Annotated in this window: 104 protein-coding genes and 1 pseudogene (2 of these 105 running past the window's edge); 37 read left to right on the forward strand and 68 right to left on the reverse strand. The window is 59.3% G+C overall.

Annotated elements, in window-relative coordinates; all coding sequences use genetic code 11:
* Positions 1-327: the 3' portion of a 1,4-alpha-glucan branching protein GlgB gene (glgB, locus tag ACA079_RS14750; RefSeq protein ID WP_497704090.1), read on the forward strand. The gene continues 1,905 nt to the left of window position 1, outside the view; the window shows 327 of its 2,232 coding nt (coding positions 1,906-2,232); the start codon falls outside the window, past its left edge; it ends in the stop codon at positions 325-327.
* A gap of 87 nt (positions 328-414) precedes the next feature.
* Here the strand turns inward: glgB and ACA079_RS14755 are convergent, their stop codons facing one another.
* The 9 genes from ACA079_RS14755 to glgA all read right to left on the reverse strand — a co-directional run bounded on the left by ACA079_RS14755 (position 415) and on the right by glgA (position 14,665).
* Positions 415-1,488, reverse strand: coding sequence for an autotransporter domain-containing protein (locus ACA079_RS14755; protein ID WP_497704091.1), 1,074 nt, complete (start codon positions 1,486-1,488; stop codon positions 415-417).
* 430 nt (positions 1,489-1,918) lie between these two features.
* Positions 1,919-2,719 carry an endonuclease/exonuclease/phosphatase family protein gene (locus tag ACA079_RS14760; RefSeq protein ID WP_497704092.1) on the reverse strand — a complete coding sequence of 267 codons (801 nt, stop codon included), beginning with the start codon at positions 2,717-2,719 and terminating at the stop codon, positions 1,919-1,921.
* 168 nt (positions 2,720-2,887) lie between these two features.
* Positions 2,888-3,646 carry a PIG-L deacetylase family protein gene (locus tag ACA079_RS14765; RefSeq protein WP_497704093.1) on the reverse strand — a complete coding sequence of 253 codons (759 nt, stop codon included), beginning with the start codon at positions 3,644-3,646 and terminating at the stop codon, positions 2,888-2,890.
* A 148-nt stretch (positions 3,647-3,794) separates the two neighbouring features.
* On the reverse strand, positions 3,795-5,954 hold the full coding sequence (glgX, locus tag ACA079_RS14770; protein ID WP_497704094.1) for a glycogen debranching protein GlgX: 2,160 nt from the start codon (positions 5,952-5,954) through the stop codon (positions 3,795-3,797).
* 114 nt (positions 5,955-6,068) lie between these two features.
* Complete coding sequence (locus tag ACA079_RS14775) at positions 6,069-6,386, reverse strand: DUF2934 domain-containing protein (protein ID WP_497704095.1); 318 nt, start codon at positions 6,384-6,386, stop codon at positions 6,069-6,071.
* Positions 6,387-6,407: 21 nt separating this feature from the next.
* A complete protein-coding gene (locus ACA079_RS14780) occupies positions 6,408-9,194 on the reverse strand; it encodes a malto-oligosyltrehalose synthase (RefSeq protein WP_497704096.1) in 2,787 nt (928 codons plus the stop codon).
* Positions 9,191-11,269 carry a 4-alpha-glucanotransferase gene (gene malQ, locus ACA079_RS14785; RefSeq protein WP_497704097.1) on the reverse strand — a complete coding sequence of 693 codons (2,079 nt, stop codon included), beginning with the start codon at positions 11,267-11,269 and terminating at the stop codon, positions 9,191-9,193. Before malQ ends, ACA079_RS14780 begins: the two co-directional genes overlap by 4 nt.
* The gene (treZ, locus tag ACA079_RS14790) at positions 11,266-13,065 is read right to left on the reverse strand and encodes a malto-oligosyltrehalose trehalohydrolase (RefSeq protein ID WP_497704098.1); all 1,800 of its coding nucleotides are present in this window, start codon (positions 13,063-13,065) and stop codon (positions 11,266-11,268) included. Before treZ ends, malQ begins: the two co-directional genes overlap by 4 nt.
* A 13-nt stretch (positions 13,066-13,078) precedes the next feature.
* Positions 13,079-14,665: a glycogen synthase GlgA gene (gene glgA / locus ACA079_RS14795; RefSeq protein ID WP_497704099.1), complete on the reverse strand. Its 1,587-nt coding sequence runs from the start codon at positions 14,663-14,665 to the stop codon at positions 13,079-13,081.
* A 562-nt stretch (positions 14,666-15,227) separates the two neighbouring features.
* On the opposite strand from glgA, the gene ACA079_RS14800 reads away from it, so the two are divergent.
* Positions 15,228-16,040: a crotonase/enoyl-CoA hydratase family protein gene (locus ACA079_RS14800; protein ID WP_497704100.1), complete on the forward strand. Its 813-nt coding sequence runs from the start codon at positions 15,228-15,230 to the stop codon at positions 16,038-16,040.
* A 6-nt stretch (positions 16,041-16,046) separates the two neighbouring features.
* Positions 16,047-16,877, forward strand: coding sequence for an NAD(+) diphosphatase (gene nudC, locus ACA079_RS14805; RefSeq protein WP_497704101.1), 831 nt, complete (start codon positions 16,047-16,049; stop codon positions 16,875-16,877).
* Here nudC and ACA079_RS14810 read toward each other — a convergent pair.
* Both ACA079_RS14810 and ACA079_RS14815 read right to left on the reverse strand, forming a co-directional pair.
* Complete coding sequence (locus tag ACA079_RS14810; RefSeq protein ID WP_140678939.1) at positions 16,845-17,624, reverse strand: TSUP family transporter; 780 nt, start codon at positions 17,622-17,624, stop codon at positions 16,845-16,847. The two genes, nudC and ACA079_RS14810, sit on opposite strands and share 33 nt — an antisense overlap.
* Positions 17,625-17,827: 203 nt before the next feature.
* Entirely contained in the window at positions 17,828-19,069 is a 1,242-nt protein-coding gene (locus ACA079_RS14815) for an acyl-CoA dehydrogenase family protein (protein ID WP_497704102.1), read from the reverse strand.
* A gap of 348 nt (positions 19,070-19,417) precedes the next feature.
* Between ACA079_RS14815 and sfnG the strand changes: the two genes are divergently transcribed.
* Positions 19,418-20,512, forward strand: a complete 1,095-nt coding sequence (gene sfnG, locus ACA079_RS14820) for a dimethylsulfone monooxygenase SfnG (RefSeq protein ID WP_497704103.1) — start codon at positions 19,418-19,420, stop codon at positions 20,510-20,512.
* Positions 20,513-20,634: 122 nt separating this feature from the next.
* Here sfnG and ACA079_RS14825 read toward each other — a convergent pair whose 3' ends face one another.
* Complete coding sequence (locus ACA079_RS14825; RefSeq protein WP_010460010.1) at positions 20,635-21,111, reverse strand: nuclear transport factor 2 family protein; 477 nt, start codon at positions 21,109-21,111, stop codon at positions 20,635-20,637.
* 56 nt (positions 21,112-21,167) lie between these two features.
* Positions 21,168-21,731, reverse strand: coding sequence for a TetR/AcrR family transcriptional regulator (locus ACA079_RS14830; RefSeq protein ID WP_008152706.1), 564 nt, complete (start codon positions 21,729-21,731; stop codon positions 21,168-21,170).
* Between the two features lie 217 nt (positions 21,732-21,948).
* Between ACA079_RS14830 and pssA the strand changes: the two genes are divergently transcribed.
* Positions 21,949-23,292 (forward strand): CDP-diacylglycerol--serine O-phosphatidyltransferase, encoded by a 1,344-nt coding sequence (gene pssA, locus ACA079_RS14835; protein WP_497704104.1) that lies wholly within the window; start codon positions 21,949-21,951, stop codon positions 23,290-23,292.
* A 106-nt stretch (positions 23,293-23,398) separates the two neighbouring features.
* On the opposite strand, the gene efeO (ACA079_RS14840) is transcribed toward pssA, so the two are convergent.
* From efeO (ACA079_RS14840) to efeU, 4 genes are read right to left on the reverse strand one after another with little or no spacing between them, the layout of a single operon-like run.
* Complete coding sequence (gene efeO, locus ACA079_RS14840; protein ID WP_497704105.1) at positions 23,399-24,223, reverse strand: iron uptake system protein EfeO; 825 nt, start codon at positions 24,221-24,223, stop codon at positions 23,399-23,401.
* A 25-nt stretch (positions 24,224-24,248) separates the two neighbouring features.
* Positions 24,249-25,559 carry an iron uptake transporter deferrochelatase/peroxidase subunit gene (gene efeB / locus ACA079_RS14845; protein WP_497704106.1) on the reverse strand — a complete coding sequence of 437 codons (1,311 nt, stop codon included), beginning with the start codon at positions 25,557-25,559 and terminating at the stop codon, positions 24,249-24,251.
* Positions 25,560-25,575: 16 nt separating this feature from the next.
* Positions 25,576-26,775, reverse strand: a complete 1,200-nt coding sequence (efeO, locus tag ACA079_RS14850; protein ID WP_497704107.1) for an iron uptake system protein EfeO — start codon at positions 26,773-26,775, stop codon at positions 25,576-25,578.
* 8 nt (positions 26,776-26,783) lie between these two features.
* Positions 26,784-27,629 (reverse strand): iron uptake transporter permease EfeU, encoded by an 846-nt coding sequence (efeU, locus tag ACA079_RS14855; protein WP_497704108.1) that lies wholly within the window; start codon positions 27,627-27,629, stop codon positions 26,784-26,786.
* A 286-nt stretch (positions 27,630-27,915) separates the two neighbouring features.
* Between efeU and ACA079_RS14860 the strand changes: the two genes are divergently transcribed.
* The 6 genes from ACA079_RS14860 (at position 27,916) to ACA079_RS14885 (ending at position 34,903) form a co-directional block, all read left to right on the forward strand.
* Positions 27,916-28,932, forward strand: coding sequence for an AraC family transcriptional regulator (locus tag ACA079_RS14860; RefSeq protein WP_497704109.1), 1,017 nt, complete (start codon positions 27,916-27,918; stop codon positions 28,930-28,932).
* 274 nt (positions 28,933-29,206) lie between these two features.
* Entirely contained in the window at positions 29,207-30,871 is a 1,665-nt protein-coding gene (locus ACA079_RS14865) for an AMP-binding protein (RefSeq protein WP_497704110.1), read from the forward strand.
* A gap of 16 nt (positions 30,872-30,887) precedes the next feature.
* Positions 30,888-31,649 carry an SDR family NAD(P)-dependent oxidoreductase gene (locus ACA079_RS14870; protein ID WP_497704111.1) on the forward strand — a complete coding sequence of 254 codons (762 nt, stop codon included), beginning with the start codon at positions 30,888-30,890 and terminating at the stop codon, positions 31,647-31,649.
* Positions 31,650-31,661: 12 nt separating this feature from the next.
* Entirely contained in the window at positions 31,662-32,855 is a 1,194-nt protein-coding gene (locus ACA079_RS14875; RefSeq protein WP_497704112.1) for an acetyl-CoA C-acyltransferase, read from the forward strand.
* Positions 32,856-32,988: 133 nt separating this feature from the next.
* On the forward strand, positions 32,989-34,116 hold the full coding sequence (locus tag ACA079_RS14880) for an acyl-CoA dehydrogenase (RefSeq protein ID WP_497704113.1): 1,128 nt from the start codon (positions 32,989-32,991) through the stop codon (positions 34,114-34,116).
* A gap of 13 nt (positions 34,117-34,129) precedes the next feature.
* On the forward strand, positions 34,130-34,903 hold the full coding sequence (locus tag ACA079_RS14885; protein WP_059402380.1) for an enoyl-CoA hydratase: 774 nt from the start codon (positions 34,130-34,132) through the stop codon (positions 34,901-34,903).
* 98 nt (positions 34,904-35,001) lie between these two features.
* Here ACA079_RS14885 and ACA079_RS14890 read toward each other — a convergent pair whose 3' ends face one another.
* Together ACA079_RS14890 and ACA079_RS14895 are read right to left on the reverse strand one after the other, a co-directional pair.
* On the reverse strand, positions 35,002-36,153 hold the full coding sequence (locus ACA079_RS14890) for an acyl-CoA dehydrogenase family protein (RefSeq protein ID WP_059402381.1): 1,152 nt from the start codon (positions 36,151-36,153) through the stop codon (positions 35,002-35,004).
* 3 nt (positions 36,154-36,156) lie between these two features.
* The gene (locus tag ACA079_RS14895; RefSeq protein ID WP_497704114.1) at positions 36,157-37,263 is read right to left on the reverse strand and encodes an enoyl-CoA hydratase/isomerase family protein; all 1,107 of its coding nucleotides are present in this window, start codon (positions 37,261-37,263) and stop codon (positions 36,157-36,159) included.
* A 516-nt stretch (positions 37,264-37,779) separates the two neighbouring features.
* On the opposite strand from ACA079_RS14895, the gene ACA079_RS14900 reads away from it, so the two are divergent.
* The 7 genes from ACA079_RS14900 (at position 37,780) to astA (ending at position 43,590) form a co-directional block, all read left to right on the forward strand.
* Complete coding sequence (locus tag ACA079_RS14900) at positions 37,780-38,562, forward strand: transporter substrate-binding domain-containing protein (protein ID WP_497704115.1); 783 nt, start codon at positions 37,780-37,782, stop codon at positions 38,560-38,562.
* Positions 38,563-38,638: 76 nt separating this feature from the next.
* The gene (locus tag ACA079_RS14905; protein ID WP_033054762.1) at positions 38,639-39,364 is read left to right on the forward strand and encodes an ABC transporter permease; all 726 of its coding nucleotides are present in this window, start codon (positions 38,639-38,641) and stop codon (positions 39,362-39,364) included.
* The gene (locus ACA079_RS14910) at positions 39,361-40,071 is read left to right on the forward strand and encodes an ABC transporter permease (RefSeq protein ID WP_008155279.1); all 711 of its coding nucleotides are present in this window, start codon (positions 39,361-39,363) and stop codon (positions 40,069-40,071) included. Before ACA079_RS14905 ends, ACA079_RS14910 begins: the two co-directional genes overlap by 4 nt.
* Positions 40,072-40,127: 56 nt before the next feature.
* Positions 40,128-40,889, forward strand: coding sequence for an ABC transporter ATP-binding protein (locus ACA079_RS14915; RefSeq protein WP_008155281.1), 762 nt, complete (start codon positions 40,128-40,130; stop codon positions 40,887-40,889).
* Between the two features lie 12 nt (positions 40,890-40,901).
* Positions 40,902-41,381, forward strand: a complete 480-nt coding sequence (locus ACA079_RS14920; protein ID WP_095128351.1) for an Lrp/AsnC family transcriptional regulator — start codon at positions 40,902-40,904, stop codon at positions 41,379-41,381.
* A 239-nt stretch (positions 41,382-41,620) separates the two neighbouring features.
* Entirely contained in the window at positions 41,621-42,559 is a 939-nt protein-coding gene (gene ctlX, locus ACA079_RS14925) for a citrulline utilization hydrolase CtlX (protein ID WP_497704116.1), read from the forward strand.
* Positions 42,556-43,590: an arginine N-succinyltransferase gene (gene astA, locus ACA079_RS14930; protein ID WP_497704117.1), complete on the forward strand. Its 1,035-nt coding sequence runs from the start codon at positions 42,556-42,558 to the stop codon at positions 43,588-43,590. Before ctlX ends, astA begins: the two co-directional genes overlap by 4 nt.
* Before the next feature lie 52 nt (positions 43,591-43,642).
* Here the strand turns inward: astA and ACA079_RS14935 are convergent, their stop codons facing one another.
* The 13 genes from ACA079_RS14935 to argH form a co-directional block, all read right to left on the reverse strand.
* Positions 43,643-44,527: an alpha/beta hydrolase gene (locus ACA079_RS14935; RefSeq protein ID WP_497704118.1), complete on the reverse strand. Its 885-nt coding sequence runs from the start codon at positions 44,525-44,527 to the stop codon at positions 43,643-43,645.
* Complete coding sequence (locus ACA079_RS14940; protein WP_497704119.1) at positions 44,524-44,922, reverse strand: Rid family hydrolase; 399 nt, start codon at positions 44,920-44,922, stop codon at positions 44,524-44,526. The genes ACA079_RS14935 and ACA079_RS14940 overlap by 4 nt, the downstream gene beginning before the upstream one ends.
* Entirely contained in the window at positions 44,919-46,151 is a 1,233-nt protein-coding gene (locus ACA079_RS14945) for a cytochrome P450 (protein ID WP_497704120.1), read from the reverse strand. The genes ACA079_RS14940 and ACA079_RS14945 overlap by 4 nt, the downstream gene beginning before the upstream one ends.
* A 2-nt stretch (positions 46,152-46,153) precedes the next feature.
* Positions 46,154-47,776, reverse strand: coding sequence for an acyl-CoA dehydrogenase family protein (locus ACA079_RS14950; protein ID WP_497704121.1), 1,623 nt, complete (start codon positions 47,774-47,776; stop codon positions 46,154-46,156).
* Between the two features lie 367 nt (positions 47,777-48,143).
* Positions 48,144-48,851: an HPP family protein gene (locus ACA079_RS14955; protein WP_497704122.1), complete on the reverse strand. Its 708-nt coding sequence runs from the start codon at positions 48,849-48,851 to the stop codon at positions 48,144-48,146.
* A 160-nt stretch (positions 48,852-49,011) separates the two neighbouring features.
* A complete protein-coding gene (locus ACA079_RS14960) occupies positions 49,012-50,190 on the reverse strand; it encodes an MFS transporter (protein ID WP_497704123.1) in 1,179 nt (392 codons plus the stop codon).
* Positions 50,191-50,400: 210 nt separating this feature from the next.
* Entirely contained in the window at positions 50,401-51,765 is a 1,365-nt protein-coding gene (locus ACA079_RS14965; protein ID WP_497704124.1) for an MmgE/PrpD family protein, read from the reverse strand.
* Positions 51,762-52,649: a polysaccharide deacetylase family protein gene (locus ACA079_RS14970; protein ID WP_497704125.1), complete on the reverse strand. Its 888-nt coding sequence runs from the start codon at positions 52,647-52,649 to the stop codon at positions 51,762-51,764. The genes ACA079_RS14965 and ACA079_RS14970 overlap by 4 nt, the downstream gene beginning before the upstream one ends.
* Positions 52,642-53,490: a polysaccharide deacetylase family protein gene (locus ACA079_RS14975; protein ID WP_497704126.1), complete on the reverse strand. Its 849-nt coding sequence runs from the start codon at positions 53,488-53,490 to the stop codon at positions 52,642-52,644. Before ACA079_RS14975 ends, ACA079_RS14970 begins: the two co-directional genes overlap by 8 nt.
* Positions 53,491-53,608: 118 nt before the next feature.
* Positions 53,609-54,433: an ABC transporter substrate-binding protein gene (locus ACA079_RS14980; protein WP_497704127.1), complete on the reverse strand. Its 825-nt coding sequence runs from the start codon at positions 54,431-54,433 to the stop codon at positions 53,609-53,611.
* Between the two features lie 38 nt (positions 54,434-54,471).
* Complete coding sequence (locus tag ACA079_RS14985) at positions 54,472-55,236, reverse strand: amino acid ABC transporter ATP-binding protein (RefSeq protein ID WP_497634579.1); 765 nt, start codon at positions 55,234-55,236, stop codon at positions 54,472-54,474.
* A 10-nt stretch (positions 55,237-55,246) separates the two neighbouring features.
* Positions 55,247-56,125, reverse strand: a complete 879-nt coding sequence (locus ACA079_RS14990; RefSeq protein ID WP_056745976.1) for an amino acid ABC transporter permease — start codon at positions 56,123-56,125, stop codon at positions 55,247-55,249.
* A gap of 152 nt (positions 56,126-56,277) precedes the next feature.
* Positions 56,278-57,705, reverse strand: coding sequence for an argininosuccinate lyase (gene argH, locus ACA079_RS14995; RefSeq protein WP_497704128.1), 1,428 nt, complete (start codon positions 57,703-57,705; stop codon positions 56,278-56,280).
* Between the two features lie 307 nt (positions 57,706-58,012).
* Here argH and ACA079_RS15000 point away from each other — a divergent pair, with 307 nt between their 5' ends.
* On the forward strand, positions 58,013-58,978 hold the full coding sequence (locus tag ACA079_RS15000; RefSeq protein ID WP_497704129.1) for a LysR family transcriptional regulator: 966 nt from the start codon (positions 58,013-58,015) through the stop codon (positions 58,976-58,978).
* Here ACA079_RS15000 and ACA079_RS15005 read toward each other — a convergent pair.
* From ACA079_RS15005 to arnB, 14 genes and pseudogenes are all read right to left on the reverse strand, one after another.
* On the reverse strand, positions 58,929-59,489 hold the full coding sequence (locus tag ACA079_RS15005; protein ID WP_497704130.1) for a GNAT family N-acetyltransferase: 561 nt from the start codon (positions 59,487-59,489) through the stop codon (positions 58,929-58,931). The two genes, ACA079_RS15000 and ACA079_RS15005, sit on opposite strands and share 50 nt — an antisense overlap.
* Positions 59,490-59,604: 115 nt before the next feature.
* Positions 59,605-59,952: pseudogene (locus tag ACA079_RS15010) on the reverse strand (glycosyltransferase); the annotation flags it as partial.
* Positions 59,953-60,345: 393 nt separating this feature from the next.
* Positions 60,346-60,651, reverse strand: coding sequence for a hypothetical protein (locus ACA079_RS15015; protein ID WP_497704131.1), 306 nt, complete (start codon positions 60,649-60,651; stop codon positions 60,346-60,348).
* Complete coding sequence (locus ACA079_RS15020) at positions 60,648-61,361, reverse strand: DUF4225 domain-containing protein (protein ID WP_497704132.1); 714 nt, start codon at positions 61,359-61,361, stop codon at positions 60,648-60,650. Before ACA079_RS15020 ends, ACA079_RS15015 begins: the two co-directional genes overlap by 4 nt.
* Positions 61,349-61,843 carry an Hcp family type VI secretion system effector gene (locus ACA079_RS15025; RefSeq protein ID WP_497704133.1) on the reverse strand — a complete coding sequence of 165 codons (495 nt, stop codon included), beginning with the start codon at positions 61,841-61,843 and terminating at the stop codon, positions 61,349-61,351. The genes ACA079_RS15020 and ACA079_RS15025 overlap by 13 nt, the downstream gene beginning before the upstream one ends.
* Before the next feature lie 112 nt (positions 61,844-61,955).
* Positions 61,956-63,542 (reverse strand): ArnT family glycosyltransferase, encoded by a 1,587-nt coding sequence (locus ACA079_RS15030; protein ID WP_497704134.1) that lies wholly within the window; start codon positions 63,540-63,542, stop codon positions 61,956-61,958.
* 5 nt (positions 63,543-63,547) lie between these two features.
* The gene (locus tag ACA079_RS15035) at positions 63,548-64,927 is read right to left on the reverse strand and encodes a UDP-glucose dehydrogenase family protein (RefSeq protein WP_497704135.1); all 1,380 of its coding nucleotides are present in this window, start codon (positions 64,925-64,927) and stop codon (positions 63,548-63,550) included.
* The gene (gene arnF, locus ACA079_RS15040) at positions 64,924-65,325 is read right to left on the reverse strand and encodes a 4-amino-4-deoxy-L-arabinose-phosphoundecaprenol flippase subunit ArnF (RefSeq protein WP_497704136.1); all 402 of its coding nucleotides are present in this window, start codon (positions 65,323-65,325) and stop codon (positions 64,924-64,926) included. Before arnF ends, ACA079_RS15035 begins: the two co-directional genes overlap by 4 nt.
* A complete protein-coding gene (gene arnE / locus ACA079_RS15045) occupies positions 65,322-65,666 on the reverse strand; it encodes a 4-amino-4-deoxy-L-arabinose-phosphoundecaprenol flippase subunit ArnE (protein ID WP_497704137.1) in 345 nt (114 codons plus the stop codon). Before arnE ends, arnF begins: the two co-directional genes overlap by 4 nt.
* A complete protein-coding gene (arnT, locus tag ACA079_RS15050) occupies positions 65,663-67,312 on the reverse strand; it encodes a lipid IV(A) 4-amino-4-deoxy-L-arabinosyltransferase (RefSeq protein WP_497704138.1) in 1,650 nt (549 codons plus the stop codon). Before arnT ends, arnE begins: the two co-directional genes overlap by 4 nt.
* Positions 67,309-68,193 carry a 4-deoxy-4-formamido-L-arabinose-phosphoundecaprenol deformylase gene (arnD, locus tag ACA079_RS15055; protein ID WP_497704327.1) on the reverse strand — a complete coding sequence of 295 codons (885 nt, stop codon included), beginning with the start codon at positions 68,191-68,193 and terminating at the stop codon, positions 67,309-67,311. Before arnD ends, arnT begins: the two co-directional genes overlap by 4 nt.
* Positions 68,193-70,199, reverse strand: a complete 2,007-nt coding sequence (gene arnA / locus ACA079_RS15060; RefSeq protein ID WP_497704139.1) for a bifunctional UDP-4-amino-4-deoxy-L-arabinose formyltransferase/UDP-glucuronic acid oxidase ArnA — start codon at positions 70,197-70,199, stop codon at positions 68,193-68,195. The genes arnD and arnA overlap by 1 nt, the downstream gene beginning before the upstream one ends.
* Positions 70,196-71,215 carry an undecaprenyl-phosphate 4-deoxy-4-formamido-L-arabinose transferase gene (gene arnC / locus ACA079_RS15065; protein ID WP_497704140.1) on the reverse strand — a complete coding sequence of 340 codons (1,020 nt, stop codon included), beginning with the start codon at positions 71,213-71,215 and terminating at the stop codon, positions 70,196-70,198. Before arnC ends, arnA begins: the two co-directional genes overlap by 4 nt.
* The gene (gene arnB, locus ACA079_RS15070) at positions 71,212-72,360 is read right to left on the reverse strand and encodes a UDP-4-amino-4-deoxy-L-arabinose aminotransferase (protein ID WP_497704141.1); all 1,149 of its coding nucleotides are present in this window, start codon (positions 72,358-72,360) and stop codon (positions 71,212-71,214) included. The genes arnC and arnB overlap by 4 nt, the downstream gene beginning before the upstream one ends.
* 386 nt (positions 72,361-72,746) lie before the next feature.
* Between arnB and ACA079_RS15075 the strand changes: the two genes are divergently transcribed.
* On the forward strand, positions 72,747-73,685 hold the full coding sequence (locus ACA079_RS15075; RefSeq protein ID WP_497704142.1) for a site-specific integrase: 939 nt from the start codon (positions 72,747-72,749) through the stop codon (positions 73,683-73,685).
* Positions 73,686-73,695: 10 nt separating this feature from the next.
* Here ACA079_RS15075 and ACA079_RS15080 read toward each other — a convergent pair whose 3' ends face one another.
* From ACA079_RS15080 to ACA079_RS15125, 10 genes are all read right to left on the reverse strand, one after another.
* Positions 73,696-74,766, reverse strand: coding sequence for an ABC transporter ATP-binding protein (locus ACA079_RS15080; protein WP_497704143.1), 1,071 nt, complete (start codon positions 74,764-74,766; stop codon positions 73,696-73,698).
* Positions 74,763-76,361, reverse strand: coding sequence for an ABC transporter permease (locus tag ACA079_RS15085; RefSeq protein WP_497704144.1), 1,599 nt, complete (start codon positions 76,359-76,361; stop codon positions 74,763-74,765). The genes ACA079_RS15080 and ACA079_RS15085 overlap by 4 nt, the downstream gene beginning before the upstream one ends.
* Before the next feature lie 3 nt (positions 76,362-76,364).
* Positions 76,365-77,378 carry an iron ABC transporter substrate-binding protein gene (locus ACA079_RS15090; RefSeq protein WP_497704145.1) on the reverse strand — a complete coding sequence of 338 codons (1,014 nt, stop codon included), beginning with the start codon at positions 77,376-77,378 and terminating at the stop codon, positions 76,365-76,367.
* A 316-nt stretch (positions 77,379-77,694) separates the two neighbouring features.
* Positions 77,695-78,252, reverse strand: coding sequence for a PqiC family protein (locus tag ACA079_RS15095; RefSeq protein ID WP_497704146.1), 558 nt, complete (start codon positions 78,250-78,252; stop codon positions 77,695-77,697).
* Positions 78,253-78,269: 17 nt separating this feature from the next.
* Positions 78,270-79,925: a PqiB family protein gene (locus ACA079_RS15100; protein ID WP_497704147.1), complete on the reverse strand. Its 1,656-nt coding sequence runs from the start codon at positions 79,923-79,925 to the stop codon at positions 78,270-78,272.
* Positions 79,906-80,562, reverse strand: a complete 657-nt coding sequence (locus tag ACA079_RS15105) for a paraquat-inducible protein A (RefSeq protein ID WP_497704148.1) — start codon at positions 80,560-80,562, stop codon at positions 79,906-79,908. Before ACA079_RS15105 ends, ACA079_RS15100 begins: the two co-directional genes overlap by 20 nt.
* On the reverse strand, positions 80,559-81,155 hold the full coding sequence (locus ACA079_RS15110; protein ID WP_497704149.1) for a paraquat-inducible protein A: 597 nt from the start codon (positions 81,153-81,155) through the stop codon (positions 80,559-80,561). The genes ACA079_RS15105 and ACA079_RS15110 overlap by 4 nt, the downstream gene beginning before the upstream one ends.
* Before the next feature lie 221 nt (positions 81,156-81,376).
* Positions 81,377-82,678, reverse strand: a complete 1,302-nt coding sequence (locus ACA079_RS15115; RefSeq protein ID WP_497704150.1) for an NAD(P)/FAD-dependent oxidoreductase — start codon at positions 82,676-82,678, stop codon at positions 81,377-81,379.
* Positions 82,675-83,763 (reverse strand): polyamine ABC transporter substrate-binding protein, encoded by a 1,089-nt coding sequence (locus ACA079_RS15120; protein ID WP_497704151.1) that lies wholly within the window; start codon positions 83,761-83,763, stop codon positions 82,675-82,677. Before ACA079_RS15120 ends, ACA079_RS15115 begins: the two co-directional genes overlap by 4 nt.
* A gap of 165 nt (positions 83,764-83,928) precedes the next feature.
* Positions 83,929-85,287 (reverse strand): glutamine synthetase family protein, encoded by a 1,359-nt coding sequence (locus ACA079_RS15125; protein ID WP_282378368.1) that lies wholly within the window; start codon positions 85,285-85,287, stop codon positions 83,929-83,931.
* A gap of 161 nt (positions 85,288-85,448) precedes the next feature.
* On the opposite strand from ACA079_RS15125, the gene ACA079_RS15130 reads away from it, so the two are divergent.
* Complete coding sequence (locus tag ACA079_RS15130; RefSeq protein WP_497704152.1) at positions 85,449-86,369, forward strand: helix-turn-helix domain-containing protein; 921 nt, start codon at positions 85,449-85,451, stop codon at positions 86,367-86,369.
* On the opposite strand, the gene ACA079_RS15135 is transcribed toward ACA079_RS15130, so the two are convergent.
* The 9 genes from ACA079_RS15135 to ACA079_RS15175 all read right to left on the reverse strand — a co-directional run bounded on the left by ACA079_RS15135 (position 86,370) and on the right by ACA079_RS15175 (position 97,638).
* Positions 86,370-87,161 carry an HNH endonuclease gene (locus tag ACA079_RS15135; protein ID WP_497704153.1) on the reverse strand — a complete coding sequence of 264 codons (792 nt, stop codon included), beginning with the start codon at positions 87,159-87,161 and terminating at the stop codon, positions 86,370-86,372.
* A complete protein-coding gene (locus ACA079_RS15140) occupies positions 87,158-89,512 on the reverse strand; it encodes an AAA family ATPase (RefSeq protein ID WP_497704154.1) in 2,355 nt (784 codons plus the stop codon). The genes ACA079_RS15135 and ACA079_RS15140 overlap by 4 nt, the downstream gene beginning before the upstream one ends.
* A gap of 114 nt (positions 89,513-89,626) precedes the next feature.
* The gene (locus ACA079_RS15145; protein ID WP_497704155.1) at positions 89,627-90,535 is read right to left on the reverse strand and encodes a MurR/RpiR family transcriptional regulator; all 909 of its coding nucleotides are present in this window, start codon (positions 90,533-90,535) and stop codon (positions 89,627-89,629) included.
* Positions 90,536-90,861: 326 nt separating this feature from the next.
* Positions 90,862-91,626 (reverse strand): ABC transporter ATP-binding protein, encoded by a 765-nt coding sequence (locus ACA079_RS15150; protein WP_497704156.1) that lies wholly within the window; start codon positions 91,624-91,626, stop codon positions 90,862-90,864.
* Positions 91,627-91,644: 18 nt separating this feature from the next.
* Entirely contained in the window at positions 91,645-92,757 is a 1,113-nt protein-coding gene (locus ACA079_RS15155) for a succinylglutamate desuccinylase/aspartoacylase family protein (protein WP_497704157.1), read from the reverse strand.
* A gap of 9 nt (positions 92,758-92,766) precedes the next feature.
* On the reverse strand, positions 92,767-93,465 hold the full coding sequence (locus tag ACA079_RS15160; protein WP_046047036.1) for an ABC transporter permease: 699 nt from the start codon (positions 93,463-93,465) through the stop codon (positions 92,767-92,769).
* Between the two features lie 14 nt (positions 93,466-93,479).
* Positions 93,480-94,169 carry an ABC transporter permease gene (locus tag ACA079_RS15165; protein ID WP_497704158.1) on the reverse strand — a complete coding sequence of 230 codons (690 nt, stop codon included), beginning with the start codon at positions 94,167-94,169 and terminating at the stop codon, positions 93,480-93,482.
* 90 nt (positions 94,170-94,259) lie between these two features.
* A complete protein-coding gene (locus tag ACA079_RS15170; protein WP_497704159.1) occupies positions 94,260-95,036 on the reverse strand; it encodes an ABC transporter substrate-binding protein in 777 nt (258 codons plus the stop codon).
* Positions 95,037-95,250: 214 nt separating this feature from the next.
* Positions 95,251-97,638, reverse strand: a complete 2,388-nt coding sequence (locus ACA079_RS15175; RefSeq protein WP_497704160.1) for a DUF3772 domain-containing protein — start codon at positions 97,636-97,638, stop codon at positions 95,251-95,253.
* Between the two features lie 298 nt (positions 97,639-97,936).
* Between ACA079_RS15175 and ACA079_RS15180 the strand changes: the two genes are divergently transcribed.
* From ACA079_RS15180 to ACA079_RS15250, 15 genes are all read left to right on the forward strand, one after another.
* Positions 97,937-99,283, forward strand: a complete 1,347-nt coding sequence (locus tag ACA079_RS15180; RefSeq protein WP_497704161.1) for an outer membrane beta-barrel protein — start codon at positions 97,937-97,939, stop codon at positions 99,281-99,283.
* A gap of 105 nt (positions 99,284-99,388) precedes the next feature.
* The gene (locus tag ACA079_RS15185) at positions 99,389-100,699 is read left to right on the forward strand and encodes an ABC transporter substrate-binding protein (protein WP_497704162.1); all 1,311 of its coding nucleotides are present in this window, start codon (positions 99,389-99,391) and stop codon (positions 100,697-100,699) included.
* Between the two features lie 25 nt (positions 100,700-100,724).
* Positions 100,725-101,450, forward strand: a complete 726-nt coding sequence (locus tag ACA079_RS15190; protein ID WP_401352308.1) for an ABC transporter ATP-binding protein — start codon at positions 100,725-100,727, stop codon at positions 101,448-101,450.
* A gap of 20 nt (positions 101,451-101,470) precedes the next feature.
* A complete protein-coding gene (locus ACA079_RS15195) occupies positions 101,471-102,163 on the forward strand; it encodes an ABC transporter ATP-binding protein (protein WP_497704328.1) in 693 nt (230 codons plus the stop codon).
* Positions 102,164-102,165: 2 nt separating this feature from the next.
* A complete protein-coding gene (locus ACA079_RS15200) occupies positions 102,166-103,029 on the forward strand; it encodes a branched-chain amino acid ABC transporter permease (protein ID WP_497704163.1) in 864 nt (287 codons plus the stop codon).
* A complete protein-coding gene (locus tag ACA079_RS15205; RefSeq protein WP_497704164.1) occupies positions 103,029-104,063 on the forward strand; it encodes a branched-chain amino acid ABC transporter permease in 1,035 nt (344 codons plus the stop codon). The genes ACA079_RS15200 and ACA079_RS15205 overlap by 1 nt, the downstream gene beginning before the upstream one ends.
* Positions 104,064-104,150: 87 nt before the next feature.
* Positions 104,151-105,080 (forward strand): LysR family transcriptional regulator, encoded by a 930-nt coding sequence (locus tag ACA079_RS15210; protein WP_140678827.1) that lies wholly within the window; start codon positions 104,151-104,153, stop codon positions 105,078-105,080.
* 128 nt (positions 105,081-105,208) lie between these two features.
* Positions 105,209-105,703, forward strand: a complete 495-nt coding sequence (locus ACA079_RS15215; protein WP_497704329.1) for a cupin domain-containing protein — start codon at positions 105,209-105,211, stop codon at positions 105,701-105,703.
* Between the two features lie 44 nt (positions 105,704-105,747).
* The gene (locus tag ACA079_RS15220; protein ID WP_497704165.1) at positions 105,748-106,767 is read left to right on the forward strand and encodes a hydroxyquinol 1,2-dioxygenase; all 1,020 of its coding nucleotides are present in this window, start codon (positions 105,748-105,750) and stop codon (positions 106,765-106,767) included.
* Between the two features lie 104 nt (positions 106,768-106,871).
* Positions 106,872-108,335 carry an aldehyde dehydrogenase family protein gene (locus ACA079_RS15225; protein ID WP_497704166.1) on the forward strand — a complete coding sequence of 488 codons (1,464 nt, stop codon included), beginning with the start codon at positions 106,872-106,874 and terminating at the stop codon, positions 108,333-108,335.
* Between the two features lie 8 nt (positions 108,336-108,343).
* Entirely contained in the window at positions 108,344-109,411 is a 1,068-nt protein-coding gene (locus tag ACA079_RS15230) for a maleylacetate reductase (RefSeq protein WP_497704167.1), read from the forward strand.
* Positions 109,412-109,436: 25 nt separating this feature from the next.
* Positions 109,437-110,309 carry a dioxygenase family protein gene (locus ACA079_RS15235; protein WP_497704168.1) on the forward strand — a complete coding sequence of 291 codons (873 nt, stop codon included), beginning with the start codon at positions 109,437-109,439 and terminating at the stop codon, positions 110,307-110,309.
* A gap of 3 nt (positions 110,310-110,312) precedes the next feature.
* Positions 110,313-110,624 (forward strand): YciI family protein, encoded by a 312-nt coding sequence (locus tag ACA079_RS15240; RefSeq protein ID WP_282483027.1) that lies wholly within the window; start codon positions 110,313-110,315, stop codon positions 110,622-110,624.
* A 2-nt stretch (positions 110,625-110,626) separates the two neighbouring features.
* Positions 110,627-110,962, forward strand: coding sequence for a Rieske (2Fe-2S) protein (locus tag ACA079_RS15245; protein WP_497704169.1), 336 nt, complete (start codon positions 110,627-110,629; stop codon positions 110,960-110,962).
* A 92-nt stretch (positions 110,963-111,054) separates the two neighbouring features.
* Positions 111,055-111,510, forward strand: coding sequence for a hypothetical protein (locus tag ACA079_RS15250; protein ID WP_497704170.1), 456 nt, complete (start codon positions 111,055-111,057; stop codon positions 111,508-111,510).
* Here the strand turns inward: ACA079_RS15250 and ACA079_RS15255 are convergent.
* Genes ACA079_RS15255 through ACA079_RS15265 form a run of 3 tightly spaced genes read right to left on the reverse strand, consistent with a single transcriptional unit; the run spans position 111,495 to position 115,214 of the window.
* Complete coding sequence (locus tag ACA079_RS15255) at positions 111,495-112,520, reverse strand: DUF2955 domain-containing protein (protein WP_497704330.1); 1,026 nt, start codon at positions 112,518-112,520, stop codon at positions 111,495-111,497. The genes ACA079_RS15250 and ACA079_RS15255 overlap by 16 nt on opposite strands.
* Positions 112,521-112,524: 4 nt before the next feature.
* Positions 112,525-113,664 carry an HlyD family secretion protein gene (locus tag ACA079_RS15260; protein WP_497703489.1) on the reverse strand — a complete coding sequence of 380 codons (1,140 nt, stop codon included), beginning with the start codon at positions 113,662-113,664 and terminating at the stop codon, positions 112,525-112,527.
* Positions 113,661-115,214, reverse strand: a complete 1,554-nt coding sequence (locus ACA079_RS15265; protein ID WP_497704171.1) for an efflux transporter outer membrane subunit — start codon at positions 115,212-115,214, stop codon at positions 113,661-113,663. Before ACA079_RS15265 ends, ACA079_RS15260 begins: the two co-directional genes overlap by 4 nt.
* A gap of 119 nt (positions 115,215-115,333) precedes the next feature.
* Here ACA079_RS15265 and ACA079_RS15270 point away from each other — a divergent pair, with 119 nt between their 5' ends.
* A protein-coding gene (locus ACA079_RS15270; RefSeq protein WP_497704172.1) for a transporter suffix domain-containing protein crosses the window boundary here: on the forward strand, positions 115,334-115,343 show its 5' portion. It continues 515 nt past the right edge of the window; the window shows 10 of its 525 coding nt (coding positions 1-10); it begins with the start codon at positions 115,334-115,336; its stop codon lies beyond the right edge, outside the window.

Genomic DNA, 115,343 nt, shown 5'->3' on the forward strand with positions numbered 1-115,343 from the left:
GACGACGCGCCGCAAGGCTTCCAGTGGTTGATTGGTGATGATGCAATCAACAGCGTCTACGCCTTCATGCGCTGGAGCAGGGATGGGCGGCCGGTGTTGGTGGTGGCTAACTTCACGCCGGTGCCGCGCGAGGGTTATCGCATCGGCGTACCGTTTGCCGGGCGCTGGACCGAGGTGATCAACAGCGATGCGGCCACTTACGCCGGTTCGAACTATGGCAACAGCGGCGGGGCGTTTACCGAGGATGAGCCGAGCCATGGCCAGGAACTTTCGTTGGTATTGAACCTGCCGCCGCTGGCGGTGTTGATGCTGCGTCCGGAGGGTTGACCGAAAAGATCGCAGGCTTCGCCAGCTCCTACAAGGTGTACGCCACCCAATGTAGGAGCTGCCGCAGGCTGCGATCTCTTGAACTTTTTACCAACGCATCCGCACACCCAAACTTCCAATCAACCCGTTCAAATCATTGTCATCCACAACACTGCTGTAGTCGGCGCTGACGTAAAAACTCACGGCGGGCGTCACTCTGGCCACCAACCCCAAACCCACTTCGACGGTCGATGAATAGCGGCTGCTGCTGATCTTCTCGACCTGATCGAGGTTCACAGTATTGCCGGTGTAAACCGTGTGCCACACGTTGGTTCGCACATAGGGTTCGACCCCCAGTCCGTTGATGTCGTAACTACCTTTCAACCGCGCACCGACCCGGCCGCTCCAGGACGTCAGATCACTGGACGAGGCATTGCCTGACCCGGCATACGGGGTGTCCAGGGTAATGCGTTGATTGATCAACTGCGCCTGGGGTTCGACTACCCAGTTATCGCTCAGACCAATGGGGAAACCACCTTCCACCGACAGCGTCACCGCGCTGCCCTCGGTCGCCAGTCGGGCGCCCTGGTCATTGCGGGTATAGCCGTTGACCCGGCCGCCGCTGGCCGTCAAATCCACGTGCCAGCCTTGGGGCCCGGTCAGGCTCCAGTAGGCGCCGAGGCTCTGGCCTTCGAGGTTGAGGGTATCGTGGCTGGGGTCAGCAAGGGCGCGACCGGTCAGCAGCCCATCGCTGTTACCTTGTAGCTGTGTCATGCCGCCGACCAGTCCGACCCGCTGGGTATGACCGCTACCGCTTTGCAGAGTCAGGATCGCCGGACCTTTGAATTCGCTACTGCCAGGGATAGCAAACCCCTGAGCCAGAACATCGGTTTGCGCCTGTCGCGAGGCCTGTCCATACACCTGATCCCAGGCCGAAGGCGCAGCGTCCTCGATGGTCAGGCGTGAACTTCGTGTATCGGAGGCGGCGCTGAAGCGGCCGGGGTAGGGGGTTGTGAAAGTGACGGCTGGCAAGGTCATGACTGGAACATCCTGACGGTACCAAGGCGTGGTTTCATCTTCTGCAGGCCCTGCCTGTACATCCATGGACGAGCACAGAAGGAGTGAACTCGAGACAGCGCAAAAAGTAACTTTGATCTCTTGTTGGGTGAATGAAGTTTTCATGGAGGTCTACCTTGCAATCGCATGCCGTAGCTCGCTCTGGCGTCTCTCTCCTACCCCGAATGAGGGGCGACCGAATGTAGTGGGGCAAGCCTCTGGCCGCCCGATTTTGCGGGAGTCTGGGGGGTTGCCCCGGGTGATATTTCCGGGGGTAGTAACGTGTAGCTAAGAAGACCGATGCCACTGCGTCAAGAAAATGAACGATGAGCGGTATGGCGAATTTGGCCGATGCAACTAATTGTTTTTTGGTGTTTATCTAAGTTCTTGTTTGTACGAAAAATCATCGCGAAACCCGCGAATCAGAGGCGTTCGTCAGCCGACAGTCGGTCTTCCAGCCGCTTCTGTTCAACCAGTTGCTGACTGATTCTCGCTGTTTATTACTGTCAATAATGAGGCTGAAACCGAACATTCGTTTCAGCTCGTGGTTGAACCGCTACAGATGCACTTCCACCGCCAACGGCAAATGATCCGACAAATGCGTCCAGGGCTTGTGCCCCAGTATTCGCGGCTCATGACTGCTGGCATTGCGCAGATAAATCCGATCCAGGCGCAGCAGTGGAAAGCGTGCCGGATAGGTTTTTGCAGGGCGACCGTGGTGACGCTCGAAGGCTTCATGCAGGTAGTCGCGTCGGGCGAGGGCGGTGTTGCCTTGCAGCTGCCAGTCGTTGAAGTCGCCGGCGATAATCACCGGCGCATCGTCGGGCAAGGATTCGAGCAATTGGCAGAGTAGCTGGAGCTGCAGCTGGCGATGGCTTTCCAGCAGACTCAAGTGAACGCAGATCGCATGGACTTCAGTGTGCCCCGGCACATCCAGAACGCAATGCAGCAGGCCGCGGCGTTCGGGGCCGGTGATCGAGACGTCGAGGTTGCGGTGTTCACGGATCGGGTACTTCGATAACAGGGCATTGCCGTGGTGACCGTTGGGGTAGACCGCGTTGCGACCGTAGGCGAAGTCGCTCCACATGCTGTCGGCCAGGAACTCGTATTGTGAGGTCTGCGGCCAATCGTTGTAGCGAGTGGAATGGCGGTCGTGTTCACCGACGACTTCTTGCAGGAACACCAGGTCCGCCGATGTACTGCGTACCGCTTCACGCAGTTCCGGGAGAATGAAACGTCGGTTGAGTGCGGTAAAACCCTTGTGGGTGTTGACCGTCAGCACTCTCAGACGATGAATCGCCAGAGGTGTGTTCAATGGAGATGATCCGACGGTCTGCCACTTGGAATCACTGGTCACGTTCACTCCTCTGAATCAGGACTGGTTATGTATGCGACCGATGCAGCGGCGGGCAGTTCAGTGGGATTTGCGGTAGGTCTTTGTAAAGCAAAAGATCGCAGCCTTCGGCAGCTCCTACAGGTATACGCGCAAATGTAGGAGCTGCCGAAGGCTGCGATCTTTTGATCTTCAGACGAAGACAATTTCGTAGGGCAACCGTATCCGTTCCAGAAGCACCGGGGGCAGCAGCGGGGCGAGGCCGATGGCCGGCTCGCCGTCGAGCTGGCTGGCATAGGCGTGGGTGGCGTGGCTTTTGCGCGCGACGGTCCAGGTGTCCAGGCGAACCTTGCGCGCGCGATGCCACGGGATGAGCCCTCGATCACGCGTTGGCCAGTGCCAGGCCCAGACCGGTACTTCGTTGAATGCCGCACCGACCATGGCCGCAGCCTTGACGCTGGCCCGGCCGACGGCGTCATGGTCGACAATGCCATCCTCGCGCCAGGTGCTGAACACCACATCCCCGGGGCGTAAATAACGGGCAATGAATTGAGTCAACTGAAATTCCTGTTCGGCCAGGGCGTTGTCGGTGAAGCCGCCACGAATCCATTTGAGGCTGTGCATCGGCAGCCCAAGCCGGCGCAAGGCTTCGAGACTTTCCTGCGGGCGGAACACGCTCAAGCGTTTCTCCGACCACTGTTGCGAGCCCGGATGGCTGGCGCTGCCGTCGGTAATCGAGATTAACTGGAGCGGATGTCCCAGGGCGCTGAGCAACTGCAGCAGGCCGCCGCAGGTCACGACTTCATCACCAGGGTGTGGGGCAATCACTACAGCGCGTGCCCCGGCGGGGACCAGGGTTTGAGTGCTTATTACAGGAATGTTGTCCAGTTGCGGGGCGTTGTTCCAGATTTGTACTGGCGGGATGCTTTCGCTGATGGATACCGTTTTCATGGCTACGTCCTTGTTCTCGTTGATAGCAGTGTGCGGCGCTCCAAACCCTGGATTGCCGCGAGGAGAGTATTGCTCAAGACGCGCTATTCGTCGCCTCGATGCTCCATCCGGTACGTTTTTTTATCCGAGCTATCCCTGAAGGTCCATTTCACTCTTCTTCCTCATGCTGCAATTCGAACAGCAGCAGCGAACGACCGGTGATGGAATATTCGTGTCCGAACTCGAAGCGTTCCTGCCCGCGAATCGACGGTTGATTGGTGTCGATCATGCACGTCCAGTGATAGCCGTCAGGCACTTCCGGCAAGGTGAAGTTGACGATGTCGTGGTGCGCGTTGACCACCAGCAACAGGGTCGCGTCACCGCCCTTGCGGCGGATACCGGTTTCCTGGGCGCGGCCATCGAGCAGCATGCCGAGGCAGCGGCCATGGCCTTCCTCCCATTGTTCGATGGACATTTCGCTGCCATCCGGCGCGAGCCAGGTGACGTCCTTGACGCCGATGTCCTCGTTGTAATTGCCCACCAGGAACCGGCCGCGACGCAGGATCGGGTAGGTCAGGCGCAACTTGATCAGCCGTTTAACAAACTTGAGCAGGGCCTTGCCGTCTTCGCTCAGGTCCCAATTGACCCAACCGATCTCGCTGTCCTGGCAATAGGCGTTGTTGTTGCCTTCCTGGGTGCGGGCGAATTCGTCGCCGGCCACCAGCATCGGCGTGCCTTGGGACAGCAGCAGCGTGGCAAAGAAATTGCGCATCTGACGCTGACGCAGCTCATTGATCTCGGGATCGTCGGTCGGGCCTTCGACGCCGTGGTTCCAGGACAGGTTGTTGTTGCTGCCGTCCTGATTGTTCTCGTCGTTGGCTTCGTTGTGTTTGTCGTTGTACGACACCAGGTCGTTGAGGGTGAAACCGTCGTGGGCGGTGACGAAATTCACCGAGGCATATGGCCGCCGGCCACGCTGATTGAACATCTCGCCGGAGGCGGTCATGCGACTGGCGAAGTCCGCCAGTTGGCCGTCGTCGCCTTTCCAGAACGCACGCACGGTGTCGCGGAATTTGTCATTCCACTCGACCCAACCCGGCGGAAAGTTACCGACCTGATAGCCGCCGGGGCCGCAATCCCAGGCTTCTGCAATCATCTTCACCTGGCGCAGCACCGGGTCCTGACGGCAAGCGACGAGGAAGCTGTGACGTTCGTCGAAGCCATCGTGGTAGCGCCCGAGAATGGTCGCCAGGTCGAAGCGGAAACCGTCGACGTGCATTTCTGAAGCCCAGTAGCGTAGGGAATCGGTGACCATTTGCAGCACGCACGGGTGACTCAGGTCCAGGGTGTTGCCGGTGCCGGAATCGTTGATGTAATAGCGTTTGTCTTCGGGCATCAAGCGGTAGTAGGAGGCGTTGTCGATGCCGCGCATGGACAGGGTCGGGCCTTGTTCGTTGCCCTCGGCGGTGTGGTTGTAGACCACGTCGAGGATCACTTCGAGATTGGCTTCGTGCAGGTGCGCGACCATCTCCTTGAACTCGGCGATCTTGCCGCTGGCCAAGTAACGCGGGTCGGGGGCGAAGAACGCGATGCTGTTGTAGCCCCAGTAGTTGGTCATGCCTTTGTGCAATAGATGCTGGTCGTTGACGAAGGCATGAATCGGCAGCAATTCCACCGTCGACACGCCAAGCTTGCGGATGTGTTCCAGCACGTCATCGACCATCAACCCGGCGAAGGTACCGCGCAGATTCTCGGGGACGGAGGGATGACGCATGCTGATGCCGCGCACATGAGTCTCATAAATGATGGTTTTGTCCCATGGCACGCTGACCCGATGGTCGTGACCCCAGGTGTGAGCCGGATCGATCACCTTGCACTTGGGCACGAAGGGGGCGCTGTCGCGTTCATCGAAACTGAGGTCGGCGTCGGGATGGCCGATGGTGTAGCCGAACAGCGCTTCGGACCATTTCAACTGGCCGACCAATTGTTTGGCGTAGGGATCGATCAGCAGTTTGTTGTGGTTGAAACGATGTCCATTGGCAGGGTCGTACGCGCCGTAGACACGGTAGCCGTAGATCATCCCCGGATGGGCGTCGGGCAAATAACCGTGGTAGATCTCGTCGGTGTATTCCGGCAGTTCGATGCGTTCCAGTTCCACCTCGCCAGCATCATCGAAAATGCACAGCTCGACCTTGGTGGCGTTGGCGGAAAACAAGGCAAAGTTGACGCCTAGGCCATCCCAGGTCGCGCCCAGCGGGAAGGGCAAGCCTTCACGGATTCGCGAGGCCTCGGCTTGAGGTTCTGGCGCGGCTTTCTTCGGACTGGTCATAGGTGCTCCTGCAAAGGGGGGACATTTCTTGGCTCTGGTTTTTTTTGAGGGCGAGCGAGCCCTCGGTGGCGAGAAGACTCGCCACGAGGTCAATCAGGACAAAGGTGAAAGTCGTCAGACAGCGGGCGGTTTACGCGCTGCTCGAGGCTTTTTCTCGTTGGCTTTTTCGCCGGGCGGGATCACCTTCGAAGCCGCGGCAGGCTTGGCTTTGGCTTTTGGCTCGGCAGCCTTGCCATTGGCTTTGCTGGCAGGGGCCTTGGTGCTGGCGGTTTTACTGCCTGCGGCTTTTGCCGATTTGCTCGGTGCCAGGGCTTCGGCTTCAGCCAGTTTGCGAGCCATCTCCCAGTGGCGAGCGTCCTGGCCCTCGGGTTTTCCTTCCGATTCCCAGATCTGATAGGCGAATTCGCGGATGCGTTTATCGTTGATACTCATCGCAATGCTCCTGAACTGAACTCAAGTGTGGGTAGTTTGGATAAAAAGATTAACCGGGAAATTCCCTAGCGCGACGCTGATGTTCAGCTCCCTGTGGTGTGTGACTGTTGTGCTTGAAAAAAGTCCCTTCAAATTTTCATCAGGGGCGGTGAACGGTAATTTGACCCGTGTATCGCCCCACAGCGGCGCGTCAATCCGGGGTTCGGCACTGTTTTTCAGCAGTTCGGCGCAGCGTATCGGCACGATCACGATGGCGCGATTTCCTTCCAGCGAGCGAGCAAATGCGAGCACCCGGTGAGCCTGGCTGCCGACGACTTCAAGGGCTTGATACGTCCCTCGCCGAAACAGCTCGGTGTGCTCGAGCCGCAGGTTCAACACTTGAGCGATCAGCGTTTGTTTAATACGCCCGTCACACCAGTTAGCCAACAATTCTGGCAGTTCCGATGACGTCTGCATGGACTGCTGACGGCTGGCGTAATCCACCGGCCGGCGGTTGTCCGGATCGACCAGCGAAAAGTCCCAGTACTCGTTGCCCTGATAGAGGTCCGGTACCCCCGGCACGGTCATGCGCAGCAAGGTTTGCGCCAATCCATTGAGTGCGCCGGGGACGGCGATGCTCTTGGCTGCTTTGCCGAGGGCAGCGCGTAGCAGCTCACCTTCGGGGCTCAGAAGCAGACGTTGCAGGAATTGGTGAGCCGCTTGTTCGTAAGCCTCGTTCGGCGCGCTCCAGCTGCTTTGCAACTTGGCTTCGCGCAAGGCTTTCTGTTGCCACTGCCACACTCGTTGAGTGTAGTTCTCCAAGGCTGTTTGATCGTCACTGCGCAAATCGAGCGGCCAGCTGCCGAGGATCGCTTGATAGAGGATCAACTCATCGCCCGCAGTCGGCATCTGGTCGTCGTCGCGCAGGGGGCGGGCGAGGGTCCGCCAGAGCGGGACTTGCTCGGCGTACCAGGCACTGCGCTCGCTCAGCACCGCGAGGCGCGCGCGGGTGTCTTCGCCGCGTTTGTGATCGTGGGTCGCGGTGGCCAGCAAATTGTCGGGGAACGCTTCGAGACGGTTGATGCAAGCCGCATGGAAATCGGCCACCGGCGCGCTGAACTGCTCGGTGCTGAAGCCCACGTCATTGCGCGACAACAATGTCGCCGAGCGATAGAACGCGGTGTCCTCCACAGCCTTCGCCGCCGCCGGCGACGTCAGTTGCTGAAAACGCACACAGGCATGCTTGAGCATCTTGCGCGGCCGGCCCAACGGGCGTTTGCGCCATGACTCACCACCCAGCCAACTGGCCAGGCAATCGAGCACCGGCCAGTCGGCCTCGCCGAGAGTTTGCCTGGCACCGTCCATGGCTTGCTGGAAAAACACATCGTCTTCAGCGGAACGCCCACGTGGGCTGATATAGGTGCGGTACACCGGGAAATGCACGATCAGTTCCTGCAACGCTCGACGAATCGCACCGAGGGTCAGGTCGCGGGTCATCAGGTCATCCCGGGCCACTTGCAACAGGGCCTGGGCGACGCTTTCGAAGTCCCCGGCGAGGGAACCGTTGAGGATCTGCTGGCGGGCCAGTTGCGCTTCCTGACGGAAATCGGCGGGCCGTTCGCTGTGACGATTCCACAGTTCGCCCAAGGTGTCGGCGCCTTCAGGAGCATGTTGCAGCAGCGACAGCTGATTCATGAACTCGTAACCGGTGGTGCCATCCACCGACCAGTCACGGTGCAGGGTTTCACCTTCGCCGAGGATCTTCTCGACGTAGATCGGCAGGTGCCGATCCGGTGACAGGCTGTCGACGCGCCGCCGCAATTTGCGGCAGTAGCCCCGAGGGTCGGCGAGGCCGTCGATGTGGTCGATGCGCAGACCGTCAACCAGGCCTTCGGCCACCAGCTCGAAGATTTTCGCGTGGGTGGCTTCGAACACGGCCGGGCGTTCGACCCGCAGGCCGCCCAGTTCGTTGACATCGAAAAAACGCCGCCAGTTGATGTCATCTGCCGCCGTGCGCCAACTGGCCAGGCGATAGCTTTGGTGTTCAAGCAATGGGTGCAGGCGCTGGAAACCTTCGGCGGTGAGCGAGTCGTAAGCGCTGAGGTTTTGCTGGATGGCCTGGAGAATCGCCGGATCATTGGCCAGTTCACGCAGCTCTGTTTTCAGCGGCATCGCCAGACTGTGGGCGTCGGTCTGGTAGCTCAAGGTGCTGAAACGGTCTGCCAGCGACTTGAGCGATTCGGCGGTCAGCGGGTCATCGGTTCTGAGCAGTTCGCCGTAATGGGTCGGGCAGATCGGGAAGTGATGCTCATAGTGCTCGACATAAAACGCGCCCTTGTGCGCATCGAAGCGCAGGGGCAGGGTGCCGTCCTGCAACGCGATGCCGTAGTCGCTGCCGAGGAAGGGCAGCAGTAACTGGCCTTCCATCAACGGGTCGGGTGAATGCCACTGGATATCGAAGAACTCGCCGTAAGGACTCAGGCGTCCCCATTCCAGCAAATCCTGCCACCAGGGATTATCGCCGCCGCCGACGGCCATGTGGTTGGAGACGATGTCGAGGATCAGCCCCATGTTCAGCTCGCGCAATGCGCTGACCAAACGCCGCAGCGCCGCTTCGCCGCCGAGCTCCGGGTTGACCGTGGTCGGGTCCACGACGTCGTAGCCATGCATGGAACCGGCGCGGGCACTCAGTAGCGGTGAGGCATAGACATGGCTGATACCGAGGCTGGCGAAGTACGGCACCAGCGGCACCGCATCGTCCAGCGTGAAGTCTTTATGGAACTGCAGCCGCAGGGTCGCCCGCAGCGGTTGGATAAGCGTTTGCTTCATTGGTCACGCTCGGCCGCCTGAAGCCGCGCACAGGCGAGCAGTTCCAGGCGCCGGGCGGCGTCCGGGTCATCGAGCAAGGCTTCACTGTCGCCGGGCAAGCGTCGGGACCAGTTGGGGTGCGTGTCGGTGGTGCCGGGCAAGTTGGCCTGCTGCTCGATGCCCAGGGCATCTTCCAGCGGCAGCAACACCAGCGGCGCACGGGTATGACCGAGGAAACGTATCGCGGCGTCGAGCACCTGATCGGTTTCATGGGACTCTTCGCGAAAATTCTGCGGGTCCTCGCTCAACACCCGGCGCAGACCTTCACGTTCGCGTTCGCGGTGGTGGCGCCATTCGATTTCACCGGGGGCGTCGACCATGCCCAGTCGGGCGTTCCAGTCGATATCGTGGCCATGCCACCAGCCATTGAGCGTTGGCAGGTCATGGGTGCTGGTGGTCGCGAGGGCATTGTCCGGCCAGTCGAGAATCGTTTTGAAGTGCGCGTTGTCCTGTTCGAACAGCAGCACGCGCATGCCGAGGATCGAGCGGGCGATGAGCTTTTCTCGCAAACCATCGGCCACGGTGCCAAGGTCTTCACCGAGGACGATGGCTTGATGGCGATGGGACTCGAGGGTCAGCAAACGCAGCAGGTCGTCCACCGGGTAATAGAGGTAGGCGCCGTCGGCGGGTGACGCGCCATTGGGGATCACCCACAGCCGTTGCAGGCCCATGACGTGATCGATGCGCAGGCCACCGGCGTGGGCAAAATTGGCGCGGAGCATTTCGATGAATGCACGAAAGCCATTGCGTACCAGACCTTCGGGCGAGAACGCGGAAATCCCCCAGCCCTGACCGGTGCGGTTGAGAATGTCCGGTGGTGCACCCACGGTCAACGAGGCGAGTAATTCGTCCTGACGGCTCCAGGCCTGACTGCCACCGCCATCGGCACCCACCGCCAGATCGGCGATCAAACCAATGCTCATGCCGGCGCTGCGGGCGGCGGTTTGTGCGCGTTCCAGGCAGCGGGTGATCAGCCATTGGCAGAAGGCAAAGAAGCCGATACGTCCGGCGTTCTCTTCGGCGAATTCAGCCAGTGCAGCGCTGCGCGGGTTTTGCCATTGCTCGGGCCACTGCCGCCAGTCGAGGTTTTCACCCTTGGCGGCGCGGGCTTCTTGAATGGCTTCAAAGCGGCAGTGGTTTTCCAGGGCTTCGCCAGCGGCGTGGCGGAAGCTGCTGAAGTCGGCATGCAACGGGTGTTCACCCTGGACAAAGCCTTCGTACAACGCCTGCAACAGACGGTGTTTGGCTTCGGCCGCTACCGGCCAATCAACCAAGGGCAAGGCTTCAAGGTGCTTGAGCTCTGCCGCCAGGCCGGTGGCATCAATTGCGGTACGCATTGCTCGATCACCCAGGATCGCGCCCGGTGCGGCGTACAGGCTGTTGAGAAACAAGCGGCTGGACGGCGAATACGGGCTGTAACGCTGGGTGTCGCTGCTGAACATCGCATGCAGCGGACTGATCGCCAGCGCTTCGGCACCGCGTTCGCCGGCCACACGGGCCAGGTCTTCGAGTGCCTGGGTATCGCCGAAACCGCAATCGCCCGGACGACGCAGCGAGTACAGCTGCACGCTCAGGCCCCAGGCGCGCGGGATCGGGCTGTCGACGGCATCGCCGACGCTGTAGCAGCGAGACGGCGCCACGGCCAAGGTAAATTCCTGTCCGTCGATGCTGACGTGTTGATAGCCGACCGGGATCAGGCCGGGCAGTATCGCCTCGGCATCCAGTTTTAAATGAAGTCGCGAGCCATCTTCAAGGTGGATTTCGCACGGCGTTTCCGGCTCAAAGTAATGCGCCAGGCTCAGGCCGACACCGAAGTCTGCGGTCAGCAGCGGCGGCAGGTGTCGGGTCTGTTGCACCTGTTGCAATTCCAGCAGGCTGGCGTCGATTTCCTGAGCGCTGCCGGCCGGGTGGCCGAGTCCGATGAGGACGTTGCGTAACACTGATGGCGCGACTTTCTGTGGGCGGCCGTTGGCGTCGATCCAGTCGACAGCCAGGCCAGCTCGGCTGGCCAGTATTTCCAGTTGCGTATCGCTCATTGGCGCTCTCCGTCCGGGGGTAGCAAAGGGGCTGCGGCCGTGAGGCTGACTAGCGCGCAATGCGGGGCAAGGGTGCCCTGATCCAACAGACCGGCTGACTGTGGCGGGTATTCGAACAACAACAATGAAGCGTCGGCCTGTGGGGAGTGGACCACAGGTGTGTCGCTGAGGTTCAGGTCAATGCACAGCAGGCTGCCATCGCCCAGTCGCCAGCGCGCCGTTACTGCGCCTGTGGCCAGCACCTCGGCGCCTAGTGCTTGCGCACCGGGGAGGCGGGGAATGATCTGCTGATGGCGGATCTGCAACAGTTGGCGATACAGGTCGTGCATGGCGGACTGTCGGGTTGATGTCAGCTCGGGGCGTGAAGCCTCAAAGGTCTGGCGCGCGTTCGGGTCGGGAATCTGCTCGCGTTTGTGCGGATCAGCAAACGCGCTGAAGGCGGAAAACTCGCTACGTCGTCCCTCGCGGACCAATTCCGCGAGTTCACCGTGATGGCTGGTGAAGAACAGGAACGGTTGCTCGGCCGCGAACTCGTCGCCCATGAACATCAGCGGGATCATCGGTGACAACAGCAGTAATGCGGTGGCTGCCTTGAGCGCATCGGGGTTGGCCAGTTGATGCAGCCGTTCGCCCAAGGCGCGGTTGCCGATCTGGTCGTGGTTTTGCAGAAACAGCACGAAAGCACTGGGCGGCAAATGACCGCTGGGCTCACCGCGGGTTGTACCGTGACGGGTTACGTGGCCCTGAAACACAAAGCCCTGACTCAGGCAGCGCGCCAGTTGCTCGGTGGGGTTTTGCGCATAGTCGGCGTAATAGGCGTCGGTTTCGCCGGTCAGCAGCACGTGCAAGGCGTTGTGGCCGTCGTCGTTCCACTGCGCGTCGAAGCCTTCTTCCAGCAGGCTGGCCTGGTTGTGTTCGTTTTCAACGGTCAGCCACACATGCCTGGCAGGATCGGTTTGCTGGCGAACCTTTTGCGCCAGTTCCCGAAGAAAGTCCGGGTCTTCGATGGCGTGCACCGCGTCCAGGCGCAAGCCATCGAAGCGGTACTCCAGCAACCACATCAGCGCATTGTCGATGAAGAAGTCCCGCACCTCGCGCCGCCGGAAGTCGATGGCCGCACCCCAGGGGGTGTGCTTGTCTTCGCGGAAGAAGCCCTTGGCGTAGCGATGCAGGTAATTGCCGTCCGGGCCGAAATGGTTGTAGACCACGTCGAGAATCACCGCCAGGCCATGGCCGTGGGCGGTGTCGATCAGGTGTTTGAGTTGTTCGGGAGTGCCGTAGGAGGCTTGGGGCGCGTAGGGCAGAACCCCGTCGTAACCCCAATTGCGATCACCGGGGAACTGCGCCAGCGGCATCAGTTCGATCGCGCTGATGCCCAGCTCCACAAGGCGCGCCAGGTGCTGCTCGACTTCGCTGAAGCCACCGAGCGCACCGACGTGCAATTCGTAGATCACCGCCTCATTCCACGGCCGCCCGAGCCAGGCGCTGTGTTGCCATTGATAGGCAAGTGGATCGACCACCACGCTGTGGCGGTCGATATCACCGGCCTGCGCGCGGGAGGCCGGGTCGGGCACCTCCAGCTCGCCGTCGATGTTGTAGCGGTAACGCGTGCCGGCGGGGCAGCGGGTGTTGATCACGAACCAGCCATCTGCCTGGGGCAGGAGTGGCAAGGACTGTCCATCTTCCAGTTCTACACTGACGTAAAACGCATCTGGCGCCCACAAGGCAAAACGCGTGTGTTCTGCGTCCAGCATGATTGCGCCGTGGGGCCAGGTCTCAAGGGTCCGTAACGGCATCTTTGAAAACCTCTTAATGTTTACCCGATTTACCCAGCGCCTTGGTCACCAGTTTTTCGTAGAGTTCGGCGTACGGTTCAACCGCCTTGCACCAGTTGAAAGGCGCGGCCATGGCCCGGCAGCGCATGGCATTGAGCAGGTCCGGGAAGGCAAAAACCTTGAAGGCCCGGCTCAGGGCTTCCTCGTAACTTTCGGCCGTGGATTCGTCGAACAGGAAACCGGTCACGCCGTTTTCAATGGTGTCGGCCAGACCACCGGTGTTGCGTGCCACCGGCAACGAACCGAAGCGCTGGGCGTACATCTGGCTCAGCCCGCAAGGCTCGTAACGCGAAGGCATGAGCAGGAAATCACTGCCGGCGAACATGCGACGAGCGTCGGTTTCGTTGAAACCGATGCGCACGCCGATCTGGCCTGGAAAACGCAGGGCCAGCTCACGCATGGCTTGTTCTTCTTCCGGCTCGCCGCGACCAATGATCGCGATCTGCCCGCCAGATTTGACGATGTACTCGGAGACGGCTTCGGTCAGGTCCAGGCCTTTCTGATAGACCAGTCGCGAAACTACGGCGAACAGCGGACCTTCGGAGTCTTCCAGGCCGAACAACTCACGGACGTGGGCGGCGTTGACCGCTTTGCCTTCCCAGTCGCCAATTTTGAAAGGGCAGAACAGGTGCGGGTCGGTGGCCGCGTCCCAGCTTTCATCGATGCCATTGGGAATGCCACTGAGCAGACCTTGCTGGGTCTTGGCGGCAAGAAAACCGTCGAGACCGCAGCCGAAAGCCGGGGTGGTGATTTCCTGGGCATAGGTGGCGCTGACGGTAGTGATGTGGCTCGAATAAGCCATGCCGGCCTTGAGGAACGACATCTTGCCGTAGAACTCCATGCCTTCCTGTTGCAAGGCATGCAGGGGGATACCCAGTTCCGGGCACGAGCCAAGACTGGTCACGCCCTGGTAGGCGAGGTTATGAATGGTGAACAGCGTCGGGGTGCGCTGTCCACGCCAGTGCATGTAAGCCGGGGCCAGACCGGCAGGCCAGTCATGGGCGTGCACCAGGTCCGGGCACCAGTGAATTTGTGCAAGGTTGGCGGCGATGTCGGCGGCTGCCAGGCCCAAGCGGGCGAAACGAATGTGGTTGTCCGGCCAGTCGCGGCCGTTGTTGGCGCCGTAAGGCGAACCCTCGCGCTCGTAGAGCTCGGGGCAGATCAACACGTAAATGACCAGACCGTCGGGCATGTCCATGCGCCCGATCTTGCAGGGAGGTAACGCGGCGTGACCGCCGAGCTCGCCAATAATATGAATCGGGTTTTCGCTGTGCAGCACCTGCGGGTAACCGGGGATCAACACTCGCACATCGTGCAAATGAGCCATGGCTCGCGGCAGCGCTGCGGAAACGTCGCCCAGACCACCGGTTTTCACCAGATCGGCGATCTCCGAGGTGACGAACAGCACTTTCTTCTTGTTGGGGTTCTGGCTGGCCACCGGTGTCAGCGTCTTGGTGCCTGGGACGCTGATCGATTGGTGGCTGGGGGCGCTCACAGCGCTCGTTTCGCCGACCTGCTGATGAGCACGTTCTCCCTGAATATCTAAAGCCGCACTGATCATATGAATCTCCCGTGTTGTTGATCTAATTCTTAGGTCTGGCACAAACGGTGTTTCGTGGCCAATTCCTGTGGCCGGGCGCAAACGCGCTACGCATCGGTGAGCAAGCGCTGCCAATACGATGAAGCAGAATGGCTATAGAGATCGTTGCAAGGATTGCACCAGTCGCAACGCACCTCCCTTTAACCTGACCCGTCACGACCGGCAAAAGTTTCGACTTTCTTTCCGCTTTGTGACCGACCGGTTTTACCCCGCGGAACTGAGTCTAGGCCAGAACTTAGAGCGGGGGAGGCCGAATGGCAAAATTGTTCGACAATCGGTTTAAAGAGGTACGGACGTACCGCTTGGAGGGGGAAACGCACCGACGAAGGGCATGTTTTTTTACCTTTTTGCCTCAAAACATCTTCGAGGTGTCACATGAATGTGCGAAACGCGGCAATGCTCGCGCACTGTAATGGTGCGCGGCGGCCAGTCCCGTCTTTGGCCGAACCGCTGCCTTACGGTGCGCCTTGATGCCTTGTTATAGTCCGGGCCTCATTTTCTGCCCGGTAAAAGGATCACTGCCATGTCTCAGTACACTGCGTTCACCGTCGAACTGGCCGATAAAATCGCCCATGTGCAGATCAACCGGCCGGAAAAGATCAATTCGATGAATGCCGCGTTCTGGAGCGAGATCATCGAGATTTTCCAGTGGGTCGACGATACCGACGAAGTCCGGGTGGTGGTGCTCAGTGGTGCGGGCAAGCATTTTTCTTCCGGCATCGACCTGATGATGCTGGCCGGCGTGGTCAATGAACTGGGCAAGGACGTGGGGCGCAACGCGCGCCTGCTGCGCCGCAAGATCCTCGCCCTGCAAGCGTCTTTCAATGCCGTCGACAATTGCCGCAAGCCGGTATTGGCGGCGGTTCAGGGGTATTGCCTGGGTGGCGCCATTGATTTGATTTCGGCTTGCGACATGCGTTACGCCGCCGAAGACGCGCAATTCTCGATCAAGGAAATCGACATCGGCATGGCGGCCGACGTTGGCACTTTGCAACGCTTGCCGCGGATCATCGGTGACGGCATGCTGCGTGAACTGGCTTACACTGGTCGCACGTTCGGTGCCGAAGAAGCGCGTGGAATGGGCCTGGTCAATCGGGTTTACAGCGACACGGCCAGCCTGCTCGACGGTGTCATGGGCATAGCCCGCGAGATCGCCGGCAAGTCGCCGATTGCGATCACCGGCACCAAAGAGATGATCAGCTACATGCGCGACCATCGCATCGATGACGGCCTCGAATACGTCGCCACCTGGAACGCCGCCATGCTGCAATCCACCGATCTGCGCGTGGCCATGGCCGCCCATATGAGCAAACAGAAACCCGAATTTCTGGATTGATTAAAAATGACTTCACGCTGGACCACCGCAGTACTGGACACCGATCAACCCGGCGGCTGGGCCGTGGCGCGCAGCCCCGAAGGTTTTCTGTTCGATGACAATGGCGCGCTGTTTCCGCGCGAATGGCTCAAGCGCCAGGACCTGTCGATCCTCGCCGAACATGGCATCGGTCACCTGGACGGCGAACCGGTCTATTTACTGGAGCTGCGCAGTCACAGCGAGGTGCCGGGCTGCAACTGGAAAGGCCTGCGGGCGTTCATGCTCGAAGGCGACCATACGCTCTACAAAGTGCTCGGTTATGCCGCGCAAATCGGCACCTGGGCCCGCGAACACCGTTTTTGCGGTAACTGTGGGCAGGCGATGACCCAGGTAACCCGGGAACGGGCGATGTATTGCGAGCCGTGTGATTTACGCAGCTACCCGCGCATTTCGCCGAGCATGATCGTACTGGTGACCCGGGGCGATGAAGTCCTGCTGGCCCGTTCGCCACGCTTTGTCGCCGGGGTCTACAGCACGTTGGCGGGGTTTGCCGAGCCGGGTGAATCGGCCGAAGACTGCCTGATCCGTGAAGTCCGCGAAGAAGTGCAGATCGAGGTCAAGAACATCCAGTACATGGGCAGCCAGTGCTGGCCGTTCCCGCATTCGATGATGCTGGGTTTCCATGCCGAATACGCCGGTGGCGAGATCGTGTGTCAGGAAGACGAGATCGAAGACGCCCAGTGGTTCAACGTTCATGAGCTGCCGCCGTTGCCGGCGTCACGCTCGATTGCCCGTTACCTGATCGACGTCTATGTGGCGCGGCGCTTAGGCCACGCTGAACCAGTGTTGCCAGGCTAACCGCACGGTCAAGCCCAGCACCACGGTGATGAACACCGGGCGAATGAACTTCGCACCGCCGCTGATGGCGGTGCGAGCTCCGAAGAATGCCCCGACCATCACCGACAGGCCCATGCTCAGGCCGATGATCCAGTCCACTTGCCCGGAAAACACGAACACCGACAGTGCCGCAATGTTGCTGACGAAGTTCATGCTGCGCGCCACGCCGCTGGCCTTCACCAGATCGATGGGGTACATCAGCATCGTGCTGACGGTCCAGAACGCGCCCGTACCGGGACCGGCCACGCCGTCGTAGAACCCGAGGCCGAAGCCTTGGGTCGATTGCCACTTTTTCTTGATCGGTGCGTCGCTGTCCAGTGGCGCTTTCGGCGTGCCGCCAAACAACAGATAGACGCCGCAGCCGAAAACGATCACCGGGAGCATCTTGTTCAGCCATTCCGCCGGCAGGTAGTGAGCGACCACGGCACCGGTCAGCGCGCCCACCAGCGTGCCGACAATCGCGTGCATCCACTGCTTGGGATGGAACAGCTTGCGTCGGTAGAAGGTGAAACTGGCCGTGGCCGAGCCGAACGTCGAACTGAGTTTGTTGGTGCCCAGCACCAAGTGCGGCGGCAGGCCTGCGGTCAGCAGCGCCGGAGTGGTCAACAGACCGCCGCCGCCGGCAATGGCGTCGATGAAACCGGCAATGAAAGCGACGAGGGCCAGAATGGCCAGGGTGGTGAGGTCAACACTGAGTTCGAAAGGCATGGAATCGGCTTATTCGGCGGGGTGCAGGACAGGGCTGCGGGGGAAGGGCCGATATCTTACCTATATCCAACTTGTGCGGCGACCGCTCTGGCGCCGATCCCCTGTAGGAGCTGCCGAAGGCTGCGATCTTTTGATCTTGCCCTTAAAAACAAAATCAAAAGATCGCAGCCTTCGGCAGCTCCTACAGGGGGAGCGGACAACCGTTAGATTTTGCAGTCAGGTCCATTCCCGATCTGCCACACAAACGGCGGCTCGGTCCCGTTGATCACCCAATCCCCGACAATCCGCGCCTTGTAGATCACCGGATTGTGCGACGACACCGTCCGCGCATTGCGCCAGTGCCGGTCCAGCGATTTACCCACGCGCGTATCCGAAGCCCCTAGCGCGTTGAACAGTTGCGTGGTCGCACGCTGGATCAACTCGGTAACCACCACCTGAGCCTTGGCCGATTCGATTTCCGCCGCGACATTCGCCTCTTGTTCCAAGGCATCATCACCTGAGAATCGCGCCAGATAAGCCCGCTGCGCCGGTTGCGCAGCCCTCAAGGCGCTGGCCTCGGCCGCATACACCAGGGCCGCAATCTCACCGACCACTTGCTGCACCTGCGAATCCTGGCTGACATGCTGCGCATTGCCATGGCTGTAGATGCGTTTGCGTTCACGCACCTGGCGAGCCACATCGCGTAACGCCGCACGACCGATCCCGGCCAGTGTCGCCAGCAGCACCAACTGATAAAACGCGGTCTGGTATTTGAAGCGGGTGGCGAAGTCGATGATGTTCTCGGCCTCCACGTCGGCATCGATAAACCGTGAAGTACCACTGCCGGTGGTGCGCTGGCCGAAACCGTCCCAGTCGTCGCTCTGCACGATGCCCGGCTGGCGGGTTCGGACGGCGGCAATCACGTCGCCGCCGGTGTCGCTGCGTTGCGCGTACACGTCGATCCAGTCGGAAAACAGGCTACCGGTGCTGTAGAACTTCTCGCCGTTGAGCCTCCATTGGTCACCGTGAGGCGAGACTTTGGTGATGACATCGCCAATGGCGACGCTGCCGATTTCGGTCCAGGCATTGCCGGCGATGTCACCGTCGACGAAGCGCTTGAACCACAGATCCCGGCCTGGCCCAGGTGTCGAGTTCAAGCGATCCTCGGCAAAGGCGAAGTGCCCGCGCAAGGCCTGAGGCACGTTGGAATCGGCTTCGGCCAATTCGATCAGCAGCTCAAACAGTTGTGGCAGGGAGGCGCCGCCACCGCCGTATTCAATTGGAATCCGCACCGCGCCGAAACCGGCGTCCTTGAGCCACTGAATCGGTTCGTACGGCAGGCTGCGGGACTGTTCGCGCTCAACGGCACCGGCGGCGATGCGTTGGAAAATCGGCCGGAACCTTGCGGCCAGCGCTTCATAGTCAGTGCCAATGGACAGCGGATTGATTACCTGGTGTTCGGTCATGGGACGGCTCCTCGGATCGGCAGTAGAAAGTGTTGCGTCTGCCAGGGGCAATTGCAGGGTCCATGCCGAAGCTAGCGGGCCAGGATTTATTGGAGGAACTGGATGTCGGCACGCAGTGAATTGTTGCTGTACCAACAGTGCATCAGCAAATTGCCTCAGACGCACCCACATCTGTGGCGAGGGAGCTTGCTCCCGCTTGAGTGCGCAGCGCTCACAAAAACTTGGGGCCGCTACGCAGCCCAGCGGGAGCAAGCTCCCTCGCCACAGTACTCGGCTCACTTCAAGATTGGCGGTGGCACGGTTGCTGCTCTCACCCCAGGACATCCCTAAAGTCCCGAGGACATGCCTATGAGTCAGCAAGCCGTCAAATTTGCCTACTGGGTGCCGAACGTCAGCGGCGGGCTGGTGGTCAGCAAGATCGAGCAACGCACCCACTGGGGCATCGACTACAACCGCAAACTGGCGCAACTGGCCGAAGAGGCGGGGTTTGAATACGCCCTGACGCAGATCCGCTTCACCGCCGGTTACGGCGCCGAGTACCAGCACGAATCGGTCGCCTTCAGCCACGCGCTGCTGGCCGCCACCACCAAACTGAAAGTGATCGCCGCCATCCTGCCCGGCCCTTGGCAACCGGCGCTGGCAGCCAAGCAATTGGCAACCATCGACCAGCTGACTAACGGCCGGGTGGCGGTGAACATCGTCAGTGGCTGGTTCAAGGGTGAATTCCAGGCGATTGGTGAACACTGGCTGGAACACGACGAGCGTTATCGCCGCTCCGAAGAATTCATCCGCTCGCTGAAGGGCATCTGGAGCCAGGACAACTTTACCTTTCGCGGTGACTTCTACCGCTTCGACAACTACAGCCTCAAACCGAAACCGCTGGGTCAGCCGGAAATCTTCCAGGGTGGCAGTTCCCGCGCGGCTCGGGACATGGCGGCACGGGTATCGGACTGGTACTTCACCAACGGCAACACCCCGGAAGGCATCAAGGCCCAGGTCGATGACATTCGCACCAAGGCGGCGGCCAACAATCATTCGGTGAAAGTCGGCGTGAACGCGTTTGTCATTGCCCGCGACACCGAAGAAGAAGCGCGCGCCGTGCTGGCGCAAATCATCGATCAGGCTGACCCGGAGGCGGTGAATGCGTTTGGCGATGCGGCGAAGCAGGCGGGCAGGGCGTCACCTGAGGGTGAGGGCAACTGGGCCAAGTCGACGTTCGAGGATCTGGTGCAGTACAACGACGGCTTCAAGACCAACCTGATCGGTACGCCGCAGCAGATTGCCGAGCGGATAGTTGCGTTGAAAGCGGTGGGCGTGGACCTGGTATTGGCGGGGTTTCTGCACTTTCAGGAAGAAGTGGAGTATTTCGGCAAGCGGGTATTGCCGTTGGTGCGCGAGCTAGAAGCCAAGGCAGCGGCCAAGCAGCAGGCCGCGGTAGCCTGAACACCACAAAAAACCTGTAGGAGCTGTCGAGTGAAACGAGGCTGCGATCTTTTGATCTCAAAAATCAAAGTCAAAAGATCGCAGCCTCGTTTCACTCGACAGCTCCTACAGGGGATCAGTGTTTACAGGCCGAGGTCGGACAAGCTTGGATGATCATCCGGCCGACGACCCAGCGGCCAGTGGAACTTGCGGTCGCTTTCCTTGATCGGCATGTCGTTGATGCAGGCAAACCGATTGGCCATCAAACCGTTCTCGTCGAACTCCCAGTTTTCGTTGCCGTACGAGCGGAACCAGTTGCCCGAGTCGTCGTGCCATTCGTAGGCATAACGCACGGCGATGCGGTTGCCGGTAAAGGCCCAAAGTTCTTTGATCAGGCGGTAATCCAGTTCCTTGGCCCATTTGCGCGTCAGGAAACCTTTGGCTTCTTCGCGGTTGTAGGCAAACTCGGCACGGTTACGCCATTTGGTGTCCAGGGTGTAGGCCAGCGACACCCGTTCCGGGTCGCGGGAGTTCCAGCCGTCTTCGGCCAGGCGTACTTTTTCGATGGCCGATTCACGGGTGAATGGCGGCAATGGCGGACGAACTTCGGCATTAGACATTAATAGTCTCCCTATCAAAGTAAAGTTCTAGCAAGTTGTCGGGCTTGGTTAAAGTGTTACAGGTCCAATAACTTTCGCGCCATGCATTGCGCATTATCGGCGGCACTGTGATCACCCATGACAAGCGCCACGGTAATGGCACCGTCGATCAGGATCAGCAGCTGTTTGGCCAGCGTCTCCGGGTCTGTGGCGCCATGTTCGGTGCAGAGCTCGCGCACGTAGTCGAGCAGCTTCTGTTTATGGTCTTTGGCAACCAGGCGAACCGGGTCTTGCGGGTCGCCGGTTTCGCCGCTGGTGTTGATGAATGCACAGCCACGGAAGCCTTCGGAGGCGAACCAGGCCTTGAGTACGGTAAACAGGTTGAGCAGCCGGTCGGCCGGTGTTTCAGCCTGGTCGACTTCGCTTCTGTACCAATGCATCCAGCGCACATCACGGCGTTGCAGGGCCGCGACGGTGAGCTCCTCCTTGTTGGCGAAGTAGCGGTAAATACTTTTTCTGGAGACGCCGGCGGTTTTCACCAGAAGATCCATCCCGGTGGCAGCGATGCCACTCTTGTAGATCAACTTTTCGGTGACATCCAGAATGATGTCGCGTGTGTCGTTGCTGGTTATTTCGTTCATGTGGCGAACAGTAGAACGATCGTTCTCCTTGGTCAAGGAGATATTTTCGTCGCCTACAAAATTGCTATCGCGAGCAAGCTCGCTCCCACAGGGGAACGGATTTCAAATGTGGGAGCGAGCTTGCTCGCGATGGGGGCATTACAGTCAGTAACAAGACCCGAACCGATCCATGGTGTAAGCTCTCGGGTTCTTCGGATTCGACCTTTTTGCGAGCCCTATGCCGTCGCTTTTCAAACGCTCTCTGCTGCCCAAACTGCGCAGTTTTCCGCTGACCGCCGATGCCGTCACCATCCTTTCTGGCGCTGCCGAGTTTCGTCGGTGCCTGCTGGAAAAGATCGCCAGCGCCACCCAGCGCATTTATATCGTCGCGCTCTATTTGCAACAGGATGAAGCCGGCCAGGAAATTCTCGATGCCTTGCACGCGGCCAAACTGGCGCGTCCGGAACTGGACGTGGTGGTGGTCGTTGACTGGCTGCGCGCCCAGCGCGGCTTGATCGGTGCCGGCAAGCAGCCGGGCAACTCGGCCTGGTATCAAGAAACCACCCGCACTCATGCCAGTGAAGTGCCGGTGTATGGCGTTCCCGTGCAGACCCGAGAACTGTTCGGCGTGCTGCATTTGAAAGGCTTCGTGATCGATGATTGCGTGATCTACAGCGGCGCGAGCCTGAACAACGTTTACCTGCACAAATTCGACAAGTACCGCTACGACCGTTATCACCTGCTAAATAACAGCGCTCTGGCCGATTCGATGCAGCACCTGATTCAGCACGGTCTGATCGCCTCCAAAGCGGTGCATCGTCTCGATTTGCCGAACCTGCCGACCACCCGCAGCCTGCGCAACGACATCGGCGACTTGCGCAGTCGCCTCAAGCACGCGGCGTACGACACCACGACAGGCACCACGGAAAAGGGCGGTTTGTCGGTCAGCCCATTGCTCGGTGTCGGCAAGAACAACCCGTTGAGCCGGGTGATTTGCGAATTGATCGCCAGCGCTCAGCATCAACTGACTATTTGTACGCCGTACTTCAATCTGCCGCTGACCGTGACCCGGGAAATCAACCGGGCCCTTGCGCGGGGCGTGAAGATCGACATCATCGTCGGCGACAAGACGGCCAACGACTTCTACATCCCGCCGAGCGAGCCGTTCAAGGTGATTTCGGCGCTGCCGTACCTTTACGAGATCAGCCTGCGGCGTTTCGCCAAGCGTCATCATCGCAGCGTCGACAGCGGTAAGTTGAACCTGCATCTGTGGCGTGACGGCGACAACACCTATCACCTCAAGGGCATGTGGATCGATCAGCGTTACACCTTGCTGACCGGTAACAACCTCAACCCGCGGGCGTTCCGTCTCGATCTGGAAAACGCCTTGCTGATTGATGATCCGAAAGGTGAGTTGCTGGAGCCGCGTCGTAAAGAGCTGGCGGAGATTTTCGAGAACACCCGCCGCATCGAGCGTTATCAGGAACTGGAAACGCTGCTGGAGTACCCGGCGGGGGTGGCCAAGTTTCTCAAGCGCGTGAGTCGTGTGCGGATCGAGCGGTTGCTCTATCGGATTCTGTAAGGCTTAAAGCAAAAGATCGCAGCCTTCGGCAGCTCCTACAGTGGGATGACGTACATCCTGTAGGAGCTGCCGGAGGCTGCGATCTTTTCGCAGACAACGCCGATGTTTAATTCAAACCCAACTTCCCACGCAACGTCGACAAATCCTCAGCCAGTGTATTCACCGGCCCGACCAGCGCCTTGCGGTCGTTTTCCTTCACCTTGTCATACGTCTCGAAGCCACCGTCCTTGGTTTTGTACTTGGCCAGCGTCTTGTTCACCGTAGCGAAGTTCTTGTCGACTTTGGCAATGAAGGCCGCGTCCTGCTTTTCGATCTGCAGACGGAACAAATCGACGATTTTCTTCGCGCCGTCGATGTTGCCCTGGAAGTCATAAAGGTCGGTGTGGCTGTAGCGATCTTCCTCACCGGAGATCTTGGTCGCAGCGACTTCTTCAAGCAGCGCCGCAGCGCCGCCCACTACTTTTTCCGGTGGGAAAGTCAGGCCGGCGACGCGGGTTTGCAGGTCTTTCACGTCTTTGTTCAAGCCATCGGCCAGTTCGCCCAGGCCCTTTGTGCTGTTTTCCGAGAACAACGAGTATTCGATGCGGTGGAAACCGGTGAAGTCTTCGGCTTTCACGCCTTTTTCGTGGTCATCGACGCGAGAGTCGATAGACGCGTCCAGGTCACTGAACAACTCCGCAATCGGCTCGATCGACTCGTAGTAGACGCGGGTCGGGGCATAGAGCTTTTTGGCAGTGGCCAGGTCACCTTTTTTCACGGCATCGGTGAATTGCTGGGTGTGGCTGGCCAGCTCATCGAGCTGTTCAGTCACGTAAATCTTGTAGTCCGAAATCGGCCCCACCAACTCCAGCGGTGCCGTCGCCGCGAAAGCCGAAAGCGGGGTGTTGAGCAAACCAAGGGTCAGCAGTAACGCGAGTGGCGACTTTTTCATGGCACGGTTCCGTGGTGGGGGTTGGTTATGCGGTGGCTTTTGGTTGAAGAGCTGGTTGCGTGGCGTCAAGCAGCGAGCGACCGATGAAATCCTTGTCATCCGTCACGCCGGGCAGGGTGAAGAAGTACCCGCCGCCAACCGGTTTGAGGTATTCCTCGAGCGGCTCGCCGTTGAGTCGGGTCTGAACGGTGATGAAGCCTTTTTGCAGATCCGCCTGATAGCAGATGAACAGCAGCCCCATGTCCAACTGACCGTTCTTGTTCACGCCGTTGGAGTAGTTGAACGGCCGGCGCAGGATCAGGTTGCCCTGTGTCGCGGCGGTGCGCGGGTTGGCCAGGCGGATATGGGCATCGAGCTTGGTCAGCTTGCCTTCAGGGTCCTTGGCATAGTCCGGGACCTGGGTCTCATGCTCGCCACCCATCGGCGCGCCGGTACTTTTGACCCGGCCGAGAATACTTTCTTGTTCCTGCAGCGGCGTACGATCCCAGCGCTCGACGAAGTTACGGATGATCCGCACCGCTTGATAGCTGCCATTGGCCGCCCAGGCCGGTTCGTCACTGCCGGACTGTACCCAGACGATGCTGTCCATGGCCTTGGCATCATTGGAATTCGGGTTGGCCGAGCCGTCACGAAAACCGAGAAAGTTGCGTGCACTTTGCGCTGGCACACCGGGTTTGACCGGGGCCTGGGGCGGCACGCTGCCTTCCTGTTTCCAGCGCACCAGGAGCAAGTCCGGCAGGTTCTTCACGATGTCGCGCAGGGCGTGGATGTTGGTGTCGGTGGTGTTGGAGCAGAACTGCAAGCTGAGGTCGCCGTGGCAGCAATCGGCTTCCAGCGCATCGTTGGGAAAACCGACCATGCGGATCAGCCGCTTCGGTTTAGCGGCGGCCAGACCGAAGCGTTCATCGAACAGTGACTCGCCCACGGACACGGTGATGGTCAGGTTGTCCGGCGTCACCACCGGGCCAAGAATTCCCGAATCCACCGGCGGCAGTTTCGGATCGACCTGCGTGACCGGGCCGCCCTTCATCAGGAAGGCGATGCGCTCGTTGAGGGTGCGAAACAAACGCTCCAGGTCTTCGCGGTCACTGGCCAAAACGTCAAACGACACCAGCATGCCGGAAGCCGGGCGTGGGGTGACGATGCCGGTCTGGTGCTGGCCGTGGAACGCGTGGCGGTCTTCGGTCTTGTCGCTGCTCGGCGCTTCGGTCACTTGCGCCGGGCTGGCAGCCATGGCCGGGCAACTGAGTGCGCTGCCGGCCAATGCCACACCAGCGGCGCCCATGCCCATCAAGACCCGGCGACGCTGGAGGTTGAATTGCTCTGAATCGTTCATCGGTTTGTTCTTCTGCTTACAGGCCGGAAAGGCCAAGGGCGGGATCGATTCCATCGAGTGCGTCGGCCAGAACCTTGGCCTTGTCGGCGATCTGTTTGCGCTGCTCGGCACTGACGCTGTCGTAGCTCGCATAGCCGTCCTTGACCTTGAAGCCGTTGAGCTCGGCGTCGAGGGCAGTGGCGGCGTTGTCGATCTTCAGCAGCAGTTCGGCGGCGGATTTGCTCAGTAACGGACGCAACAGGTCCACGACTTTGCGGGTGGCGTCGAGGTTGGCGGCGAAACCGTTGAGGTCGGTGTGGCTGTAGCGTTCTTCTTCACCGCTGCTGGCGCGTACGTCGGCCATACTGTTGAGATTTCGCACCACAATGCTCACCAGTTGCTCGGGCGGCAGCGACTGGGCCAGCAGTTGCTGTTTGAGCGTGGTGACGTCGGTGATCAGACGCTGGGCGACGGGCGTCAGACCGTCGAGATTGCGTTGCTGGAACAGTGCGTATTCGATCCGGTGGAAACCGGTGAAGCCCGGATCCTGTTCGCGTTTCTCAAAGTAATCGGCGCGGGCGTTGATCGTGTTGTCCAGCTCGGCCAGACGCTGGGCGGCCGGGGCGATCCGTTGATACGCGGCGCGGGCAGGCACATACAAGGCTTGCGCCTGGCTGAGGTCGCCGGCTTCGATGGCGTGTTCAAGGGCGGTGACGGCTTTGATCAGCGCGCTGCTCTGAGTGCTCAGGTAAACGCGGAATTCCGACAGTGGGCCAACAAAGGCCACCATCGACGGTTTGGCCTTGGCCGCAGCGTCTGAAGCGGCGGTCGGGCTGACGTGCAAGGTGCCGCGCGGATTGCTCAGAAGGCCGCACGTGATCGCATAGTCACCGGGCAACAGGTTGGCATTGATCACCTGACTCAGGCCGGGCGCGATGTTTTCCCGCTCTTCGACCACCAGCACACCGTCGAGAATTTCCCATTCAACAGCCCGGTCCGAGCGATTGACGATGCGGAAACTGGCGCGACCGGCCGGGACGCTCAGTGCATTCGGCTCGCAGCTGTGCGAGTGGATGGTCACCAGCACTTCGTCATGGTTGGCCTGACGCTTGGCGGCGGCCACTTTCGAGGCGTAGTAGAACAGGCCACCGGCGGCGATCATCACGATCACCGAACCGGCCACCGCCCAACGCAAGGCGCGGGGAGGGGAGGCCTGGGGAGGGGCTTGATTTGGCATGGGTGCCCTTACTGACTGGAAACTGAAGAAGATTGCTTGGCGGATGCAGGCACAGGCGCAGGGAGAAAAAACATCACCAATGCCACCACCAGATAAATCAGATACGCCCCGAGGGTGCTGACGGTCGGCGCGTCCTGGTAACCGAACATCCCGGCCAGCACCGCGCCGAGCGGGCCATCCATCGGCAGCGTTGCGCTGAAGTCGAAAAGCACGGTTTGCAGGTGATTCCACACGCCGGCTTCATGCAGCGCTTGCACCGAGTTGGCGAGGATCCCGGCGGCGACCACCAGAATGAACAACCCGGTCCAGCGGAAAAACGCACCCAGGTTCAGGCGCATGCTGCCGGTGTAGATCAGGAACCCGACAATGATCGCCAGGATCAGGCCGAGCAGGGCGCCGATCGGTGCCGCCGGGCCTTCGCTCTGCTGGAACACCGCGAGCAGGAAGAACACCGTTTCCAGACCTTCTCGGGCCACGGCGAAAAACACCATGGCGATCAGCGCCGTGACCTGGTGTCTGGAACCGGTCAGCGCCTGATCGAGAGAAACATGCAGCGAATGTTTGATTGAGCGCGCAACTTTGCGCATCCAGAACACCATGGAGCTGAGAATGCCCACGGCGACCAGGCCGACCACCCCTTCAAACAGTTCCTGTTGTTTTTGCGGGAACTCGGCGCTGACCAGTTCCAGGCCACCGCCCACCAGCAGGGCCAGGGCTGCGGCGAGGAACACGCCGATCCACACCGCAGGCATCCACTGGCCGCGGCCGGTCTGCTTGAGGTAGCTGGCGATGATGCCAACGATCAGCGCGGCTTCAATGCCTTCGCGCAGCATGATCAGAAAAGGAACGAGCATTCAGCACCGGGGCGTCATTAGATAGGGTGCTAATTTGTAACATAATGACACTCATTCCCAAATGCCAGTCATTGACATTTACCTGAACCTAACCTGAACAGATCAAAAGATCACACCGTCCCCTGTGGGAGCGAGCTTGCTCGCGATGGTGGACTGACATTCAGCAATGATGTCGACTGACACGTTGCTATCACGAGCAAGCTCGCTCCCACAAGGGATCTGCGTCGGGCCAACGGCTGCGCTAATATGCCCCCACTTCAAACAAGAACAGGGCTTAGTTCGGTCAATGTCGGAAAAAGACACCATCTCCATTCAACTGGTGCGTGAAGCACTGCTGCAAAGTTGCGCCCCCGGAGCGACCACCGATAAGGTATTGAACAAGGTCGGCATCGATCCGGCACTGCTCGACAGCAGCGATGCCCGCGTCCCGGCCACAGCTTATGCACGTCTGTGGCGTTTACTGGCGCGACGTGGAGACGATGAGTTCTTTGGCATGGACCCGCGCAAACTCAAATCCGGCAGCCTGGAGTTTCTCTGCCGCTGCTCCATGGTCCAGTCGAGTCTGGCCGCCGGCCTGACCTCGGGTTTGAGTTTTCTGTCGTTGATGCTCGAACACCTGCCGGCGCAGTTGGTTCGTCAGCAAAGCCTGGCCGAAATCGTCCTGCTCGAAGACGACCAGGACCCGCGCCGCGCCTTCACGTATTTCACGTACTGGATGATCGTTCACGGCGTTGCCTGCTGGCTGGCGGGGCGGCGGATTCCGATCCTGGCCATCGAGTTGCGCTGCCCGGCACCGGACTTCTGCGATGACTATCAGGTGATGTTCTCCGAGAACCTGCGTTTCGACCGGCCGCGCACGCGGATGATTTTCTCCGCCGAGTGCCTGGATTTGCCGATCAAGCGCAGCCCGGAAGAACTCAAGCGCTTCCTGGCCCAAGCGCCGGCCAATATTCTGGTCAAGTACCGCGACCCGGAGAGCCTGGCCAGCCGGATCAAACACGATTTGCGGCAGCTGCCCGCCGAACACTGGCCGGAAACCGAACCCCTGGCGCAACAGCTGTGCATGTCGGCTTCCACCCTGCGTCGGCGCCTGGCCGAAGAGGGCCAGACTTACCAGGGGCTCAAGGACAGTGTGCGCAAGGAATTGGCGATTGTCTGGCTGGCCGAGCCGGCTATCAGCTTTGCCGAGATCGCAACACGGCTGGGGTTTGCCGATGCGAGCTCTTTCTACAAGGCGTTTCGCAAGTGGTCGGGCTCAAATCCCGGGCATTACCGGAGCCTGATCCTGAACGAAGCCAGCTGATCCGGATTTTATGGTGCCTGATCTGGCGCCATCGCGGGCAAGCCTTGCTCCTACAGGTCCTGGTGATTCACACCATTTGTGGCTGACCACGCCGTGTAGGAGCAAGGCTTGCCCGCGATGACGTCCGCCCTGACGACGCATCCCTTGAATCTTGGCCAAACCAGTCACGCAACTTGATAGCTTTGACCATTGTCCCGCGCCCCGCGCAGAGCGAGTATTTCCCTGTTTAATTACGGTTCCCCCAGCCTAATAAAAATACAAAGGGATTCTGGCAATGCGCGATTATTTGTCTGCTACATCACAGTTCAATTATCAGCACACCGTCGACGCCGCGCTCGCGGGCGATTTGACTGCCCTCAATGCCTGTGTCGAGTGTTGCGACCGGCATGCCTTGCCGGGGCGCATCGCGTTGTTCTGGGAAGGGCGCGATGGCGCCAGCGCGACCTACACCTTCAGCGACTTGCAGGACAAAGCTGCGCGTTTAGCCAATTTCCTGCTGGCCCAAGGCGTGAAAAAAGGCGACAAGGTTGCCGGTCTCCTGCCACGTAACATCGAATTACTGATCACCGTATTCGCCACCTGGCGCATCGGCGCGGTCTACCAGCCGCTGTTCACGGCATTCGGCCCGAAAGCCATCGAACACCGCCTCAGCTCCTCTGGCGCCAAAGTGGTGGTCACCGACGCGGGCAATCGCTCCAAACTCTCTGAAGTCGCCGACTGCCCGACCATCGTCACCGTCGCCGGTCCCAAAGGCCAAGGCATCGTCCGCGGCGATTACAGCTTCTGGGCCGAACTGGCCAATTATTCTCCTGTGTGCGAACCGGTCCTGTTGACCGGCGAAGACCCATTCCTGCTGATGTTCACCTCGGGCACCACCGGTCCGTCGAAAGCGCTGTCCGTTCCGCTCAAGGCCATCGTCGCCTTCCAGAGCTACACCCGTGACGCCGTGGACTTGCGCCCTGAAGACGCCTTCTGGAACGTCGCCGATCCGGGTTGGGCCTACGGCATCTATTTCGGTGTCACCGGGCCGATGGCCATGGGGCATCCGATCACCTTTTACGATGGCCCGTTCACCCTCGAAAGCACCTGCCGAGTGATCAACAAATACGGGATCACCAACCTCACCGGTTCGCCGACGGCCTATCGCTTGTTGATCGCAGGTGGCGACGAGTTCGCCCGCTCGATCAAGGGCAAGCTGCGCATCGTCAGCAGCGCCGGCGAGCCGCTGAACCCGGAAGTGATTCGCTGGTTCGCCGAAAACCTCGGTGTGGTCATCCACGATCATTACGGCCAGACCGAACTCGGCATGGTCCTGTGCAATCACCATGGCCTGGAGCATCCGATCCACATGGGCGCCGCCGGTTTCGCCTCGCCGGGCCACCGCATCGTGGTGCTGGATGACGAGTACAAAGAACTCGGCGTCGGCCAGCCGGGCATTCTGGCCATCGATCGCACCCAGTCGCCGATGTGCTGGTTCGCCGGTTACGAAGGCGCACCGACCAAGGCCTTCGTCGGCAACTATTACCTGAGCGGCGACACCGTCGAGTGGAACCCGGACGGCAGCATCAGCTTCGTCGGTCGCAGCGACGACGTGATCACCACCTCCGGTTATCGCGTCGGTCCGTTCGACGTGGAAAGTGCGTTGATCGAACACCCAGCCGTGGTCGAAGCAGCCGTGGTCGGCAAGCCCGATCCGGAGCGCACCGAGCTGGTTAAAGCCTTCGTGGTGATTTGCTCGCAATATCGCCCGACGCCGGAACTGGCCGAAGAACTGCGCCAGCACGTGCGCAAACGACTGGCCGCGCACTCGTACCCCCGTGAAATCGAATTTGTCAGCGAGTTGCCGAAAACCCCAAGCGGCAAATTGCAGCGCTTTATCTTGCGCAACCAGGAAATCGCCAAGGCTCAAGAGGCCGCCGCGAAGAACGTTTCAGCTTGAATCCAAGGAAACAATGATGCAGATCGAAAACAAGATTTTTCTCGTCACCGGCGGTGCGTCGGGCCTCGGTGCGGCCACCGCTGAAATGCTGGTCGCGGCCGGCGCCAAAGTGATGCTGGTGGACATGAACGCCGAAGCCGTTGCGGCCCAGGCTGAACGCCTCGGCGCGCAAAGCGTGGTGGCGGATATCAGCAACGAAGCCGCCGCGGAAGCCGCTGTGCAGGCCACGGTCAAAGCTTTCGGTGGCCTGAATGGTCTGGTCAACTGCGCCGGCATCGTGCGCGGTGAGAAGATCCTCGGCAAAAACGGCCCACACGTGTTGGCCAATTTCAGCCAGGTAATCAACGTCAACCTGATCGGCAGCTTCAACATGCTGCGCCTCGCGGCTGCGGCAATCGCCGAAACCGAAGCGGATGCCGATGGCGAGCGCGGCGTGATCATCAACACCGCCTCGGCTGCAGCCTATGACGGCCAGATCGGCCAAGCCGCGTATGCCGCCTCCAAAGGCGCGATCGTCAGCCTGACCTTGCCCGCCGCCCGTGAGCTGGCGCGCTTCGGCATCCGCGTGATGACCATCGCCCCCGGCATTTTCGAAACCCCGATGATGGCCGGCATGACCCCGGAAGTCCGCACGTCCCTGGCCGCTGGCGTGCCATTTCCGCCACGTCTGGGCAAACCAAGCGAGTATGCCGAGCTGGTCAGGCATATCATTGAAAACAGCATGCTCAATGGCGAGGTGATCCGTCTCGACGGCGCCTTGCGCATGGCCGCCAAATAAGGAGGATTTGTCATGACTATTTCCAACGATCCCATTGTTATCGTCAGCGCCGTCCGCACCCCGATGGGTGGTTTCCAGGGCGAACTGAAAAGCCTGACTGCACCGCAACTCGGTGCTGCCGCAATTCGCGCCGCCGTTGAACGCGCCGGTGTGGCGCCAGACGCGGTTGAAGAAGTGCTGTTCGGTTGCGTCCTGTCCGCAGGCCTCGGCCAAGCCCCTGCGCGTCAAGCCGCACTGGGCGCCGGGCTGGATAAATCGACTCGCTGCACCACTCTGAACAAAATGTGCGGTTCGGGCATGGAAGCGGCCATTCTGGCCCACGACATGCTGGTGGCCGGCAGCGCCGACGTGGTTGTCGCTGGCGGTATGGAAAGCATGTCCAACTCGCCGTACCTGCTTGACCGCGCCCGCAGCGGTTACCGCATGGGCCACGGTCGCGTACTTGACCATATGTTCCTCGACGGTCTGGAAGACGCTTACGACAAAGGTCGCCTGATGGGCACCTTCGCCGAGGATTGCGCTGAAACCAACGGTTTCACCCGCGAAGCCCAGGACGCGTTTGCCATTGCCTCGACCACCCGCGCGCAGCAGGCGATCAAGGACGGCAGCTTCAAAGACGAGATCGTGCCGCTCACTGTGACCGTCGGCAAAGAGCAAGTGCTGATCAGCAACGACGAACAGCCACCGAAAGCCAAACTGGACAAGATCGCTTCCTTGAAACCGGCGTTCCGCGACGGCGGCACGGTGACGGCGGCGAACTCCAGCTCGATCTCCGATGGTGCTGCGGCACTGGTGTTGATGCGCCGTTCCGAAGCTGAAAAGCGCGGCCTGAAACCGCTGGCAGTGATTCACGGCCACGCGGCGTTTGCCGACACACCGGGCCTGTTTCCGGTGGCACCGGTGGGCGCGATCGAGAAGCTGATGAAGAAAACCGGCTGGTCGCTGGACGAAGTCGATCTGGTCGAAGTCAACGAAGCCTTCGCCGTGGTCAGTCTGGTCACCATGACCAAGCTGGAAATTCCTCACGAGAAGGTCAACGTTCACGGCGGCGCTTGCGCCCTCGGTCACCCGATCGGTGCGTCTGGCGCGCGGATCCTCGTGACCTTGCTCTCGGCCCTGCGCCAGAAAGGCCTCAAACGCGGCGTTGCAGCGATCTGCATCGGCGGCGGCGAAGCCACGGCCATGGCAGTTGAGTGTTTGTACTAACGCCCGAGCGGTTTCTGTAGGAGCTGTCGAGTGAAACGAGGCTGCGATCTTTTGATTTTGTTTTTTAAGATCAAGATCAAAAGATCGCAGGCTTCGCCAGCTCCTACGGGGCAATTACATTTAAGGATTTGGCATGATTCCCAATGACGAACAACTTCAGATCAGCGACGCGGCCCGGCAGTTTGCCCAGGAACGGCTGAAACCGTTCGCCGCCGAGTGGGACCGCGAGCATCGCTTCCCCAAGGAAGCCATCGGCGAGATGGCGGAACTGGGCTTCTTCGGCATGTTGGTGCCGGAAGAGTGGGGCGGTTGCGACACCGGTTACCTGGCCTACGCCATGGCCCTGGAAGAAATCGCGGCCGGCGACGGCGCCTGCTCGACCATCATGAGCGTGCACAACTCGGTGGGTTGCGTGCCGATTCTCAAGTACGGCAACGACGACCAGAAAGAACGCTTCCTCAAACCTTTGGCCAGTGGCTCGATGCTCGGGGCTTTTGCCCTCACCGAACCGCAGGCCGGTTCCGACGCCAGCGGCTTGAAAACCCGCGCGCGTCTGGAAGGCGATCATTACGTGTTGAACGGCTGCAAACAGTTCATCACCTCCGGGCAGAACGCCGGGGTGGTGATCGTGTTTGCCGTGACTGACCCAAGTGCCGGCAAACGTGGCATCACGGCGCTGATCGTGCCGACCGATTCGCCGGGCTACAAAGTCGCACGGGTCGAAGACAAGCTCGGCCAGCACGCTTCCGACACCTGCCAGATCCTGTTCGAAAACGTGAAGGTGCCGGTGGCCAACCGCTTGGGCGAGGAGGGCGAAGGCTATCGAATCGCCCTGGCCAACCTCGAAGGCGGCCGCGTCGGCATTGCTTCACAATCGGTGGGCATGGCCCGCGCTGCGTTCGAAGCGGCCCGCGACTATGCCCGCGAGCGTGAAAGCTTCGGCAAACCGATCATCGAGCATCAAGCGGTCGCGTTCCGCCTGGCGGATATGGCGACCCAAATCGCCGTCGCCCGGCAGATGGTGCATTACGCGGCGGCATTAAGAGACAGCGGCAAACCGGCCTTGGTCGAAGCGTCCATGGCCAAGCTGTTTGCCTCGGAAATGGCCGAGAAAGTCTGTTCCTCGGCGTTGCAAACCCTTGGCGGTTACGGTTACTTGAACGATTTCCCGCTGGAGCGGATCTACCGCGACGTGCGCGTTTGCCAGATCTACGAAGGCACCAGCGATATTCAGCGCATGGTTATTTCGCGCAATCTTTGAGAAGGAGTCATCTGTGAGTTACGAAACGATTTTGTTGGAAACCCATGGTCGCGTCGGCCTGATTACCCTGAACCGTCCGCAAGCACTGAATGCGTTGAACGCGCAGATCGTCAGTGAGCTGAACCACGCCCTCGATGGCCTGGAAGCCGATTCGAACATCGGCTGCATCGTGCTGACCGGCTCGAAAAAAGCCTTCGCGGCCGGCGCCGACATCAAGGAAATGGCTGAGCTGACTTACCCGCAGATCTACCTCGACGACCTGTTCAGCGACAGCGATCGCGTGGCTAACCGCCGCAAGCCGATCATTGCCGCCGTCAATGGTTTCGCCTTGGGCGGTGGTTGTGAACTGGCGCTGATGTGCGATTTCATCCTGGCCGGCGACAACGCGAAATTCGGTCAGCCGGAAATCAACCTCGGCGTACTGCCGGGCATGGGCGGCACCCAGCGCCTGACCCGCGCGGTGGGCAAGGCCAAGGCCATGGAAATGTGCCTCAGCGGTCGCTTGATCGATGCGGTGGAAGCGGAGCGTTGCGGGATTGTGGCGCGTATTGTTCCGGCTGATGAGTTGCTGGAAGAAGCGTTGAAAGTCGCGGCCCTGATTGCCAAGAAGTCGCTGCCGATTGCAATGATGATCAAGGAAAGCGTCAACCGCGCGTTTGAAGTGAGCCTGTCGGAAGGTGTGCGCTTTGAACGTCGGGTGTTCCATGCGGCGTTTGCGACGCAGGATCAGAAGGAAGGGATGGCGGCGTTTATTGCCAAACGTGAGGCCGAGTTCGTCGGCAAGTGATTCGGCGTATTCGATGACGCCATCGCGAGCAAGCTCGGCTCCTACAGGTTATGCGCAATCCTGTAGGAGCCGAGCTTGCTCGCGATGCTTTTAGGGCTTCACACCAGGTAGTGCTTCAACTCCCGAGCAATCACCATCCGCTGTATCTCGCTCGACCCTTCATAAATCTGCGTAATCCGTGCATCCCGGTAATAACGCTCCACCGGGTAATCCTCCAGATACCCATACCCGCCATGAATCTGCATCGCCGACGAACACACTTTCTCGGCCATTTCCGACGCAAACAGTTTGGCCTGTGAAGCCTCCGACAGACACGGCTTGCCAGCACTGCGCAACCGCGCGGCATGCAGGATCAACAGTCGTGCCGCGTTCAACCGGGTGTGCATGTCGGCCAACATGTTGGCGATGCTTTGGTGCTCGATGATCGGCTTGTCGAACTGCACCCGATCCCGCGAGTAGGCCAGCGCCGCTTCAAACGCCGCGCGGGCAATGCCCAACGCTTGTGCTGCAATGCCAATGCGGCCGCCTTCGAGGTTCGACAGGGCAATCGCCAGTCCTTTGCCGCGTTCACCCAGCAGGTTGGCTTCGGGGATCGTGCAGTTGCTCAGGGTCACCGCGCAGGTATCGGAGGCGCGAATACCCATTTTGTGTTCGGTGCGATCAACGATGAAACCGGCGGTATCGGTCGGCACCAGGAACGCCGAGATGCCGCGCTTGCCCAGGTCCGGATCGGTCACCGCAAACACGATGGCCAGTTTCGCCCGTTTGCCATTGCTGACGAATTGCTTGGCGCCGTTGATCACCCACTGGCCGTCGCGCAGTTCGGCGCGAGTGCGCAGGTTGTGGGCCTCGGACCCGGCCTGTGGTTCGGTCAGGCAGAAGCAGCCGATGGCCTGACCGCTGGCCAGATCCGGCAGCCAGGTCTGTTTCTGTTCTTCAGTGCCGTAGTTGAGGACCGGCCCGCAGCCCACTGAGTTGTGAATGCTCATCAGTGCGCCAGTGGCGCCGTCACCGGCCGAAATCTCTTCCACGGCCAAGGCGTAGGCGACGTAGTCGACATAGGTGCCGCCCCATTCCTCGGGCACCACCATGCCCAGCAGACCCAGTTCGCCCATCTTCGCCACCAGACCGTCGTCGATCCAGCCGGCCTTTTCCCAGGCTTGTGCGTGGGGCGCGATTTCGCCGCGGGCAAAGTCCCGGGCCATGTCGCGGATCATGACTTGCTCTTCGCTCAATTCGATATCGTGCATGGCTCAGCTCCCGCTTTGGTCAAAACCCGTGAAGAAACTCGCGACGTGCTCGGCGTCCAGCGCCTGCAAGGTCGGCGGGTTCCAGCGCGGTTTCTTGTCTTTGTCGATCAGCAAGGCGCGCACGCCTTCGATCAGGTCGCCGCGCTCGAACCATTGACGGTCCAGGTGCAGCTCAAGGGCGAAGCAGTCTTCCAGACTCAAGTGCCGACCACGACGGAGCATTTCCAGAGTCACGCCCATGGCCAGCGGTGAACGGCTTTCCAGCAGGTCGGCGGTGGTCGTGGCCCACTCGTGGCTGTCGGCGACCGTTACTTCACGCAGTTGCTCAACAATACTCGGCACATCGGGCAGGGCGAAGAAGTGATCGATGGCCGGGCGCAACGCCGCCAAAGGTGGTGCCGGCAGTTGTTGCACAGCGAGTTTCGCCAGCAGACCTTGAAGGTCCTTCAACGGCGTTTCGTGCCATTCGAGCTGATCGAGGTGTTCGTCCAGGGTGCCCAGCTTGTCGCTTTCCAGGTACCAGTCGGCCAGGCCGCAATAGAGCGCATCGGCCGCGCGAATCTGCACACCGCTGACGCCGAGGTAAATACCCAGTTCACCAGGAACGCGCGGCAGGAAATGGCTGCCACCGACATCCGGGAAATAACCGATCGCCACTTCTGGCATCGCCAGACGGCTTTTCTCGGTGACCACTCGCAAGTCGGCGCCTTGTACCAGTCCCATGCCGCCGCCGAGGACAAAACCGTCCATCAAGGCGAGTACAGGTTTGCGATAGTGGTGAATAGCGAGGTCGAGGGCATATTCCTCGACGAAGAAGTCTTCGTGCAGCGTGTCGCCGTTTTTGAAGCTGTCGTACAGCGAACGGATGTCGCCGCCGGCACAGAAAGCCTTCTCGCCAGCACCGCGCAACACCACCGCATGTACGTGCGGATCCAGTGCCCAAGCGTCGAGGTGGCGCTGCAGATTGCGCACCATGTCCAGGGTAATGGCGTTGAGGCCGGCGGGGCGATTGAGGGTCAGGTGACCGATGTGGTTGCGAACCTCGGCCAGCACTTCATTTTGCGTGGCATCCATGGACGAAGTCCGCGGAGAAGAAACCTGAGCAGTCATCACTAACTCCCTGCTTTTATTGTTCTTTATAGAGAAGCTCGCGCGCGAGCGATGCTGGATCGTAACAGTGCAAATTTGTGATGTACAACCGGGATATGTGCAGGGTTAGTTTGCGTTTTTGCCTTAAAGCAAGATCAAAAGATCGCAGCCTTCGGCAGCTCCTACAGGGTGTACGCGTTCTGAGGTAGGAGCTGCCGAAGGCTGCGATCTTTTGATCTTTGATTGCCGACGACAGAATCGGCTGTGAAAGCCCCTCGTTCAGCGCAGTTGAGCTGTCTGGACGGGGGCTTTCGACACCTGCACCGGCCTGGCAGTTGGCATTCTGACGGTCCATTTCAAGCGCTTGCGACGATGCGCCTGGAACGGACTGCACTCCGACGGCTGGCTCGACCGGTCGAAAACAACAACAAATACGGCTGCGGTGAATACCGCATCGACTCTCTGCCCCTGTCAAAAAGTGTGGTTAGGCGCAGGCGCCAGACCGCGATAAATCCAAATAATCCGGGACTCAAGAAGATGATCAACATCAAATGGCTGACCTTGCCGGTAATCGCATTGCTGTGCTGCTCCACTGGCGCCAGCGCCAAGGAATGGAAAGAGTTGCGATTCGGCGTCAACCCCAGTTACCCACCCTTTGAGTCCACCACCGCCGAGGGCGGCGTGCAGGGCTTTGGCGTGGATTTGGGCAACGCGATCTGCGCCGAATTGAAGTTGAAATGCGTGTGGGTCAGCAATGACTTCGACGGGCTGATTCCGGCCCTCAAGGCCGGTAAGTTCGATGCCATCGAATCGTCGATGACGGTGACTGATGCACGTAAAAAGCAGATCGACTTCACCGATCGCCTGTACGCCGGGCCGACCGCCATCGTCACTCGCAAGGATTCCGGGCTGTTGCCCACCGCCGAGTCGCTGCAGGGCAAGACCATCGGTTACATGCAGGGCACGATTCAGGAAACCTACGCCAAGGCCAAACTGGCACCCGGCGGCGTGAAACTGCGTGCCTATCAGAATCAGGATCAGGTCTACGCCGACCTGGTATTTGGCCGTCTCGACGCCTCGATCCAGGACAAGATGCAGGCGCAAATGAGCTTTTTGACTTCCCCTCAAGGCGCTGACTTCAAGAACAGTGAAGGCATCAGCGACCCGTTAGTGCCATCCGACATCGCCATCGGCGTGCGCAAGGACAACGAAGAACTCAAAGGCATGCTCAATGCCGCCATCAAGGCCCTGCATGACAAGGGTATCTACGCGCAGATCCAGCAGAAACACTTCGGCGATCTGGACCTCTACAACTACTGATCCTCGCGCCCCGAAGGCTGCGTCCTGGTAACAGGCGCAGCGCTTGCGCGCGGGCGCCTCAAGACAGGTGACTGACGTGAACTCCTTCCTGAATCTGATCGGGGTCGATCTCTCGGCCCTGCAAGGCTATGGCCCTTTGTTGCTGCACGGCACCTGGGTCACTCTGAAATTGTCAGCGCTCTCCCTGCTGGTGAGCATGGCGCTGGGCCTGCTCGGCGCGGCGGCGAAACTGTCGCCGCTGAAGCTGTTGAACCTGCCGGCTACCTTCTACACAACGCTGATTCGCGGTGTGCCGGACCTGGTGCTGATGCTGCTGATTTTCTACAGCTTGCAAGGCTGGTTGAGCAGCCTGACCGAGGCCATGGACTGGCCCTACATGGAAATCGACCCGTTTGTGGCCGGCGTCATCACTCTCGGCTTTATCTACGGCGCGTATTTCACCGAGACCTTTCGCGGGGCGATTCTGAGCGTGCCGCGCGGCCAACAGGAAGCCGCCGCGTGTTTTGGCCTGAACCGCTGGCAGCGGTTTCGCTTCGTGGTGTTCCCGCAAATGATGCGTTTCGCCTTGCCCAGTCTCGGCAATAACTGGCTGGTGCTGCTCAAGGCCACGGCGCTGGTGTCGATCATCGGTTTGTCGGACCTGGTCAAGGTTGCGCAGGAAGCCGGTAAAAGCACTTTCAACATGCTCGATTTCCTGCTGCTGGCAGCGGCGTTGTATTTGCTGATCACCAGCGCTTCCAACTACGTTTTGCGCGTGCTGGAACGGCGCTATAACCAGGGTGTGCGGGGGATGGCACGATGATCGAGTTGATTGCCGAATACTGGAAACCCTTTCTGTTCAGCGACGGTTACAGCCTCACCGGGCTGGCGATGACGTTGTGGCTGCTGGTGGCGAGTATTGTGATGGGGTTCTTCCTGTCGTTGCCATTGGCGATCATGCGCACCTCGCGCTGGGGATTGCTGCGCTGGCCGGTTCAGCTCTTCACTTATGTGTTTCGCGGTACGCCGCTGTATATCCAGTTGTTGATTTGCTACAGCGGGATCTACGGCATCGCGGTGGTGCGCTCGCAACCGCTGCTCGAAGCATTTTTCCGCGATGCGATGAATTGCACCTTGCTCGCGTTCACGCTGAACACCTGCGCCTACACCGTGGAAATCTTCGCCGGGGCGATTCGCAGCATTCCCTACGGTGAAATCGAGGCCGCCCACGCGTATGGCTTGAGCGGTTGGCGCCTGTACCTGCGGCTGATTCTGCCCTCGGCATTGCGCCGGGCACTGCCGTATTACAGCAACGAAGTGATCCTGATGTTGCACGCGACTTCAGTGGCGTTCACCGCCACCATTCCCGACATCCTCAAAATCGCTCGGGACGCCAACGCCGCGACCTTCATGACCTTCCAGGCATTCGGCATTGCCGGTCTGCTGTACCTCGCGCTGTCGTTCGGTCTGGTCGGAGCCTTCCGCCTGGCGGAGAAGCGCTGGCTGAGCTTTCTCGGTCCGACTCACTGAATCCCATTTTCTATCCAGAGCGGTGCCGCTTGGCGCGCCGCTCCAGGAGTGCTGACATGTACAAACTCACGGTTGAAAATCTGTACAAACGTTTTGGTGACAACGAAGTGCTCAAGGGCGTCTCGTTGAATGCACGGGCAGGCGATGTGGTGAGCATGATCGGCGCCAGCGGTTCGGGTAAAAGCACGATGCTGCGCTGCATCAACTTTCTGGAGCGCGCAGACGAAGGCGCCATTGAGCTGGACGGCGAGCGCGTCATCACGCGCCCGGGTGCCGGTGGCATGCGCGTCGCTCATCCAGCGCAATTGCAGCGTTTGCGCACGCGCCTGGCGATGGTGTTCCAGCATTTCAATTTGTGGAGCCATCTGACGGTGCTGGAGAACATCGTGCTGGCGCCGTGTCGAGTGCTGGGAATCAGCCGCAAGGCCGCGGAAGAGAGTGCGCGGGCCTATCTGGACAAGGTCGGTCTGCCGCAACGAGTGGCCGATCAATACCCGGCGTTTCTGTCCGGTGGGCAGCAACAGCGGGTGGCGATCGCACGTGCCCTGGCGGTGGAGCCGGAGATTCTGTTGTTCGACGAGCCGACCTCGGCACTCGATCCGGAATTGGTGGGTGAGGTGCTGAAGGTCATTCAGGCACTGGCCGAAGAAGGCCGTACCATGTTGATGGTGACCCACGAGATGGGGTTTGCCCGGCAGGTTTCCAGCCAGGTGTTGTTCTTGCATCAGGGAAAGGTCGAGGAGCAAGGTGACGCTACGATCCTCGACCAGCCAAAAAGTGAACGTTTGCAGCAATTCCTATCGGGTCGTTTGAAGTGAGGCAAGACGTACATGGCGGATATCCGCGATCTGTCGATCGTGCTTGATCGTATCGATCAGGCAATCATCGAAGTGCTGCGCCACGAAGGGCGCATCACTTATCAAAAGCTTTCCGAGCGTGTGCACCTCACGCCCAGGCCGTGCCTGGAACGGGTGCGCAAACTCGAACAGCTCGGGGTCATTCGTGGGTATGGCGCGATTCTCGATGAAAAGAAACTGACACCAGGCTTGTCGTTGCTGGTGTTGGTCGCGTTGTCGAACCAGAGTGGGCGGGCGGCGCAAAAGGCGTTCGAAGCCAAAGTCCGCGCCTGCCCGCAGGTGCTGGAATGTCAGTTGATCAGCGGTGCGTTCGACTACAGCTTGCGCATGCGTTGCCGGGACATGGAGCATTACCGGGTGCTGACTGAAGTCTGGTTCGATGACCCGGATTTGCACATCGACAAGTTGGTGAGCCATCCGGAATTGGCGATGGTCAAGACCACGATGGAATAGAAGCAAGATCAATATCAAAAGATCGCAGCCTTCGGCAGCTCCTACATAGACCGCGTGAAAACCCGATCCTGTAGGAGCTGCCGAAGGCTGCGATCTTTTGCTTTTCGGCGCCCGCCGATTCGGCTGGGCCACGCACGTTTTTCAGCCGTTTCCATCACGCCGCAGCCACTTATCAACCGGGTTTTTCAGCCTGCGAAACAGACAATGAGTACCTCTTAACCCTCATTGAATCTGTGCCCATGCAAACCACCAATACTGTTTTGATGATTCGCCCGACACGTTTCTCCTTCAATCAGGACACGGCGGCGAACAACCGTTTCCAGCAGCCGGCCGACGTCAGCGAAGACGTTCAGCAAAAGGCCCTGCAAGAGTTCGATGGCTACGTTGCCGCACTGCGTCACCACGGTGTCGAGGTCATGGTGCACAACGACCGCGAAGCGCCACATACCCCGGATTCGATCTTCCCTAACAATTGGTGGAGCAGCCATCCCGACGGCACCTTGGTGCTGTACCCGATGCAGGGCCACAACCGGCGTCTGGAGCGGGACAAAGGCGTGCTCGACTGGCTGCGGGACGAGTACCGGGTCGAGCAGTTGCTGGACCTTTCCAGCCTCGAACAGCAGGAAGTGTTCCTCGAAGGCACCGGCAGCATGGTTCTGGATCGTCAGCAGCGGATTTGCTACGCCGGTTATTCCACCCGCACCCATGCCCGTGCCCTGGACCAGGTGGTCAGTCATTTGGGTTACGAGCTGTGCGCCTTCAATGCGGTGGACCGCCAGGGCGTCGCGATTTACCACACCAACGTGATGATGAGTGTCGGCACGCGCCTGGCCGTGGCTTGCCTGGCCTCGGTCACTCAGCCGGCCGAGCGCCTGGCCCTGCGTAAACGTCTGGAAGATAGCGGCAAGCAGGTCATCGCCCTGAGCTGGGAGCAGCTGGAGTCCTTCGCCGGCAACATGCTGGAGGTCCACAACGCAGCGGGCGAACCCTTGCTGGTGATGTCACGCATGGCCTGGCAATCGCTGGATGCCGCGCAACGTCGGTTGATCGAAGCCTACACAACGCCACTCCCCGTCAATATCGACACCATCGAACGCATCGGCGGCGGCAGCGCGCGCTGCATGTTGGCGGAAGTCTTTCTAACCAAACATCAGGTTACCCAGGAGCAAGTGCGATGATCGTTCGTCCAGCCACACCGGCAGATCTGCCGGCACTGTTAGCCCTGGCCCATAGCGCCGGAACCGGTTTGACCACCTTGCCGGCCGACGCGGGGCGTCTGCGTCAGCGTCTGGAATGGGCGGCGAAAACCTTCGCCGGCGAGGCCGAACGCGCCGATGCCGATTACCTGTTTGTGCTCGAGAATGACCAGCATGAAGCCATCGGCATTTGCGCACTGGCCGGTGCCGTCGGCCTGCGCGAGCCCTGGTACAACTATCGACTGGGCCTGTTTGTCGCGGCCTCGAAAAACCTCGGGATCAATCAGCAGCTGCCTACATTGTTCCTCGGTAACGACATGACCGGCCATTCGGAACTGTGTTCGCTGTTTCTGCATGCCGATAACCGCAGCGGTCTGAACGGGCGCTTGCTGTCCAAGGCGCGGTTCCTGTTTCTGGCGGAATTCCGGCAGCATTTCGGCGACAAGGTCATCGCCGAGATGCGCGGGTATTCGGACGAAGAGGGCGTTTCACCGTTCTGGGAAGGTCTGGGGCGGCACTTCTTCAAGATGGATTTTGCCGATGCCGACTACCTGACCGGCCTGGGTAACAAGACGTTCATCGCCGAGCTGATGCCCAAGTTTCCGCTGCCGACCTGCCTGTTGCCGGAAGCGGCGCGAACGGTCATCGGTCGCGTTCACCCCAACACCGAACCGGCGCTGGGCATGCTCAAGGCCGAAGGATTCGAACACCGCGATTACATCGACATCTTCGACGGCGGCCCGCTGATCGAATGCGCCACCGGGGATATCCGTGCGGTGCGCGACAGTCAGGTGCTGCAACTGAGCATCGGCACACCGGGTGAGCAGGCGGCGACTTACCTGATTCACAACCGCCAATTTGCCGAGTGCCGGATAACCGCGGCACCGGCGCGGGTGGCTGCCGGGACGTTGATTGTCGATGCACAAACCGCCAAAACGCTGGGCTTGAGCGTGGGTTCATCGGTTCGGGCGGTGAGCCTGGCAGTGCCGGTCCAGCAGCAATCGGCGGCTTGAAGTGTTTCGAATGTGGTGCGGGCCAGGAAGCCTCGTCCTGGCTGACCACACTTCAACCGCGAAATTGCGCTTGCAGGGTTTGAGCGCATAACAGCAGCGCTCGTTTAGCATCATCGTGTACCGCCGGGTAGTTAATGAAACCGTGGAGCATGCCTGCGTACTCTTCGTGCTGAACCCTTACGCCGGCTTCCTTTAGCCGACGTGCATATTCGCGGCCTTCGTCGCGTAACACGTCGAATTCAGAGGTGATGACCAACGCTGGCGGTAAACCGTGCAGGTATTTCTGGCGCACCGGGGAAAGCCTGGGATCGGCGCGGGACACGCCTGGCGGCACGTAGTGCTCGATGTACCACTCGAGCATTTCTGCGGTCAGCCCATGTCCTTCGGAAAAATCTGTGTGGGAAGGGTTTTGGCCCAGGCAATCGAGCAGGGGGTAAAGCAGCAGTTGGAACATGATCAGCGGCTTACCTCGCTCACGGGCCCATTGGCATATGACCGCCGCCAGCCCACCGCCCGAACCGCCACCCGCCACCGCCATTCGCGAAGGATCCAGCCCCACAACTGGCCCCTGTTCAACGACCCATTCCATGGCTGCGCAGCAATCTTGCACCGCGGCGGGGAACACGTGTTCCGGAGGTCGGGCGTAGTCCACAGCGACCACGGCACAGCCGGCCCACTCACACATCAGCCGACAAAAGCCGTCGTGAGTGTCCAGATCGCCGGTGACCCAGCCGCCGCCATGGAAAAACATCAAGACCGGGAACGGCCCGGGGCCGGCTGGGGTGTAGAGTCGCAGCGGCAACGGCCGCCCATGGCTCTTGATCGACAGGTCGCAAACGCTGACAACCAACAACCCGCGCAATGTTGTTCTGGCGCTTTCTACGGTCAGCCCCGAATCCTGTCGGTCGGCCACGTTGTGCTCACGCGTGGCCGTCATAGTTCTATCTCGCACGCCGTTGCCTCGGTCGTGAGTTCAACCACATATTCTTTGCTGATCAGTTCGCTGACTGCCAGACACATCAATGTCGGCGGGTGGCCCTCAAAAAACTCTTTGTGCGCTTTGGCGATGTCCGGCCAGAATTTCATGCTGGTGGTGTAAATGCGGATTCCGATAATACTGCGACGATCCACGCCCAGCTGTTTGATAGAGGCTTCAATTGTCTCCAGGCAACGCAGGGTCTGCGCATACGCATTACCCGGTTTGAACGGCTTGCCCTGGTCATCGAATGCCACCGTACCGCCCATCAGGATTCGCTCACCCACCCGTATCGCCCTGCAATAGCAGGCTTCGGATTCCCATGGTGCTGCGGAAAAAACGCGTTGAATTTTCATTGCTCAACTCCTTTGCCCAAATCAATGGGTAGTTCCTTTAATCCACGAAATTGCAGGTTGTTGGTACGCCAGATCGCGGGTTTTCCGGCAATCAGGCTCAACTCGGGGAATCGCTTGAACAACGAGGTAAAAACCACTTCGGCTTCAATCCGGAACAGTGCCGTGCCCATGCAGAAATGCTCACCCCGGCCAAACGCGAGGTGATCGTTGTTCTTGCGGTTGATGTCGAAGCTGTCGGGGTTCTGGAATTTGTCGGGGTCGCGATTGGCGGAGGCGCGCATCAGGTAAACCAGGTCACCTTTTTTCATCGTGATGTCGCCGATCGTGACGTCTTCGTTGAGTACGCGATGACTGAATGAGCCGGCGGAATCGAAACGCAGCATCTCTTCGACGGCTGGCTTCATCCGTAGCGGGTCTGCCTTGAGCGCATCGAGCTGCTCGGGATGTTGCAGCAAGTGCAGCAAACCGATGCAGAGCTGGTCGGCGCTGGTGGTGTAGCCCGCGACCAGGATAAAGACGATCTGCGCCAGCACCTCATCATTGCTCGACACACTTTCCAGACTGGCCTCAAGTACCCGGCTGACCAGGTCATCCTCGGGCTGTTGGCGGCGCTGCTCGATGACGTCCGCGAAATACGCGTACATTTCCTCCACGCCTTTCAGCGCCTGCGCGGGGCCATAGTCAGGGTCCAGGTTGCCGACCAGGAAGATCAGGATGTCATCGGTCCAGTGCCTGAGTTTCAACGCGTCTTCGCGGGGGATGCCATAGAGCTTGGCCAGGACCAGCGCTGGAACACGGTTGAAAAGGTTAGCCATCAAGTCGGTTTGCGGTTCGAGCCGGGACATCGCCTCATCGGTTATGTCCTGGATACTTTGGCGCAATGATTCGATAGAACGAGGCGTAAAGGCTTTGCCCAGCAATTTACGGCTGGCGGTATGCGGACACCCATCCTGCGAATACATCCATTCGGAAGCGAGCTTGACGAACGATGCCAGTTGCGCACGTTTTTCAGGCGGAACCTGAGCATCGACCAGTTGTTGCATGCGGTTTGAGGAATAGCGTTTGGCGTCCCCCTGGGCGGCGAACACATCGCTGAACCGGGTCAGAAACCAGGCATTGAAGTGCCGACTCCAATAGACCGGATGATGCTCGCGCAGGTAGCTGTAGGCCGGGTAGGGGTCGCGAACGGTATCGCGGTTGGTGAAGTCGAGCAGCGATTGAATATCCATGTTCATTGCACCTCGTACAAAGCGGCGGTGAAGTGCTGGATGTAGTCCGGATCGTTGATCGGCGCGCTGACCAGTTCAGCGGGTGGTTCAAGCAACTTCGCCAGCAGAGCAAGCTGAGCTTCGGTGGCGTGACCGTTGAACTCGGCGCTGTCAGCAGCCAGTTCCCCTTCGCTTAACTGAGGAGCAAATACGTGGATCAGGTCCTGCAGTGTTTGCGGCGTCACCAGATGATTGCGCTCGACTTCACCGATGATCAGGTCCAGAGCCCTGGCATAGATCAGGGCTAACGCCTGGCGATGGGAAACTTCGCTCGGATCGCGACACAGCTCGACAATCTTCTTTTCAATGCGCTGGGCGACGTTGCCCGTTGGCCGCGAGGCAAATCGCGGTCGGGTCACGGCATCCCTGGCCACTTGGTAAGTCATGACACTGTTGTCGCCGGCAAACGTGATGCTGATTTCGCAATCCATACACAGCGTGACGATCTGGTTGTAATGGTGAAACCCTTGAGAACCGCAGATTTCCCGGCACATGCGCATGACATCGAGCCCCATCCAGGTGCCGACACTTTTGGCGATGGCCGCGATGATATGCAGCTCTTGGCGCTTGTCTGGTTGACCCCACATCGCTTCGAAGCGCGACAGGATCGCCTGCTCCAGTAGTTTCAGGGCCAACGCCTTCAGTTGTTCGACATACAGTCGTTGCCGAATCAGCGGTTTGGCCAGAAGCGGCTCGCTGACCAGGGCGTTTTTGACCTGTCGATGGCAGACAAAGCGGTACGCCAGATGAGCGCACAGACCCGCGCCGCCGCGAGCCGCTGCCAGAAGAAACAAACGCTCTTGAATGAACGTCTCCATGGCGCAGGTCACGCGCCGATCTCTGGGAACGCCACTGATGAACTCACCGTCATGGGTGAACCGGGCGTGCCGCTGCATCATGGCGTCCAGCGGCAGTTTCATCTGGCTGAAGCAGATGCCGGCCACTTGATTGGCGTGGATCCCGCCCTTGGGGTCGCAGGCCATGACGTTGACGCCGGGTAACAACGGGCCATTTTCCGCCTTGCGGATCGGTACCCGGAACCAATGAAGCCCCTCATCCTCGCCATCAACCCTCAATCGCGCCAACACCATCACGACCTGTGCAGCGTGCAACGCATTGCCGATCCAGAACTTGCACGCCGCAGGCGAAGGCGTGTGGAGGATCAGGCACTGATTCAGCGCATCGTGGGTGACAACGGTTTGCAAATTACGTACGTCGGAGCCGCTGTTGATCTCGGTGCAGCCAAAGGCATAGACCGCGCCCATCTCGATGACTTCCTGACGGTAACGCGCAACTTGTAGCGCATCGCCCTGAGCAAACAGCGCGTTGCCGGCGATCATGTGATCGACGATAGAGGAGAACAGCGCGTAGTCATAAGCGCCGACAATTGCTGTGCGCTCGATCACCTGTCGGAAGTCCGATTGGCGAACCTGACCGAGCCACATGTCGTTGGTCATCAGGCCTTCCTGGACGATTTTGCGCATGCGACTGATCGTCAGGTCCATGTAGTCGCGCAATGGCAGGTGGTGGCGTGTGCGTGCGTCGAACACCGGGGTTCGCAGCATTTGCAGCAGTGAGTCATTCATGAGACATCCCTCTCCTGGATTTCGAAAAAACGGTTTCGAAACCACCAGAGCCAGAGGGCTGGCGGAGCAGAGAACAGCAAAATCCTTCGAGCACGCATGACGTACTCGTTGCATTCACGAACAACAAAATACGCGAAGGATTAAGGGGTGTTTTCCTGGAAGGTGCGGTTCTGTCAAAGCGCGAAGGCAGCATCGCCACTCAACAACGTTGAGTTTTATCCATAGCCAGACTTCCTGTGTCATCGCTACTGGACAATACGGCGAACCAGACTTCGTAGTGAAAGGCAGACAACTCTATGCGGTACGCGCTTGACTCTAGTCGACGAACAAGGCCACGCATTGACCGTTGGTCGATCCCTGTGTCGGACTACACGCGGCGGGACAGGACTTCACCAATGCTGCGCCGTTTGGCATGCAACTCGCTGGCATGAATCAGCTGTTCGAGGTCTTCGGGGGTGACGTCGAAGAAGGCTTCCATGTCCGCCAGGGCCAGTTTCAGGTCCTGGGCGGTGATCGCCTGGCTGTCGGTGGGCGGGTGGTCGGCCGGCACCCTGGACACCGGTTCGCTGGCGCGTTTTGGGTAACGAATGCGCGTCAGGTTGTTGTAGGCCAGGGCGCTGAGCAGCATGGTCGATCCGCTGAGCATCACCGGGCCGAGGGCTTTCCAGTCCAGGGCAATGGTCGCCGGGTCTGCCAATACCAGCAGCAGCGCCAACGCCCCGGCCGGTGGGTGCAGGCAACGCAGCCAGCACATCAGAATCAGCGCCATGCCAGCCGCCAGGCAAGCGCTGCCGAGGGTTCGTCCGAGTACGTGAGCGACCAGCAGCGACACCACCCCCGCGCTGAGGTAGCCGCCAAGAATCGACCAAGGCTGGGCGAGGGCGCCGGAGGACACTGCGAACAGCAACACGGCCGATGCACCCAGCGGACCGATCAGGTGCTGCGCCACTTGCATGCCGAATACCTGGCTGCAGAGCCAGACGCTGAACATCGTGCCCAAGGACATGCCGATCGCGGCGCGGCTCCATTCGGAGGGGCGGGTGTTGATGGCGGCGGGAAACCAGCGAGCGAACATGAGGCAGACGATCCGTTGGCAAAAATCTATGCAAAAAAAAGGCTTAGCTGGGATACCCAGAAAGCCCTTGAAGTTGTTCCAACTATTGGGGGAGGAACGGGGCACAGTGTGCCGTTGATTCCTGATGCTGACAAATTCATATTAATGCAGCTTTAGTGCATTAATTTTGCTGTAACGCCACCCGGCGACCGCTCATGAAACACAGGAAACCGCCCATGGCGGTCAGCGCGCTCAGGGCATAAAACATGGTTGGCGCGGGGGTGTGCATCAGCAGGAAACCGCAAATCACCGGGCTCAGGGCACCGCCGAGGGCCGCGAGGTTTTGCGCGCCGTAGTAGCTGCCGCGCAGCTCTTCCGGCGCCAGGGTGTCGACGAAGAGGAATTCGGCGGGGTAAATGATCATTTCACCGAGGGTGAAGATGAACATTGCCACGCACCACGACACCAGGCTGTCGGCCAGGCTGAAGCCGATCAGCCCGACGATGAACAGGCTGGTACCGCCCGCGATCCAGTAACGCAATTGTTCGCGCTTGAGGAAACGGCCGATCTGGTATTGCAGCAGGATCACGCTGATCGCATTGCAGGCGAGCAGGGCGGCCATGGTTTCCAGTGCCCGTTTGGAATCGTGGGTCACCAGCAGGTATTGCGACAGGTACAGGGTGAAACGGCCGTGGACCACGGTACTGAGCAGGCAGCCGCAGGTGAACATGATCAGCGTGCGGTCGTTCTTCAGGGTGACCAGCGTCTTGAGAAAACTCGCGGGCTGGCCAATCGCGGGCGCCTGGGCCGAGTCCTTCGGTATCCCGATCATCAGGAAAATACTGAAGAACGCGATGCCACCGGCGATCAGGAACGGCGCAATCGGATACACCCCGGCAATCACCACGCCCAGCATCGGGCCGGTGGCGTAGCCGATGTTGGTCAAGGTGTAGCGCAGGGAAAACGCCTTGGCACGCTGACCCATGGGCAGGTTTTCACTGAGGATCGCCTTCGAGCCGATCAGGAACAGCGCCGAGGCGGTTTCAGTGATCACCAGGGTGGCGGTGGTCAGGTAGAGGTTTTCGGCGAAGGTCAGCAGCACAAAGCCGATGGCGCTGGAGAGCATCGCCAGGATCAGCAGCCTGCGCTTCTCGAGGCGGTCGATGATGTAACCGCCGTAGAGTGCGAGCAGGGTGGCGATGAACACCGCGATGCCCAGCAGCAAGCCAACGTCCTGTTGGTTTAGGCCGAGTTTGTTGCTCAGGAACAACGTCAGCAGCGGGCTGGTGATGGCGCGGCTGACGACGATGGTCAGCGAAACGATCATCAACCGGCGGATAACGAGTGAGTAAGTGGCCACGGTGGTGCGGATGTCCTTATTTTGGTGTTTGGCTTGGGATCCACCCCTCACCCTAACCCTCTCCCCAGAGGGGCGAGGGGACTGACCGAGGTGTTTGGTCGACATATTGCGACCTGCAACATCGAGTCGAACTCAGATTTTGAAAGGCATGAAAATCTGCTCCCTTTCCCCCTCTCCCCTCTGGGGAGAGGGCTGGGGTGAGGGGTGGCTTTAGTGATCAACCTCATTCCTCAGCCATACATTTAATCCATCAACCGACCCCAACTCTTCAACCCGCCACAACTGCTCAAGCAGTTCTGCCGCCTGCCGCCGCGGCATCACCCGCACCGCCAGACTGAAAAACTTCTCCTCCAGCGCCGCATCACTCAACGGATTGCGCGGGGCACCCAGCGGCGGGTCGACACACAGGCTCGCCTGCCGACCGTCCACGGTCCGCACGCTGACGATGGGCTCGCCATCCTCTGACAGTTGCGGGTCCACTTCAAGACGGATGCGCGACATCCAATGAGCAATCCGCGGATCGCCCCGTTGTTCATCGTCATAAGCCTCCAACCGGCAATGACCCTGCACCAGCCTAGCCGCAAGGGCATACGGTAGGCTCATCTGCGCCGCCGCCAGCGTGCTGACGTCGCGTCCGCCGCACATGTCCTGCAGAAACCCGCATAACGACACCCGGACATCCTCGACCTGATCCGCGCTGACCTGCAGTTGATCCAGCAACAGGCCCAGCGCATCGATGGCCGAATGGGTTCCTCGGCACGCCGCATACGGTTTGATCGAGCAGCGGGCGAGTTTCCATACGACGCCCAGATCGGCATCCAGCGCGTCAGGTTGTGCAGCCTCACCGGCCAGGGTCTTGAGAAACCCGCCCCAGACATCATCGAACAACTTCGTTGGCCCGGTGATGCCTCGTTGGGCAAATCGCGCCGCCAGCAATCCACCCTCGGCGGCACGACCGCTGTGAAGTTTTTTGCTTTGCGAACCGTCGTGAATAAACGCCCACAACCCCCCACTGAAACTGCCGGCAATGCCCAGCGCCGAGACGGTTTGCGCGGTATCCAGTCCGAGAATTCGCGCGCTGGCCGCTGCCGCGCCGAACACGCCGCAGGTGGCGGTGGAGTGCCAGCCGGCGCCGTTATGGGCCGAATAACTGCCGCAGGCTTCGAGCACCCGGCGGCCGATTTCGTAGCCGATCACCACAGCCGTGATCAACTCCCGGCCATTCACCGGTTTTCCAGACATCGACACCGCCGCCATGACTGCCGGCAGCACCACCGCACCGGAATGGTCGCAGCCGCCGGTGTCGTCCAGTTCCAGGGCATGCGCGGCGACACCATTGAGCATGGCGGCCTGAGCCGCGCCGGTGCGCTGATCGGTGCCCCAGATCAGCGTGCTCCCGACTTCACCGTCGAACACCTGTCGTGCCTGCCTGGCTACCTCGCTACCAGCCCCGGCCAACGTCGCGCCGAAGGTGTCGAGTATGTGCCGCTTGGCTTGGGCCACCAGCGCTGGCGGCAAGTCTTCGAATCGGGTTTCGACGCAGAACTGCGCCAGCCGTTGCATCCGCTCACTCATGAAAGGTAATCCCGATAATGCCGCTCATACACCGCCGCCGGATGGTCCTCGGTCACCGGCAGCGCCGATTCAGCCCACCATTGGGCGACGTCGGCGCCTGTGGCGATCCACACGTCATCGTGCTGTTGAATCCCCTCAAGCAACTCGCGCAGCACGCCAATCCGCCCAGGTGTCGCAATGATTTCCGGATGCAGCCGCAGCACATAACACAAACCAAACCGGTGAAACCCGGCGAAGTCCATTTGCAGATTGCCCAGGGTGTGGCTGTAAGAGGCGATCCGCGATTGCGCCGGCGGCACGGCCGGGCTGAGGTTGAAGGCGAAGTAGGGTTCGTCTTCCAGTTCGTAGTGCAACGGCAACTCGATGATGTCCGGCGCGGTCGGGTGAGCAAACGGCAAATCATCACCGCGCCACGACGATGACCAGCGAATGCCGTGATCCTTCAAAGCCTCGATGAAGCCCGGCGCACCGTTGCCGGCCGGGATACGAAAGCCTGTTGGACGCTGGCCAGTCAGCGCGGTCAACGCCTCACAGCCTTTGGCGATCTCGGCGCTTTGCTCGGTGAGACTCAGGGTGTCGTAGTTCTGATGGCGATACCCGGTGCAGGCAATCTCATGCCCGCCGGCCTGGATTGCCCGAATGTGCCCCGGGTTTTCCTCGGCGACGATACCGGGCACAAACCAGCTGCTGGAAACTCCCAGTTCTTCGAACAAACCGAGCAAACGGTCGACGCCGCGTTGGGTGCCATAGCGCCAGACCGACAGGGTCTTGTCGCGCCCGGCGACCTCCGGGGCCTGGGTGAGAATGCCGTGGATGTCGTTGTAGTCGACGGTCAGCACCACGGCGCAGCGGTAGCCTTTGGGCCAGACAGTGGAATCAGCCATGGTGATGCTCCTTCAGCCACCACTGGGCGACATCGCGGCAGGTGGCGAACCACACGTCATCGCGCTGGCGCATGTGTTCGAAGAGTTTTTCCAGCAGCAGGATGCGTCCTGGTTTGCCGGTGATCTTGGGGTGGAACAGGGTAGTCAGGCACAACCCTTCGTTCATGGCGCCGTCGTACTCGCGGCACCAGTTATCGAGGGTCAGCGCGTAGCTGGCGGTGCGGTCCAGCCCGGAAGGGAAGTCCGGCGCGCGGGTGTAGGCGAGGGAGGCGTAGTCGTCCATTTCCCAGCGACCGGGGATTTCCACCAGCGGCGCGTCGTGGCCCGGCACTTTCACCAGGTACGGCCGGTCATCACCGCGCATGCTGCTGGAGTAGGTCACGCCGGCTTCCACCAGCATCGCCGGGGTTTCGGCCCGCCAGTCGCCGGATGGGGTGCGGAAACCTTCGGCGCGGATGTTCAGGTGTTTCCAGAACACCTCGCGGGATTTCTTCATCACGTCCTTTTGCTGTTCCAGCGTCAGGGCGTAAAAGGATTCGTGTTTGTAACCGTGGTAGGCCACTTCATGCCCGCGCTCGACAATCGCCTGGCACTGTTTCGGCCAGTTCTCCACGACCCAGGCCGGGACGAAGAATGTCGTCGGGATTTGGTACTCGTCGAGCACATCGAGGATTCGTGGCAGGGCGCGGTAGGGGCCATAACCGCCGAAACCGAAGTACTCGGGCTTGCGCCAGATCGAGCCGTTGAGCATGGCATCGCCGGTCGGGCCGTCGAGGTCGAAGGCCAGGGCGAGGCAGGCTTTGTGCTGGTCGGGCCAGTTGGGTTGGGGTGAGCCGAGCATTGTGGCGCTCCGTACTTGTAGAGTGTTGACGCAACCGATCCTGTAGGAGCATGGCTTGCCCGCGATGGCGTTCTCAGGTGCGCCATCGCGGGCAAGCCTTGCTCCTACAGGGCAAGCATTACTTGCCGGCGTTAATGGTCACAGTCTTGATCGCACCCAACTCCAGATCCCATTTCTTCAGGATCGCCTGGTAGCTGCCGTCATCCACCATGCTCTGCAACGCGACCTTCACCGCCTCACTCAGCTCAGGCTTTTTCTTGCTCACGCCCAACCCGGTGAACTGCTTGGAGATCGGCAGGCCCACGGTTTTGTACATGTCCTTTTCCTGAGTCTTCAGGTACGACAAGGTTTCGCTGCCCTGCATGGCCGCGTCGATACGGCTCTGACGCAGTTGCGCACGGGCGTCCGCCGAGCCTTCGGTGCCGATCACGTTGATCGCAGGCTTGCCGGCGGCTTCGCAGTTGGCCTTGCTCCACTCGGCGATTTCCGCCGGGAAGGTGGTGCGGCGGCTAGTGCCGACTTTCTTGCCGCACAAATCAATGATCTCGTTGAAATCCTTGTTCTTCTGCAAGGTGTAGAACTGCGGACCGCTGGTGAAGTAGTCGACGAAGGTCACGCTGGCCTGACGTTCGGCGGTGTCGGTCATGCCCGACATCACCATGTCCACGCGGTCGGTGGTCAGCGCATTGATCATTTGCTCGAAGCCGGTTTCCTGCCATTTGATCTTCACGCCCAGACGTTCGGCCAGGGCATTGCCCAAGTCAACGTCGAGACCGGTGAGGGTGTTGGTGGCCGGGTCCTTGAAGTCCATCGGCGGATAGTTCGGCATGATCGCTACCACGACCTCGCCTTTCTCCTTGATGCTGGCCGGGAGTTCCGCGGCGAAGGTGAAGCCGGAAGCCATAACGCTTGCGAGTACTGCGGGGATAACGAAGTTCTTCATGGTCGTTCTCTTATGAGTGTTGTTACGCCAGCCGGCGCTTAGGTTCGAACGGCAGAAATGAAGCTTTGGGTGCGCGGGTTTTGCGGACTTATTAGTATTTCTTCGGGGCTTCCAGCCTCCACGATCTGCCCGCCGTCCATGAACACCATGCGGTTGGAGACTTCGCGAGCGAAGCCCAGTTCATGGGTGACGACGATCATGGTCATGCCGGTTTGCGCGAGGTCGCGCATCACCGACAGCACCTCACCGACCAGTTCCGGGTCGAGTGCCGAAGTGGGTTCATCGAACAGCATCAGCTTGGGCCGCATGGCCAGTGCACGGGCAATGGCCACCCGTTGTTGCTGACCACCCGAGAGTTCGATCGGGTAGCTGTTGCGCTTGTCGGCCAGGCCGACACGAGCGAGCAATTCCACGGCTTCTTCGTGCGCTTCTTTGGGCGAACGCTTGAGCACCTGGCACGGCCCTTCAATAATGTTTTGCAGCACGGTCATGTGCGGGAACAGGTTGAAACGCTGGAACACCATGCCGGTGGACAGGCGTTGACGGGCGATCTGCGACTCGTTGAGTTCGTGCAGTTTGTTGCCGACGATCCGGTAACCCACCAGTTCGCCGTCGACCCAGAGGCCGCCCTTGTCGATCTTTTCCAGCTGATTGATGCAACGCAACAAGGTGCTTTTGCCGGAGCCGGACGGGCCGATGATGCACAGCACTTCGCCTTGCTCGACTTCGATGTCGATGTCCTTGAGCGCGTGGAAATGGTCGTAGTACTTGTTCAGGCTCACGGCCTTGACGATGCTTCTCATGTGGGGCTCCTCAAGAACGCTTGCCGGCGCCGCGAGCGAAACGACGCTCCAGACGACTTTGACCGAAGGACAGGACGGTAACGGTGGCCAGGTACCAGATACCGGCGACGATCAAAAGCTCCATGACCCGGGCGTTGGCGTAGTAGATGTTCTGGGCGTTGTAGAGCAGTTCCGAGTACTGGATAACGCTCGCCAGCGAGGTCATCTTCACCATGCCGATGAACTCGTTACCGACCGGCGGAATGATCACTCGCATGGCTTGCGGCAGGATGATCCGGCGCAGCGCTTGAAGGCGCGGCATGCCAATCGACTTGGCGGCTTCGTACTGGCCGGTGTCCACCGACAGCAGGCCGGCACGCACCACTTCGGCGGTGTAGGCGCCCTGGTTGATGCTCAAGCCGAGGAGGGCAGCCACGAACGGCGTCATCAGGCTCACGGTGTCCATTTCGAACAGGCCGGGGATGCCGATGGTGGGGAAGATCAGCGCCAGGTTGAACCACAACAGCAGTTGCAGAATCAGCGGCGTGCCGCGAAACAGCCAGGTGTAGGTCACTGCCACGTAGCGCAGGATCGGGTTGGCCGACATGCGCATGATCGCCGTGATCACCCCGAAAACAATGCCCAGCGCCATGGCCAGCACCGCCATGACAATGGTGTTGAGCAAACCCCACATGATCGCCTGCGAGGTGAGGAACTGGCCGATGTACGACCATTCGATCTTGCCTTCGGCGAAGGCCCGCACCAGTCCGAGAATCGCAATGACGATGACGGTGGCGAAGAAAATCCGCCCGTAATAGCGCCGTGGCACATGGTGGTACTGGGTGATATCGAACTGGTTTTCCGCCAGTTTGCGCTCCGACTGGAGTCGTTCTGCCTGAGTCTGGCTCATGTTGCTTCTCCGTACACTGGTATCACAGGTCCAACTTGATCCCTGTAGGAGCCGAGCTTGCTCGCGATGGCGGCGTGTCAGACGACATCAATACTGAATGTCAGACCGCCATCGCGAGCAAGCTCGGCTCCTACAGAGTTTTGCGTCGTCTATCAGAGCCGGAAACCTTGATAGTTCTCGGTCCACTCTTGCTGCGCGGCGAGGGCGGTTTTCAAGCGGCCGATCTGCTCGCGCACCTGTTGCGGCGCGGTGCCGCCCCAACCACTGCGGGCGGCGATGGCAGCTTCGAGGGTCAGGCTCTCGCGCACTTCCTCGGTCAGGCGCGGATCGATCTCGGCCAACAGTGCCGGGGAGGCTTCCCACAGTTCGATGTCGTGTTTCTCGCAGGCCTGGACCAGCGCGCCGGTAATTTCGTGAGCTTCCTTGAACGGCACGTCGCGCATGGCCAGCCAGTCGGCGACTTCGGTGGCGAGGGTGAAGCCCAGCGGCGCCTGACGACGCAGTTCTTCGACGTTGACCTTCATGGTCGCGACCATCCCGGCCATGGCGGGCAGCACCAGCAGCAGGGTATCGACGCTGTCGAGCACGCCGTTTTTGTCTTCGCTCAAGTCGCGGTTGTACGACAGCGGCAGGGATTTCAGCGTGGAGAGCAAACCGGTCAGGTTGCCGATCAGGCGACCCGCCTTGCCGCGGGCCAGTTCAGCGATGTCCGGGTTCTTCTTCTGCGGCATGATCGAGCTGCCGGTGGCGTAGGCATCGTCCAGCGCGACCCAGCGAAACTGCCGCGACGACCACAGGCAGAACTCTTCGGCGAGGCGGGAAATGTTGATCCCGAGCATGCTGGCAATGAACAGGAACTCGGCAACGTGATCGCGGCTGGCCACGGCGTCGATGGAGTTTTCACACACGCCGCTGTAGCCCATTTCCTTGGCCGACTGCTGAGGTAGGCGCGCAATGGCGGAACCGGCCATGGCCGCAGCACCCAGTGGCGACAGCGAAGTGCGATTGTCCCAGTCCACCAGGCGTTGCACGTCACGCAACATGGATTGGGCGTGGGCCAGCAAGTGGTGAGCGAAAACGATCGGCTGGGCCTGCTGCAAGTGAGTGAAGCCCGGGCAGATGCTTTCGATGTGTTGCTCAGCCTGATCCACCAGTGCTTGTTGCAAGGCCAGGACTTCAACGGCCAGGGTGCGGACATGATCACGCAGGAACAGGCGCAGGTCGTTGGCGGTCTGGTCGTTGCGTGAACGGCCGGCGCGCAGCTTGCCGCCGAGGGCGCCGAGGCGTTCGGTCAGCAGGCGTTCGATAAAGGTGTGGACGTCTTCGTCGTCCAGGGTCGGTGCGATGCTGCCAGCGCGGAAGTCATCACCGATGCGCTCAAGAGCGTCGAGCATGGTTTGGGTTTCTTGTTCGCTCAGCAGCCCGGCGCGTTGCAATTCACGGGCATGTGCCTTGGAACCGGCGAGGTCATACGGGGTGAGGCGAAAGTAGCGCTCGGGGCAACGGGACAAGGCCGCCAGGGCTTCGGACGGGCCGCTTTTGAAGCGAGCACCCCAGAGACGGTCGGTGGTTTGAGACATTGTTATTTTCCTCGTCGGTAAAGCGAACTGAAATCGGCGTGCCGGGCCTGAAACACTCGCCACAAATCAATTGGGCGTGGTTCGGCCTAAACATTATTCAAGGGCAGGGGAAAAGCGCAGTTGCATCGTTGCGAGAGCTGATCGAAGTGTCAGCTTTTAATAGTTCGAAATCAGTGAGTTGGCACTGATGTGCGGGATTTATTAGCGGTTGCCAAGCCTGGTTTTCTGTGGTCATTATTATTTACCAGCACTATTTTTGTTGTTGGACACAGGTTGTTGAATAGGGCGCCAGAGGTAAATAGGCATTATGGAAACCCCACTTTCCAATTCCGGAAACCCGCCGCTGAAAACGGGCCATCGGGCACCGCTGACCCTCAGCGGTCTGGACTTCAAACTGCTCAAAGTGTTCAAGGCCGTGGTCGAGGCCGGCGGCTTCAGTGCCGCCCAGAACGAGCTGAATGTGGGACTGGCAGCCATCAGCAAACAGATCTCGGACCTTGAGATCCGCATCGGCATGCGCCTGTGCACCCGCGGCCGCGAGGGTTTTCACCTGACCGAAGAGGGCCGCCTGGTGTATCAGGCGTCCATTGATTTATTTGCCTCGGTCGACAACTTTCGTGATCGCCTTAGTTCAGCGCAAAACGAACTGATCGGTGACCTTGGTGTGGGGGTTATTGATAATACGATCTCCGACGTTAATTCGCCGTTAGTTGCTGCACTTAGAATAATTAATGAGACGTCGCCTAAAGTCAGGTTCCAACTTCAAGCCTCTCAGCTGGATGAAGTGGAAAGAGGCGTGGTAGAGGGACGTCTAGTAGCGGGGATCGTACCGGTTTATCAGAAGCGCGAAGAGTTTGATTACTACGCGCTTTATGAAGAACGCTCCGAAGTTTATTGCGCGGTCGGTCATCCGTTATTCACGCTGCCGGACGCAGAAATCGGCAGTCATGTGCTCAAGGATTACGAGTGCATCAACCACCGCTACGCGATTCATCGCGACAAGCTGAATTTTGCCCACTACGACAGCTTTTCCGCCTCGGCCACCCAGGTTGAAGCGGTGGCATTGTTGATCAAGACCGGGCGTTTCGTGGGTTTTCTTCCCCAGCATTACGCCGCGCCGCTGGTGGCGCAGGGGCAGTTCCGGGCAGTGCGTCCGGACCTGATCCACATCATCACACCGTTCAATCTGATCCTTCGTCACAACACCGTGCGCAGTCCGCTGGTCAAGGCGTTTGCCCAGGCGTTGGGGGTTGATTTGAAGGCGCCGCTCTAAGGCGCAAACGCATCGCACAACGGCGTTCACCGGGTAAGCCGTGGGCGACTTCGTCGTTTAATGCAGTCGCTAATCGCGGACCCAATTGTGCAGGGCTCAATGTTTCAAAGCCCAGGCGCTGATAAAACGGTTCATTCCACGGCAAGTCGCGGAACGTGGTCAGCGTCAGACCATAGAGTTCTCGATACCGGGCATGCTCAACCGCCGTTAACAGTAACTTTCGACCTGCGCCCCGGCCCTGGAAGTGTTGTCCGACGGACAGTTCCTGAATATGCAGTTCGTTGTCGACTTCCCCCGCGCTGAGAAACCCCATAAGTACGCCATCGGCCGATTGCGCAACCCAAACCTCATCCGTCTCGATTGCCCGGCGATGTTGTTCGGCATCAGTCACCTGCGCATCGGCAAGCCACGCCAGCGAAGGGTCGCAGCGAAACAACTCGGCCGCCGAGCGCTCGATGTCGGGGAGGTCGGAGGCGTCGGCAAGTTGGGCACGGCGCAAGGTAATGATCATGTTAATCACGGTTCATGTAGGAGCTGCCGAAGGCTGCGATCTTTTGATTTTGATCTTCAACAATAGCTGAGGCGCTAAAAGAATAAGATCAAAAGATCGCAGCCTTCGGCAACTCCTACAGGGAATTGAGGTGCAGCAGGACGTAATCGTTTTTGTCGAAACGCCCACTCAACACGGGCGGCAACACACCCAACGGCGTGCCCTGCAGGGCGCGGTAGTCGTTTTCATCCATCATCAGCCAATGCGGCCCCTGAAGGTTTTCCAGTTCTTGGGTCGATTCGGTGAAAACTGGCTGTAAGTCCTGCTCGATATTGACCATGAACTTGATCGCCTTGGCGTCTTTACCCATGGCGTGCAGCACCAGAGGCGCCGGGTCTTTCTGGACCAAAGCGATCTCCGCATGGCTGAAGGTTTGGGTGCCGTAGAGTCGACGTTCAACCGGATGGAACACCAGAATGCAAACCCAAGAGCAACTGCGGCCCAGTACCCAGCGTCGATTCACTTCGACACGCCGTTCAATTTGATCTGGCGCCATAACACTGTGCGCAGTCCATTTGTGAAGGCGTTTGCGCAGGCGTTGAAGGTTGATTTGAGGGGGGGTGAGGTCAATCGTGGTGAAGCCAGGGAAGGATTAACCCTACTTGCGTTGTATAAAATTGTTATTCGCCTTCAAGTTTTTCAAGCCCCTTGTACCCAAATTTGAAACAACCAACCAGCACGACAGCAAAACAAACACCTCCGACTACTCTAAAAGTTTTAACATCCATTTCAAGAAAGTAATTCAGCGCTAGCAGAATCCATACCGTGTGAAAAGCCGAGCAAGAAACAATAAAAAGCGACCTAATTGTCGCTGCGATCATTTTCTCGAGAGCCAAAATTTCACCTCCCACTTTACAGGGTGCGCAAATAAATGAAGAAAAACGCAGATAAACGCAACCCAGCCAATAAATGGGTTATCTAAAATTATGTCCGGGCGATAGCCCAAAACTGGGAATTTGTTATTTTCGATAATATCTATATAAGGAAAGATAAATAATGCATTGAACACCAGCCCCAAGCAGATCCTGGTGTGATTCAGGTTATCACCAGACAGGTGTATTTTCAGAAAATACGCCGCAGTCACACCTAAAATCGCAAGCAGTGGAAAAATCCAGACGATCATTTTTCGATCTCTTGCTGTATTTGTTTCACTGTCTGAAAGTTGGTGTTCGCCTCCAGAGTCAGTGAGCCAGGCCCCATATTTCTATAAGCGCGCACATAATCTGTTTTTATGTATCTAAATAGTCGCCACGCATCTGGCTTCAATGTGTGCCGAAAGAGCCCATATACTGACGTAGCAATGTCAGCGGTGCCATAGGCGATATTACCTTCTCGTTCAGATTTGCCGAAACCCTTAGCTATCACTTGGTAAAACTTGCGGGTCGGCCCTTCTGTATCGGTGCGGCTTTCCAATAAATTACGCCCGTTCTCATAAACATTATTCGCGCCATGAGCCATCATTGGAATACCACCTATAAGACAAAGAGTGCCAGCCGATCCATAGCAAATCCCCGCACCTGTCAATATTTGCATCCCTCCAGCAACAGCTCCCGCGCCTTTTTTGGCAACTTCCCACGATTGACTCAGCAAACTGCTCTGTTCGTTCTTGATCTCCTTTAGACCCTGCTCAGTGCTTTTACGTCCCTGAGCTACATCATTAACAATACCTCTCGCATAATAAGAAACTTCGCGATTGAATTGTAAACGTAACGTCCCATCTTTTATGTGTCGAGAAGCCAGTGTGCAGGCTTGATTGGTCAAATTGCCCGCAGCCTTACTAACTGCCCAATAATCACAGCTACTTGACTCGCAGCGATTTTTTAATTCTCCCATTCGTTATTTCCCCATGAAGCGTACCCGCTGGTTCCTGCGAGATGGTGTCTCCACGTAATTTCACGATAACGAATAGCGACATGCTCTTGGGGTTCTACATCGTTCTGTAAAACCACGTGGGGCATATCAAGTGTCAGGTCGGCAATAATGCCGCCTTCAATTTCAATACTGAAGAATTTCTCCTGAAGACCGTACGAAGAAATCCGGTAGAAACTTATCGCGCAGCTAATTTCCTCTCTACTTGATAGCGCTTGCGCGAGTAAAGGAGATGACTTGTCGACATTTTTTGTGATGACGATCGGGCGGTGTGTAGGCTTATTAATGTTTCCTATATTGGACATGTTGTGACTGTAAGACAGAACCATAATTTCATCGGTATGCGCTGTTTGACATTTATTGCCGATTGAATCTTGAGTTGAGCAACCCGCCGATATCAGTCCTTGAGTCTTTCCTGTGATGGTCATATAACCGTGATTAGCCATGTAGGCGCCGCTCCTTTTATCGATGGGGCACCTTATTGAAAACGTTTTCGGGTATATGTAGGGATTTTCCGGGTATCCGGTAGGACGAGAACGAATTTGCGGGCGTAACGCGTTACAGGGTGGAATGCAGCAGGACGTAATCGTTTTTGTCGAAACGCCCACTCAACACGGGCGGCAACACACCCAACGGCGTGCCCTGCAGGGCGCGGTAGTCGTTTTCATCCATCATCAGCCAATGCGGCCCCTGAAGGTTTTCCAGTTCTTGGGTCGATTCGGTGAAAACTGGCTGTAAGTCCTGCTCGATATTGACCATGAACTTGATCGCCTTGGCGTCTTTACCCATGGCGTGCAGCACCAGAGGCGCCGGGTCTTTCTGGACAAGTGCGAATGCCGCGCGGCTGAAGGTCTGGGTATCGTAGAGGCGACGTTCGACGGTTTCGAACACCACGATGTACACCGACCACAACGCCAACACCGCGCAACAGGCCAACGTCAGCGCCCGCCATCTGGGTCTGAAAAGCACCGCCAGCGCAATGACTTGCAGCACGCCAAGAATGATCAAAATTGCAGTCAGCGCCGGCATTTGCTCGGGAAAACGTCGGTGAGCGACCATCAATCCAACCACCAATAGAGCCGGGATCAACAACCACACCCCTTGCATCAACCCCCGCAACCACTCGAATACCCGACCCTGCGCCACTTGGAACGGATACGCCGCAATGATCGCCGCCATGGGCAACATCGGCAGCAGGTAACGGGCCTTTTTGGCCTGGGGGATCGAGAGCCCGACCATCACGATCAAGGCGGCCGCCGTGCAGTACTGCAACAGGCGTAACGCGGGACCGGCCTGCCGAGGCGTTGTCAGCCAGACGGCGGCCAGCACCAGCAACGCCAACGGATACGCGAGCGCATAGTTGCCCAGCGAACGGGTGAAGTAGTACAGCGAACCGCTGACGCCTTCGCTACCGTCCAGGCGCCCCATGATCTGCATACGCACCACATCGTGCATGAACTCCGGGCCGCCAATGGTTTCCGCCAGCCACAGCAGCACGCCAACGCACACGGCCAGCAGCACTGACGCCACCAGGCCAAAACCAAAAAAATGCTGCCATTGTCGATTGAGCAAAAAATAGCTGCACAGCATGCCCGTGGGAATCACCAGCCCGATCGGCCCGCGAATCCCGAAGCCCAGCAGCAACAAGGCCAAGATCAGCCACCACCGGCGCTTTGCGGCGAAATAATCGGCGGCATAGCCGAGGTAGAACACCGCAAATGCCACCGCCGCGAGCATCAAATCCAGGGACACGGCACGGGTTTCGGTGACAAAGGTGTTGGTCAGCAGCATCAGGGCGATGCTCAGCAACGCCCAGCGCTGGGAGTAGGGCGCCAGCAATCGGTACATCAACGTGACGATCACCGCCCCGGCAATGACGCTCGGCAACCAGGCAGTCAAACTGTTGACCTGCCCGAACGGTAGCGACAGCGCCCAGATGAACAACGTCGTCAGCGCCGAATAATCCGCATACGGCTGGCCATAGGTGGTCGGGAAAAATGTCGGCCCGTGGCGCAGCATTTCCTGAGCGAACAGCACAAAGCGCGAATCGAAGCCGATCACCGCCTGCTGATACACCCCGGCGCTGAACAACAGCAGCGCCGACAGCCCTAGCCCTAGGGACTGGCGGCGGATAGCGGGTGACATCGCACTCAAGCGACGACCGAAGCAGCGGGCCACTGCTGATGCGGAATCGGCAAGTTGCGCGACTCACCACGACCCATCGGGAAGTACATGAAACCGGCGCGGGCCAGGCGATCGGCGTCGTACAAGTTGCGTCCGTCGAAGATCACCGGTGCGTTGAGCCGCTGCTGGATCAGGCCGAAATCCGGGGCCTTGAACTGCTGCCACTCGGTGCAGATGATCAACGCGTCAGCGCCGGACAATACCGATTCCGGTGTGCCCATGAGCATCAACTTGGGTTCATCGGGATACAGTTGCTGGGTTTCCTGCATGGCTTCGGGGTCGAACGCGCGGACGTTGGCCCCGGCGGCCCACAGCGATTCCAGCAGCACCCGGCTCGGCGCATCGCGCATGTCGTCGGTGTTCGGTTTGAACGCCAGCCCCCACACGGCAAAGGTCCTGCCGCGTAAATCGCCTTTGTAGAACGCGTTGATGCGCTCGAACAGCTTGTGCTTCTGACGCTGGTTGATCGCTTCCACCGCTTGCAGCAAATCGCTGGAGCAATTCGCCTCTTCGGCGCTGTGGATCAGCGCGCGCATGTCCTTGGGAAAGCACGAGCCGCCATAACCGCAACCGGGGTAGATAAAGTGGTAGCCAATGCGCGAATCGGCGCCGATGCCCAGGCGCACCGATTCGATGTCGGCGCCCAGGTGTTCGGCCAGTTCGGCGATCTGGTTGATGAAGCTGATCTTGGTCGCCAGCATGCAGTTGGCGGCGTATTTGGTCAGCTCGGCGCTGCGCAGGTCCATGAACATGATCCGGTCATGATTGCGGTTGAACGGCGCGTAGAGGTCGCGCATCACGTCACGCACCTCATCGCGTTCGCAGCCGATGATGATCCGGTCCGGGCGCCGGCAATCGGCCACGGCCGAGCCTTCTTTCAAAAATTCCGGGTTGGAGACGATATCGAACTGCAGCAGCCGACCGACCTTGATCAGGCACTTGTCGATATGCGCGCGCAAGGTGTCACCCGTGCCCACCGGCACCGTGGATTTCTCCACCAGAATCACCGGCTGTTCACGATGACGGGCCACGGCTTCGCCCACCGACAGCACATAACGCAGATCCGCCGAACCATCGTCCCGGGACGGTGTACCAACCGCGATAAACAATACCTGGCCATGCTGCACCGCGAGTTTTTCGTCGGTGGTGAACTGTAGACGTTTGGCTTCCAAGCTTTCGCGCACCAGGCTGGCCAGCCCCGGTTCGAAAATACTCACGTGGCCTTGTTGCAGCAGTTCAACTTTCTTCTCGTCAATGTCCATGCAGACCACGTCGTGGCCGACTTCAGCCAGGACAGCCGCTTGCACCAGGCCAACGTAACCGCTACCAAATACACTGATTTTCATGGGGCACTCCTGAGTTCGGACGCGAGAGCAGGGCGAGAATTGATGGTGATGACGCCAAGGATGACCAGGGCCACCCCAAGACTTTTTGAAAGGCTGAAGGCTTCGTTAAACAGCGGCAGGCTGGCGGCCAGCAGGTACACCAGCGCGTAGCTGATGCTTAGCAGCGAATAGGCCCGGCCCAGCGGTAAATCCCGCAGGGCAGCGAGCCAGCAAAGCATCGACAGGGCGTAGGCGAGAATCGCCACCAGCACCACGACGACAGCGCTCAAATCAACGCTGGCGGTGAACCAGTATTCAGGTGTTGGCAGGCGACTCATGCTCCAGCGCATGCCCAGTTGCGCGGCACTGACCAGCAGCACGCTGCCCAGCGCGAAGGTGATTCCGCGACGCAGGTTCATGTGTGTTGCCCCAGCAGCACCACGCCACCGATCACCAGCGCCACACCCAACCAGTGGCGACGGTCGATGGTTTCGTGGAAAACGAAGCGGGCGACCAGGGTGATCAGTACGAAATTGAGGCTCAGCATCGGGTAGGCGATGCCGACCTCGAGGCGCTGCAACACCAGCAGCCACACCAGCAAGCCCGATCCCAACGCGGCGAGCGCCAGCCACAACCACGGCGAGCGCAGTTTCTCGGTCCAGCCCGACGCCTTGTCGCGCCAGCTCTCGACGGCGTACTTCTGGGCGATCTGGCCCAGGCAGGTCAGCAGGCAGGCGGCCAAGAGCAGTAACAGGCTCATGACGCCTCCTGAGGAAAGATCAGAATCACAATGTTGCCTTGTTCATAGCGCTTGCCATCCTTGGGCAGCCGTTCGATTTCGCGCAATTCGTCGTCACCTTTCACACGCATGACCACGCCGACCGAGCCGCTCTGGCGGGCGTTGCGCATCCATGCTTGAACCTGGTTCGGGTGGACTCGCTGCTGTGCGCCGTCAGGATAGGCGAGGCCATATTTCAATTCGCCTATCGTGTTGTACAACGCCACGTCCGGGCGTTTCAGACGCCAGGCCAGGGCCCCAGCGGCGCCGAGGTCGTTGCTCAGCAACTGGTCGGTCTGGCCGAGTTCCTGGGCATGCTCGAGGATGAATTGGTCAGGCATCTTGTTGGCGACCACTGAATCGGGCAGCCCGGCCGGCAACAGGGCGATCAGCAGCAGACTGCCGAAAGCTGGCGCCGCCCAGCATTGCAAAGGTCTGAAGGCTTGCAGCAGGTTGGCCATGATCCAGCCGGTCAGGCCGATGAACACCAGCACCAGGTTGTGCAGTTCATGGTTGTAGAGCGGCTTTTTCAGTTGCAGGTAGACCAGGACCAGCAGGGTTGTCAGGCCCAGCATCAGGTTCAGCAGACCATTGAGGCCCAGTACCCGGCCTTGCTCAAGCTTCAAGCGGTCCACCAGTGCGTGGCCCAGCAGCAACGCCATTGGCAACAGGCACGGCATGATGTAGGTCGGCAGCTTGCCGTTGCTCAGGCTGAAAAAAATCAGTGGCATCAGTAGCCACAGCAGCAGGAAACCGATGTTGGCCTGGCGTCGTGTGTCCCACGCCTGTTTCAGCGCCGACGGCAGCAAAACCGCCCACGGCAGACTGAACGCCACCAGCAACGGTAAATAGAACCACCACGGCGCGTCATGCTGGGCATCGTCGCCGGCGAAGCGGCGAATGTGTTCGTGCCAGAAGAAGAACCGCCAGTAATCGGGCTCCTGCGCGTGCACCGCCAAGACCCACGGCAAGCTGACGGCGATGGCCACGACAATCGCCAGCGGACCGTAGATCAGCAGTTCTCGCCAGCGTTTTTGCCAGATCATCCAGGGCAGGGCGATCAGCACCGGCAGCAGCCAGGCGAGGAAACCCTTGGTCATGAACCCCATGCCGCAGGCCAGGCCCAACACCGCCCAACCGATCAGGCGCTGGCCACGACTGACGCTGTCCAGGGCAAACCACAAGGCCACCAGACTCAGGTTGACCCAAAACGTGAATTGCGGATCGAGGTTGGCGTAGCCCGCGGCGCCAGCGATGACGGTGAGACTCATGTACAGCAGCGCGCAGGCAAAACTCTTGCGCGGCTCGTTCCACATCCGGCGAGCGATCAGGTAGCACAGCAACACACTCAACCCGGTGCTCATCGCGGAGGCAAACCGCACGCCGAACAGGTTGTCGCCAAACAACGCTTGGCTGGCGGCGATCATCCAGTAACCGGCCACCGGTTTTTCGAAATAGCGCAGGCTCATGAAATGCGGCGACACCCAGTTGCCGCTCAGGAGCATGTCCTGGCTGATCTGGGCGTAGCGGGTTTCGTCGGGAATCCATAAGCCATGGCTGCCCAGCGGCAGCAGATACGCCAGCGCGAAGATGGCCAGCAGCAACGGCAATGCCCAGCGCTTGCTCATACGCCTTGCACTCCCAACCAGCCTTCGCGTCCTTCGAGGGTGCCGCGCAGCACCCGGCCGACCGGCAAGGTGTCGGGGGCTTCGGGCAGCAGATCGCCCAAGGGTTGAAAATGGATGTCTCGCTGGCGCGCATCGGCCAGCAGTTTGCGGAAATCGTTGGCCATCAGAATCCCTTCTACTTCGGCATGGATCGTATAGACGTTGAGTTTTTCGGGGCTGAAACGATCAAGAATGAAGGCGTTGAAGTCCTTGGCCGCCACGCTGGGGCCGACCACCTCATCGAACGTCGGCAGGTCCACCGGAATCTGCGGCGCACCCAAACCACCATTGGCCAATCTCGGCTGGAACAGGCTCTGGCCCCGACAATCGCTGTTGTAGCGAAAGCTGAATGCCTGCTTGGCCTCGATTACGCGCTCGTCCGCCCGCCACCCGGCGGATGCCGAGCACTCGACGTTTTGCCCGAGGATGTCGCAGAGCGTGTCTACGCCCCGGCGAAGGTGTTCGATCAGCTGCTTGTCGCTCCAACGCCCGGCATTGGCCTGCCAGCCGTGGTGATCCCAGGCGTGCAGGCCGACTTCATGCCCGGCTGCCACAGTTTGACGCATCAAATGCCCGAGGTCGCGGCCAATCGGTTTGCCGGGCCACGCGGTGCCGGCCAGCAGGATGTCCCAGCCATAGAGGCCGGCGGCGTTGGAACGGAGCATTTTCCAGAGAAACTGCGGACGGATCAGGCGCCATAGGTGACGCCCCATGTTGTCCGGCCCGACACTGAAGAAAAACGTCGCCTTGACCTGCGCTTCATCGAGGATTTCCAGGAGCCGCGGCACCCCCTCACGGGTGCCTCGGTAAGTGTCGACATCAATCCGCAAGCCCGCCTGCATTAGCATGATTCTTCTGTAGAGTGCTCCGCGATTTCGAGCATGGCTTCACGCAGGAAGAAATCCAGCGTATTGCCGATGGTTTCACTCATCTGCACGGTCGGCGTCCAGTCCAGCAGGCGCTTGGCGTTGGCGATACTCGGTTTGCGGTGCGACACGTCCTGATACCCGGTGCCGTAGAACGCCTTGCTTTCGACATCGCGGAACCCGGCGAACGGTGGGAAGTTGTCGCGCAACGGGTGAGCTTCGAACTGACGCAACAGCTCCTCGCCCAACTGGCGGATGCTGGCCTCGTTGTCCGGGTTGCCGATGTTGATGATCTGGCCGTTGCAGGCGTCGTTCTCGTTGTCGATGATTCGCGCCAGCGCTTCCACGCCGTCGGCAATGTCGGTGAAGCAGCGTTTTTGCTCACCGCCATCGAACAGACGAATCGGTGTGCCTTCCACCAGATTGAGGATCAGTTGGGTGATCGCGCGGGAACTGCCGATACGCGCCGAGTCCAGGCGGTCGAGGCGTGGGCCCATCCAGTTGAAGGGACGGAACAACGTGAAGTTCAGGCCTTTCTGGCCGTAGGCCCAGATCACCCGGTCGAGCAGTTGCTTGGAGATCGAGTAGATCCAGCGCTGCTTGTTGATCGGACCGACGATGAGGTTGGAGGTGTCTTCGTCGAAGTTCTGGTCCTGGCACATGCCATACACTTCGGAGGTCGACGGGAAGATCACGCGTTTGTTGTATTTGACGCAGTAGCGAACCAGTTTCAGGTTCTCTTCAAAGTCCAGCTCGAACACCCGCAGCGGGTTGCGGGTGTACTCGATCGGCGTGGCGATCGCCACCAGCGGCAGGATCACGTCGCACTTCTTGATGTGGTATTCGATCCACTCGGAGTGGATGCTGATGTCGCCTTCGACGAAGTGGAAGTTCGGGTGACTGCGCAGACGCTCGATCGCATCCGAACCGATGTCCAGGCCATACACCTCGTACTTGTCGTCGCGCAGCAGACGCTCGGACAGGTGATTGCCGATGAAGCCGTTGACGCCGAGGATCAGCACGCGTGTGCGACGCGTGGCACGACGGGACTCGGCGCCACGCAGCACGGAACCGTCCACCAGTCCCAGTTCGTTGGCCAGTTGCGGGCCGCTGAGGTACAGGCCATTGTCGTTGCGCTGGCCGGCGGTGATCACCAGGGAATCTTCGCCGCAGGCGATACGCAGCGGGTCGACGCTGATGACGCGACCCGGCGCCTGGCCTTCATTGCCTTGGGCGACTTCTGCGCTCCAGACAATCAGCTTGTGTTCGCCCACGGCGCAGAAAGCACCCGGATAAGGCTGGGTCACCGCGCGAACCAGGTTGAACAGTTCTTCCGCCGGTTTGTTCCAGAGCAGTTTGCCGTCGGCCGGCGTGCGACGACCGAACACTGTTGCTTGGGATTCGTCCTGTGGGGTTTCGTTGACTTTGCCGGCGAGCAACGCTGGCAGCGTGTCGCGCAGCAGGTCGGTGGCGGCCACGCGCAATTTACCGTGCAGGCTCAACGCTGTGTCGCTGCGCTCAATCGCCACCGTTTTCTGGGCGAGGATGGCGCCCGCATCGGCCCGTTTGACCATGCGGTGCAGGGTCACGCCGGTTTCGGTTTCGCCGTTGACCAGCACCCAGTTGGCCGGCGCACGACCACGGTAACGCGGCAACAACGAACCGTGCAGGTTGAAGGCGCCTTTGCTGGCGGTGGCCAACAGCGGTTCGCTCAGCAGGTTGCGGTAGTAGAACGAGAACAGGTAATCGGGGTTGAGCTTGCTGATGCGCTCGATCCACAGCGGATGGTTGGCATCTTCCGGGGCGTGCACCGGGATGCCCTTGCGTGCGCACAGTTGCGCAACGGAGCCGTAGAACGCGTTCTCCTTCGGATCATCGGCGTGGGTAAACACGGCGGCAATTTCAAAGCCCGAGCTGAGCAGGGTTTCGATGCCGGCACAGCCGATATCGTGATAGGCGAAGACAACTGCTTTTGCGCTCATGAGAGAACCTGATCGGAAGAGGTGGAAGTGAGGCCGTCAACGGTGACAACGGGAGCCGGGGCAGCAGGTTGGCTACGCAGAACCTTTTCGATAAAGAACCGGGGGCGGGCGCGGACGTCGCTGTACATGCGTCCCAGGTATTCGCCCAACAGGCCCATGCCGATAAATTGCCCGCCGGTGAAGACGAACAGCACGGCGAACAAAACGAACGTGCCGTCGCCCGCCCAACTGGCGCCGAAAGCCAGGCGCAACACGATCAGCGCCGTGGCGAACAGCACACCGAGCGCCGCCATGCCAAAACCGACAATGCTCAGCAGACGCAGGGGCGTGGTGGTCATGCAGGTGATCAGGTCGAACATCAGGTTGACCAGGCGCATGGGGCTGTACTTGGATTCACCGTGTTCACGCTCGGCATGCAGCACAACAATTTCCGTGGTGTGCCGGGCGAAGCTATTGGCGAGGATCGGGATGAAGGTGCTGCGTTCGCGGCAGGCGAGCATGGCGTCGACGATGGTTCGCCGGTAAGCGCGGAGCATGCAGCCGTAGTCGGTCATGGCGACGCCGGTGGAGCGCTGCACAGCCAGATTGATCAGCTTCGACGGCCAGCGACGCAGCGCCGAGTCCTGGCGATTGCTACGCACGGTGGCGACCACGTCATAACCCAGCTCGGCCTGAGCCACTAACCGCGGGATCTCCTCGGGCGGGTTTTGCAGGTCCGCGTCGAGGGTAATAATCACATCACCTTTGCACTGCTCGAAACCGGCCATGATTGCCGCGTGCTGGCCATAGTTGCGGTTGAGAATGACCGCCACCACCGGGCTGCACTCGCGATTGGCGGCGTCTTCGAGGATCTGCGCCGAGTCATCGCGGCTGCCGTCATCGACCAACACAATCTCGTAGTCATGGTGCAATTGCTGGCACGCCGCTTCGGTGCGCCGGAGCAATTCCGGCAGACTGTCTTGCTCGTTGTAGACCGGGATGACGATCGACACGCAACGGATCGGGTAAGGTTTCACAGGCTTGCGTCCATAACGTTTTCAATGGCACCGACCACACGATCGACGTCATCGAGGGTCATGTCGGGGAACAACGGAATCGAGCACAGCCGTGCCGAGTTCCATTCGGTGTTGGGCAGATAGATGTTGGGGAAGCGTTGGCGGTAGTAGGTGTGGAGGTGAGTGGCGATGAAGTGAATGCCGGTGCCGATGTTCTGTGCTTGCAGGGCCTTCATGAACGCTTCGCGGTCCAGCCCGCAGCGCTCGCTGTCGATCCGCAGGATGAACAGGTGCCAAGCGTGCCGCTGCGGGTACGCCGGAATCGCCAACGGCTGCACCTTTGATCCTTCGAGGCGCTGCAGGTAGGCGCGGGCCAGTTCGGTACGCTTGGCATTGATCTGATCCAGGCGCTCCAGTTGCACCAGGGCGATGGCGGCGTTGATGTCGGCCAGGTTGTATTTGAACCCCGGCTCCATCACCTGCGCCTGAGGTTTACGGCCGTGAGTCATGCGGTCATAGGCGTCGACGCCAAGGCCGTGAAACTTGAGCATGCGCACACGACTGGCCAGGGCTTCATCGTCACTGACGAACATGGCGCCCTCGGCGCAGGTCATGTTCTTGATCGCGTGGAAGGAGAAGATCGCCGTGCCTTTCGCGCCGACATGACGACCTTTGTAGAAGGTGCCTGCGGCGTGAGCGGCATCTTCGATGACCGGGATGCCGTGTTTGTCGGCCAGCGCATAAAGCGGATCGAGATCGAACGCGGCACCGGCGTAATGCACCGGAATAATGGCTTTGGTGCGCGGCGTGATCGCGGCTTCGATGCTGGTCAGGTCACTCATCAGTGTGTCGCGATCAACGTCGACGAATACCGGGGTCGCGCCCAACAGGCAAATCATGTTTGCGGTGGACACCCAGGTCTGGGACGGCGTGATGACTTCATCGCCCGGACCAATTCCCAATGCCAGTAACGTGATGTGCATCCCGCCGGTGGCCGAGGACAGTGCCACGGCATGACGACATCCCACGTAGTTGGCGAATTGCTCTTCCAGTTCCTGATTTTTCGGCCCGGTAGTGATCCAGCCGGAACGCAATACTTGCTCTACGGCGGCAATTTCTTCATCGCCGATACTGGGACGGGAGAAGGGGAGAAAAGCCTGAGTCATGGGTACCTCGGGGCTGAAAAGTGAGTAGCCGAAGAGGCTAAAATATTGGATCCAATATTAGCGTAGACGATAAAACGAAAGCTGCATCAATCAGTTACTTCAAATGCATGAGAAAGCACATCAGTTGACTTTTGCTGCCATGGGCGGCAGGTTGGGACCAAGAGCAGGGTCACCCCGGATTCATTGAGGTTATTCCCGATTTTGTGAAAGGAACATGAAAACCCGGTCGGCGAATCGTTTATCTGAAAGTCATACAGCCACTGTTCAGACTTCTGCCGTTCATCGAGTTTTTTAGTAGAAAGTCCTGCAGAAGTGTCCCGCTTTATATGAAGGATGTTTCAATCCTTAGTTGTTAATGAACTGTTTCCACATTAAGGCCGTTTCGTTTGATTGACTTACCCGCTACCGACTCAATCCCTTCAAAGACCAATCCGCTGACCCTGTACCTGGCGCGTCTGGCACCGTCCAGCCAACTGACCATGCGTTACGTGCTGCAGGACGCCGCTGACCGGTTGGGCTTCGAAGACATGAACGTCGAGGAGATTCCCTGGCACAACCTGCAACCGGAAGATGTCATCGCGCTCGTGGCCACTTTGCGCACGGACGGCTACGCGCCGAATACCTCTTCGCTGTACGTCAACGCGGTGCGTGGGGTGATGAACGAAGCGTGGCGCATGAGCCTGATCAGTCAGGAACACTTGCTGAAAATGCGTTCGGTGAAAGGGATTGCCGGCACGCGATTGTCCCAGGGGCGAAACCTAAGGCGCACGCTGATCCAGGAATTGATGGCGGTCTGCGCTGCCGACCCACGGCCACAAGGGTTGAGGGATGCGGCGATCATCGGGATTTTGTATGGCTCGGGCATGCGCAAATCGGAATCGGTGAACCTGGACCTGAACCAGGTCGATTTCGCCGAGCGCAGCCTTCGTGTGACCGCCAAGGGCAACAAGCAATTGATCAAGTACGCACCGGCCTGGGCGTTCGCCAAGCTCAATGACTGGCTGGAACTGCGGCGTTCGCTACTGAAGGAGGGCGAAACGGACGATACGTTCCTGTTCAACCGCATCCGCCGCGGCAGTCACATCACCCGCGAGCGCATCACCAAACATGCGATTTATTACATCGCCCGACAGCGGGGTGCGCAGGTCGGGGTGAAAATCATGCCGCATGACTTCCGACGTTCATTCATTACCCGAGTGATCGAGGAGTACGACTTGTCGATCGCCCAGAAACTCGCCCATCACAGCAACATCCAGACCACGGCCAACTACGATGTGCGCGATGACAACGAACGGCGTCGGGCCGTGGACCGGTTCGATCTTTGATGGACGGGGTTCAAGATTCGCTCAGTACGTGGGCATGGCCGATCGTCGAGACGTGAACCGCGCTGCCGGCGGGTGGCGCATACAGGCCCGAACTGCGCACCATTAATGATCGACCAGGCTGTTGCCCGGAAGCCAACGCTTCCAATTCCACCGTCAACGTGCAGGTATTGCCGCTGAAATCCCGCTCGGTCACGACGGCGCGACACCCGGCAGCCTTGGTCGTGCTGGGCTGGATGCTGACGAGTTGCAGTTGTTCGGGACGCAGCATGATCTGCGCCGATTTGTTGTTGCGGTGGTTGTTCACCGGTATCCGACCGAGATCGCAATGGGCCCAGCCGGCTTCGATTCTGGCGGGCATGACCACGGCATCCCCCAGAAACAACGCGGTTTGTTCATCCTCGGGGTAACGGTAAAGGTCCAGCGGATGGCCCGACTGCACCAGCCGACCGTCGCGCATCACCGCCAGCTGATCGGCAAACGACAACGCTTCACTCTGGTCATGGGTGACCAGAATGGTGGTCACGCCGGCGTCGGTCAGTAGCCGTGCGACCATTTTGCGCATGGCGCCTCGAAGTCCGGTGTCGAGAGCCGAAAACGGCTCGTCCAGCAACATCAAGCGCGGCTGTTGCGCCAACGCCCGCGCCAGTGCCACGCGTTGTTGCTGGCCGCCGGAGAGTTCATGGGGCCAACGGTTGGCCATGTTCGCATCCAGCGCCACGCTGTCCATCAACTCTGCGACGCGCTCCTGTTTAGCACCGCCCTTGATCGAAAGCCCGAAACCGATGTTCGCGGCCACGGTCATGTGTGGGAACAGGGCGCCGTCCTGCGGAACATAACCAATCAAACGCTGATGCGCCGGGACTTCATGGGTATTGTCGACGAGCGTTTGGCCATTGAGTGAAAGACGGCCCGTATCCGGGAATTCGAAGCCGGCGATCATCCGCAACAACGTGGTTTTTCCTGAACCGGACGGGCCGACGATGACCGTTCGACTGCCCGTTGGCACCGACAGGTTGATGCTCTCCAGCGCTTGATGGGAACCGTAGGACTTGGAAATGGAATGGAGTTCGAGAGCGTTCATCGGCCAGCCGTTCGTTTGGATTGGTGATAAAGAAGTCCGGTCAACGGAAGCGACAGCAAAATCATCAGCAGGGCATAGGGCGCAGCCGCGGCGTAATCGATTTCGCTGGTCATGGCCCAAAACCCGGTGGCCAGGGTGCGCGTGCCGTTGGGGGAGAGCAGCAGGGTGGCGGTCAACTCATTGGTGATCGCCAGAAACACCAGTGCGGCGCCAGCGGCAGCGCCGGGCGCGGCCAGGCGCAGGGTGATCAGCCACAATGCCCGGGCAGGCGAGCGGCCGAGGCTGCGGGCCATGTTTTCCAGCTCGACCGGCGCCTGTGCGATCCCGGCGCGCAAACTGACCAGGGCGCGGGGCAAAAACATCAGCAGATACGCCAGCAACACCGTGATCGTCGTCTGGTAAATCGGCCGGGCGAAATGGATGGTGATGGTCACCAATGCCAGGGCCACGACGATCCCGGGCAACGAACTGGTGATGTAGTTGCAGCTTTCCAGCACACGTTGCAACCGGCCCGGAGAGCGAATCGACAGCCAGGCAATCGGGATGGCGGCGCAAGTGGTGAGGGCGGCACCCGCAACACCGAGCAGCAGCGTTTGTTCCAGCGCAGGCAGAAGCTCGTCCATCTGCCAGACCTGCGTACCGCCGGCTATCAGCCAGTTACCTAAAGTCACCAGTGGCACGCCCAGCGCCAGTGCGCAGGTCGCGATCTGTACGGTCAGGGCGAGGAAGGTGGTTGCAGATTTCAGGCGTACTACCCGCTGCTCGCGAGCGCTTCCCGACCCGACGCGGGCGTAACGCGCCGTGCCGCGAGCGGCCGATTCTGCGGTGAGCATCACCAGGCAACACAGCGCAAGCACGCTGGCCAGCATGTGGGCGGCGGGGCCGTTGAAGGTGGACTTGAACTGATCGAAGATGGCCGTGGTGAAGGTGTCGAAACGGATCATCGCGTACAGGCCATATTCGGCCAGCAGGTGCAGGCCCACCAGCAACGCGCCGCCGCAGATGGCCAGGCGCAGTTGCGGCAGCACCACGCGGAAAAATATCGCCCAAGGCTTGAGCCCCAGCGATTCGGCAACGTCTTCGATGGCCGGATCGAGCCTGCGCAAGGTCGCAGCAATCGGCAGGTACAGGAACGGGAAGTAGGCGATGACCGACACCAGAACCCCGGCAAACAGCCCGTGAATCGGTGGGAACAGGCTGACCCACGCATAGCTGTGCACGAACGCCGGCACCGCCAGCGGCGCGGTCGCCAGCAACGACCACCAGCGTCGCCCAGGCAGGTTGGTGCGCTCTGTCAGCCAGGCCAGAGACAGGCCCAACATGACGCTCAACGGAATCGTGATCACCACCAGTAAAACGGTGTTGATCAATAATTCAGCGACCCGCGGCCGGAAGACCAGCGGCACAAGGGTCGCCCAGCCTGTCTGAAACGATACGCCGATGACGAAGGCAATCGGCAGCAGCGACAGCAGCGACACCAGCACCGACAAACCGATCACCCACGCGCCACCACGCCCCGCGAAGATTCCGCGGGATCGTCGTCGCAAGTTCGTGGGTATCGCCTCAGCGATACCCGACGGCAAGGTTTCAGGCATCAATTAGAGCAGTCCGGCCTGAGTCATCAGCTCCACGGCTTTTTTACTGTCGAGTTTTGAAGCATCGACTGTCGGCGCGTCGAGTTGCTGCAAAGGCACCAGTTTTGGGTTGGATTCAGCGTTCTTGCCCACCGCGTATTCGAACGATTTGCCGGTTTTGAGGATGGCCTGGCCATCTTTGCCGGTAATCCATTTGAGGAACGCCTGGGCTTGTTCCTTGTGTTTGCTGGACGCCAGAACGCCGCCGCCGGAGACACTGACAAATGCGCCCGGATCCTTGTGCTTGAAGTAGTGCAGGGCGGTGTTCTTGCTGTTTTCGCCGGTCTTGGCCTGGTCGCCGAAGCTGTAATAGTGGTAGATCACGCCGCTGTCGATCTGCCCGGCGTTGACCGCTTTAAGCACGGCGCTGTTGCCCCGGTACGCGGTAAAGTTGGTTTTCATCCCTTTCAGCCATTCCAGGGTGGCGGCTTCGCCTTTGAGTTCCAGCACGGCGGCGACGATGGCCTGGAAGTCGGCACCGGCCGGTGAAGCGCCCCAACGGCCTTTCCAGTTCGGGCCGGCGAGGTCCATCAGCGACTTGGGCAGTTCGGCTTCGGGCAGTTTGCTCGGGTTATAGACAAACACCGTGGAGCGCGCGGCGATCCCCACCCATTTGCCATGGGCCGGGCGGTAAGCATCGCCGACCTGTTCCAGGGTGGCCGGCGCAACCGGTGCAAACAGCCCCGCGTTGTCGACCAGCACCATCGCCGGGGAGTTTTCGGTCAGGAATACGTCGGCCGGGGAGGCGGCGCCTTCCTGCACGATCTGATTGCCCATCTCTGTGTCGTCACCATTGCGCACCGTGACTTTGATGCCGGTTTCCTTGGTAAAGCCCTCGATCCAGGATTTGGTCAGGCTTTCGTGCTGGGCGTTGTAGACCACGATGCCATCGGCATCCGCTGCATACACGTGACCGGCACTCAGCAAAGCGGTGGCCAGCAGTGCTGTTTTCAGGAAAGAAGGGATGTTGGGACTCATGCGTTGGCAGCTCCTGTTTTTTTTAATAATCGTGCGCGCAGATTCAACCGGGACGGTCGTCAATTATTGTAGGCCAATACGAATCATTTGCATGATTAAGGCGGCGGCAAATGTAAAGTGCCAAATGAGAAAAAAGCGTCAAAATTTCAGTAGCAACGCATCACATGTAGCAGCTGGCGATGCCTGCGTTCGGCTGCGAAGCAGTCGTAAACCCTGAGTACGTGGTTTTACTGATACACCGCGTTGCCTGATTTCACGACTGCTTCGCAGCCGAACGCAGGCTTCGCCAGCTGCTACGGATCGCGTTATGGCTTGATTAAGCCGATGGACACCCTTTTTGTGTGCCGACAGCGGCCTGGCTGATAAGCGCGGCCAGGCGTTTAACGTTGTTTTGTTGAGCCGCCACCAGTTCATCGATGGACGGCCCTGAAGGCGTCTGCAAAGTGTTGCGGCAGGTGAGCAGCCCCGCATCACCTTCGCCCAGATTGCGCAGGCGCCACTTGACGTCGATCAACGCATATTGCCCTGGAACCGAGTCGAAGCGCTGCACGTCCACCCGCACCGACACGTTGCGCCGGGGATTGGCGTTGACCATTTGATCGACCAGCGCGCTGCGCAACTCATCCGACAGGCTCGCGCCCCACCACTCGGTTTCGAGGATCGCCATGCCACTGTTGCCCTGGCGGATGACGATCTGCGGACGATCGACCTGGGGCGGCACGCTGATGCCCTCAATCTGGATTTCCGCACCGCTGTTTCGCGCAGCAAGTCCCGGTTGAGCCGGAATCAGGGTGTGGAATTGAATCGGATCACTGCGGCAAGCGGCGAGTAGCAACAATGCAGTGACCAAGCTGATCTTCAGCGGATAAACCATGAGTGATGCTCCTGTGGTCATTTGCGCGGCGGCCCCTGCAGGTCCATCGGCGCAGCATTGTCGGGACGACCGCGAATCAGCGATTCCGGATGCCGTCCCAGGTAATCCGAGAGTTCACGCAAGGAGCGCGACATGCGCCCGAGTTCGTCGAGGGTCTGACCTAATTGTTCGCGTTGCGGCGAGTCTTCGGCCAAGGTCGAACTGGCCGATTGCAGGGTCTTGCTGACATCCGCCAGGGTGGTCTGCACGCCGGGGAGGGTCTTGGCGTTGAATTGCGCCAGACCTTTACGCAGTTCGACGAGGTTGCTGTCCAGGTTGCCGGCAATGCGCTCGATTGGCAGCTGGTTGATCTTGTTGACCATGCCCTCCAGTTTTTCTTGCAACTGCTCGAGGCTGCCAGGAACGGTTGGGATAGAGACTGGACGGGCGGTCGGATCGAATACGACTTTTTCCGCTTTGGGGTAGAAGTCGAGCGAAATGTAGAGCTGGCCGGTCAACAGGTTGCCGCTCCGTGCCTGGGCCCGCAGACCGTTGTCGATGAAGGTGCCCATCAGACGTATGCCAGCGGCTTCGTCGTTGGGGTCATGCTTCAAGACCTCGAGCATTTTGGTGTGGGCCTGGCCGAGGCGTTGCGGGTAGATCACGATGCCGACATTGACCGGAAAACTGCGCTTTTTCGCGTCGAAATCCAGATTGACCGACACGACTCTGCCGAACTCGATGCCAAGGAATTCCACCGGCGCGCCAACCCTCAGCCCGCGCAAGGCCTGATCGAAACGCAAACTCAAGAATTGCCCCTTGCCGCTGGGCGGGGCGAGGGCGGTTAGCTGATCTTCGAACAGGTCGAAGGCTTTGTCCTCGGCGGCCAGTTGATCGTTAGGGCTGTATTCCGGAGCACGGAATGCGATACCGCCCACCAGGATCGATGACAGCGATTCGGTTTTCACCGAAAAGCCATTGGCGCCGACGTTCAGGTCGATCCCGCTGGCGTTCCAGAACCGGGTGTTTTCAGTGACGTAGGCATCGTTGGGCGCGTGGATGAACACTTCGATGTTCACCCCTTTGCCGTCGGCGTCCAGGGCATAGGCCACCACTTGCCCCACCGGAATCTTGCGGTAGTAAACCGGCGAGCCAATGTCCAGTGAACCGAGATCCTGGGTGCGCAGGGTGAAGCGCTTGCCCGGCTCGCCATAGGTAATCGGCGGCGGGTTTTCCAGGCCGGTAAAGTTCTTGGAGCGAGCATTGGCCTGGCCGATGTCGGCGCCAATGTAATCCCCAGACAGCAGGGTATCGATCCCCGACACCCCGCCGGCGCCAATACGCGGACGCACGACCCAGAATTGCGAGTCTTCGCGGGTGAAACTTTCCGCCTGCTTGTCTAGTTTGATCGTGGCGTTGACGCTTTTCTGGTCATTGCTCAGTTCCACCTCCGAGACATGCCCGATCACCACGTTGCGGTATTTGACCTCGGTCTTGTTGGCCGTCAGGCCGCTACCGGTCTTGAACGTGACGGTAATGGTCGGACCTTCCTGCATCATGGTGTGCACGACCAGGGAAATCCCCACCAGCACCGCGACGATCGGGACGATCCACACCAGCGAAACGCTGAAGCGGCGGGTCTTGACTGGGGCCTGCCCGGGGGCTTGCGGCCCATTAGTGGCTTGCGACTTCATCCATGACCTCCTCGTTTGGGTTGTCCCGCTCTTCTTTATCCCAGATCAGGCGTGGGTCGAAACTCATTGCCGACAGCATGGTGAACACCACCACCAGACCGAAGAACAGAATGCCCGGGCGCGGTTCGATATCGGCCAGGGCTTGAAACTTCACCAGTGAGGCCACCAGGGCGACCACGATCACATCGAGCATCGACCAGTAACCGATGAGCTCGACGAAACGGTACAGCGTTGACCGCTGCTTACTCGCCCATTGGCTGTCGCGCTGAACGGTCACCAGTAACAGCGTCAGGGCGACGAACTTAATGCCCGGCACCGCGATGCTGGCGATGAAAATAATCAGGGCAATATCCCAGGCGCCGTGCTTCCAGAAATCCAGTACACCGCTCATGATCGTGCTATCGGCGCCGTTGCCGACCATTTTGGTGTTCATCACTGGCAGCAGATTAGCCGGGATATAAAACACCAGCGATGTCAGTAGATAGGCCCAGGTCCGGGTCAGGGCGTTGGTTTTGCGCCGATGCAGTGGCGCACCGCACCGTGTGCATTCGTGAGGTTCATCGGTCATGTCACAGGCCAGGCCGCAGCTATGACACAGGCACAGGTTGAGTTCACTCGCCACCGGGGGCCTGTTCATAAGATGTCCCATAGTTCACGGATGTCGCGCCCGGCAATGCGGATCATCATCAGACTGAGAATGGCCAGGGCGAAAAGGCCGATGCCGGGCAGCACATCCAGCAATCCGGCGAGTTTGATGACCGCGACCATCGCCCCCAGCAGACAAACCTCCAGCATGCTCCAGGGCCTGAGGGTTTCCAGCCAGCGCATGCAGAACTTGAAGCCGGGCGAGCGCTGGTGGGCGAGGGCGAAGCTCAGGACCCAGATAAGCAGCACCAGCTGGAAAATCGGCGCGATGATCATCGAGATCGCCGCCACCATGGCGATGAAAGTGATCGGCCCCAGACTCAGGGCCAGCACCGAATCCCAGAGTGTTGCGCTGTTTTTAAGGCCTTTGAGGCTGATGCTCATGACGGGATAGAAATTGGCGAAAATCCACAGCATCAACGCGGTGAAGGTCAACGCCAGACGTTGTTCCACCGTCAGGCCGTTATAGCGCTGAAGCACGCCGCCGCAGCGCGTACAGAGGGTTTTCTGATGTTTGGCGAGCGTGACTTTTTCATACACGCAGTCGCAGTGCTCGCAGATGATCAGTGGGTCAGTCGTAGCCATAGGCTGCACTCGCCAGGACGCAGGGAAGTCAGAGCACTCCCTCAATATAGAAGCGCCTAGCGATTGAGCAAATTAAAAGGCTGTTCAATGGGATGCGGATGGGCGATTTCTCCCCTGTAGGAGCTGCCGAAGGCTGCGATCTTTAGATCTTCAAGATCCAAATCAAAAGATCGCAGCCTTCGGCAGCTCCTACAGTGGAATGGCGTTTAACCGAGGGGGTGTCACCCCAGCAGTTCGCGCAGGCGATACCAGAACATACCGAGGGCCAGCAGTGGAGAACGCAGCATAGGCCCACCGGGAAAGGTCATGTGCGGCACGGCGCTGAACACGTCAAAGCCCTGGCTGTGTCCGACGTGGATCGCTTCGCCCAACAGCTTTGCGCACCAGTGGGTCACGTTCAGGCCATGACCGGAGTAACCCTGGGCGTAAAACACGTTCGGATGCTGGCTCAAGCGCCCGACCTGTGGGAAGCGATTGGCCGAGATGCCAATCTTGCCGCCCCATTGATAGTCGATGCGCACGTTGGCCAATTGCGGGAAAACCTTGAGCATGTGCGGGCGCATGTAAGCTTCGATATCCGCCGGATCGCGCCCGGAATAATGGCAGGCGCCGCCGAACAGCAAGCGTCGGTCCGCCGAGAGCCGGTAGTAATCCAGGCCGACTTTCTGGTCGCAGAGCGCCAGGTTATGCGGGATCAATTGCGCAGCCTGTTCGGGCGTCAACGGCTCGGTGGCGATAATGTAGCTGCCCGCCGGGAGGACCTTGCCACTCAGTTTCGGTTCGAGCTCTTCCAGGTGAGCGTTGCACGCCAGCACCAGACTGCCTGCGCGCACCGTGCCACCGGCACAGCGAACCTGCACAGTGCTGCCATGGATCAACTCTAGCACCGGGCTTTGCTCGAAGATCCGTACCCCAAGAGATTCGGCTAGCCGCGCTTCGCCGAGCACTAGATTGAGCGGGTGCAAGTGACCCGAGCCCATATCGACGAGACCACCGGCATACACGCCTGAGTTCACCACCTGCTGACGGACCTGCTCCGGCCCGACGAGTCGGGTTTCGTGGGCGTAGCCCGATTCGGCAAGGCCTTGCTGCTCAGCCTTGAATGCCGCGAACTGCGCTTTAGTATTGGCGAGTTCACAGAACCCCCAGCGCAGGTCGCAATCAATCCCGTGTTCGCGAATGCGGTTGCCCACAAGAGCGACCGAGTCGACACCCGCACGCTCAAGGTAGCGCACGCCTTCTTCACCGACATGACGGGCAAAACCGCTGACGTCATGGCCGATACCGCGGATCAGTTGCCCGCCGTTACGTCCGCTGGCGCCCCAGCCGATCCGTCGGCCCTCCAGCAGAATCACCGAGACTCCGCGCTGCGCCAGTTCAATCGCCGTGTTAACGCCGGTAAAGCCACCGCCGATCACGCAGACATCGGCTTCAAGGTCCGCGGCCAGTGTAGGGTAGGGCGCCATTCCATTGGCCGACGCCGCGTAATAGGAACGAGCATGTTCGTTGCTGTACTGGTTCATTGGTTGGACTTCACTTTGCTCCAGGAACGGGTCATCAAACGCATGATCGGCTGGGGCGGGGTGGTCGAAATGTAGAGCTTGTCGAGGACTGCCTGGGGCGGATAAACCTCAGGATTGTTGACCAGCTCAGGGTCCATGTCTTGCTTGGACGCCGGGTTAGGGTTGGCGTAACCGACCGACGCGCTGACCTTGGCAATCACTTGCGGATCGAGCAAGTAGTTGATGAAGGCGTGCGCTTCTTTCTGGTTGCTGGCGTCTGCAGGAACCGCCAACAGGTCAAACCACAAGTTACTGCCTTCCTTGGGGATCGCATAGGCGATGTTCACGCCATTCTTGGCTTCCTTGGCCCGGTTCGCGGCCTGGAACACATCACCCGAGTAACCGAAAGCTACGCAGATGTCGCCGTTGGCCAAATCTGAAACGTACTTCGAGGAGTGGAAGTAGGTGATGTAAGGGCGGATGGCCAACAGCTTGGCTTCGGCTTTTTTGAAGTCTTCAGGGTTTTCGCTGCGCGGGTCCATGCCCATGTAATTGAGAACGGCCGGGAACACTTCATCGGCCGAATCCATCATCGACACGCCGCACTGGCTGAGTTTTTTCAGGTTCTCCGGTTCGAAAAACACCGCCCAGGAATCGATGCGGTCAATGCCCAGCACTTGCTTGACCTTGTCGACGTTGTAGCCGATGCCGTTGGTGCCCCACAGGTACGGGACTGAGTGTTCGTTACCCGGATCGTTTTTCTCCAGCAGCGCCAACAGTTTCGGATCGAGGTTCTTGAAGTTGGGCAGCTGCGAACGATCGAGCTTCAGGAACGCGCCGGCTTTCACCTGGCGAGCGAGGAAGTGGTTGGACGGCACCACCACGTCATACCCGGTGCGGCCAGCGAGCAATTTTCCCTCCAGGGTTTCGTTGGAATCGAATACGTCGTAGATCACCTTGATCCCGCTTTTCGCCTGGAAGTCGACGAGGGTGGTCTCGCCGATGTAATCGGTCCAGTTGTAGACGCTGACCGTTGGCTGAGCCTGCGCAACGGCGCTGAACAATAACGCCAGGGCGACCGGAGCCACGGATTTCAATAGACGCATATCGACACCTCTTCGAATTTTTGGATTTATCAGGCGTTTCTTTGGTGTTCTGGCGGCCGCCATCGCGAGCAAGCTCGCTCCCACATTTGGAATGCGTTTCCCTGTGGGAGCGAGCTTGCTCCGGGCGGCGTTCCGACGATGAGGCCCTCACGGGCAGAGCAGGTCTCAGACGCTGAGCAGCAGGAACTCTCGCTCCCACGAGCTGATCACGCGCTTGAAGTTCTCGTGCTCGGCGCGCTTGACCGCGACATAACCGCGGACGAATTTGCTGCCCAGATAACGCCCGATGGTTTCGCATTCTTCCATCTGCGTCAGGGCGTCTTCGATGGTGATCGGCAAGCGCAGGTTGCGACGTTCATAAGCACGACCTTGCACCGCAGCACTCGGTTCGATGCGCTCGACCATGCCCAGATACCCGCACAGCAGACTCGCAGCGATCGCCAGATAAGGGTTGGCATCGGCGCCCGGCAAACGGTTTTCCACGCGCATCGCGTCCGGCGTAGAGGTCGGCACACGCAGGCCCACGGTGCGGTTTTCTTCGCCCCATTCGACGTTCACCGGCGCCGAGGTGTCCGGCAGGAAGCGGCGGAACGAATTGACGTTCGGCGCAAACATCGGCAGCACTTTGGGGATGTACTTTTGCAGGCCGCCGATGTGATGCAGGAACAGCTCGCTCATCTGCCCGTCGGCATCGGCAAAGATCGGCTGGCCGGTGGCGATGTCCACCACGCTTTGGTGGATATGCATGGCGCTGCCGGGCTCATCGCCAATCGGTTTGGCCATGAAGGTCGCGGTGACGTTGTGCTTGAGCGCCGCCTCGCGCAGGGTGCGTTTGAACACGGTGATCTGGTCGGCCAGATCCAGTGCATCGCCATGACGGAAGTTGATTTCCATCTGCGCCGGGCCGTCTTCGTGGATCAAGGTATCGAGGTCCAGGCCTTGAAGCTCGCACCAGTCGTACACGTCTTCAAACAGCGGATCGAATTCGTTGGCGGCGTCGATGGAAAACGACTGACGACCACTTTCTGCACGGCCTGAACGGCCCAGCGGTGCCTTGAGCGGCAAGTCCGGATCTTCGCAGCGCTGGGTGAGGTAGAACTCCATTTCCGGCGCGACAATCGGCCGCCAGCCTTTGTCGGTGTACAGTTGCAGGACTTTTTTCAGCACGTTGCGCGGTGACAGCTCGATCGGGTTGCCGAACTTGTCGAAGGTGTCGTGAATCACGATAGCGGTGGGCTCGATGGCCCATGGAATCACGTACACCGCGTCCGAGACGGGCTTGCACACCATGTCGATGTCGGCCGGGTCGAGCAGGTCGTAGTAGATGTCGTCGTCGACAAAGTCCCCGGTTACCGTTTGCAAAAGCACACTTTCCGGCAGGCGCATGCCTCGCTCATGCAGGAACTTGTTGGTGGGTGCAATTTTGCCGCGTGCAATGCCGGTCAAGTCGCTGACCACACACTCGACTTCGGTAATCTTGTGATCTTTCAGCCACGTGAGCAGCTGATCGAAAGGGACATTCATAAAGACCTCGTTATTGGTTTTATTAACGCCGGGGAGGCTGGTTTCATCCACCACACACTTCCCCTGTGGCGCGTTGACGACTATCTTGGGCGAGCCTTGACGTTCCATCTATCCACTTTCAGCAGCACCAAAACGCACCAAACGAGTGCGTAAGGTCACCCATGACAACGTGTAACCCCCTGCAAGTCCAAGCGTTCAACACTGCCGATGTAGCCGAGCAAATCCGCGCCACCCCGGGTTGGGTGCAGCATTACCAGCAAATGTCGCCGGGGCATTTCGCCGGGCGCGTGCGCTACCTGGACCTGCAAGGCGTGGAGATTTACGAGGAACAGATGAACACGCGGGTCGAGCAGAATTTCAGTGCGCCCGAAGGCTCGCTGGCGTTCTGTTTCGACCGAAGCGACAACGCGCTGTACGTGTTGAATGGCGAAAGCCGCAACATCTGGATCACCCCGGAGAACTACCAGGAAATCGCCGTGGTGTTCGGCCCGGAGTTTGTGCAACGTCACGGTTTGAACGTGGCCAGGCTCGAAGGCCTGTTCATGGCACCACTGAATTCGGGACAGAACGCGCTGTTCAGCCGCTGGCTCAGCGGAACGTTGACCCGACTGGCGCAGACGCTCGATCCGCCGAGCAAGGAGGCGTTGACCCAGCAGTTGCTGGAAGACTGCCTGTACATCCTCGACAACGCGTGTGTTTGCCTTGATCGCGGAGGGTTACAGCGCCGCGCCGAAGAGCGTGCAGTGATGAAACGCATCGGTGAATGGGCGGCTGACACCCCGGAAGAGACCCTGAATTTGCTTGAGCTTTCGCAGGTTGCCGGGGTTTCACTGCGGCAGTTGCAGCATGCGTTCAAGGCTTATACCGGGATGACCCCGACCCATTGGCTGCGCTTACGCCGACTCAACAGCGCACGCCGCGAACTGCTCAGTCGCACAGCGATGGACACCACCGTTGCCGAAGTGGCGATGCACTGGTCGTTCTGGCATTTAGGGCGATTTTCCAGCAGTTATCGCGCGTTGTTCAACGAACTTCCCAGTCAGACGCTTGCCCGCAAACCCTGTGGCGCATCCAGACGCTAATTAGCTTGGGCCAACATCGCAGGCACCACTGTCTTTCAACATGTGGAGTATGGAAGTGTCCAGACCTCGACGAAACTCTGCGAGCAAGGGAAGTTCGCCAGCCTGGTTTTCCTGTTGGAAAGCTTCGATATCTGATAAAGCACCCGCCAAGGCTGGGTTATTACTGCATAAGGTTTCCTTTCCGGAAATGATGTACAACAACTCACTGCACAAATGCTTCCCCTGAGGGCTAATGCCTTTGAAGGTGGTGAGGTAAGTCTGGTTTGTTTCGATTCTAAAAAAACTGATGTGTTCGTCGTACACATGAAATCGGGGATGAAAAAAATGTGTAATGGCAGTCGGGTCCGGGTAGGTCACATGCTTGCTGGGGAATTGCCCCCAATCGTTTTGCTTCTTTTGCTCATTGCAGTCGTAACAGGCTAACGCCAGATTCCAGAAGTGGATTGCGAACTGCGGGTAAGTGCTCTTCGGCAGGATGTGATCAATTGGTCTTGCGTGAGCTATGTTATTCAGCCAACGGCGGCAGTAGCAACACCGATTGCTCTGCAAGGTGCAAAGGTAACTTCTGAACGCACTTTTGATTAGTGGGCCGGTGACCCCGTTTTTTTCCTTTTTTCGGTGATCTGAAAGTGTTTGCCAGGTATTTTTATCACCACTCAGGGACTGTCTGTGCAGCTGAGTGAGAAAGATGAGTGACGATAAACGGTACATTTTGACCTTGTAGGCCTGACGCCTGTAGGCCTTGAGTTGCGTCAACATATCCTTTGCTGAAGGTATTGTGCAGACGCTCATACGTGCTGCTCCTCGCTGTTGTACTTGAACAGCTCCCGTAGGGCGGCGCGGGTTTGCCCGATCAATTTAAGATCATGCTTGAATCTCATGTCGGACTTGTCGCAGACAGTGTTATTCATGATGGACTCCATCACTCTCAACTCTTTCGTCATCTGCTTAAAGATGTCTGTCTTCGGGCGTTGTGTCTGATTGCTGGATCGAATCGCTTGGGAAACCAGCGCCGCACAGCGTTCATGAATTTCGCGATTATGCGGCGTGTAGGTTCTAAAACCCTCTAGCAGGATGGTTTCTACAGAGTGGCGCTGATCTGACGGGATAGACGTGAGTTTCTTATCTCTGGCGAGGAAACAATGGTCGATGTCATCTTTGGCATTGGCGATGATGATGGGTGAGTGAGTGGCGATGACGAACGAACATGCAAAATTCTTGGCAATTTCCGATAGCAGTGACGGCAACACTTGCTGCCATTGAACGTGCATGCTGATTTCGGGTTCGTCTATCAGAAACACGGTCGAACGTTCTGCTGAGGCGACAATCTTGGCCAGCAAGGTAAAGACCTGCTGTTCACCAGAGCTTAATTCGTTGAATCGGATGACTTCGTTACTATCGCTGCCGCTGGACAACCCCAACTCATAATCGAGGTACTTCGTTTCATAAAGCAATTCCTCGTTGAGGTAGGCGTTAGTGTGCAGATTAATCATCTCAGACATATCAAGCGGGTTGTCATGCAACTTATTCTGCGGTCGAGGGGCTACAAGATACAGATCACGATTGACTTCGAGTTGGTGCAAAGCTCGGGCGAAAACGTGCAATCGTACAAGATCAGAGTAGACCTTCATCAAAAGCTCTGTCAGCTTTCGAGAAGAATTTTTTTGCGAGTAGTTATTGTCGCGACTTCTGGCCCCCAAGTACTCAAACAGGGAGCTTGCCTTTCGTCGACGAGGGAAGCGGTCAATGTGGCTGAACGCTATGCCAATGGAACGGGTGTTATGTTTATCGAAAGAGCCAATGAGGTCTTTGAGCAACATACTTTTCCCTATGCCGTTATTGCCAATAACGTAAGAACAGGTCGGTGAATGCCGTTCGTTGATCACTGCATTGAGGAGCGGGCGGTTGTCCAAACTGGAAAACGCTGTGGACTCTCCAAGTATGTGCCTTTTCGCAATAATGGTTGCATAGGAGAGCACCTGACGGGATCGAAGTACCCTGCAGAAACCTGGCAGGTCTTTATAACCTCCATCGAAGTTTTGTTTGAACAGACCTTTAAGGGAGCTGCCTAGCACTTGTGAATACCGGGACGCGCGGAACAGGATGTCGGAACGCCTCCAGAGGTCAACGATTGCTGCGGCGAACCAGGTCGGCTCGATGTCGTCACCTCTTTCCGCGAGAGTGTTAAGTTTGCTGGCGTCGATGCACAAAATTTCTTCCGACTTCTTTTGAGTATTAAGCAGCCAGGCTGTGACCAAAACACGATTGCCCGTAATGTCATAGCTTGAAAAATCTATGACCGCTTCCAGCAAATTCTTGCGCTTGAGTGAATGTCTAAGGGTGCCGACAACATTATCGGGATCTTTTTCAGCATTTCCAACGATCACCAGTGTGCGTCGTGTCAATTGGTTAGTTTCGACCAATGTCGACAGAGTCATCAACGCGGATATCTGTGTGCTGCCTGTTGGTAACAAGCAATCGATGAGTGTTAGATGGTCACCGTAGTCCAGGTGAAAACCCTCGGACACCGTCAGCGGGTAGATTCCTCTTAGCATTAGCCTGAGATTGACGACACTCCAATACTCATATTGCGGAAATGGTCGGGAGCAATAACCCAAGCCGACGCCCATCCATTGCTCCGCAATGAAGGCATCTCCGCTGTAAGGGAACATATCAATCAGGCCGGTATCTTTTTCCGCCAAAGAGACACTTAGCGCACCGATAATTTTGGAATGACGGGGTAAAACACTATATTCCTGTGTGTTGATGCGATCGAATAGAAAATCAAAAAAATGGATTCGGTCTGTTCTACTTTTAGAATCTAACTCTGCCCTCAAAACAGCTGCCAGAGCTATCACGAGCATTTGTTCAATACGCTCTAATTTTATTTTGCACTTGCTGAGTCGCATCAACAAAAGAACACAGCTTACGGCATCGAAGTCTTCATCACCGGCAGGCCGCTTGGACAGCACTTCTTTACTCGCCATCTCTAGCGTCGGAGAGCGCCAGTCGACGCTATATACAGCTACGACGTACAACGCCAATCGGAAGAAATCGGTCTCCCGTACTTCTATGAAAGCCGGGCGCAGTTGATACAGCTTTTGCAGTAAAAAGCCGGCATGAATGTCTCTTTTGTCAAGCATATGCAATCCGAAGTGACTTGATATCAGTATTGGCGAAGCGCAGGACGCATAGCGTATGTTATTTGGCCGCTATGCGCAGGAGCTATTCTGGAGGGCACTACGATGAAAGCGGCCTCATTTTTTCGCCGATTTGCTGTTGCCCGGCATGTGCAGGTAAGCCATCACACTTTCGGTCAGCTCGGTCGCCAGTTTGACGGCTTCCTTGTTGCGCGCCATCACGCCCGCCACCAAGCCTTCGATCAAGGCGAGTACTGCGATGTTGGAACTGGTCAAAACCGGATGGTCGGCGGGAGCAAACAGCACGTGTTCCGCAATGCTGGTGAGCGGTGAGGCGGGTGAATCGGTGATTGCCAGCACCGAGGCACCCCGTTCATTGGCGAAACGGGCGAGTTGCAGGGTGTCGAGGGAATAGCGCGGCAGGGAGATCGCCAGCAACACATCCTGATCGGTAATCGCGGCCAGACGGTAAGCGGCGTTTTCGTTGCCGCCCTCCATACTGATGGCGGTGGCATCGGCGCAGAAAGGCATCAGGGTCGAGGCCGCGAGGCCGGCGAAGTAGACGCTGTTGCCGAAGCCCAGGATGTAGATTTTTCGCGCGGTGGTCAGGCGCGTGACGAACGCTTCAAAGGTGTCTGCATGGTTGTTGGTCGCCGCCGTGGCGAGGTTGCTGCTGGCACTCTGGATTTGCTCATGCAGGCCAAACGCCCCGCCAGGACGGTGCGCCAGTTCGTTGCGCAGTTTGTCGACCGGCGACACCATTTGCTGCAACGTCGCGACCAGTTCGGCTTTCATGCCGGTATAGCCACCCAGGTTCAGGGCCTTGGCCAAACGGTTGACCGCAGCTGGCGAGGTGGACGTTTCGTGGGCCATCTCCTCGATGGTCAGCGTCGCGGCCCTCAGCGGGTGACGCAGAATAAAGTCCGCCACCTTGCGCAGTGACGGCTGCAAATCGCCAACGATCTCCGCCAGTTTGCGCATAACCGGTGCGGCATAGACCGTGGTGTTTTTCGATGGGGTCGGCATATCCGGCTCAACATTTCCTGAGGGGTGGAGAAGGGGTGGCACAAGGTTGGCTGGAGTGTATCCGAAGCCAACCGTTGGTGTGCAACGCTTGGCCAAGGGGCGGTGATCAATGCCAGTCAGTTAAGCGATAACGCAGTCCGTGTAGCAGCTGCCGAAGGCTGCGTTCGGCTGCGCAGCAGTCGTAAAACCTGACCGCGAGGTAGTCCTGAAGAACCGCACTGCCTGATTTCACGACTGCTGCGCAGCCGAACGCAGGCTTCGCCAGCTGCTACAAAGTATGCGCTGCAACTGAAATTGCTTAACTGACTGGCATTAGGCCGGTCGGGTTATTTCAAACTCCCGGCAAGAAACTGCTGGAGGCGTTCGGACTGCGGGTTGACCAGCACTTCGCGCGGGTCGCCACGTTCTTCGACCTGACCCTTGTGCAGGAACACCAGTTGATTGGAAACCTCACGGGCAAAACCCATTTCGTGGGTCACGACCACCATGGTGCGACCTTCGAGGGCGAGGTCCTGCATGACTTTCAGTACTTCGCCGACCAGTTCGGGGTCGAGTGCCGAGGTCGGCTCATCGAACAACATCACTTCCGGTTCCATGGCCAGCGCGCGGGCAATCGCCACACGCTGCTGCTCGCCGCCCGACATATGGGCCGGCCAGGCGTCCATGCGGTGCGAAACGCCGACTTTGTTCAGGTAGTGCTCGGCCTTTTCCCGGGCTTCTTTCTTGCTGATGCCCAGCACATGCACCGGGGCTTCCATGACGTTTTCAAGGGCGCTCATGTGCGACCACAGGTTGAAGTGCTGAAACACCATCGACAGCCGCGAGCGCATGCGTTGCAACTGCTTGGGTTCGGCAGCCTTGAGCCCGCCGAGTTTGTTGGTCACCAGTTTCAGTGGCTCACCATTGAGCACGATGTTGCCGGCGTTGGGCTGCTCCAGCAGGTTGATGCAACGCAGGAAAGTGCTTTTGCCCGAGCCGCTGGAGCCGATGAGGCTGATCACATCACCGGCCTTCGCCTCCAGGGACACACCCTTGAGCACGTGGTGGCTGCCGTAGCTTTTGTGTAGATCCTGAACTTCAAGTTTGTACATGGTTTTTATTCTCTGGAATCAGTCGCTGAGCAAGCGACCCTGGCGAATAAGGCGGGTGCCGGCGACTTTGGCCAGCCACAAACCGGGCTGGGCAAAGCGCAGGCGTTCTCGGGCATAGAGGATGCCGTCGGTGCTGGCGCGCACGATGCTGTGGCGATCGGTCAGCGGATCCAGCACTTCGAACAGCGGATCGCCAACCCTGACCCGGGCACCCAGCGGTTGCAGAAAACTCACCACCCCCGGATGCGGCGCATAGGCGTACTGCGCACCGGCGAATGGCGTCGCTTCACAACAGGTCGTTGGTGCTGCTGGCCAGTCACCGCTGATCAGGCCTTGTTCGGCGAGATAGCCAAGAATGGCCTCGGCGCTATCGACACATTGTTCGCGTTCGGTGTCGGCCATGCCGCGCAACTCGATGGTGGTGGCCACACAGGCCAGCGGAATATCGGCTTCAGGAAAGAGCTCGGCCAATCGCAACCAAGGGATCGCACAGGCCTCATCGAAGGCACTGCCGCCCGCACCCTCGGCCAGTAGCGCGGCGCCGGCACCGAGTCGAGCGGCCAACGAACGCAATCGCGGCCAGTTTTGCGGCATGGCGTAAAGCAGCATGATCGACTCGAAATCGCAGTGCAGGTCCAGCACCACATCGGCGTCACAGGCGTGTTGCAGCAACAGGCGGCGCAAGCCATCGAGTTCCGACGTCGGTGGTGGCATGTCGACGAGGACATCAGCCATGGCCCGGCGGATCAGTGCGGTGTTGACGTCGGCATTGTCGCCCAGGTGGTCTTTCACCAGCGTCGCCACGTCTTCAGCCAGCTCCGGGAAATCCCGATTGAAATTCTTCCCGCTGGAGAACTCGAAGCGCCCCTGATGGGTGGCCTGGAACATCTGGGCGATGCCAATCGGATTGGCTATCGGCACTAACTCGATCACTCCGTTCAGTCGACCTTGTTCTTCCAGCACCCGCAGACGTCGCTTGAGTTCAACCGCCACGCGCATCCCCGGCAACTCGTCGGCGTGCAGGGACGCCTGAATGTAGGCCTTGCGCGGTCCGCTGCCAAAGCGAAACAGCGACAGTTTCCGCTCAGTGCCCGAAGCACTCCACGGCAACAGGTATTCAATGTGCTCCATAACAGCTCCTTAGTGCTTGCGCGGTGCCAGATACGCCAGCCAGCGACGCTCGGCCAGCTTGAACAGGCGAACCAGGATGAAGGTCAGGGCCAGGTAGATAAGGCCGGCAGTGATGAACGCCTCGAACGGCAGATAGAACCGCGCACTGACCGTACGCGCGGCGCCGGTGATGTCCACCAGGGTGACAATCGATGCCAGGCTAGTGGTTTGCAGCATCATCAACACTTCGTTGCTGTACTGCGGCAGCGCCCGGCGCAAGGCCGACGGCAGCAGAATTCGGCGGTACAGGGTAAAGCGCGACATGCCCATGGCCTTGGCGGCTTCGATCTCGCCGTGGGCCGTGGACTTCAAACTGCCAGCCAGCAGTTCCGCGCTATAGGCGCTGGTATTGATCGCGAAGGCGAGGCAGGCACAAAAGGTTGCGCTGGACAGGTACGGCCAGAGCGCGCTTTCACGTACCGCGGCGAACTGCGCCAGGCCGTAATAGATCAGGAACAATTGCACCAGCATCGGCGTGCCGCGAATCACGTAGGTGTAGAGCCACGCAGGGAAGTTGATCAGCGGTGATCGGGACACCCGCATCAGCGCCAACGGAATCGCCAGCACCAGGCCGAAGGCCAGGGAAATCAGCAGGACTTTGAGGGTCAACAAGGCGCCATTGAAATACAGCGGCAGGTTTTCCCAGATCAGGTTGTAGTCGAGAATCATGGGGTTGCTCCCAATCACAATTCGGCGGCTTTGATGCCGACCGAGTAGTGTTTTTCCAGATAGCGCAGGACCAGCAATGACACGCTGGTCAGCATCAGATAAAGCGCCGCCACCGCGAGGAAAAACGTGAACGGCTCATGGGTGGCGTCCGCTGCGTTCTTGGCTTTGAACATCATGTCCTGCAAGCCGATGACCGAGATCAGCGCAGTGGATTTGGTCAGCACCAACCAGTTGTTGGTGAACCCGGGAATGGCGAAACGAATCATCTGCGGCACCAGAATCCGCCAGAACACCTGGGCGCCACTCATGCCATACGCCGCGCCGGCCTCGGCCTGACCTTTAGGGATCGCCATAAACGCGCCGCGAAAGGTTTCTGACAGATAGGCACCAAAAATGAAGCCCATGGTGCAGACGCCGGCGATAAAGGGATTGATGTCGATGTAGCGGGTGTAACCGAGCGCCAGGGCGATGCGGTTCACCAGATCCTGGCCGCCGTAGAAAATCAGCAGGATCAACACCAGGTCAGGAATGCCGCGAATCAGGGTTGTGTACCCTTCGCCCAGCATCGCCAGCCATTTGAGCGGCGACAACCGAAAGGCCGCGCCGATCAGCCCCAAAGCAATCGCCATGCTCATGGAGGTCAGGGCCAGGTTAATGGTCAGCCAGGCGCCATCGAGAATGCTCGATCCGTAGCCGTGAAGCATGATGAAGTTCCTCAAACGAGCGCCAAAAGGCGCGCGAGACAAGCCCAAAGCGCCCGCAAGAGGCCGGCGCCACAGGGTTTCAGGTAAGGTTTATTCGCCGTAGATATCGAACGCGAAGTACTTGGCCATCACTTGTTGGTACTTGCCGTTGGCGCGGATGGCGTCGATCGCAGTACTCAGACGTGCAACGTTCACGCTGTCGCCTTTACGCACAGCGATCCCGGCGCCACGACCGAAATATTTCGGGTCGTTGATGTCCGGTCCTGTCAGCGCGAAACCTTTGCCTGCTGGCGTTTTAATGAAGCTCTCATCGGTGTTGACGATGTCGGCGAGCGTCGCGTCCAGTCGACCCGACGCCAGATCGAGGAAGGCTTCATTTTGTGAGCCGTAACGCACCACTTCGACCCCGGCTTTTTCAAGCTGCTCGGTAGCAAAACGGTCGTAGGTCGATGAGCGTTGCACCCCGACTTTTTTGCCCTTGAGATCAACCAGCGGGTCGTTGATCACATTGCCGGCCTTCATCGCGAACTTGCCTGGCGTGTGGTAGTACTTTTTGCTGAAGTCGACCGACTTCATACGGTCTTCAGTGATCGACATCGACGACAGCACGGCATCGATCTTGCGCACTTTCAGCGACGGGATCATGCCGTCGAATTCCTGGATGACCCACTCGCACTTGACCTTCATTTCTTCGCACAGGGCGTTGCCGATGTCGTAATCGAAACCACTGACGTTGCCCTCCGGCGTCTTGAAAGAGAAGGGTGGGTAGGCGGCTTCGATACCGATACGCAGGCTGTCTTCGTCGGCGTGTGCCAGCAAGCTTGCGGCGCACAGTGCCAGAGCACCTAGAAGTTCTGTCTTGTTCATATTGTTGACTCCTTGGAGGGGCGTTGGGGTGGTACAGGCCATCCGATCTGGCACGGTGGATCAGTCCTGATGATTTTGTGTGGCTATAAATGACATGTTTTATTTCACAATGCAATACGGTGAAAATAAACGTATCAATCGGTGGCGCAAAAATTCACAACGATTCCGTGTGATCACGAGCTCGTTCAGGCGCCAGGCAGGCTATTGATGGGCATTACGCGGGGGGGACAGGCTTGGCCAATTCGATGCCGGCCGCACTCAATCGCTTCAGGATCTCAAAGAGCAGATCGCTCTTGGTCGTACTGACAATCCTTGGGCTGCTGACATAGCCGGTGATGGTCAATGTGATGCCTTCAGGGCTCAGATTGCTGAATCGGACAACGGGGGAGGGTTTGTCGAGGATGGTTTCATGTTCGCAATAGGTGTCGTACAGCAGGGTTTTGACTTGTTCGGGGTCGATATCCAGAGGGAACACCAGCTCGAGTGTGGCCACCCCTTGGGCGCTGCCGCCCATGGTCACATTGCGCAGGTTCTGGGAAATAAGCTGCGAGTTGGGCACGATCACGATCGAACGGTCACTGAGCTGTATCTCGGTGGCCCTGACATTGATCCGCCGGATATCGCCTTCGACCCCGCTGATGCTGATCAAGTCGCCGACCTTGACCGGACGCTCGGTGAGCAGGATTAACCCGGACACGAAGTTCTTGACGATCTCCTGCAGGCCGAAGCCGATCCCCACCGACAACGCACTGACGATCCAGGCCAGGTTCGTCCATTTGACGCCCAATGAAGACAACGCCAGCAGAATGACCAGCGCGTACCCGATATTACTGAACAGGGTGCTCAGCGACGCCCCCATGCCGGGGTCCATATCGGTTTTCGGCAGGAACTCGTTATCCAGCCATCTGCGCAGCGATCGAATCAGGTAAATACCGATCAACAGTAAGAGGACCGCATTCAACAGATTGCCCGGAATGATGTTCAGCTTGCGCAAGCCATCGCCGCCGAGGATCGCTGAAACCCTGTCAGTCAGCTGTCCAAAGGTCGCTCCAACCCCTCCCACAAACGTTGTAATCGCGGCAATCAACAGTAAGGCCGCTCTGCCAATACCCGACACAACAACCTCGATTTGTTCAAGCCGTACGTCGCCGATACCCAGCAGCTGTTTGATCGTTTTGCCGCTTGGGTGCTTGGGCGAAAAAAGGTAATCGCACGAGTCCCTGAACAACTGCGTCAGCAAATAGAAGCTGGCAAAAACGATATAGAGCCAGACAATTTCGTAAGTGATGAACCGGGCCAGGGAGATGTAACCGACCAGCAGGCCAAAAATCGAGATCAACATGGCGATACTGACGCCGGTATAAATCAGCCCCGCCAGCGTAGTACCTGACTCAGGGTGTTCTCCGGCAATGACCATCGCTCGGCGGGTTCTACTGACGCGTAGCAATAGCGCACCCATAATCAGGATGACGACTAATGACACGACGCCCCGGCTGAAGAGAACCACTTGCGTACTCATACCCGTCGCATTGGTGACTTGTACCAGCGAGATGAGTATCAGCATTGATCCGGCCAGCAGCGCCGGAAAAGGGCTTATTGCAAGTGCCACTTCATCGGCGATACCAGGCAACCGCCATGAGGGATTGCGTTTAGACAGCAGGGCCCGACTCAGGCCGATGATCAGGGCGCAGGCGTAAGCGACTTTCTCGACATCGTCGAAGTAACCTTGCAGTGGCTGCGGCAATGGTTGAAGGCGGGTAGCCGCCGCGGAGATGAGCTCTATTGCGCAACCTGCGCTCAGCATCGTGGCAACTACCGTCGCTATCGCCAATGAACTTCTGCGCAGACGACCTTCCGGTACTCGATGGATGCAGATCCAGGTCAAACCACGTTCAGCCAGTCTTCGCCCCGGTGTCCAGAAGGCCAGGGCCAGCAATAACAACGTGACGGTCGCGGCACGCCGGCCGGGTTGCCAGACGGACTGAATGACACTGTTGGACTGGTCAATCAAAAACCTCAGACGGTTTTTATCCTCCTCCAGTGGAGAGAAAATCGGTAACCAGAACCGGGGATTGAGGAGGCTGGCGGTGCGCTGGGCGAGTTCGGTTTCCAGTTGGGTGCGCCGAATGCTGGCGATCTGAGCGATGAGGTTGGTAGCGCCTTCTTTGATGGCCAGCAGTATGTTGAGATCGGCATCCACCTTGTCTTTTTGTTCGGTGAGATAGGACCTCTGTTTCACGAGATCGGACTTTTCAATGGCAGCGCTGGTGGCGGATGCCGTCCCGAGCACACTGAGTTGTGCTTGCAATTGCGCCTGCTCGGGAAGTAACACGGCCGCCAACTTGTCTGCATCACTGAAGAGCAACTGTACGTTGTCCTGAAAGCCCACCAACTGGGTGTAATTACTGGTCAGTGACACCTGCTGTTTAAGGTTGTCCAGCCTTAGTTGCAGTGCTTCCAGAGCACTTTTTGACACAGTAGCGGTAGCGCTGGCCTCACCGTTGCTTGACGTGTTGGGTAGTTCGTCCGCCGACAGCTCGCCGATGTTCGCCCCCATCAGCGCGAACACAACGAATATGAGTAATTTCAATGCAGGACGCATAGACATGCCTCCAGCGGCTTTAGCCATTCAGGTTAGGTCATGGCGCGTACTGGCGCGAAAAATAGTTCCGCGATGCGCGTGATTGTTCTGAATACGCAAACACTGAAGTCGCCGAGAATGGAATTGTTGGCGTCGTGATGGGCTTGTAGCCTCCATTACGCCGAACACTACGATTCGCCAACGATCGAGTGGAGCCCAAGCCAGGGCTCACCAAGACAGACGCTTCAACGTCATACCTTGCTTTCGGACTTCCGCCCCCTCGGGGGTTTGGCGCCTAATAAAAATAAGGAAGGCAGGTATGAGTATTCGTGCATGGGTTTGCGCAGCAACCCTGTTCGCACCCGTTCTGGGTGCCAACGTTTTGTTTCCATCAACGGCTTCGGCGGTGGACGATCCGATGGGCTCGCTGGTTCGTGGAGTGTTCGGCGATAGCCTTGAGCGCGAACATGGCATCAAGGTCTACGGCTGGGGCCAGGTGGGTGTGAGTTACAACAACAACGGCACGGATGACGTCAGCAAGCAGAGCTTCTTCAACACCGACGAAGGCGTAAACCTCAACCAGTTCGCGCTGGCCGTGGAAAAGAAACCCAAGAGCAATGTGATCGGTCGTGTCGGACCGTTTCCCGGCCCCATGCCGCAAGAGGCCGACTGGGGTTTCAACGTCACGGCGCTGTATGGCAAGGATGCGCGCTTCTTCAAGACCTATGGCTGGGACGAAGACCTGAGTGTCAATCGCGACAACAAGGCCGAAGACGAAGCGTTCACCGTCGCCCAAGCGTATGTCGATTTTTACTTCCCGGTGCTCGGCGGTTCGGACCTGATGATCGGGATTTTCCACACGCCGCTGGAAAATGAAATCGGCTTCGCCTTGCCGTCACCTGCACCGACTGACTTCTACTCGCACACCTATTCCTTCATGCACGGCCCGGCCAAGCATGCCGGAGCGCTGTACTCGTTCAAGCTGCCCTCGGCACCCGGTGAAAGCATGCTGGGCTTCGAACTGGGCGTAGTGCAGGGCTGGAACAACCTGCAGGACCCCAACCATGACCCGGATGTGATTGCCAACGTCCGCTGGCGTTCGGCGGATTTCACCACCTGGATCGACTGGGAAAACATCTACGGCAACGGTGCCGGCGACAGCTTCGCCGACTGCAGTTGTGGTTCGCCACTGCCGGCCGGCACCAAGGATGACGACTACAAGCGCCTGGCCTCGTACCTGACCCTGTCGCAAGTGCTCGATCCGAATAATCGCGTGGCACTGGAGTTGAATTACGGCAAGCAGGAGCAGGGCGCTTTCGCCGGGTTTGCCAACAAAAACGATGCGACCTGGTATGGCACCGATATCAACTGGTATCACCGAGTCAGCGAAACCCTGATGTGGAACAGCCGCGCCGAGTGGTTCTACACCGATGCGCCCGTGCACGTGATGATGGCCAACATCGACCCACATACCGGAGTTCCCGATCCGACCTGGGGCAGTTTCTACGGCGTGACCACCAACCTGGCCTGGACGCCGACACCCAACGTGCGCCTGCGCCCGGAATTGCGCTACGACATCCATTCCGGCCCCGGTCGTGATGCCTACGCCGATGGGCAAAAGGACTCGCAGGTAGTCGCCTCCTTCGACGTCAGCTTCTTCTTCTAAACCGACCTCTTTCGTTAGCCCTGACCCTGCGTGATGGCTCAGCCCTCACGTTGCGACCTTGTTCGTCCGGACTTTGCCGGCCTGCTGCCGCACTGGAGTAATTTCATGACAGACAACAACGATAAAAACCTGTTTGGCCGAGACTTTTCACGCCGTGATTTTCTGCGCAGCACAGGCGTTGCCGCTGGCGGCGTGGCGCTGGCCAGTATGCCGTTCAACTTCGCCCTGGGCAGTGAGCGGGTAATCAAACTCGGTTATGTCAGCCCGCAGACCGGGCCATTGGCACCCTTTGCGGCCGCCGACAACTACATCATCGAATCGCTCAAGCAGGTGTTGAAGAACTCGATCAACGTGGCCGGCAAGGCCTATCGACTGGAAGTCATCGTCAAGGACAGTCAGTCCAACCCTAATCGCGCAGCGGAAGTGGCGAGCGAGCTGATCCTCTCTGACCAGGTCGACCTGATGCTGGTGTCGTCGACGCCGGAAACCACCAACCCGGTCTCCGACCAATGCGAAATCAACGAGATTCCGTGTATTTCCACGGTGGCGCCGTGGCAGCCATGGTTCTTTACCCGCGGTGGCAAACCGGATCAGGGGTTCGAGTGGACTTATCACTTCTTCTGGGGCCTGGAGGATGTGATCGGCACTTACAGCGCCATGTGGGGCGCGATGCCGTCCAACAAAGTGGTCGGCGGTCTGTTCCCCAACGATGGCGACGGCAATGCCTGGGGCGATCCGAAACTCGGCTTTCCACCGGTGTTGGCGCAGAAGGGTTTCCAAGTGGTCGACCCCGGCCGTTTTCAAAGCTTGACCGACGATTTCTCGGCACAGATCGCCGCGTTCAAAAAGGCCGACGTCGAGATCGTCACCGGCGTGGTCATTCCACCTGACTTGACCACCTTCTGGACCCAGGCTCGCCAGCAGGGCTTCAAGCCCAAAGCGGTGTCGGTCGGCAAGGCGCTGCTGTTTCCCACGGCGGTCGAAGCGCTGGGCAAGGCCGGCAACAACCTGTCGACCGAAATCTGGTGGAGCCCGACGCACCCGTTCAGTTCTTCATTGACCGGCGCCAGTGCCGGGCAGTTGGCCCAGGGCTTCACTCAGGCGACCGGCAAGCAGTGGACTCAACCGCTGGGTTTCGTGCATGCCCTGTTCGAACTGGCGGTGGACATCCTCAAGCGCACTGAAGAAATCGGTAACCCGCAGGCGGTACGCGATGCCTTGCTCAAGACCGACCTCAACACCGTGGTCGGGCCGATCAGCTGGAAAAACGGACCGGTGAAGAACGTCGCCAAGACGCCTTTGGTCAGCGGCCAATGGCGATTGGGCAATGACAACAAATACGACCTGGTCGTGACCAGCAATGCCACCGCACCAGTGATTCCACTGGGCGGCGACATGCAGGCCATTACGTACTGATTGCTCGAAAAGAAACGGGTGCACCATGCAACAGCCACTTCTGCAAATGAACGATGTGCACAAAAGCTACGGTTCGGTGAAAGTCACGGACGCGATGAGCCTGAGCCTGCAACCGGGCGAAGCCCTGGGCATCATCGGTCCCAATGGCGCGGGTAAAAGCACGCTGTTCAACCTGATAGCCGGGGGCGTCGCGGCCGACAGCGGCACGATCCATTTCGAAGGCCGCAACGTCACCCGCGAGCCGGTGTTCAAGCGTTGCCAACAAGGCATTGGCCGCTCCCATCAGATCCCGCATCCATTCGTGAAAATGACGGTGTTCGAGAACTTGCTGGTCGGCGCGACCTTCGGGGCGCGATTGCGCGACAAGGAGGCCAGCCAATGGTGCGCGCAGACTCTGGAACTGACGGGGCTGATGCGCAAGGCCAACGTCCTGGCCGGCTCGCTGACACTGCTCGACCGCAAGCGTCTGGAAATGGCCCGCGCGTTGTCGACCCAACCGAGGCTGTTGTTGCTGGATGAAATCGCCGGTGGCCTGACCGAACCGGAATGCCTGGCGCTGGTGGAAACCATTCAGGGTATTCACAAGGCCGGCGTCGCCATCATCTGGATCGAACACATCGTGCATGCCTTGCTGGCGGTCGTCAGCCGTCTGACGGTGATCAACTTCGGCGCCAAACTGGCGGAAGGCGAACCGCGCAGCGTGATGGCCGACCCCAGGGTCCAGGACATTTATATGGGCATCGGGAGCTGAACATGTCGACCCCTTCAAACCTGTTGTCCATCGAAAAACTCTGCGCCGGCTACGGCGACTTTCAAGCCCTGTTCGATATCAGCCTGACCCTTGAGGCGGGCGAAACCGTAGCGATCATCGGCTCCAACGGCGCCGGCAAATCGACGTTCCTGCGCTCGCTGGCCGGGCTGATCAAAAACCAGCCCGGCGCCATCACCTTCAAGGGCCAGGCGATTGGTGATCTGGCGGCCAATCAGGTGCTGGAGCGTGGCATCGCTTTGGTGCCAGAAGGCAGGAAGCTGTTTCCTTCGCTGAGCGTCGAGGAAAACCTGTTGATCGGTGCCTACAGCAAACGCCCCGGCCCGTGGACGTTGGCGCGGATCTATCAGCTGTTTCCGGTGCTGGAACAACTGCGCAAGCGCCCCGGCACCGCGCTGTCTGGCGGTCAGCAGCAAATGGTTGCGATAGGCCGGGGCTTGATGGCCAACCCGCAGTTGCTGTTATGCGACGAGATCAGCCTGGGCCTGGCGCCGACCACGATCAAGGACATCTACGCCGCGCTGCCCTCGATCAAGGCTGACGGCACGACGGTGATTCTCGTCGAGCAGGACATCAATCAGGCGCTGAGTGTCTGCGACCGTTTCTATTGCTTCCAGGAAGGGCGCGTGTCCCTGACCGGCCGCCCTGGGGACGCGGACAAAGCGCAAATCAAAGCCGCGTATTTCGGGATCTAGTTATGGAATGGCTCAATACTTTGCTTCAGGGCATGTTGCTGGGTGGCCTCTACGCGATGTTCGCCGTGGGGCTGTCGCTGATGTTCGGCATCATGCGCCTGGTCAATATCGCCCATGGCGACTTCATCGTGCTGGCGTCGTACCTGGCGCTGATGGTGGTCAATCATCTGGGGTTCAGCCCGCTGGCGAGCCTGCTGCTGGTGGTGCCGCTGATGTTCTGTTTCGGCTACCTGCTGCAACGGTTGTTGCTCAACCGAACGCTTGGCCAGGACATCCTGCCGCCGCTGCTGGTGACCTTTGGGTTGTCGATCATCGTGCAGAACGTGCTACTGGAGTTTTTCAGCGCAGACAGTCAAAAGCTGTCTCAGGGTGACCTTGAAGTCGCCAGTGTCGGCTTCGGCAGTTTGAGCGTGGGCGTCATGCCGCTGATCGTGTTTTGTAGTGCGTTGCTGATCATCGGCGGCTTGCAATTACTGTTCTACAAAACCGCACTGGGCCGGGCGTTTCGCGCCACTTCCGATGACCAGCACACCGCGCGGCTGATGGGCGTCAACAACGCGCATATCTTCGGTCTGGCCATGGCGCTGGCGATGGCTGTGGTGTCGATTGCCGGGGTGTTTCTGGCGGTTCGCACCAGTTTCGACCCCACGGTGGGGCCGGCGCGTCTGTTGTACGGTTTCGAAGCGGTGATCATCGGCGGGTTGGGCAGCCTGTGGGGCACCCTGGCCGGCGGGGTGATTCTCGGTGTCGCCCAGGCGCTGGGCGCAAAAATCGATCCCGGCTGGCAAATCCTCGCCGGTCATCTTGTGTTTCTGCTGATCCTGGTCGTGCGCCCGCGTGGCCTGTTCCCCCGGAGTGTCGACTGATGAATGCCTTGAACAATCCCGCGCTCAGCTATCGCGTACAGCGCACGACCACCAGCAGCATGATCGGGCTGTCATTGCTGGGTGTCTGTGTGTTGGTGTTGATCAGTGCGCCATTCTGGGCGGATCGCTCAAATTTGCGGCTCGTGGTGGAGTTCGCCTATTACCTGGCGCTGGCGCAAATGTGGAACCTGCTGGCGGGTTACGCGGGCATGGTCTCGGTCGGGCAGCAGGCGTTCGTCGGTCTGGGTGGGTATCTGCTGTTTATGTTGGCCACCCGGTTTGGTATTCCGCCATTGTTCGCGGTCCTGCTTTCGGGTGTGCTGGTGGCGTTGTTGGCGATTCCCACAGCCTTGATTGTGTTTCGACTGCGCGGCGCCTATTTCGCCATTGGCACCTGGGTGGTGGCCGAAGTCTTTCGCCTGGGCCTGGCGCAGATGAGTAGCCTCGGCGGCGGTTCCGGGCAAAGTCTGCCGGCGGCGATTGTGCGGCAGATCGGCAATGACCGGGACGAGCGCGAGATGCTGATCTACTTCACCGCTCTGGCCATTGCCATTGCCGCCGTGGCGGTGGTGTTTTTTGTGCTGCGTTCGCGACAGGGGCTGGCCCTGGCGTCGATTCGCGATTCCGAGCCGGCGTCCGGCAGCCTGGGGGTCAACACCTTCCGTACCAAGTTGATGGTGTACGTGCTGGCCGCCGGTTGCACGGGCGTGGTCGGGGCGCTGATCTTCCTGCAAAAACTGCGTATCTCACCGGATGCCGCGTTCAACCTGCAGGACTGGACGGCGGTGGTGATCTTCATCGTCATCATCGGCGGCATTGGCACGCTGGAGGGGCCATTGATCGGCACGCTGATCTACTTTGTATTGCGTGGTTGTCTGGCGCAGTACGGCGCTGTGTACATGATCATCCTCGGCGTGGTCGCGGTGGTGATGATGCTCAAGGCGCCGCAAGGGGTGTGGGGGCTGATCAGTGAACGCCTGGGCTGGCAGGTTTTCCCCATGCAGCGACGGTTGTCTGTCCAGAACCACAAATAGCGCGTTGTCAGGGATGTGGAGTGCGGGGGGCCGACAGGCTAACCTCGCTGTTCCTATAAGAACAAAAACATCCAGAGAACCTGCGCCATGGATCGTTTACTCAGTGTCGAAGCCTTTGTGCGTGTTGCCGAAACCGGCAACTTCGCCAAGGCGGCCCAGCAATTGGGCGTGACCCGTTCGGTGATCACTCACCGCATTCAACAGCTGGAACAGTTCATCAATGCACCGCTGTTCCACCGCAGTACGCGGCATGTCCGGCTCTCCGAAGTGGGCGAGACGTACTACAAGGAGTGCGCGGACATGGTCGCGAGTTTCAACTCGCTGACCGAACACATGCGCGAGTTGCGCGCCAAACCCACCGGTAAATTGCGCGTGCAGATGCTGCCGGGCTTTGCCATCGGTCACTTCGGCAGAATGCTCGCCGAGTTCACGCGGCTGTACCCGGACATTGAGGTCGACGTCATCGTCAATGACCGGGTGGTGGACCCGATCGAAGAGGGTTTCGATGTGGCGTTCCAGATGTTCCCGCCGATGGCGGAAACCCTGATCGAACGCAAGTTGTTCAGCGTTCGCCGGTTGTTCTGCATGTCACCCGACTATGCCGCCGAGTTCGGTGTGCCCAAGCATCCGCAGGAGCTGCTGCAACACAAAATAGCCTTGTACGAAGGCTATCCGTCGCGTAACCGCTGGATCTTCACCGGCGAGCACGAGCAGGTGGAACTGAGCCTGCCGGGGCAGGTGCGTTCGAATTCAGTTCATTTGCTGCGCGACTACGCCTCGACCGGGGTCTGCATTGTTTGTTTGCCAACGTTAGTGGCCAGCGATGACCTGCTCAGCGGTCGACTGATTCCGGTACTGCCGGAGTACGCATTGTCATCCTTCAATTTCTCCGCGGTGTATCCCGCCACCCAGCGCCGGGCCTTGAAAGTGCGCACGCTGATCGATTTCCTGGTGGAAAACTTCGGTGACGAGCCGTGCTGGGACAAACCGTTACTAGAGCGTGGCTGGGTACGCTGAGCGGCACGTTTGCCCTGGCAGTGTTTGCGTTTCGCAAACACTGTTGTCGCCCGCTCACTAATTGTCCCCGGAGGAGGGGGGACGTAATGTTGGCTCACTGTTACTACAACAACAAAACGGTGAAAACCATGAGTAGCGCGGCAATCGAAACGGTCTTCGGCTCGCTGGATAACTACAGCAAAGGCTCGGTTGAAATCATCAGCGGCCAGGCCAGTCATTACGCCTTTTCGAATATTTTCGAAGTGGCGGACAAATCCCTTCCTTATGAAAAAGTCGTCGTCGGTCTCAATCTTGGCTACGTCATTGAAACCTTGCGCGCCGAGGGCCAGTCGCCTTGGTACACAGCGGCGCATGACGAATTTGCCATCGTCATGGACGGTGAAGTACGCGTGGACTTCCTCAAGCTCGATGCACCTTTGAAAGACGGCGAGGGCACTCGGCTGGCCGGTGAACTGCCTGCCGGAAAACCGATGGGCTACGTGCTGCTCAAGCGCGGTCACCAGTGCCTGCTGCCGACCGGCACGGCGTATCGCTTCGAAGCCAGCCGTCCCGGCGTGATCCTGCAGCAGACCATCAAGGGGCCGTTGTCGGTCGAGAAGTGGGCCGACATCTGCTTCAAGTGATCACCGCCTTCCCACTTAACAAAAGCAACAAGAGGAACCCCGTCATGGCCATGCTTGAAAACGCTGCCGATAACACATCCTTTGCCGACGACGAAGTCCAGGCCAGCGCCCCCCATGCCGTCACCGGCTATCGCGCCTTCAAACTCGGCGCCTTCGAACTGTCGCGCGACGAGTATTTTGCCCGTATCACCTGGCCCGCCAAAGGTCAGACCCGTTCGCACCTGATTCCGGTCGATGCCTTTCTGCGCGCCATGATGCGCGACGTGGCTTGGGGCTTTTTCTACGGCTGGGTCAACTTCGACCACGTCATAGGCACCCGCAATTACTACGGCAAAGTCGACCTGTACGCCGGCACCTTCAATGGCACGCTCAAGGCCGCTGGCGTCAATTACACCGAAAACTTTGAAACACCGCTGATCATGGCGACCTTCAAGGCCATCCTGCGGGACTGGACCAACGCCACCTTCGACCCCTTCGCAGCACCGGAAGAAACCGGTTCGGCGTTCGGTCGCAAGAACGGCAACAACATCGAGGCCATCGAACGCTTCCGCATTGCTACCAAACGTATGCCAGGCCTGCCAGATGATTCGCCGTTGCGTAACGATTTGCCGGTCAATCGCCAGTTCATCGACGTTCCTCAGGATGAGCCGGAAGTACACGCAGCCGAAGGTTTCGAAGGTGAGTTGCATGCGTTCAGCCTGTTCAAGTACCTGTCGCGCTCCGACGTGACTTGGAACCCGTCGGTGACTTCGGTGTGCAAGGCCAGCCTGTTCTGCCCGACGACTGAAGAATTCATCCTGCCGGTGTTCCATGGCAATGACCGGGTCGAGTGGTTCTTGCAGTTGTCCGACGAAATCCTCTGGGACGTCGGCGACAAGGACGACGGCAACCCGCGAGCGCGCATCACCATGCGTGCCGGCGACATCTGCGCCATGCCGGCAGACATTCGCCACCAGGGCTACTCGACCAAGCGCTCGATGCTGCTGGTGTGGGAGAACGCCACGCCGAACCTGCCGCAGCGCTACGAAAGCGGTGAGCTCAAGCCGTATCCGATCGAGTTCTAAGACCTTTGTCTTGCCCGGCATCACGCCGGGCTATTCGGCAAGGCATGCACTCAAAAATCAAATGGTCAGACACTGCGCCCTCGGCGCGGTGCGAGGAAAATATTATGCAAAATCAGCTCTATATCGATGGCCGATTCGTGGATGCGGTCGCCGGCGGCACCATTGACGTCGTCAAGCCCCATGACGGTTCGTTGATCACCCGCGTCGCCGCCGCAGAAGCCGCTGACATCGACCTCGCTGTCGCCGCGGCCAAACGTGCGTTCCCGGCCTGGTCAGCACTTGGCGCGGCCGAACGCGGGCGCTTGTTGCTCAAACTGGCGGACAAGATCGAAGAATGCGGCGAAGAACTGGCGAAGCTCGAATCCCTCAACACCGGGCACCCGATCCGTGATTCCCGCGGTCTCGACGTTCCGCGTACGGCGGCCTGTTTCCGTTACTTCGGCGGCATGGCCGACAAGATCGAAGGTGCGGTGATTCCGGTCGAAGCCGGGTTTCTCAATTACGTGCAGCGCAAGCCGATCGGTGTGGTCGGGCAGATCGTGCCCTGGAACTTTCCGCTGATGTTCACCAGTTGGAAAATGGGCCCGGCACTGGCCGCCGGCAATACCATCGTTATCAAACCCTCGGAAATCACGCCGCTGACGACCTTGCGGATTGTCGAACTGATGACTGAAGTCGGCTTCCCGAAGGGCGTGGTCAACGTCGTGCCGGGTTACGGGCATACCGCCGGCCAACGCCTGGCCGAACACCCGGACGTGGGCAAGATTGCCTTTACCGGTTCGACGGCGACCGGTCGCCGGATCGTTGAAGCGTCGAAAGGTAACCTCAAGCGTATTCAACTGGAGCTGGGCGGGAAGGGCGCCAACATCGTGTTCGAAGACGCCAACCTGGACGCGGCCGTCAACGGCGCTGCCTGGGCGATCTTTCACAATCAGGGCCAGGCCTGCATCGCCGGGTCGCGTTTGATTCTGCATAAAGACATTGCTGACCAGTTCCTTGAGCGTTTCATCGCGCTGGCCAAATCCATCCGCCTGGGCGACCCGATGGACCCAGAGACCGAAATGGGCCCGCTGACGTCGGCGCTGCACCGCGACCGCGTGCTGGCCTATATCGATATCGCGATAGAGCAGGGCGGCAAAATCCTCTGTGGCGGCAAGGCCCCGGATGACCAGGCGTTGGCTCAAGGCTTTTATATTGAGCCGACCATTGTCGAGGCTTCGCCAGAAGATCGCGTTTGCCAGGAAGAAGTCTTCGGCCCCTTCGTCAGCGTGGTGCGCTTCAGCACCGATGAAGAAGCCCTGGCCATCGCCAACAGCACTGAATACGGGCTGGGCAGCGGCCTGTGGACGCAGAATTTGAGCCGCGCGCACAAAATGGCCGACGCCATTCATGCCGGTATGTGCTGGGTCAACTGCTACAAGCGCGTCAGCCCTGGCAGTCCGTTTGGCGGCGTTGGTCAGTCGGGCTACGGCCGTGAAATGGGTTTTGAAGCGATCCACGATTACACCGAAGCCCGCTCGGTCTGGGTCAACGTCGACGCGAAAATCGCTCCGTATTACCAACGCTGAGGCCTGCCATGAATCCTTTTGTGTACCAAAGCCTGCCGACCCGTGTGGTGTTCGGCTGGGGCAAGCTCTCGGCGCTGGCTGAAGAGATCGAGCGCCTGGGCGCCAAGCGTGCGCTGATCCTCACCACGCCTGAACAGCATGGCCTCGGCGAACAGGTCGCGGCGTTGCTCGGTGATCGCGCGGCGGGCGTCTATTCCAAGGCAGTGATGCATGTGCCGCTGGAAGTGGCGCAAGCGGCGCGTGTCGAAGCGGCGCGTCTGGATGCCGATTGCTGCGTCGCCATTGGCGGTGGTTCGACCATTGGTCTGGGCAAGGCGATTGCCATGGATTCGGGGCTGCCGATCGTGGCGATTCCAACGACATACGCCGGTTCGGAGATGACCCCGATCTACGGGCTGACCGAAAACCGTCTGAAAAAAACCGGACGTGATCCAAGGGTTTTGCCCAAGACCGTGATCTACGATCCGCAATTGACCCTGACCTTGCCCGCGCAGATTTCCGCCTGCTCGGGGATGAACGCCATGGCCCACGCGGTTGAAGCGTTGTACGCCCAGGACGCCAATCCGATCATCGGTTTCATGGCTGAAGAGTCGATTCGCTCACTGGCACTGGCCCTGCCGGGCGTGGTCAATGATCCCAACGACCCGCAAGCCCGCAGCCAGGCATTGTATGGCGCGTGGCTGGCGGGCATTTGCCTCGGTTCGGTCGGCATGGCCTTGCACCACAAGCTCTGCCACACCTTGGGCGGGACGTTCAATTTGCCTCACGCTCAGGCACACGCGATCGTTTTGCCTCACGCGGCACATTACAACCATGAAGCGGCCGCAGGCCCGTTACAGCGTGCCGCCCGCGCCTTGGGCGGTAGCGAAGCGGGGGAGGTGGGCGCCTTGTTGTACGCGCTGAACCAGAAGCTGGGTATTCCATTGGCGCTGGCGGACATTGGCCTGCCTGAAAACGGACCGGCCTACGCTGCGCAAATCGCCTGCGCCAGTCCTTATTACAACCCACGGCCGTTTGAACAAGGCCCGATCGAAGCGCTGTTGACCCGCGCCATGAAAGGTCTGGCGCCAGCCTGATTTAATCCTCGTCGGAATAACAACAATGACCGATCAAGACAAAACCATCGAAGCACTGATCTCCCAGCAGGCAGTGAACAGTTTCAGCGACGCGCCCAATGCGCGTTACAAACAGATCATGCAGAGCCTGGTTCGCCACCTGCACGCATTCGTCAGCGACGTCGAACTGACTGAACAGGAGTGGTTTGAAGGCATTCGCTTTCTGACCGAGACCGGCCACAAGTGCGATGGTCTGGTACGCCAGGAATTCATCCTGCTATCGGACACCCTGGGTGTGTCGATGCTGGTCGATGCGATCAACCATCGGCACAGTGCAAACGCCACCGAGACCACCGTGTTCGGGCCGTTCTACATCGAAGGCATGCCAGAACGTGAATTCGGTGAAAACATGGCCTTCACCGCGGGTGAGACGGCGCTGGTGCGCGGCCGAGTGGTCGATACTCAGGGCAATCCCTTGGCCGGCGCAGTGCTCGACGTCTGGCAGACTGCCGAAAATGGCATGTATTCAGGCCAGGATACCGAGCAGCCGTTCGGCAACTTGCGCGGTCGCTATCGCACCACTGCCGACGGCTATTTCGCGATTCGCACGATTGTCCCGGTGTGTTACCCGATTCCCACCGATGGTCCGGTGGGGCGCATGCTCAATGCCGCCAACCGTCACCCATGGCGACCTGCGCACCTGCATTTCATGATCGATGTGCCAGGCTATCGCAAACTGGTCACCCACCTGTTCAATCACGATGATCCGTATCTGGCGTCCGATGCGGTGTTCGGCGTCAAACAGTCATTGCAGGTGATCTATGAAGACCGGATCACCCACGATGATCTGTCCGCCGACCTGGGTATTGACTTGCCGTTCAAGCGCGCCTGTTACGAATTCGTCATGGAAACCGAGTGAACCATGGGACAGTTTTTTGCGGTATTCGCTACAGATCACCCGGATTCCCTGGCCTTGCGTCAGCGCTTGCGGCCGAGTCATCAGGCGCACTTGCGAGCGACTGAAACGCATCGAGTGGTCGTGCGGTTCGGTGGCCCGACCCTCGATGAGACAGGTACGGCCATGAATGGCACGTTGCTGGTCATCGAGGCGGGCAGTCTGCCGGAGGTGGAAGCGTTCATCCAGGACGACCCGTATGTTCAGGCCGGACTGTTCGCCAGTATTCAGATTCGCCCCTGGTACTGGAGCCTTGGCAACCCGGAATTGCGCGGCTGATCATGACCATCATTACGTTATGCCAACTGGATGACATCACCGATGGCGGCGCCCTGGGTCTGCCCGAACACCAGCAATTGCATCCCGGCGGGCTGGTGGCGGTGCGGCAAGGCGAGCAGGTGTGGGTCTACATCAACCGTTGCCCGCATTTCTCGGTGCCTCTGGACTATCGCCCACAAGAATTCTGCACCTATCGCGGCAAAATCCTGATGTGCGCTCATCACAGCGCGATGTTTCGTTTCGAAGACGGGCATTGCATCGACGGTCCCTGCAAGGGCGCACAGTTGGAGCCCGTGCCGGTGCGGTGGGTCGAAGACCGATTGGTCATGGAGGTCTAGCGCCACGCGGATCACGAATGGAGAAGGGGGGGCGGGTGAGAAGGGGTGATCTACAATCTTTTATGCTGAACCACGTTCATAAGGAGGTCATCATGAAAAGGTTGTCGCCCATCAGCCTGTGCGTCGCATTGTCGGTTTTCAGTGTCCAGGGATGGGCCGAAACGGTCGTGCCGATGAAAGGGCAGAGTTCGCAACAAACCCAAACGGACATTACCGAATGCAACAACATCGCGGCCAGTCAGAGCGCCTCGGCTGCACCGCCTCCTAGCGGTGGAAGGTTGAAGGGGGCTGCTGCGGGCGCTGCCGCCGGTGCGGCGGGGGCCCAGGTGCGCGGCCGTCAGCATGACGAGTTTTATGATCGCGTCGATGATGATACTAAGCAGGACTATCGCCAGAATCGCGCCAAGGAAACCGCCGCGGCAGGAGCGGTCGTCGGAGGCTCGCGTCAGCGTCAGGAACGCCGGGCGCAAGAGAAAACCAGTGCTGCGACCAGTTCAACGGCCTACACAAGCTGCCTGCAAGGGAAGGGGTATCAGGTTAATCCTTGAGCACTTTCCTGCCGTTGATCGAGCAGATGAACCATCAGGCAGGCATACAGCGTCACGAGGATGAACAAGCCCATGCGGATGGCGAACGCGGTGTAAACGTCCTTGCCTGCTGCGCTGTCCTGCACCGACTGACCCAACAGGATGATCAGCGTGATCAGGGTATTGAGCCAAAACCCCGGGGTAAATCGGGTCGGGCTCAGGGCGTAGAGTTTGCGCGCCAGCACCAGACCGAACAGCAACATCCATAGAAAGAACATCCATAGATGCACAAACAGACTGAGGGCGCTCCAGAACAGGATCGCCAATAGGCCTGCAAGCAAGGTTGAGCCGAGGAGCTCGCGACCGGCGTTGCGGGCATTCGTCGTGGAGCTTTGCTGACCCAGGCCGACGGCCTTCAGGATGATCGGCAGATAACCGGCCGGGTCGATCAGCGCCAGCAGGAATGTCGGTAACACGATCAGGGTTGCACGCAGCGCAACCCGACTGACTTCTTCTGCCGGCAGGGGTGGGGCTGGCGGCGGGGAAGGGGCATTGGGTGGATCCGGGAATAGCACATGACTGAACGCCACGACGACAACGGCGAGCAGCAAACCCTTGACCAGTGCTCCGATGACCATCGCCGCCAGATCGAATTCGGCGATACCGGCCGAGGAAATCATGGTCAGGCCAATCACCAGGAAGGTCATGATCAAGGCGTTGCCGCCGCGCAGGCCAAAGCGGAAGGCCAGGAACAGACCGACGCTGATCAACAGCACGCCGCTGACGGGGTAATAACGCAGGACCGGAATCAATAGCAGGCCGATGCCGGTGGTCAACATGGCGGCCAGTGCGAGAACCAGTCCGGCCTTGAACGGCAGCGGGCGATTGACCGAGGCCAGCAACAGCAGGCAAAGCACCGGCGCCATAAAAGGAATCGGCAAGCCCAGGCCGAAACTGGCGGTGAGGCACAACGCTGTACCGGTGGCCAGGCGCAGTGCGCGTTGATCCCGCGGCGTGCGCCGAGTAGACATACCCTTAATAGGCATAGCTCAGCCAGCTCATGAACCCCACAAACACGCGGCCGAGTGGGTTCAGCGGATTGCCCTCGGTGGGGAAGGCCATGACTTCGGCCTGCCCACCGGCACGGATCCCCCGACTGTCACGCAACGTGTTCAACGAGTCTGGCGAAAACTCGATAATGACCGGAAAACGCTGGGCCGGACGCAACCAATCGCGGCTGTTCTGCACGCTGGGCAAGGTGCCAGGTGCGGGTGTCTGCCCCACGCTGACGCCGTAACCGACGCTGCGCACGCGCCCCTCGAATACTTCCCCCGGCAGAGCATCCAGAACAATCGAAACCGGCGTGTCGAGCTTCACCAGACCGAGGTTGTTCTCGGTCATGTCCGCGCTGATCCACACATCATGAATGGCGATCAGAGTCATGACCGGGCTACCGGCAGCGGCGAATTGCCCAGCGTCAGTACGCAGATCCGTAATCAGCCCGGCCGAGCGAGCGCGAATCTGCGTATTGGACAGATCCAGTTCGGCTTTGGACAACGCCGTGGCGGCACTGCGCAGCAAGGCGTTGTCTTCCTCGCTGCCACCTTCCTGCTCACGCGCGCGCTGCACTTCGGCGCGGGCAGCGGCGACCTGACTCACAGCCTGTTCGCGGTTGGCGCGAGACACTTCGAGCAGGCGCACGGAAATGGTGCCCGGGTCTTCGCGATACAAACCTTCAAGGCGCTGATTGTCCTGGCGCGCCTTGAGCTCATTGGCCTGGGCAGCCCGCAAGTTGGCTTGCGCCGAGGCAATGCCGGCGGTGCTCGCACCGATCTGTCGGCGGGTCGATTCAAGGTCGGCGCGCGCACGGTCGACGGCAATCTGGTACGGCTGCGGGTCCACCTCGAAAAGGACTTCGCCGGCCTTGACGTCCTGGTTGTTACGCACGTTCACCCTGATCACGCGGCCAGCCACTTCCGAGGCGACCGGAATCACAAAGGCACCCACCCGGGCCTGTTGTGTGTAGGGGGTGAAACGATCCGCCAACAGGTACCAAGTCAGGCTCAGGAGGATCAGTAGGAGGACCCACTTGATGCTTTTTTTCGCCGGGTCGGCAGCCGGAGCGGGTGCCTGGGCGACTGGGGGCTCGGACGAGGAAGGGGCGGTTTCACTCATTGGTCTTTTACCTTGTAAGACATTGGAATGGCAGGCTGTGCAGTGGTGGGCTCTTTCAGCAGATCGCCCCAGTCGGTGCGTTTTTCCATTTGCTGGCGGGTGGCTGGATCAACTTTCGGCTGGGCGCTGTACCAGCCACCGCCCACGGCTTTGTACAAGGCAATGACATTACTGACGGCATTGCTGCGGGCGACCAGATAATTGTCCTGTTGTTCGAGCAAGGCACGCTGCGCATCCAGTACCCGCTGGAAGTCCGAATAACCTTCGCGATACTGCGCGCTGGCCAGCACCAGCGAACGCTTGGCGGCTACTTCGGCCTCACGCAGGATGCCTTCGCGCTCCAGGGATTTGATCAGGCCATAGGCCGCATCGTCTGCCTCGCGTGCCGCCTGGCGAACCTTGTCGCGGTAGGCCTCGATCAACTGCTGCAACCGCGCATCCTGCACACGCACGTTGTTGCTGATCTGGCCGTGATCAAACAGATTCCAGCGCAGACTGGGGCCGCCGATCAAATCCAGATTCCGGGGCGTGCCACTGAGCGTGTCGGTGGACCAGACGATGCTGCCCAGCAAGGTCAGCGACGGATAGAAATCGCTCTCGGCCACACCGATCAGCGCTGACTGGGCGGCGACATTAAGCTCGGCGGCGCGCACGTCGGGCCGACGCAGCAGCAGGTTGGCCGGTACATCTTGCAACACGGCACGGTCGATCAGCGGGATCAATCCCACGTTCTCGACCAGTTGCGGCAGTGCGCCGGGCGGCTGACCAATCAACACCGCCAACGCATTGCGGGTCCGTTGCAACTGGTCTTCGAAGTTGGGGATGGTGCTCAACGTGCCCAGGTATTGGGTCCTGGCTTGTTGCAGGTCGAGCTCGGCAGTTTGGCCACTATTGAACAGCTTCTCGGTGATCTCGAAGTTGCGCTTTTGCTGTTTGGCGTTTTCCCGGGCAACACGCAAACGGGCTTCGGTGGTGCGCAGCGAAAAATAGGTATCGGCCACTTGCGCGCGCAGCAGTACGAGCACGTCTTCATAGTTGGCCTGGGCGGCGAAGTAGCTGGCATCGGACGACTCGATGGCGCGACTGAAGCGGCCCCAGAAATCGAGCTCCCAACCCACGTCGAACCCCACGCTGTGTTGCCAGAAATGGCTGTCTTGCGGGTTAGTCCCACCGGATTGCCTGCGGTTGAAGTAAAGACTGTCGGCACTGGCTTGCTGCAGTTGCGGGTAAAGACCACTTTGAGCAATGCCGAGTTGCGCACGGGCTTCCATAACGCGCAGGCCGGCGATTTTGAGGCTGGAGTTGCGTGCATCCGACTCGGCAATCAAATGATCGAGGACCGGATCGGCAAAGACTTGCCACCACTGACGAATGTCCGGGTTCAGGCTGCGCTGGCTGGATTGCTCGAGGGCAGGGGTGCTCCAGTGTTTGACCCATTCTTCGCTGGGCGGCTGGAAATCCGGCCCAAGCCGTACACAGCCGCTGAGGCCGAGTACGCCAAGCAGCACGAACCGGCCAGGCCAATTCAGCAGGGTTGTACCTGGATGCATTACGCATTTCCCGACCAACAAAGATCACTGGAGCATAGCCGTCCAAATGGGCACACGGCTGCTACGCTTTTTTAAGCGCCATCAAATCTACTGTGATCCGTTAGAAAGGTACGACGATTATGAATAACA

It is taken from the genome of Pseudomonas sp. LBUM1645 (assembly GCF_059716185.1).

Bases quoted from the DNA above. Each gene is read 5' to 3' on its own strand.
- ACA079_RS14755 (WP_497704091.1), bottom strand. From the start codon at position 1,488: ATGAAAACTTCATTCACCCAACAAGAGATCAAAGTTACTTTTTGCGCT.
- ACA079_RS14765 (WP_497704093.1), bottom strand. From the start codon at position 3,646: ATGAAAACGGTATCCATCAGCGAAAGCATCCCGCCAGTACAAATCTGG.
- glgX (WP_497704094.1), bottom strand. From the start codon at position 5,954: ATGACCAGTCCGAAGAAAGCCGCGCCAGAACCTCAAGCCGAGGCCTCG.
- ACA079_RS14775 (WP_497704095.1), bottom strand. From the start codon at position 6,386: ATGAGTATCAACGATAAACGCATCCGCGAATTCGCCTATCAGATCTGG.
- ACA079_RS14780 (WP_497704096.1), bottom strand. From the start codon at position 9,194: ATGAAGCAAACGCTTATCCAACCGCTGCGGGCGACCCTGCGGCTGCAG.
- malQ (WP_497704097.1), bottom strand. From the start codon at position 11,269: ATGAGCGATACGCAACTGGAAATACTGGCCAGCCGAGCTGGCCTGGCT.
- treZ (WP_497704098.1), bottom strand. From the start codon at position 13,065: ATGCCGTTACGGACCCTTGAGACCTGGCCCCACGGCGCAATCATGCTG.
- glgA (WP_497704099.1), bottom strand. From the start codon at position 14,665: ATGATCAGTGCGGCTTTAGATATTCAGGGAGAACGTGCTCATCAGCAG.
- ACA079_RS14800 (WP_497704100.1), top strand. From the start codon at position 15,228: ATGTCTCAGTACACTGCGTTCACCGTCGAACTGGCCGATAAAATCGCC.
- nudC (WP_497704101.1), top strand. From the start codon at position 16,047: ATGACTTCACGCTGGACCACCGCAGTACTGGACACCGATCAACCCGGC.
- ACA079_RS14810 (WP_140678939.1), bottom strand. From the start codon at position 17,624: ATGCCTTTCGAACTCAGTGTTGACCTCACCACCCTGGCCATTCTGGCC.
- ACA079_RS14815 (WP_497704102.1), bottom strand. From the start codon at position 19,069: ATGACCGAACACCAGGTAATCAATCCGCTGTCCATTGGCACTGACTAT.
- sfnG (WP_497704103.1), top strand. From the start codon at position 19,418: ATGAGTCAGCAAGCCGTCAAATTTGCCTACTGGGTGCCGAACGTCAGC.
- ACA079_RS14825 (WP_010460010.1), bottom strand. From the start codon at position 21,111: ATGTCTAATGCCGAAGTTCGTCCGCCATTGCCGCCATTCACCCGTGAA.
- ACA079_RS14830 (WP_008152706.1), bottom strand. From the start codon at position 21,731: ATGAACGAAATAACCAGCAACGACACACGCGACATCATTCTGGATGTC.
- pssA (WP_497704104.1), top strand. From the start codon at position 21,949: ATGCCGTCGCTTTTCAAACGCTCTCTGCTGCCCAAACTGCGCAGTTTT.
- efeO (WP_497704105.1), bottom strand. From the start codon at position 24,223: ATGAAAAAGTCGCCACTCGCGTTACTGCTGACCCTTGGTTTGCTCAAC.
- efeB (WP_497704106.1), bottom strand. From the start codon at position 25,559: ATGAACGATTCAGAGCAATTCAACCTCCAGCGTCGCCGGGTCTTGATG.
- efeO (WP_497704107.1), bottom strand. From the start codon at position 26,775: ATGCCAAATCAAGCCCCTCCCCAGGCCTCCCCTCCCCGCGCCTTGCGT.
- efeU (WP_497704108.1), bottom strand. From the start codon at position 27,629: ATGCTCGTTCCTTTTCTGATCATGCTGCGCGAAGGCATTGAAGCCGCG.
- ACA079_RS14860 (WP_497704109.1), top strand. From the start codon at position 27,916: ATGTCGGAAAAAGACACCATCTCCATTCAACTGGTGCGTGAAGCACTG.
- ACA079_RS14865 (WP_497704110.1), top strand. From the start codon at position 29,207: ATGCGCGATTATTTGTCTGCTACATCACAGTTCAATTATCAGCACACC.
- ACA079_RS14870 (WP_497704111.1), top strand. From the start codon at position 30,888: ATGCAGATCGAAAACAAGATTTTTCTCGTCACCGGCGGTGCGTCGGGC.
- ACA079_RS14875 (WP_497704112.1), top strand. From the start codon at position 31,662: ATGACTATTTCCAACGATCCCATTGTTATCGTCAGCGCCGTCCGCACC.
- ACA079_RS14880 (WP_497704113.1), top strand. From the start codon at position 32,989: ATGATTCCCAATGACGAACAACTTCAGATCAGCGACGCGGCCCGGCAG.
- ACA079_RS14890 (WP_059402381.1), bottom strand. From the start codon at position 36,153: ATGCACGATATCGAATTGAGCGAAGAGCAAGTCATGATCCGCGACATG.
- ACA079_RS14895 (WP_497704114.1), bottom strand. From the start codon at position 37,263: ATGACTGCTCAGGTTTCTTCTCCGCGGACTTCGTCCATGGATGCCACG.
- ACA079_RS14900 (WP_497704115.1), top strand. From the start codon at position 37,780: ATGATCAACATCAAATGGCTGACCTTGCCGGTAATCGCATTGCTGTGC.
- ACA079_RS14910 (WP_008155279.1), top strand. From the start codon at position 39,361: ATGATCGAGTTGATTGCCGAATACTGGAAACCCTTTCTGTTCAGCGAC.
- ACA079_RS14915 (WP_008155281.1), top strand. From the start codon at position 40,128: ATGTACAAACTCACGGTTGAAAATCTGTACAAACGTTTTGGTGACAAC.
- ACA079_RS14920 (WP_095128351.1), top strand. From the start codon at position 40,902: ATGGCGGATATCCGCGATCTGTCGATCGTGCTTGATCGTATCGATCAG.
- ctlX (WP_497704116.1), top strand. From the start codon at position 41,621: ATGCAAACCACCAATACTGTTTTGATGATTCGCCCGACACGTTTCTCC.
- astA (WP_497704117.1), top strand. From the start codon at position 42,556: ATGATCGTTCGTCCAGCCACACCGGCAGATCTGCCGGCACTGTTAGCC.
- ACA079_RS14935 (WP_497704118.1), bottom strand. From the start codon at position 44,527: ATGACGGCCACGCGTGAGCACAACGTGGCCGACCGACAGGATTCGGGG.
- ACA079_RS14940 (WP_497704119.1), bottom strand. From the start codon at position 44,922: ATGAAAATTCAACGCGTTTTTTCCGCAGCACCATGGGAATCCGAAGCC.
- ACA079_RS14945 (WP_497704120.1), bottom strand. From the start codon at position 46,151: ATGGATATTCAATCGCTGCTCGACTTCACCAACCGCGATACCGTTCGC.
- ACA079_RS14950 (WP_497704121.1), bottom strand. From the start codon at position 47,776: ATGAATGACTCACTGCTGCAAATGCTGCGAACCCCGGTGTTCGACGCA.
- ACA079_RS14955 (WP_497704122.1), bottom strand. From the start codon at position 48,851: ATGTTCGCTCGCTGGTTTCCCGCCGCCATCAACACCCGCCCCTCCGAA.
- ACA079_RS14965 (WP_497704124.1), bottom strand. From the start codon at position 51,765: ATGAGTGAGCGGATGCAACGGCTGGCGCAGTTCTGCGTCGAAACCCGA.
- ACA079_RS14970 (WP_497704125.1), bottom strand. From the start codon at position 52,649: ATGGCTGATTCCACTGTCTGGCCCAAAGGCTACCGCTGCGCCGTGGTG.
- ACA079_RS14975 (WP_497704126.1), bottom strand. From the start codon at position 53,490: ATGCTCGGCTCACCCCAACCCAACTGGCCCGACCAGCACAAAGCCTGC.
- ACA079_RS14980 (WP_497704127.1), bottom strand. From the start codon at position 54,433: ATGAAGAACTTCGTTATCCCCGCAGTACTCGCAAGCGTTATGGCTTCC.
- ACA079_RS14985 (WP_497634579.1), bottom strand. From the start codon at position 55,236: ATGAGAAGCATCGTCAAGGCCGTGAGCCTGAACAAGTACTACGACCAT.
- ACA079_RS14990 (WP_056745976.1), bottom strand. From the start codon at position 56,125: ATGAGCCAGACTCAGGCAGAACGACTCCAGTCGGAGCGCAAACTGGCG.
- argH (WP_497704128.1), bottom strand. From the start codon at position 57,705: ATGTCTCAAACCACCGACCGTCTCTGGGGTGCTCGCTTCAAAAGCGGC.
- ACA079_RS15000 (WP_497704129.1), top strand. From the start codon at position 58,013: ATGGAAACCCCACTTTCCAATTCCGGAAACCCGCCGCTGAAAACGGGC.
- ACA079_RS15005 (WP_497704130.1), bottom strand. From the start codon at position 59,489: ATGATCATTACCTTGCGCCGTGCCCAACTTGCCGACGCCTCCGACCTC.
- ACA079_RS15015 (WP_497704131.1), bottom strand. From the start codon at position 60,651: ATGATCGTCTGGATTTTTCCACTGCTTGCGATTTTAGGTGTGACTGCG.
- ACA079_RS15020 (WP_497704132.1), bottom strand. From the start codon at position 61,361: ATGGGAGAATTAAAAAATCGCTGCGAGTCAAGTAGCTGTGATTATTGG.
- ACA079_RS15025 (WP_497704133.1), bottom strand. From the start codon at position 61,843: ATGGCTAATCACGGTTATATGACCATCACAGGAAAGACTCAAGGACTG.
- ACA079_RS15030 (WP_497704134.1), bottom strand. From the start codon at position 63,542: ATGTCACCCGCTATCCGCCGCCAGTCCCTAGGGCTAGGGCTGTCGGCG.
- ACA079_RS15035 (WP_497704135.1), bottom strand. From the start codon at position 64,927: ATGAAAATCAGTGTATTTGGTAGCGGTTACGTTGGCCTGGTGCAAGCG.
- arnF (WP_497704136.1), bottom strand. From the start codon at position 65,325: ATGAACCTGCGTCGCGGAATCACCTTCGCGCTGGGCAGCGTGCTGCTG.
- arnE (WP_497704137.1), bottom strand. From the start codon at position 65,666: ATGAGCCTGTTACTGCTCTTGGCCGCCTGCCTGCTGACCTGCCTGGGC.
- arnT (WP_497704138.1), bottom strand. From the start codon at position 67,312: ATGAGCAAGCGCTGGGCATTGCCGTTGCTGCTGGCCATCTTCGCGCTG.
- arnD (WP_497704327.1), bottom strand. From the start codon at position 68,193: ATGCAGGCGGGCTTGCGGATTGATGTCGACACTTACCGAGGCACCCGT.
- arnA (WP_497704139.1), bottom strand. From the start codon at position 70,199: ATGAGCGCAAAAGCAGTTGTCTTCGCCTATCACGATATCGGCTGTGCC.
- arnB (WP_497704141.1), bottom strand. From the start codon at position 72,360: ATGACTCAGGCTTTTCTCCCCTTCTCCCGTCCCAGTATCGGCGATGAA.
- ACA079_RS15080 (WP_497704143.1), bottom strand. From the start codon at position 74,766: ATGAACGCTCTCGAACTCCATTCCATTTCCAAGTCCTACGGTTCCCAT.
- ACA079_RS15085 (WP_497704144.1), bottom strand. From the start codon at position 76,361: ATGCCTGAAACCTTGCCGTCGGGTATCGCTGAGGCGATACCCACGAAC.
- ACA079_RS15090 (WP_497704145.1), bottom strand. From the start codon at position 77,378: ATGAGTCCCAACATCCCTTCTTTCCTGAAAACAGCACTGCTGGCCACC.
- ACA079_RS15095 (WP_497704146.1), bottom strand. From the start codon at position 78,252: ATGGTTTATCCGCTGAAGATCAGCTTGGTCACTGCATTGTTGCTACTC.
- ACA079_RS15100 (WP_497704147.1), bottom strand. From the start codon at position 79,925: ATGAAGTCGCAAGCCACTAATGGGCCGCAAGCCCCCGGGCAGGCCCCA.
- ACA079_RS15105 (WP_497704148.1), bottom strand. From the start codon at position 80,562: ATGAACAGGCCCCCGGTGGCGAGTGAACTCAACCTGTGCCTGTGTCAT.
- ACA079_RS15110 (WP_497704149.1), bottom strand. From the start codon at position 81,155: ATGGCTACGACTGACCCACTGATCATCTGCGAGCACTGCGACTGCGTG.
- ACA079_RS15115 (WP_497704150.1), bottom strand. From the start codon at position 82,678: ATGAACCAGTACAGCAACGAACATGCTCGTTCCTATTACGCGGCGTCG.
- ACA079_RS15120 (WP_497704151.1), bottom strand. From the start codon at position 83,763: ATGCGTCTATTGAAATCCGTGGCTCCGGTCGCCCTGGCGTTATTGTTC.
- ACA079_RS15125 (WP_282378368.1), bottom strand. From the start codon at position 85,287: ATGAATGTCCCTTTCGATCAGCTGCTCACGTGGCTGAAAGATCACAAG.
- ACA079_RS15130 (WP_497704152.1), top strand. From the start codon at position 85,449: ATGACAACGTGTAACCCCCTGCAAGTCCAAGCGTTCAACACTGCCGAT.
- ACA079_RS15135 (WP_497704153.1), bottom strand. From the start codon at position 87,161: ATGAGCGTCTGCACAATACCTTCAGCAAAGGATATGTTGACGCAACTC.
- ACA079_RS15140 (WP_497704154.1), bottom strand. From the start codon at position 89,512: ATGCTTGACAAAAGAGACATTCATGCCGGCTTTTTACTGCAAAAGCTG.
- ACA079_RS15145 (WP_497704155.1), bottom strand. From the start codon at position 90,535: ATGCCGACCCCATCGAAAAACACCACGGTCTATGCCGCACCGGTTATG.
- ACA079_RS15150 (WP_497704156.1), bottom strand. From the start codon at position 91,626: ATGTACAAACTTGAAGTTCAGGATCTACACAAAAGCTACGGCAGCCAC.
- ACA079_RS15155 (WP_497704157.1), bottom strand. From the start codon at position 92,757: ATGGAGCACATTGAATACCTGTTGCCGTGGAGTGCTTCGGGCACTGAG.
- ACA079_RS15160 (WP_046047036.1), bottom strand. From the start codon at position 93,465: ATGATTCTCGACTACAACCTGATCTGGGAAAACCTGCCGCTGTATTTC.
- ACA079_RS15165 (WP_497704158.1), bottom strand. From the start codon at position 94,169: ATGCTTCACGGCTACGGATCGAGCATTCTCGATGGCGCCTGGCTGACC.
- ACA079_RS15170 (WP_497704159.1), bottom strand. From the start codon at position 95,036: ATGAACAAGACAGAACTTCTAGGTGCTCTGGCACTGTGCGCCGCAAGC.
- ACA079_RS15175 (WP_497704160.1), bottom strand. From the start codon at position 97,638: ATGCGTCCTGCATTGAAATTACTCATATTCGTTGTGTTCGCGCTGATG.
- ACA079_RS15180 (WP_497704161.1), top strand. From the start codon at position 97,937: ATGAGTATTCGTGCATGGGTTTGCGCAGCAACCCTGTTCGCACCCGTT.
- ACA079_RS15185 (WP_497704162.1), top strand. From the start codon at position 99,389: ATGACAGACAACAACGATAAAAACCTGTTTGGCCGAGACTTTTCACGC.
- ACA079_RS15190 (WP_401352308.1), top strand. From the start codon at position 100,725: ATGCAACAGCCACTTCTGCAAATGAACGATGTGCACAAAAGCTACGGT.
- ACA079_RS15200 (WP_497704163.1), top strand. From the start codon at position 102,166: ATGGAATGGCTCAATACTTTGCTTCAGGGCATGTTGCTGGGTGGCCTC.
- ACA079_RS15205 (WP_497704164.1), top strand. From the start codon at position 103,029: ATGAATGCCTTGAACAATCCCGCGCTCAGCTATCGCGTACAGCGCACG.
- ACA079_RS15210 (WP_140678827.1), top strand. From the start codon at position 104,151: ATGGATCGTTTACTCAGTGTCGAAGCCTTTGTGCGTGTTGCCGAAACC.
- ACA079_RS15215 (WP_497704329.1), top strand. From the start codon at position 105,209: ATGAGTAGCGCGGCAATCGAAACGGTCTTCGGCTCGCTGGATAACTAC.
- ACA079_RS15220 (WP_497704165.1), top strand. From the start codon at position 105,748: ATGGCCATGCTTGAAAACGCTGCCGATAACACATCCTTTGCCGACGAC.
- ACA079_RS15225 (WP_497704166.1), top strand. From the start codon at position 106,872: ATGCAAAATCAGCTCTATATCGATGGCCGATTCGTGGATGCGGTCGCC.
- ACA079_RS15230 (WP_497704167.1), top strand. From the start codon at position 108,344: ATGAATCCTTTTGTGTACCAAAGCCTGCCGACCCGTGTGGTGTTCGGC.
- ACA079_RS15235 (WP_497704168.1), top strand. From the start codon at position 109,437: ATGACCGATCAAGACAAAACCATCGAAGCACTGATCTCCCAGCAGGCA.
- ACA079_RS15240 (WP_282483027.1), top strand. From the start codon at position 110,313: ATGGGACAGTTTTTTGCGGTATTCGCTACAGATCACCCGGATTCCCTG.
- ACA079_RS15245 (WP_497704169.1), top strand. From the start codon at position 110,627: ATGACCATCATTACGTTATGCCAACTGGATGACATCACCGATGGCGGC.
- ACA079_RS15250 (WP_497704170.1), top strand. From the start codon at position 111,055: ATGAAAAGGTTGTCGCCCATCAGCCTGTGCGTCGCATTGTCGGTTTTC.
- ACA079_RS15255 (WP_497704330.1), bottom strand. From the start codon at position 112,520: ATGTCTACTCGGCGCACGCCGCGGGATCAACGCGCACTGCGCCTGGCC.
- ACA079_RS15260 (WP_497703489.1), bottom strand. From the start codon at position 113,664: ATGAGTGAAACCGCCCCTTCCTCGTCCGAGCCCCCAGTCGCCCAGGCA.
- ACA079_RS15265 (WP_497704171.1), bottom strand. From the start codon at position 115,214: ATGCATCCAGGTACAACCCTGCTGAATTGGCCTGGCCGGTTCGTGCTG.